The following is an 85,076-nucleotide window of genomic DNA, read 5'->3' on the forward strand; positions in this document are numbered from 1 at the left end:
TACGAACACCGTTTATACCGTCAGTTTGCATCGAAAATCATGGACAAACTGGAGTAAAAGGTTTGTCTTGAACGCTAGTAACTAAACTAACGCATTATGGTTGCAATCGCCTTCTCGGTGGTTGCAACCATTTTTCTTTCTACTCAAAAGGTGATGGGGGATTGGGGATGGTGAATCACCTCTCTCCTCATTTACGCCATCCTGTATTATGGGTTTATCGTCCTCTAATTTTGGTTTTTCGTCCTCTACTTCGATTTTATCCTCCTCTATTTGCCATTTATCGTCCTCTACTTCGATTTTATCGAGCCTTATTCAGACTTTATCGACCAAACGACACAAAACGACATTCCGCTTCAACAAACCACTTTCCCAACTCTGAGCATTATGGTTCGAAGATAACCGCCTTTACCTAAAAAAAGAGAGGCACCCGCCAATGCAAATGGCATTGAAGTACCTCTCTCACTTATTATTGGTTTATTGAACCTTCTGTTTTATTGCATTATAGATAAGAAAGACTCTTCCTAACCTCATGCCACTCTTCACGTAAGACTCCCATTCGGATGGAATCATAATACCGACCTTTATAGAGCCTCACCTTCCGAAGTCTTCCTTCTAGCTTCATTCCTATTTTCTCTCCGACCTTAACCATACGAGGATTTCCGGACCATGTTGTAAACCCGACTCTTACTAACCTCATATGATTAAACAAGTGTTCAATCCAAAGGGCTAAAGCCTCTGTTCCTAGACCACTATCCCAGTATTTCGGATTATAGATCGCGATCCCTATCTCCAACCAGTTTGAATCTTTGTGTTCCCAATAGTACATAACTGTACCGATGATTTCTCCGCCTGAATCGATGATCAGACGGTTATCCTCAGTACCAATAGTATGAAGTTGTTGTCGTGCAAATGTCGGGTAGTCTGGCCGCTCAAATGGGAAGTATGGAGCATCCCCTTTTTTCCACTCGGGATCTTTGTTTCCATACATCATTTCCCATAAGGGGAGGATGTCCGTCGCTTGAACCGATCGCAACGTTACGTGTTCCCCTTCAATCTTCATACAAATACGCTCCTTAAGGGAAGCTTCCTGTCTATCTCCCCAATTGATGTCGCTTCCACTCCCAACCCTAAAAACGAATGTCCTTAACAAAAGAAGCTCTCTTAAAAGGGGTTTATTCCTTTTAAGACAGCTTCTTATATACAAAGTACCACTTTATTTTCAGAAGAATCTTATGAGTACACAAGACCTGGTTGTCGACTCATTACCCACATTCCCTTCAACCTTCATACTAAAACATGAATCAGGAATTAAACTCATGAATCTCCGATGCTTTGAGCTGATTTTCGGCCCTCCGTTGCTTTCTCAAGAGCCTGATTGAGATCGGCTAAGAGGTCGTCTACGTGCTCAATCCCTACTGATAACCTTATTAGATCAGGAGTTACTCCCGTTGAACCGATTTCTTCGTCTGAGAGCTGTTGATGTGTGGTTGATGCAGGGTGAATAATTAAACTTTTTGCATCTCCAACATTGGCTAAGTGTGACCACAATTTTACGTGGTCAATCAGTTTTCTTCCTTCTGTACGCCCTCCTTTAATTCCAAAATTCACAACGGCTCCGAAACGGTTATTTAACAATGCGGACGCATGTTCATGAGAAGGATGTTCTTTAAGTCCAGGATAGGAAACCCAATCTACTGCAGGATGGTCTTGCAATTTTTTCGCCAGAGTTAACGCATTTTCACAGTGCCTTTCGATTCGTAACGGCAATGTTTCAAGACCTAGTAAAAGAAGAAAGGCGTTAAAGGGGCTTAGGCAAGGTCCAAGATCTCTTAGCAGCTGGACTCTGAACTTTACAATAAAAGCTGCCGGTCCAATATCCTTTGCATAAGTGAGACCGTTGTAACTCTCATCTGGCACATTGAAGGATGGGAATTTGTCCGACTGCCAATCGAATTTCCCACCGTCTACGACTACTCCGCCAATCGATGTACCGTGTCCGCCAATCCATTTCGTAGCGGAGTGGATGACGATATCAGCCCCATGAGAAATCGGTTTAACCACGTAAGGCGTGGCAAATGTGTTGTCAATAATGAGAGGGATTCCGGCCTCATGAGCAACATTAGCTACGCCATTGATATCAAGAACATGAAGACTCGGATTTCCGATTGTTTCTGCAAAAACGGCTTTCGTATTTTCATTGATTGCTGATTTGATGTTTTCTGGATCTGATACGTCTACAAATCTGACCGTAATTCCATACCGAGGAAGGGTTGTAGAGAAAAGGTTATAAGTTCCTCCGTACAAGTTACTAGCTGCAACAATTTCATCCCCTGCCCCTGCAATGTTCAATATAGAAAGAGTAATTGCCGACATCCCGGAAGCTGTTGCCACTGCACCAACCCCTTCTTCCAGAGCTGCAAGACGTTTTTCCAATACATCGACAGTGGGGTTTGTAATCCGGCTATAAATATTCCCTTCCTCTTGTAAAGCAAAGAGTTGCTCAGCGTGATCGGCATTATCAAATACATAAGAAGTCGTCTGATAAATAGGGACGGCTCTTGCTCCAGTTGTTGGATCAGGAGACTGTCCACCATGTAGTGCAATCGTTTCAGGCTTAAAGGTTTCAGCGTTACTCATTTGTTATTCCTCCTTGGTTTTCATGTATTAGAAAAATCAGGTCATTGATTAGATCAGCACACGTGTTTCATGACGGACCCGAGTGTCTTTTTCACCTCTTTTCAGGGCTTCGTAAATGATACTTCCCCACTTTCCATACTCTGTTAAAAAACCGTCATGACCAAATTCCGTATCTACTTCTTCGTATCTCACTTCTCCTCCCGCTCGCTTCCATACTTCGCTTAATCGGCTAATCTCATTTGGTGGATACAAAAGGTCCCCTTTAAATGCCACAAGCGTTACTGACTTTTGATAACGAGAAAGAATGTCTACAAGTTCCATAGGTCGGTTGCGTTCAATATCATGCTGGTCCATCGCCTTTAAGAGATATAAGTAACTATTTGCGTCGAAACGCGTTGTAAATTTGTCTCCTTGATAACGAAGGTAAGACTCAACTTGATAAGCTACCTCAGTGTGGTTACTGCCCCATCGATCTTTTTCTTCTCTGTGAAAGCGTTGGTTAAATAAGTGATCGGAACGGTAGGTAATCATACCAGTCATCCGTGCAAGGGAGAGTCCGTTTACAGGCGGATCGGTAAACGCATATTGACCCCCTTGCCATTTCGGATCGTCTGTTATCGCCTTTCTGGCAATGGTATTAAAAGCAATGCCGTAGTCACTCAGATAAGGGGTAGCTGCAAGAACTATTAATTGTCCTACGTCTTTTGGATAAATGAGTGACCATTCAAGCGCTTGCATACCTCCAAGGGAGCCACCAACCACTGCTTTTAATTTAGTGATACCAAGTTGATCCAAGGCAATTCGCTGTGCATAGACCATGTCTCTTACGCTAACGAAAGGGAAACGAGTCCGGTAAAAGTCCCCCGTTTCCGGGTTTTCTGTCACCGGTCCGGTGGATCCATTACATCCACCAATGACGTTGAATGTAATGACTTCGTGTTCATTAAGGTCAATAAATCCCCCTTCATCAACTAATCCACGCCACCACCCTGGGTCTTCTTTTGTTCCCGCAGTATGCTGATTTCCTGTTAATGCATGACAGATAAGGATCGGGTCTCCCCCTTCAATTCCCGCTCTTTCATAGGCAAGCTTTACTCTCGTCAGTGTAATACCCGATTCGAGAACAAGTTTTGGAATGATGATTTCTCCACATACCGTTCTGGTCGTTCTTGGTTGATCGTCTTGCATGTTGTACCTCCTCTACAATCGTTGAAAAGTAAAAGTCTCTCCGTCAAAGACAGAGAGACTAAGTTGCATCGTCTCTCTTATCTTTCAAGGTATCTTGTCACCTTGTAGGACTTGGCACCTTTTTTTGACCGAAAGTCAAAACGGTTGCTGGGTTTCATCGGGCCACTCCCTCCACCACTCTTGATAAGAGAATCATTCAGTTGTTGTCATTCAGATGCCTTTTAAAGACAAGATAAAACAAAACTCCCCCGACCAATTCATTGATCGAGGGAGGGTTATTCGAAAGAAAACAACAAGAAACCCTGTTGTCATCTAGGTCCTCTCATCTCTCAAAGCAGGTCGCTTTGCAGGAATTAGCACCTTGCACATCCGTGCTGGTTGCCGGGCTTCATCGGGCCAGTCCCTCTGCCTCTCCAGATAAAAGTTTATTCGTTTATGCAGTTAATCTATGTGATTGTTCGAAATTGTATCACCCATTTTTAGATTTGTCAAAACATTTCATCATTTTACACAACATTGTGCGGGGTCAGTGAGCCCATACCCGTCAACTTAAGGATTGAGTTTAGAAAATCAGTTGATGAAAGGTGTAGCCGGAATGTTCTTCGCTTTCCGCGGCGGTGCCGGCGAGGCTAGTAGAATCTCCTGCTTCTTCCTCTGCAAGTAATGCTTCGTAGTAATCTGCGTCGAAGCAACTCGCAGAAAACTCACGATGCAAATGCTCGTCACTGCCGCAGGAGTCTGCGAACATTCCGGATACACCTGATCACATGTTCAAATATATCGTCCCTTATACTTCAGAGCTATTGGTAGGTCAATAACTAAGTTGAGCAATGTATTTTACCAATACATTATAATTAAATATATTTCGTTGTGTAAGTATCATCTTTGGTTAAGAGAGAAAAACAGAAGAAGCCGCCAAGTTTGCTTAACTTGACGGCTATGGGGTCAGACCCCAGGAGGTTAGACCTCTACGCGCTTTTTCCATACTCCGAGCATGAGTGCTGTGACTGCTGTTCCAGCAAGGATAGCAATCAAATAAAGCGGCCAGTTTTCAACTAGAAGCAGGACGAAGATTCCTCCGTGAGGGGCTTGAGTAGCTGTTCCGAATAGCATCGCCAAACCTCCTGCTACTGCGGAGCCTGTAATGATCGACGGGATCACTCTACCAGGATCGGCTGCCGCAAACGGGATTGCTCCTTCGGTAATAAATGAAGCTCCGAGAACATAGTTCGATTTTCCCGCATCTCTTTCTTGCTTTGTAAACTTCGATTTAAAAATGCTTGTGGCTACTGCAATTCCAAGTGGCGGTACCATACCCGCTGCCATAATAGCCGCATGAGGAGCGTAGTTCCCACCTTCAATCATGGCAATCCCAAACGTGAATGCCGCTTTATTGATCGGACCTCCCATATCAACAGCCATCATCGCTCCAAGTAAAATTCCCATCAAAACAATGTTTCCTGTTCCAAGTCCACCAAGCCAATTTTCAATCCCCACTGATAAAGCATTCAGTGGTGTAACAATGTAATACATAATGATTCCCGTAAAGAATACGCCAAACAAAGGTAAAATTAAAATCGTTCGAATGCCATCGAGTGAAGGAGGAATAAAGGCGAATACACGTCTGAACAAGAGTACAAGGTAACCGGCTAAAAACCCGGCAATAATACCGCCCAAGAAACCGGCTTCAAAATTCACTGCCATTAAACCACCGACCATACCTGCTGCAAACCCCGGACGATCAGCAATGCTTCTTGCTATAAAGGCAGCCAACACTGGTACCATTAAGAAGAAACCGTATTCTCCACCAATCATACTCAATAAGTCACCAAATGGATGAGTTTCTTCTGCCCCTGGCTCGTTAAAAATAAACGACAAAGCGATTAATATCCCACCAGCCACAACAAAGGGTAGCATATTGGATACACCATTCATTAAATGACGGTAAAACCCCGGACGCCGATCCTCAGAAGCACTCTCTGATTTTTTCCCACTACCGCCGCCTTGGAAAAGAGGAGCCTTTCCGCTAGTCGCTTTATTGATCAGTTCCTCCGGTTTACGAATGCCATCTTTCACAGGTGCATCGACCAAAGGTTTACCTGCAAATCGCTCTTTTTCAATTTTTGTATCGGCTGCAACAATGACACCAACCGCTCGTTCAATATCTTCCTGTGTGAGTCGATTGCGTACTCCATCAGAACCGTTTGTTTCGACTTTGATGTCGACGCCCATCTCTTTGGCTTTTGCTTTAAGACCGTCAGCAGCCATATACGTGTGAGCGATGCCTGTTGGACAACCCGTAACCGCTACAACATACGTTTTATCTGACACGGTACCGGATTGTTCTTCAGCAGCCTCTGCTCCTAGCTTTTCTGTTTCTTTTTGATCGACGGCTTGTAAAACAGCCTCCTCTGTATCCGCTTCCATTAATGTTTGACGAAAGTCTTCGTCCATAAGTAAGGTAGACAATCTTGAGAGCGTTTGTAAATGTTCATTGTTAGCCCCTTCTGATGCGGCAATCATGAAAAACAAATGGCTCTTTTGCCCGTCTAACGCATCATAGTCCACTCCTTTAACGGAACGACCAAACGCAATAGCCGGTTCTTTGACGGCTTTCGTTTTCGCATGAGGGATCGCTACACCCTCCCCTATGCCTGTGGAGCTTTGATTTTCTCTGTCATGAATGGCCTCTTTAAAAGACTCTAAATCTACTAATCTATCAGCCTTATTCAGTTGTCCTGAAAGTTCATCAATAGCCCCTTTTTTATCTGTAGCTGATAAATTGAGGACAACCGTGTCTTTTTTAAGCAAATCGGTAATTCTCATGTTTTACCCTCCTTAAATAGATTGAACAGCGATCGTTGCCGCTAGTTCATCGATCTTGTTTTTTGTACAAAAGCCTTTTGAAAATGCCGTCGCACTTCCCGCTGCTACACTATATCTAAACGAATCTTTCAAATTTTTCTCATTGGCAAATGCGTAAAGAAATCCTGCTACCATGGAGTCCCCCGCCCCTACTGAATTAACGAGGTTCCCTTCTGGTGCATCCGCCACAAAGGCGTCATGTTCATTCACAAACAGGGCCCCTTTTGATCCTAATGAAATCATTACATTCTCTGCACCGTCTCGTACTGCTTTTCTTCCAAGTAATAACGCATCGTCAAGATCATTAATCGATTGCTTATAAAGATCCATCAACTCAGCTTTGTTTGGCTTAATTAAAAATGGTTTCGCCCCCAATCCCTCACGAAGCGCTTCCCCACTGGAGTCCAGAACGACTTTCACGCCTCTCTTTGACGCTTGCTGCCCGAGCTTTTTGTAAAAATCGATAGAAACGCCCGACGGAACACTGCCGGATAGGACGAGGATGTCTTTTTGAGTTAATCGTGACAATTGATCTTCTAGTTGTGAGAGGTGTATCTCACTAAGAACGGGTCCTTGACCGTTGATTTCTGTTTCCCCGTCAGCTTTGACCTTCACATTGATCCGTGTAAGGCCTTCTGTAAAAATGAAGTCTGATTGAATTCCTTTACGTTCCACCTCTTCTTTTACAAAAGCGCCCGTAAATCCGGCCAAAAATCCCAGTGCCTTTACAGGAACACTGACGTTTGATAGTACCTCTGCTACATTAATTCCCTTACCACCCGACACTATCTTGCTTGAGGTAGCTCGATTGGTTTCTCCAACCTGCAATTGCGGTAACTCAAGTAAGTAGTCCGCTGAAGGGTTTAATGTGACTGTATAGATCATGAACCTGCCACCACCTTAACTGTTGTTTGTTTCTCTAGTTGTTCAATCATGTCATGGTTTGCTTTTTCAGAGGTGATTAGGGCTGCCTCATGTAAATCTGCCACTTTTGAAAAGGTTACATCACCCAATTTTGTGTGGTCAGCTAACACGTACGTTTGTGTAGATCTGTGGATAGCATGTTGCTTAATTAATGCTTCTTCAGGATCCGGTGTAGAAAATCCAACTTCTTCATCAACACCATTGGTTCCAAGGAAGGCGATATCGAATTGATACGACTGAATCGATTGCAAGGCTCCCGCGCCTACGAACGCTCGCGTACCCGTTTTCACATATCCTCCAAGTACGTAGGTTTTCAAATTTGCATCCACAAGGTCCGTAATGATATTCAGTCCGTTCGTAACAACAATAATGTCTTTATCCCTTAGAAAAGGAATCATGGCTTGAGTTGTCGAGCCCGCGTCAATGTAGATCGTGTCTCCATCCCTCACAAGCCTCGCTGCTTCCTTTGCAATACGCTGCTTTTCTTCAGCGTATTTTGTGCTCTTTTCCAAAAGGGAGGGTTCATCTTTCCTCCGAGTAACAAGTGATGCACCACCATGAACCCGCTTGATTTTATTTTGCTGTTCCAAGTCCGTCAAATCTCTTCTAATCGTGGACTCAGAAGCTCCAGTCACATCTACAAGTTCCGAAAGCTTGACGACTTTCACCTCATTCAACCTCGCGAGAATGGCTTGATGCCTTTCAAACGTAAGCACGTTACATCACTTCCTTCGTATATTCTAACCACAGTGTAACTGAAAGTACTTTCAAAATCAATCATTTTCATTCAAAAACAATCACATTTTCATTGTTTTATGTCCAATACGATCAAAACCGATCAATAACTTCCCTTCTCAACCACCACATTTACACAATTGTTCGGGGGTCAGACCCCGTAGCCGTCAAATTAAGGATTAAGTGTAGTAAATCAGTTGAAGAAAGGTGTAGCCGGAATGTTCTTCGCTTTCCGCGGCGGTGCCGGTGAGCCTCCTCCTGCTTCGCACTGCGGGGTCTCTCCTGGCTCCCACGGCCGCAGGAGTCTGCGAACATTCCGGCTACACCTAATCACATGTCCTAGTTCATATCATCCATGATAAATAATAGCTTATCGGTTCGTCTTCCCTTTACAGAGCGCTTTTATTGTCACTTGTATGGCCAACTCATTGCACTTTTAATGGCTAGTATGATTACATTTGAAGCAGTGCGTTATATGAAACAAAGAGATTGAATTTAGTGAGATAAAATGCATGAAAGAATTGCGTGAGAGTACAGGAGGAAAATAAGCTGATATTCTTACAGGTCTGAAAGAGCTGTTTGTTTAATAAAGATCACCATTTAAAGTAGAAAATGGAGTGAAGGGTGGCGACTCCCAGCGACGAGCGTTTACATCACGAGTATGCTACAAGTTGCTTCGACGTAGATGCTTCGGAGCATCTGCTTGTAGAGGAAGAAGCAGGAAGCTCTTCAGCCGAAGACCCCGCAGGGACGAGCGTTTACTTCACGAATAAGCTACGAGTTGCTTCCACGCAGACGCTACAAAGCAATACTAGCAGAGGAAGAAGCACAATTCCGGTGGAGGCTAAGGCGATGCCCGCGGAAAGCGTCCACCTGTAACGGAACATATCTTTGTCAAAAAAAACTTCCGAAAGGAAGCTTATTTGTCATGTGAAAAAATGAGGGTGAATGATCAATAAAATAAAGAACCAAAAGCCGCCAATTTTGCTTAACTTGACGGCTATGGGGTCAGACCCCACCCAGAAATGTTGTTGAAAACGCCTTCTGTTTTTAGAAAATAAACACTTTGATAATGGGGGTTTTAGGGTGTTGGGTTGGGTATGGGGCTGTGTTATACTTCGAATCGTCTTGAAAACGGGAAAAACACGCGTTTGACAATTACTAAAGGAGGTTTTCTCTCTATGGCTCGTCTTTTTGAAGGAGTTCGTATAAAGAACATTGTTATTATCTTGCTTGGTACTTTGCTTTTTGGTTTTGGAATTATTCATTTTAATATGCAGAACGGGCTTGCCCATGGAGGGTTTACCGGGATTACATTACTTATTTATTATCTTTTCACGATCGAACCTTCCCTTACCAATCTCTTACTTAACATTCCGTTGTTTTTGATTGGCTATAAGTTGTTAGGTCGCGTGATGCTTATATACAGCATTATTGGAACGATTGCATTATCTGGATCTCTTCGATTGTTTGAGCTTTATCCAATTACAGAGATACCGCTTCAAAATGACATGATATTGGTTTCCTTATTCGCAGGTGTGTTTGTTGGTGCAGGGCTTGGATTTATCTTCCGTGCCGGTGGAACAACTGGTGGGGCTGACATTCTTGCCAGGCTAGCTAATCAGTACATGGGTATGAGTCTTGGTCGGTTCATGTTTACGTTTGATGCATTCGTTATTACAATCTCGCTCATTCATTTAAATATGACACAGGCAATGTACACGCTTGTAACAGTTTTCATAGCAAGTCGCGTAATCGACTTCATTATTGAAGGTGCAAGTGCCGCCAAGTCCACCATGATCATTTCTTCTAAAACAGAAGAGATCTCTAAAGAAGTGATCAAGCGTATGTCTCGAGGATCCACCGTTCTTACGGGAAAAGGAAGCTTCACACAAGATAACCGCGAAGTGATGTATTGCGTTGTTAACCGAAACGAGCTTATTCAATTAAAAGCAATTATTGAAGAGATCGACCCTTACGCCTTCTTCTCTATCAATGATGTAAAAGAAGTTTCCGGTGAAGGATTTACATTTGATCAATCACAACGACGAATACAATCAGCTAAAAAGGAAAAGGCAGTGTCCGAAGACAACCTTGTTAGTCAATAGCACTCAAATAGAGCCATTTAAAAAGTTCGATTTTCAATACCTTTCTAAAACAGCCCCGGGGTCCAATAGACTCCGGGGCATTGTGTGATAAAATTTATTTTTCGCAACTGATTTTCAAGTGAGTATATTCAGCATATAATCAAAGTAGCAGTTCATCCTTTTGAGAGGGGCGACCCATGATGGTTCGTAGTATTTATTTGTACGCGGTTATGCTTGTAACATTGGTTATGATGATCGGAGGAAGTGTATCAGCCATTATGAATATAAGTGATTATTTTGTACCTACACCTTATTATGAATCTTACTCGAATTTCCTCTCCATGCATCAGCACAACGTAAACGAAGGGTTCTCAGAAGAAATGACAGAAGAAGAACTGAGAAACCGCTATGAATCAGAAAGAAGTGACCACCTCCAAATGCAAAAATCGTATGCTGCAAACGGCTTTTTCAAAAGTTTGGCCTGGGTCTTTATTCCCCTTCCAGTATTTCTAATTTCACTCAATCAATTACGAAAAAATAAACCAGCCTCTTAATTGAGACTGGTTTTTCTTTATCGTTTTAACGACTCTTTACAAGCATCTTAATGGCTTCTTCAATCATTTCTTCCCTCTCAAGACCGGAATCAGCATTCTCACGTAGACAACGCTCCAAGTTCTTTGCAACGATATAAGCCGTTGCACGGTCCATTGCCGTTCTTACCGCAGTCATTTGCGTAATGATGTCTTTACACTCTTTCTCTTGCTCCATCATCCGCAGGATCCCTCTCACTTGCCCTTCCACTCGCTTGAGCCTGTTTTTCATATCATCAGAATACTCCATTTATTACATCACCTCAACATCTTCCTTTTTATGTATTTACATACGCCGAAATAACCAGTATATAGTAATCATAATATATTTATTTCCTTTTTCAAGAAAAACAAATCGTGAAAGACTTATCTAATCGCTGTATTTGTATAGATTGTTGCTTTTTTATTATTTTCTTCATCACTAGAATTGTTGTTGAACCATACGGGCCTTCGCTTTCCTTGGCGGTGCTAGCAAACCGGTAAAACCTGCTTTTTCCTCTGCTAGTACCGCTTAGTAGTTTTTGCGTCGAAGCAACCCTTCTCTTCTTTTTCTACAAGTACTGAATGTAAACAACCTAATAAAGCTTCCCGAACATGGATACAGCACTCGCGACCAAGCCTTTATCTATCATCATATTAATTAGGAATTATTGGTATCCTATATAAATTATGTGAAAATCCTTCACATTCTCAAAAACATACAAGGTCTTGTGTGAAAAAGTAGAAAATACCAAAACCGTATTGTTTATCTTTACACGGGGGTGTACTATTTGCTTAGCAAGTAATCAAATTAAACATTCAGGGGGAAATAAACATGAAAAAGTATCTTAAACTTACATTAGCAAGCGTATTGGCACTTAGCGTACTAGCAGCATGTGGAGATGCAGACGATGCTGACACTGAAGTAGAAGACACTGATGGTGTTGAAGAAACTGAAGTTGACGACGCAGATGATGCTGAAGAAACTGACCTAGAAGACGATGCTGAAGGTGAAGACGAGCTTGACGTTGAAGAAGACGACGCTGAAGGCGAAGACGACCTTGACGCTGAAGAAGACGACACTGACGAGTAATCAATTATAAACAAAAGAACCCGGACATTATTCCGGGTTCTTTTCTTTTTCACCATGATAACGTTTTCGATAATAATCCCGCTCCAATTTATAAAGTTGGCGCCTCACCGCATTCCAGTCTTCGTTTGTTAAAGGCGTTTTGCGAAGCCGCTTTGAAATGGCGTGAATGCTCTCCAGATCGACATCTTCGCCTTGTTCAAACATTTCTCTTAACTCCCTAATTTCTTCCTCCATCTCTTGGATTGTGTCATCCCACGAAAAATAAAGGTGTATGGGTTCAAGTTCCTCTGAAAGAAGATGTTTAATAAAGTACACTTGCTTACGCGGGCCGACCATTGAAATATCTGTAGCATGTAGAGTGATTTCCACTTTCTCTCCTTCTACCTCCACGATCATATACTTCATTCTTTTCGAGATTTTCCTATTAAATATTCTCTCCAAAACATAAGACAATGTCACAAAACACGTCCAGATGAACCGGTTTGGTGACTGAACTTCTACTGAGATGTCATGATCATTTAGGATCGTTTCAATTTCCTCTAGTACATCGTCATACTTTCCTTTTCGAATCATAATGGCAAATTGACTTTGCTCATGCATCTTTAATAAGTTCGGAAGCTTGATAATTGGAATCACAATCACAAGGAGTGTGGAAAGAAGGCCAAGTGTAAATGCATATGGATAACCCATTAACACTTGTTTGACAAACATTTTATCTTCGCTTCTGTTTTCCATTTTAGTCGAAATGTACCCGACTACTAAGGGAAGAAGAATAAAGATAGCAACAGACGTGATTCTTATGATTTGATCATCATCTGGCAAGAAAGGAATAAACAATTCTGCAAGATCAGGAAACAGTACAGACAAAAACACATAAAGCCAATAGAGCGATAACAGCCCCATCAAACTGACTTTCGAGTTGTCTTTTGAAGGGATTCTCCCGAAAAAAGTGAGTGTGGCCATACTGAATACTTTACTAAGGAGCTTTGCCATTCCGGTAATGATAATTCTAAAATACGGCATAACATCACCTTTTCTACATTAATAACTGCATTTAATGGTCCTCTTTTTGTTTGTTTACAAGTGCTCCCTTTCTTCTGAAATAACGAAACACCACGTATCCTATTAGTGCAACACCTAAGATACTGTAAATAATCGTTTGTGCATTTTGAAACCATTCGGCCATTTTCTCTAAATTGCCTAATGAACCTAAGTAAAACATTAAAAAGGAGAGAGGGAAAAATCCAAGAAAAGTAAACACACCAAAGGCTACAGGTCGTATCTTGCTAAAACCCGCAATATAGGCGATATACCCCATCCCTAACACCCTTCCAACGGCAATCATCCACTCCCCGTAATCTTGAATCCATCTTTCTGCAGTTCGTACTTTATTTTTAGATACCTTCTTCCGGATAAAAGGTTCATATTTAATACTTAAATAATAAGGAATATAGCTAAAGGCCACGTAAATAGCAGAGCTCCCTAAAGATAAAAGAAAAAGCTCCGGTAAAGTCGGGTTTAAGATATATCCGTATACGAGGACAAATAATGCTGCCGGAAAAGGAATTGATATTGCCTCAATGACAATCCCTAAAAATAGCCCGATAAACCCGATACTTCGCAACACTTCCAAAATTGTCTCAACCATAAAACCACTCCGTCTCCGCTCTCGACCTGCTCTCATTTAAAATACCCTGTTTTTCCTACTTAAAACAGTAGACCTGTGACCAGTTGGGCGTTTATCACATATAGTAACTATAAAAGAAGGAGGAACGTTTATGACCAAAGCCACAGAGACCGTACGCCTCGGTGTATTAATCTCTCCATCTCAAAGTAAAGTGCTTAAACGAAAGATGAAATTGGATAAACGATACAGCTTTCTGTCCGCCTTGGCTTCAGAAGCATCCGAACTCGACAATATGAACGTGTATTATTTTTCTCCTGAAGACGTTGACATAAAGCTAGGCAGAGTCACACGGGCCTTATTTTGGGATAAGACACTAAAAAAATGGTTTGAATGTTCCGCAGATATTCCTCAGGTTGTCTACGAACGGATTTATGTGAAAAATGACGCCGTGGAAAAAGTTCGCAGTTATTTTAACAAGCAATGCATTCCGTTTATTAACTCGGAAGCAAGCTTCAATAAGCTTCTTTGTCATGAAAAGCTTGCTGTTGACAAGAGTGCTTCACCTTACTTACCACCAACCATTAAAGTGAGAAGGTTAGAAGACATCCACCGCTTTTTGCAGCGTCACAAAGTCGTTTATTTGAAAAAAGTAGTTAGCAGTTTAGGTAAAGGCGTTATTAAAGTAGAGAAAAAAGATGATAAGACCATACAATACAGTTATCATAAAAAGCGATTGCGCTCTGAAACCATACACAACATTCACGAGCTTACTCCAGTCCTGGATCGCTTCTTTTACAATAAAACATACATTGCCCAAAAAGGAATCGCCCTTTTAAAAATCGATAACCAAAGTATCGACTTTCGTGCTGAGGTACAACGAGGAGAAGACGGGCTTATCATTAGCGGAGTGTCTGCTCGGGTGGGGCTTGAGAATTCCCCGATTACCATTCACTCAATCGCTATTCCCTACGAAAAATTCCTGAAAAAGAAGCTTGAGTACACAGATGAAAAAGTGGCAGAAACCGTCAGAAAAGTAGAAACGTTCCTCCGCACGATCTACACCGCTCTTGAAAATGCGTATGGATCATTTGGGGAAATCGGGATTGATTTTGGGATTGATACAAATGGAGACATTTGGTTTATTGAGGCCAATTCGAAGAGTGCCAAAGTATCCTTTGAAAAGTCGTACGGTGAAGATGGTTTAAAAGCAAATGCCTCTCGCCTCCTTGCTTACGCCGCTTCCCTTCATAAAAGTGAGGTACGTTCTTAATTTTATAATAATCAATAAAGCCCGGTCGGAGTTTGTGTGCTCCAACCGGGCTTAAAATCGATTAATGGGTAACCGTCACGACACAATCTTTTGTAGCCGTGATGGATTGACCTTTATGGTTAAACGCGAGTTGATTCCCTTGTACAAGGGTGTACACTGTTTTCGCTTCTTCCATCTCTACCTGCACCACATTGCCCTGATAATAAACATGGAACGTGCACCCTCCCCATTCTTTCGGGAGATTTGGAGCAAAAGACAATCCTGATTCTTTGACTCTTACACCGCCAAATCCGAACACAATCGCAAGCCACGTGCCACCCATATTTGCCATATGAAGACCGTCTTTCGTGTTTCCATGTGTATTATCAAGATCCAGTCTTGCCGTTTTCATAAAGTAGTCGTAAGCTTTGTCCACCTTCCCAAGCTTGGCCGCCATGATGCTGAATACACAATAAGACAAAGAAGAATCATGAGTCGTCACCTTCTCGTAATAGTCATAAGATCGTGCAATCGTTTCTTCATCTGCCGTATCCTCGAGTAAGAAGTGAGCAAGAATTGTGTCCGCTTGCTTACACACTTGGTACCTATATAATGTTAAAGGATGATAGTTCAACAAAAGCGGGTAGTGATCACTCGGCGTGTTCTCAAAATCCCAAACGGCTTTTTGTAAGAAGGTATCGTCTTGAGGGTTGATGCCTCTTTCTTCATCGTAAGGCAAGTACATAGTTCGGGCTGCCTTTTCCCAGCGGGCTGCCTCTTCTTCGGTCACACCGAGCTTTTCAATAAGGCTGTGATCATAGTCTTTTAATCGATCAAATGCTTTTTTGGCCCATTCGAGGTTGTATTGTGCCATTACATTCGTAAAGAAATTGTTATTCACTATACACGTATATTCGTCGGGACCTGTCACATTATCAATCCGAAATTCGCCTTTGTAAAAATGCCCCGTATCTAGCCATAAACGAGCCGTCTCCATCAAAACTTCCGCAGAGTACTCTTTGAAAAACTGTTCATCACCAGTCACAAGGTCGTATTGAATAAAGCTGTACGCGATATCTGCACTGATATGATATTGTGCTGTACCGGCCGGGAAAAAGGCTGAGCATTCCGTTCCCGTTATGGTCCGCCACGGAAAGAGGGCTCCTTCTTTATGACCTACTTCTTTCGCTCTTTCCCTTGCAGAGTCAAGCAGAGAGTAACGGTGAAGAAGAAGTTTTTTCGCCATTTCCGGATGCGTCATCAAAAACATTGGAAGCATATAAATTTCCGTATCCCAAAAATAGTGCCCTTCATATCCTTCACCTGACAACCCTTTTGCTGCAATATTACTGACTTCATCTTGTCCCGCTGATTGAAGGAGGTGAAACAAGTTAAAACGAATTCCTTTTTGTAACTCTTCATCACCTGAAATCGTAATATCGGCTGTACTCCAGAATTGGTTGAGATCATTCTCTTGCCTTTTGAGATGTTCGTAAAAAGGAACATGTCGCTCTTCATTCAAAATCTCGATTGCTTTTTCAACCGTCTGTTCACCGTGACGAAGGGTATCCGTGTAAACAATGGATTTCACAAACGATACAGGCTCATTAATCGTGGCCGTGTAAACCTCTTCAATCCCTTTATTATCAAGTGTGAAATCGTAATCATATTTATCAAAATAAAAAGAAGTCGATGTGGCGCACGCTACTTTTAAACAAGATTCATATGTTTCATTTTCTACAACAAAGCATCCATTTGCCTCTTTGACTCCAGTAACTTTTGATCTTTTTGAGTGACCAGACGCCACTCGCGGGTCATTCGGATCGGAAAAATTGGCTACGTCACCATTTACACGAGAGACCATTTTTATGTCTACAGGTCTGGAAGTTAACGGTTCTACGGTCCATTCAATCGTGTAAAACTCACGAGTGTGAAACGATACCAGCTTTCGGCTCGTGATTTTCACTACGTCACCTTGATTGGACTTCCACTTCATTGAACGCTCCACGAATCCTTTTTTCATATTCAACGTTCTTTTATAATCGGTCAAGTCTCCATGAAATAAAGAAAAGCGCTCTCCATTGACGTGCATCTCGACCGTTTGTGCATCGATGACATTCAATAATTTTTGTTGTTTACCTGGAAATCCGTGAAGCTTCTCGCCATATTCAATGTCAGTGATATCATGGAAAGCATTCAAATACGTCCCTCGTATGGAGGTCATCCCTTCTTGATATCCTTCTTCAAAATTTCCTCTTACTCCGATATATCCATTCCCCAACGAAAACAAGCTTTCATTCGTGAGTAGTTCTTGATTGTTTAAACTCGTGTTTTCAATTGTCCAAGATTCCATCTCGTCCACCTCCACCTTCCCATATGTATCCCCTTACATTATGGAGAAAGATTAGACCGTTGTGAAGAAAAAAATCACTGGATTGTTCAATTGGTTATGAAGTCGCATAATCACCTACAATCCTCCATAGAACTACGGAAAATGTTTACTAAAATACGGAAAAGGTCGTTTAGCGCTTTTGTTATAGGGAAACGGTACTAATAGTGCGAACAATCGTGTACTATTTCCCTTGTCCAAGTATATACTTCCACTAACCTGTTTCACCCGAAAGTGAGGGATTGTAATGTTAATTGAAAAAAACATTCTTATCCGGAATGTGATGCTTGAACAGCTCTTTGATGAGCGGTTCATGAAGAAATATACGGATTTCAAAGACTTTGACACGATGGTGGAAGCAAGTAACATATGTCTCGCCTCAGGAAAAGCACAGAGAGAGATCGAAACCTGCCGCGTGTGGTCACAATTTGTAAAAGAACATACATCGTTTTCCGATTGGCGCGCCATGAGAAAAACCGCAACGGATCAATATCGCTATCCCTCACCATTTCAAAAACGTCAGAATCCTTACTAAAAAGAGGATCCTGCACCACAAGTGCTGGATCCTTTATTCGTGTCTTACTCCAAAGTCAGCTTGATCAGCCTGTCATCCTCCGATGACGGATTTCCTCTTCCGTCTGTATTATTCGTAATCAAATACAGGCTTTCTCCTTGAGCGAAAACATCCCGAATACGTCCTTCCCCCTCAAAGAGTACCTGCAACTCATTCTCTTCATCGTCCAACCAGTAGACACGTTCACCTCTTAGTCCTGCAATGATTAACGTGTCTTGCCAATTAGTGATTCCTGAAGGAGCCCACGTTTCTTCTCCGGAATGAACAATCGGTGTTTCCATTCCGTTAGCTTCTTCATCACCTTTAATAATTGGCCAGCCGTAATTCTTTCCCCCTTTTATAATATTGATCTCATCGTGGGCTACAGGTCCATGTTCAGAGCTATAAAGGGTTTCTCCAATCCACGCAAGACCTTGAGGGTTTCGATGCCCAGATGAATAAACATAAGAATCTTCCCGAGGGTTATCATCCGGAACTTCCCCGTCCGTACTCACTCTTAAGATTTTACCAGCCAAGCTCTCTTCGTCTTGACTAAGCTCCACTACGTTTGCATCCCCCGTCGTTACATACAAGTACCCATCCTCACCAATTGCCATCCGGCCTCCATTATGAATGCCGTCTCCCGGAATGTTGTCTATGATGATGTCAACCTCATTCCATTCCCCATCATCTTTATTCACTTTAACGACACGGTTGAAGATCCCTCCGCCGTCTCCTTCATACGTATAGTAAAGAAATGCATCTTCTGATTCATGAAAGTTTTCTCCTAGTACAAATCCCAGAAGCCCACCTTCACCTTCCGCCCAAATAGGAGAGGAGGTGTTTACTTCCATTCGTTCCACATTGCCATCCGTACTGATTTGAGCAATCGCTCCGCCTCTCTCCGTGATATAAAAAGTTCCATCTAAGTAGCTGATATCCCAAGGTACATCCAGTTCGGTTGCCACTGTTTCAACCTCAATCTCCTTATCCTCCAGAGAAGATTCACTAGAATCCGCCGTTCCTTCATCTGTTTCTGAAACACCGTCCTCCGTCTCTTCAACAGCATCCTCCTCCGTTGCCTCATCTGCACCACAGCCACTGATCAAAACAGCTAGTAAACTCATCGTTATGATTCCCTTTTTCATCTCTCAACCTCCTCTTTTTATCATTCCCCTGACCGGGTATACGAAACAGCCAAGCGGAACATTCGCCTATTTTTACCTTCCTTACTATAATAGAAACATCCCCATTACAAGGAGGCTTTCCATGAACACGCAAATCAAACTCGCGAAACGTCCAAAGGGACTACCCGAGAAAGAAAACTTCGCTTTTGAAGAAGGACCGGTGCCTTCTCCTGAAAGTGGTCAAGTCTTAATTCAAACCATTTATGTTTCTGTCGATCCCTACATGCGAGGAAGAATGGAAGATACAAAGTCGTATGTAGAACCTTTTCAAGTTGGTAAAGTCATCGACGGCGGTGTTGTCGGGAAAGTAGTAGAGTCAAAGAGTGAAGACATAGAAGAAGGAAACTATGTGATTGGTCACCTTGGCTGGCAAGAATATTCAGTAGCAGAAGCCTCTACGGTCCGTGTGATTGACAAAAATCTCGCCCCTCTTTCGTCTTATCTAGGAGTATTGGGCATGCCCGGTTTGACTGCTTATTTCGGGATGACGGACATCGGCCAACCAAAAGAAGGAGAAACGGTCGTCGTATCTGGTGCTGCCGGAGCTGTAGGCATGATCGCTGGTCAAATCGCAAAGATTCACGGAGCTAGAGTAGTCGGTTTAGCCGGTACGGATGATAAAGTTCAATACTTAAAGGACAAAGCTGGTTTTGACGAAGCGATTAACTACAAAACAACTCAAGACCTCCACTCTGCCTTAAAAGAAGCTTGTCCAAATGGCGTTGATGTTTACTTTGACAATGTGGGTGGTCACATTTCGGATGCGGTTTATCCACTCTTAAATGACTTTGCCAGAATTCCTCAATGCGGGGCGATTTCCTCTTATAACAAAGGAGGAGATGACACTGGCCCACGTATTCAAACCTATATGGTCAAATCGAGAGTTCGTCTGCAAGGCTTTATTGTATCAGATTATGCAAAGGAATTTGATCAAGGTGCTAAGCATCTAGGAACGTGGTTGAGTGAAGGGAAGCTAGTATATAAAGAAACAATCAATGAAGGATTCGAAAATATTCCGGACGCTTTCCTCGGTTTGTTCGAAGGAAAAAACATTGGTAAACAACTGATTAAAGTAGCAGAAGAATAAAACAAAACCGCGCTAGGAGGACATTCCTTTAGCGCGGTTTTTAGTTTTAGTCTCCAAAAAATACTAATTTAAAGGTATAGGGTGAAGCTGATATACCCTTTCATCAAACGTATAAACTCAATTTAATCCCTTTTTTATTATAGGATGTAAATGAGTTTCAGGTGCAGTCATCCATTTATCCAATATGAGCTTTCAAAACTTACGCTTCGTTGCTTATTTTTGAGTTTTCAAAGTGCTCCTTCTCTTTTTTCACAGCATAGATATGATGACCGATGGCCATCAACAGTAAAATAGCAGTCAATACAGCAAAATAAGCATTCCAGCCGATTACATAATAGAAACTGTAATTTCTTAAGTTTTCAATATAAATGTTTGCCGGATCCACAAAAGGGCTTACGATAAAGTGATAAATTGCAACCGAACATAAAAATGAAACAATCATTAAAGTGAAAATGTACACCGTGGTTTTGAACTTTGTCATCTGTATTCTTTCAATGATCACAAAGAACAAATAACCGACACTGGCGAAGATAAACAAAAATAAAATAACGAGGGTGATAACCAATGTGGCTTCGTTAATCATATAGAAAGCCTCCTAAAATGTGCTTATATTCAGAAATTTAAACCTACCTTTATTGTACCGTGAATTGCTATACAAAAAAAGTATTTCATCCAATTTTTGTTACTTAATAACTCTTATCGCTTTCGGATAAAGGGTATACGTCACCGGTGTAGGTTCGATGATTTCTCCGTCACATTGAACCGTTAGAGGACGGTCACTCTGCAGGGTCACCTGCGTTCCTTTATGAATCGTAACGCCTTTTTTTCCAATGTGAGATCCTTTCAACACGCGTGGAAGAATGCAAATGGCCGACAGCTTATGTACACCATGAAGAATACACACTTGAAACTGCCCCTCCCGACCATTAGCCCCCGGACAAATGTGGATACCTCCACCATAGTATGGAAGGTTCGCCGTTGCTACTAACCACACTCGATCATAGGTAAACGATTCCCCGTCGATCATAAGAGTGACAGTGGTAGATTGATAGCTAAATAAAACACGGATCACACTCACCAAGTAGGAAAGACTCCCCATGTTCAATTGATTGAACCATTTTTTATAGAATGCTGCATTCGTCACCCGGGCCACTTCCCCATCGAATCCCGCTCCACCGGCTGTAACAAACCAGCGACTTCCCGTATAACCCACATCAAGCTCTTCGACTCTTCCTCTCACAATCGTTTGCCATGCCTTTTTCGTATCCTTGGGAATGTTCAGCGCTCGAGCAAAATCATTCCCCGATCCTGCTGGTAGGATTCCAAGCACTACCTTTTTATCTATGGTCGCATTTAATACTTCATGTACGGTTCCATCGCCGCCGATAATCACTACAATGTCTTGCTCCTTAAAAGAAAGAGAAGATACCAACTGCTTAAAATGACCCGGGTATTCTGACCACAGGACTTTATAAGGAACCTCTTCTTCTATTACAGCTTGTTTCATGTCTTGCCAGATCCGTTCCCCTCGACCATTTCCCGCATTTGGATTGACTAAAAAGTAGATCATCTGTTTCTCTCCCTCACGATGGCTAAAATGACATGCTAGCTTCAATTTCAGCTTGGTATGTTTTATCAATCCCTAGAGGACCATTGGTTGCTCGGTGCAAAGCTACTCTTTTTTACTGGTCAAAAACCAACCAAAAATACCACCAACCCCAATCCCAAAAATGAGTATTGAAGCTACATTGTCAAAAACGAAAAAGCCAACCACTGTCATCATGATGATAAACAAAGAAATCCAAAACCAATAGACTTTCATCATTTTCACCCACCTTTCTAGTTTCTTGGATTGTATAATCAACCTTTTAAATATACCGGTCTTATGTATTGAAAAGATGACATCCATCATCCGTACAAAAATGTAAAATGTCATCATTCTATTAATCTCCTGTTCGTTCGAATACTCTAACAAGGCGTTCGTATAGGGACAATATTAGACTCCTATAAAGGTATTTTATAACTCGACTTTTTATTTTATTATACAACCCCAAAAGAAAGTGTGGGAGTTGAATTACAAGAAGCCTCCCCTTACAATGAAAAGAAGTCATTGAAAAAGTACGATCTTTAATTTTTCCAATGACCTCCAAAAAAAGGACAGTGAACACAAGTGAAAGAAGGTGAAAGACATGGACAAGTCGGTTACTCACACCTATTATAAAACTCAAAAAATAACGAACAGTATTGAGCAAAAAACGATCGAAGAAAAGCGAATGATAACGATGGATAAAGAGAAAATTACAACGCGCCACAGGGAATTTCTTTTTAAAAATGTTTTTGACGTCTCCTTTCGTTCCCTTCAAGGAGAAGAAGGCCTCCTCTATTTGCACACCAACCAAGGTGTTTATTCGTATATGGTTAAGTCGGATCCCTCTGAATTCATTGCTGCATTTAAGGAATTGGATAAAGAGTAACCCCCACCTCTCTCTTTCCACTTCACCTCCCTTTCCCCCTTTGTCTTTATTTTCAAAAATTTTCAATTTTTGATATGATAAAAGAAAAAGGGGTCCGAACACTCGATGACAAACCAACACCCATTACTTCAGCAACTTAAAGAACAGGTCAGCACGGTACTTGTAGGAAAAGATCGTGTCGTTGAATTGATGACCATTAGTTTAATTAGTGGGGGACATGTCCTCCTAGAAGACGTGCCAGGCACAGGAAAAACGATGCTTGCCAAAACACTGGCAACCCTCATGGATGCCACATTCAACCGTGTTCAGTTTACACCTGATGTACTCCCGAGCGATGTGACCGGTATTCAGTTTTTCAATCCAAAAGAACAAGCCTTTGAGCTAAGGCCTGGACCTGTGATGACGAACATTTTGTTAGCTGATGAAATTAACCGGGCAACCCCAAGAACACAATCAAGTCTTCTTGAAGTGATGGAGGAAACACAGGTGACGATTGATGGTGAAACCCTGCCAATCCCGGAACCTTTTATCGTCATAGCCACACAAAATCCAATCGAATCCCAGCAAGGAACGTTTGCCCTCCCAGAAGCGCAAATGGACAGATTTTTGATGCAGATTCAAGTTGGATACCCAACAAAAACAGAAGAAAAAACGATGCTACAACTCTATAAAGGAAAGAAGCCTCTCGATTCCATATCTCCAGTCGTATCTAAAGATCATATTCTCGAATTAAAAGAAGAAGCAGGAAAGGTTTCCCTTCACGACCCGGTAGAAGACTATCTGTTGGCCATTGTTTCCGGCACAAGAGAGTCTGAAGACGTAGAAGTAGGGGTAAGCCCACGGGGAACGCTTGCCTTTATGAGAGCAGTTCAAGCACGCGCTCTGCTTTTCAACAGATCCTATGTAACACCAGAAGATGTAAAAGCTCTCGCACCTTATGTTTTAGGGCATCGCTTAGTGTTAACGTTAGAGAGTGCCATGACAAAAACGAAAGAAGACGTGATGAAGCGGATATTGGCAAAAGTCGAAGCACCCGTTGAGCAAGGGTATGTGAAATGAACAACCAGTGGACAACCGATTTCAATTTCGCGAAATCGTTCACGGTTCTTTTAGCCACGGTTCCTTTTCTATTTCTACTAGCTGTGATTACAGGAGACATGTTGCTTATAGGTCTGGCCGTCTTTTTTACGTTTTTCGTATACGTTAATAAATGGTATCTCACTTACATAGCATCACACCTTTTTATACCCCATGACGTCCAAGAAGTTCGCATGTATCCCGGCGACCAAGACACACTTTACATTCCTTTTGAAAACAGGGGTAGAATTCCGATCTTTAACGGAAGTTGGGGTTATTACCTGTATGATCACGAAGAGTCTGTTGAAGTTGTGAGTAAAAAGGATCCTTCCTCATACACGCTACCACTTCACGTGCCGTCAGGAAAAAGGCGCTTTTTCAAAACAGAAATAAAGGCAGTGAAAAGAGGAACATCTCAAGTCAGATCCATTGAAGTCGTGCTTTATGATGCGTTTCGACTCAGTTCGGTTCGAATGACATATCAATCCTCTTTTCGAGGAGAAGTCATCGTGTATCCCGAACCTACCGCTACAAATGGCTTAGATCAGCAACTCGAAACGATGAAAGGAAATCATACGAAGCCTCACTCCTTGTATGAAGAAATGACGATGACCAGAGGTTCAAGAGATTATCGTCCTGGGGATCCCTTTAATAGAATCAATTGGAAAACAACAGCCAAATCAGCTGCATTGCAAACAAACATCTATGAAAAGGTCACCTTGGCCAAATGGACTCTGGTTCTCAACATTCGTTCCGGTGATTCGTTGGTTCCTACAATACCTAGTTTGGAAGATGTGTTAAGTGACGTAGCTTACACGATGATACAAGCGACCAGCCAAGGGATTACCTTTGAATTGTTTATAAACATCAAAGTACCTGGGTCTTCTACCGGCTTTCATTTGGAAGACGATACAGGAAAAAAACATTTGATGCAGGGCTTGGAGATACTCGCTCGTTTACGCCATGGCCAATTGACCATAAACGAAGAGCTTATGCTTAAACGACTCTTTCATCACTCGTTCGAAAACCCTGGTGCCATCATTCACTTTGGACATTACGGAGAGAACGACATGCGTTATTATTCCGAAGCATCAAAGACAGGGACGAGTATTACCATAATCGCTCCAAGGCGCGGGGAAAAGGGAGGTGGCCAACGTGAGAAATTGGCAACGTAACCTGCCCATGGGTCTTCGATTGTTTTTGGAGATGATGTTTGTTTACTTGCTGTTGTTCCCCATTTATATGGATACGATAGGCTTCCCTCCATTGCTCCCGTTTTTTATAACGGTAACATTCGGAGCCCTTTTATATGGTGTAACCATTTGGCGGGCAAAAAAGCCATGGCACGCTTCCTATGCGATTCCCATCGTAGTAGGCCTTAGTATGCTAACAGGCTTTCACATTTCGATTGCCCTCTTTCTTGGATTTGTTTTGTTTTGGCGGGTGACGGTACACCTTTCCGAAGACATGGAAGGTAGCGAGATGAAAGTGTTGTTTTTCACCATTTTTACAGGTCTGTTTTACTATGTTTGGTTACAGCAAGCACCTTTACGACACGTCCTCATCCTATTCGTGATGGGTCAATTCTTCGCTACGGTCATTACACTGGCCACAGTGAACACTCTTAACGCTTCAGGTTCCGGTCAAAAGAAGAGACACTTCAAGTATGTTGGCGCTCTATTACTTGGAATCGCATCCTTAGGTTTTGGCGCTGCCCTTTTCACTCCGGTGCTTACGTCTGTGTTCCTGTTCCTTGTAAGAACAATTACCGCAGCCGTAGGATGGATCCTTAGTCCAATCCTGTTTTTATTTGCTTCGATTACACCGACTGATGTGCCTGAAGAGAGCTTGCCTCCAATGGGTGAAGAGTTAGTTCCTGACGATGAAGAGTACATTCCAATTAATGTAGATGAAACCTTTATTGGTTCCATGACCTTTTACTGGATCTTAGCCGCCACCCTTCTTTTACTCGCTTTTCTGTATGTAATGCGTAATCTCAGAACAAAGCAAAGGACTATCGAAAAAGAAGATTACCAGGACACATCGATTACACCCTCCACCTCCGACAATGGATGGACGTGGTTTAAAAACAAAGTGAAACCGAAGCACGAGATTCGACGTTCGTTTTTAAAGTTGGAAATGGCTTTAGGGAAAAAAGGTTATGGAAGGATGTATCCTCAAACAGCAGAAGAGTGGCTTGCCACGATTCCCGTTGACCCTGAGGAAAAAGAACACTTAACCACTACTTACCAGCGGGTCCGCTATGGGAAAGAAGAGATTACTTCTGAAGATAAACGAGCCTTCCATCAAACGGTAGCGTCCATCATTCAGCGTGTGAAAAAGGAAAAGAAAACAGATTGATAAGGCTTCTTACAATTGGTTTTTTAGAATGACCTGAGCAATACCATCGCTCGCCTTAGTCGTAGTCGTTTACATTCTAAATGTTTTCCTCATAAAAAAAGACCTTCCGAACAGATCGTTTGGAAGGTCTTCTTTCATTTTCTATTTTGCAAACTGTTCTTCTTCCGTTGACCCTTTAAGTGCCGTCGTAGAAGATGTTCCACCTGAAATCACGTTTGCTACTTCGTCAAAATAACCTGTACCTACTTCACGCTGGTGCTTTGTAGCCGTGTAGCCGTATTCCTCGCTTGCAAACTCTGCTTGTTGAAGCTCGGAGTACGCAGCCATTCCTCGTGTGCTATATTCTCTAGCAAGTTCAAACATGCTATGGTTCAGCGCGTGGAAGCCAGCAAGTGTAACAAACTGGAATTTGTATCCCATTTGTCCTAGCTCTTCTTGGAACTGAGCAATCGTCACATCATCAAGCTTCTTTTTCCAGTTGAACGATGGCGAACAGTTATAAGCAAGCATCTTCCCAGGGAACTTCTCATGAATAGCATTGGCAAACTTCTGAGCTTCTTCCAAGTTCGGCTCTGACGTTTCACACCAGATAAGATCTGCATAAGGAGCATACGATAGCCCTCTTGCAATTGCTTGATCAATTCCGTCACGCGTTCGGTAAAACCCTTCCGCTGTTCTTTCACCAGTAATAAACTCGTGATCAGCCGGGTCCACGTCACTTGTAATCAAGTTTGCCGCATTAGCGTCTGTACGGGCAATAATCACGGTTGGAACATCCATCACGTCGGCTGCTAGTCGAGCGGAAATGAGGTTACGAACGGCTTGCTGTGTTGGTAGAAGTACTTTTCCTCCCAAATGTCCGCATTTCTTTTCAGAAGAGAGTTGATCTTCAAAGTGAACGGCAGCAGCACCTGATTCAATCATCCCCTTCATCAATTCGAACACGTTGAGCTGTCCACCAAATCCAGCTTCCGCATCCGCTACAATCGGAACAAACCAGTCCGTGTCCGTTTTCCCTTCGCTATATTCAATTTGATCAGCACGCTGAAGGGCTTGATTGATGCGCTTTACCACACTTGGTACGCTGTTTGCCGGATACAAGCTTTGGTCCGGATACATTTGACCGGACAAGTTGGCATCTGCTGCAACTTGCCAACCACTCAAGTAGATAGCTTTTAGACCAGCCTTTACTTGTTGGACGGCTTGGTTTCCAGTGAGGGCTCCAAGGGCGCGTGTAAACGATTCTTCTTGTAACATCGTCCACAGTTTCTCCGCCCCACGACGAGCAAGGGTGTGTTCAATTGTAATTGATCCTTTCAGTTTATCTACCTCTTCTGCAGTGTAAGGACGCTCTACTCCTTGCCATCTGCTATCTGTATTCCACTGTTGGTTGATTTCCTCTACTCTTTTATTCATTTTGACATCTCCTCCGATTTTTTATCAAGATATGGGTAAGCCATTAATGTTAAAAATTCAGTAAAATTCTTTTGTGTAACCAGCTGCTCAAAAATATTCCGAGCAAGAGGAAACCTACTATCTGAAAATATTTGATCACCTTGCGTAATTCTGATTTTTTCAAGCTCTTCATCAACGAATTGAGTGACCATTTCTTGCGTAATCTTTGTTCCATCTGACAGCTTTCCTTCTGGATGGTGGATCCACTGCCATACTTGCGCTCGAGAAATTTCAGCCGTTGCCACATCTTCCATGAGGTTGTGAATTGGAACGGCCCCAAACCCTCTGAGCCACGCTTCAATGTATTGAAGACCAACACTTATGTTAGAACGCAATCCTTCTTCCGTTATATCACCTCTTGGGACAGCCAAAAGATCATCTGCAGTAACATTGACATCCTCACGCTGTTTAGAGCGTTGATTCGCCTGTGGCATATGTTCGTCAAACACTTTTTGCGCAACAGGAACGAGTGCAGGATGCGCAACCCATGTGCCATCATGACCATCAAGCACTTCTCGTTCTTTATCTGCCCGAACCTTCTCAAGAGCAACCAAGTTTGCCTCTTCATCGTTTTTAATCGGGATCTGCGCAGCCATACCGCCAATCGCATGAGCGTTTCGCTTATGACATGTCTTAACTACATACAGTGTATACGCTCTCATAAAGTTCACCGTCATCGTAACTAAAGAGCGATCCGGCAAGATGTACTTGTCATGGTTGCGCAACTTTTTAATGTAGCTAAAAATATAATCCCATCTTCCACAGTTCAAACCGGCACTATGCTCTCTTAGCTCATATAGAATTTCATCAGCTTCAAAAGCACCATGGATCGTTTCAATTAATACCGTTGCTTTGATGCTACCTCGCTCGATTCCCAACTCATCTTGAGCAAAACAGAACACATCGTTCCACAACCTTGCTTCTTGGTACGACTCCAGCTTTGGTAAGTAGAAGTATGGTCCTAGTCCGCGGTCGAGAAGTTCCTTGGCGTTATGATAAAAATAAAGTCCAAAATCAAATAAAGAGCCACTCATGGGAACTCCGTCAACCTCAACCGCTGTTTCATTTAAGTGCCAGCCGCGAGGGCGAACAATCAAAGTTGCCGTAGTATCATTTAATTTGTATTCCTTACCATTCGGAGCTTTAAAATCAATGGTTCTCCTAATTGCTTCATACAAGTTCACCTGTCCTAGAAGTTGATTTTCCCACGTTGGGGCGTTCGCATCTTCAAGGTCGGCCATAAATACACGTGCTCCAGAATTCAAAGCGTTAATAACCATCTTTTTATTACCGCTTGGCCCGGTAATTTCAACCCTTCTGTCTTGAAGGGGGCCGGGCACATCATCAACTTTCCACTCGGAATCTCTTAATTCTGCTGTTTCTTGTAAAAAGTCCGGAAGCTCTCCTTTATCGATCCTGTTCTGCCTTTGCTCCCTCTGTTTTAATACAGGTTGCCGATCCTGTTCAAATTTGTTGTGAAGCTTAAGCAAAAACGAGAGAGCTTCTTTTGTTAGGATGTGATTGTAAACGTCATTTGTTGATCTCGTAAATTGAATATTTTCCTGTGTCATAGGAACCTCCTCTATTACTCTATGTTTCCGTTACCTAGGCAAAAGTGACAGATTACTGCACCTGTACCATAACACTCTTCACATTCCATGTGGCTATCACCTGTCTTTTGTTTTGCAGCTGTCTGACACTTCTTACAGCCTACATCACCGTGCCCGTTACATTTGTGACAATTCATAATGAAATACCCCTTTCCGCTATTTGGTTTAACTGTTATGATACAGTTTATATTATGTTATGTATTATATAACAGTGTGTTCAAAAAAAACAACCCTGTTTTTCCCTTTTTTTATTATTTTCTGAAAATAGGGCTAACGGAGGGGGCTCGTTTTACATGAAAAGCCCTTGAGAGCGGCTAACTCCGCCAATTTGAAATTAAGTACGCTAATTACACAATTAACTCAGCCAAACCAAAAATAAATACGCCAATTACACAATTATCTCCGCTAAACCAAAAATAAGTGCGTTATTCGAAGGCCGAAAGATCTCTTGATTAGGACTCTTCATTTCCCACTATGCAAGAATCGAATCGTCTAGGCTAGTTGGACGAAGTAAAGAAGGTCGATTCCTTATCGACATCCACCTCGACCTTTTCTCTCAAAAAAACAGCCTCCCTCAACGGAAAGCTGTTCCATAACACGCATTTATTTATTTATTTGTTGGAATACCCGTTAACTCTGGAATGGGAACCATTTCTCGTTTTCGAGCTTTAAATGTAGCAAGTTCCCGCACGCCAAGTGACAATAAGACGTCCATTGATTCTTTCCAACCATATCCGAGCTCCTCAGGCGAATGTGCATCGGATCCGAATGTAAAAGCCACTTCTCTATCGTGTAACAGTTTCAACATGGCCGAAGAAGGGAAGATTTCCCCACACTTACGTAAGCCTGAAGTGTTTAGTTCCACCACTACTCCACTCTCTGCAATGACTTGCGCAGTTTCTTCTAAGAGAGGAGTCAAGTCTGATTGTGCTTTGTGGTTCAAGCCTTTGATCGCATCAATATGACCGAGAATATCGAACATGCCACTTTTGGCAGCTTTTTGAACAAGCTTTAAATACTTTCGATATTCCTCATCAACACAAATCTCACCTCTATGCCACCTGCGGGGGTCGTAAACATGAAACCCATCGAAATAATGAACAGATCCGATAATATAGTCTAGAGGATATTTTTCGTATATGGAAATATAGCGATCCTCTAATCCTTCAATATAATCGGACTCTACACCAATTCGAACGTCAATCTTATTCTTATACTCTTCTCGTAACAGTAACATCTCTTCTACGTACACAGGAAATTGTGATTTTGCCATTGTCATATTCGGGTTCGCATGATCTCTTTTATCCATAAATAATGGACTATGATCGGAAAGGCCAATGTGATCAAATCCCTTTTCAATCGCTTTTTCAACCACTTCCCTTAACGTACCGGATGCATGACCACAGCGGTCGTGATGTGTATGATAATCGATGTACATGAAATCATCCTAACGTTTTTTTAATTTCTATATCAGCTGTTGGAAACGCCCTTGTACTTATATCGAACTTATGTTTATTTTAGAGCCTGTGCTGTTGCAGCATTGGCACGTTTCTTCATAAATTCTGAAATCACTTCTGCACTCATAACCATCAAGAAAATGACAATGGTTACCATTAACGCTTCATCGTAACGGGACATCTGAGCTGCTTTAACAAGTTCCCATCCAATTCCTCCGGCTCCTACCACTCCAAGAATTGCCGAATATCGAATGTTTACATCGAGTCTGAACAAAGACCAAGCAATGAATGCACTCAACATCGATGGAATGACACCTTGTAAAATAACTTGAACCTTAGATGCACCTGCTGATTCAAGGGCTTCAACAACCCCCATATCAATTTCTTCCAACGCTTCGGCGTAAACTTTCACAAGCATTCCGATGCTGTTTATTGCAAGGGCCAAGACCCCCGGTGTCGGACCAAGTCCAACAGCTACGATGAAAAGTAGTGCCCAAATTAATGCTGGAACAGCTCGAACAAAGCCTGCAAACGACTTTATAGCAAAACTAAGTGGTTTAAACGGTGTCAGATTCTTTGCTGCAAAAACAGCAAGGAAGAAAGAAACCAATATTCCGATGATGGTCCCTAAAATGGCTACTTGAATGGATTCAATAGCTGCTCCAAAAACATCAATAGGTTCATTTAACTTAGGTGGAAACATATTCCCAAAAATATAAGTAAGTCTTTCAAAACTTCTCATCAAGCGTTCCGGAACAATATCCAGTTGGAGCATACTGAAGATAAAGAAGGCAAACGCAAGAACTGTAAAAATTGTATTCTGAACTTTCTTCTTTTCCATATGCCTATTATTCTTCATCATAAGATACGCTCCCTTAACTTAGCCGTTACGAACTCTACTAATAGAATCAATGCGAAAATCATTAATATAGCCATGGCTGCTGTTTTGTACTGAAACAGGCTAATTGAACTTTGAAGATAATAACCAAGCCCACCTGCACCAACCAGCCCCAAAATCGCTGCTTCACGGATATTCATATCCAATTTATACAGGGACCAGGATACAAAACCTGCTTTAAACTGTGGCCATACGGCTTGTCCCATGACTTGGAGCCAGCTTGCACCTGTAGCACGGACACCTTCAATTTGATCCCTGTCCATACTGTTTAGTACTTCTGCATACGCTTTTCCAAGGATCCCAATTCCCGACAAACCAATCGCAATCGTACCTGTGAGTGGTCCAAGACCAATTCCAGCTACGAGAATAATCGCCCATACAACAGCAGGAACAGAACGTAAAAACGCTGTAATTCCTTTACTAATCGCAGCAATAATCGGATGAGGCGTCAAAAAATCGGCTGCTAATACTCCCAGCACAAGGGAAAATAAAACAGAAATCACCATACCGACATAGCTCATATAAAGAGTATCCAATGCCGGCCCAATCAAACTACCAATGGCAGAAAAGTCCGGTGGAAACAGGTCTGTAAACATAAACACAAACATATCATATGTTCCTGTCACAATACTCAAAGGATTAAAGCCTGTCCCCCAAAGGGACCATAAGGCTAGTAGAGTAATAACTCCGAAAACTGTGGCTTGACTCTTAAATAGGATCTTCTTTCTTTTCCTATATTCGCTGTACAAATCTTTAGTTGGCGGTTTATGACCCTCTCTGTCCGTTTGAATCGAGGCTGCCTTCATTTCAAACCACCGCCTCTTGCTTCTTCGTCTTCTCCTTCGAATATAAAGCCTCTATTGTTTCATCTGTTAGTTGGGAGGCTGTACCATCAAAAAAGACTTCCCCATCTTTAATTCCAATAATACGATCAGCATATTCCTTTGCAAAATCAACTTGGTGCAAGTTCACAAAGGTCGTGAAACCTTCTTCTCTACATGCCTTTTGTAAGTAATCCATAACAACTCTTGATGAGTTAGGGTCCAAGCTCGCAATGGGCTCATCAGCTAGGATAAGCTGTGGTGTTTGGTTGATCGCCCGGGCAATGGCCACTCGCTGTTGCTGACCTCCACTCAGTTCATCTGCACGTTTAAATGCTTGATCTTCCAAACCTACTCGTTTTAAAATATCCAAAGCTTCTTCCACATCCTTCTGATCAAAAAGACCAAAAGCTCCTTTAACAGAAGACATGTAACCCAATTTTCCGTGAAGTACATTACGGACCGTCGGCAACCTCTTTACCAAATTGAAACCTTGAAAGATCATTCCAATATTTCTACGAATCTTCCTTAAATCTCTTTTTCCCGCTTTTACAATATCTTTTCCCATGAAGAGAATTTCTCCACCTGTCGGTTCACTTAGGCGATTAATAGATCGTAAAAACGTACTTTTCCCTGCACCACTGGGGCCAATTATGACGATAAACTCACCTTTATATGCTTTAATGTTAATATTTTTTAACGCTACCGTTCCGTCCGGATACGTTTTGTTCAACTGCTTTACTTCAACGATGGTTTCTCCCATAATGAATCCCCCTAGTGTGTGGTGTTGGTTCAGGTCTAACGGTTTAGTTCATCAATTCTTCAGGTGACATACCTAATGCTTCGGCTGTTTCTCTCATAATGTCAAAGTCACTATCCGTTGCTTCAATCCATCCTGCTTCAAAGTTTGCTGCGGATAAGAATTCCTGAAGCTCTGGCTGGTCCACCATGTCAAAGAAAGCTTGTTCCAATTCTTCTTTAAAGCTTTCCGGTAAGTCAGCCAAGTAAGCATCCGGTCCTCGAGGAATATCTCCTGTTGTACTTACAATCTTAATATTGTCATAGTTTGGATGATCGCCATGTGTATCTTCCAAGTTACCAATAATAAAGTCTGCCACACCAGCTGCATCAACATCTCCGTTCAAAACGGAAATGAAAGCTGAATCATGTCCACCTGCAAATACAACGTTACCGAACATGTCATCCACTTCTTCATTTGTAATACCTAATTCATTGATCATATGCGCCTTTGGGAAAAGGTGACCAGAAGCTGATGTCGGGTCTACCCAAGCAAAGTCTTTCCCTTCAAGGTCTTCCAAGCTATCAATCTCTGACTCTTCCAATGCTATGATAATCGAATTGTAAGCAGCGTCTTCCAAACTATTAATGCCCATTGCGAAAGCCTCGATGTCTGCACGCTCATTCGCTAGTACATAAGCAAACGGTCCAAAGTGAGCCGTATGTACGTGTCCAGCTCTCATCGCTTCAATCATCGCTGTGTAATCTGTACCGTGGAAAAACTCAACCTCAATTCCTAAACGCTCTTCTAAGTATTCGCGCATAGGGTCCCAACGGCTCTCAAGAACAGAAGGATCTTCCCCAGGTACAAGTCCGTACACGAATGTTTCCGGCCAGTCTTCCCTTGAATCGGAAGCAGCAGCTTCTCCGTCTCCACCGTTTTCATTGTCTGTGTTGGTCGTATCTTCATCTCCACACCCTGTCAGCATGACCGACAACCCGAGTACACCTGCAAAACCTGTGATCAATCCTTTTTTCTTCTTCAACACAATCATCTCCTCGATTCTTTAATAGAAGGATATAAAGCGCTTACAACATTGAAAAAATCAGGGTAAGTTTTCTGAAATTTTCTTAGGTTCATCTTAAAACAGAATTGTAAGTATGTCTAGACAATTTTTATTAAATGATTGTAAATTATAATACTGTGGAATTATAATAGAGTTATACTATTTAACAGAATCGGGTGACAATTATGGTCAATAAGTCCTCCTCTATTCCTTTATACGTGCAAGTGAAGAGCATTTTAAAAGATGAAATTTCTCATGGACATTACCACCCTGGAGATAAACTACCTACCGAAAAAGAGCTTACATCTCGATTCGACATCAGCCGAATGACCCTCAGACAAGCCATGAATGCCCTTGTTGAAGAAGGGTTGCTTTTAAGATTAAAAGGTATTGGTACTATAGTACAAGAACGCAAACTTGAACAAACACTCACCACACTTAAGAGCTTTACTGAAGATATTATAGAGCGTGGTATGACTCCTTCCACAAAAGTTATATCCTTTCAAAGAGAAAAAGGAAACCTTGCAGCCGTAGAAAAACTCGGCCTCACACTTACTGATGAACTTTGGGTAACAAAACGGATTCGATACGCTGATAAAGAGCCTTTTTCAATCGAAAAAAACATTGTCAGTGCTCAGAAATTACCCAATTTGACAAAAGAAATTATGAACCATTCTCTGCACAATCATATTAAAGAAGAAGGATATAAGATGGCTAGAGCAAAAACAACAATAGAAGCAGCCATTCCTTCTGAAAAGGAAAAAGAATTACTTCATATTAAAGACAATAGTCCGATCCTAATTGTAGAGCGCATAACCTACTTATCCAATGGTGAAGTCATTGAGTGGTCCGTCTCAAAGAACCGCTCCGATCGCTACAAATTCACCGCGGAACTCCGAGGAGAGGTATAGGAAATTTTACAGAAATTTAACACAAAAACGATTGCCGAACCCTGTCGAAGACGATAGAATTTACATTGACAGATTAAATGACTACATGGGGGTTTTGGGAATGAAGAAAATGTTTGCAGCCGGCCTTGGGTTTATGGCCTTATCATTAGCCGCTTGCGGAAACGGTGATGACGACACACTTGTAATGGGGTTTGTTCCTTCATCTGATTCCGACAACATTGCTACAACAGTTGAACCGTTAGCGGAGGAATTATCTGAAGTACTTGGTCGTCCTGTTGAAGGAAGTGTGATGGTTAACTATTCTGGTCTTGTTGAAGCAATGGGTAGCGGCAACGTAGACATCGGTTTTTTACCGGCTTTAGGATATGTTCAAGGTGAAGAGCGTTATGGGTTTGAAGTGATCTTGAAGTCCGAGCGTAACGGCGAAGATTCTTATCGCGCTCAATTCGTTGTTCGTGAAGATAGCGGGTTTGATCGTATCGAAGACTTAGAAGGACAAACATGGGTTTATCCTGATCCGGCTTCTCCGGCAGGGTTCTTGTTCCCGGCTACACACTTGGCTGAGAACTACGCCGTAGATAATGTTCAATCTTTCTTTGGCAATGAAGTACAAGCAGGATCCAACGACGGAGCACTTGTAAGTGTATATGAAGGCGAAGCGGATGTTGCTACGACTTTTGAAGATGCACGCACCGTTCTCGAAGGTGACTATCCGGACATTATGGATACACTGAAAGTCATCGAATACACAGACCCAATTCCAAACGATACGATTACATTAATTGAAGAACTAGACGAGGACTTGAAGCAGGAAATCAAGGAAGCGTTCCTTTCCTTTAACGACAACGAAGAGATGATACAGATTATGAATGACGTCTATCGTTGGGATGGCATTATTGAAGCAGACGCAAGTGATTACGATATTGTTCGCGATGCTTATGACCTTTTCCGCGACGATATTTCTCTAGATTAATAGCATGATAAAAATCCCGCTCCAAAAATGGAGCGGGATTTCTGTTACTTGCTTCGTTTAGCTACAAACAGTTCCATTAATACCTTTGTTATGTTTCCTGGTTCCCCTGTACCGACCTTTTGATTGTCGATGGAAGTAATCGGCATCACTTCAGACATTGTACTCGTGAGAAATACTTCATCGGCATTGAACAATTCTTCTTTACTAATCTCTCTCTCTTCCAACTTTATTCCGGCTATTTTACAAATATCTAGAACAGCAATTCTCGTAATGCCGGGGAGGATTTGCTTGGATAACGGCGGGGTGACAACCGTGACCCCTTCTACAATGAACATGGTAGATTGTGTACCCTCTGTCACGTAGTTATCTTTTATCAGAATGGCTTCAAAACATCCCGCATCCGCCGCTGTTTGTTTCGCAAGAATATTAGGTAGCAAGTTAAGAGATTTAATATAGCAATTGGCCCAACGCTCATCAGGGTGCGTAATCACCCCAACACCTTCTTCTGCCTCCTTTTTCCGCGGAACCATTTTCTTTACGGTCATGGAAATGGAGGGTTTGACCTCACTACCGGGAAACAGATGATTTCTTTCAGCGATGCCCCTCGTTATCTGCAAGTACACATAGCAATCAGGAATCCCTGCTTTTTTTACACCTTCTTCTATAATACTTCGTATAGGTTCGATTCCGCCTTCAAGATTAATCCTAATCGCTTCTGTACTCTCTTTAAGACGCTCTAGATGTTCTTCAAGCATAAAACCTTTTCCATCATAATAGCGGATCACTTCATAAACACCATCACCGAATTGATGGCCTCGTTCTTCAATAGGGATGGCCAATTCATCTAATTCTACATACTTTCCGTTTATATATCCTATACTCACTGTCATCCACCCTCTCCTTATCTGTTATTTTACCCTCTTTCTCTATAACCGTGAAGACGATCATTTAATCCTTTTCTATGTTTTAGAACATAACTCTTGTAATGAGGTACCCCTAGAAATCTGTAGATCAAGGGGGATGCTTTCTAAAAGCTATATAATTCCTCTTTTAAAGACCAATACTTCCTCCAAAAGCTCTTTTATTTCTTCCACAGAACAGCTTATTTCTTCCATAATGGAGCTTATTACTGCCACAAACAGCCAGAATTCTTCCAAAAGTACTGTTATTTCTTCCACAAAAAATCAGCCCCGAACTAATAGTATTGATTTCTTCCAAAAAACAACTTATTTCTTCCAAAAAGGAGCTTTTTCCTTCCACAAACATCAATAATTCTTCCAAAAGCACTATTATTTCTTCCCACAAAACCACTCGTTAAAAACAAAAACAAGACTGACTGTGCATTCCACCTCAGTCAGTCTTGTTTTCTTTATCTTGGTAAAGTAAATTCAAGTACTTCCGCTTTAAACAATTCCTGTCCATCTTCTCCATAGAATGGGCCGTATTCAAGCTCAAACTCATTATATAATTCGAATTCATCTTTATAAAAGAGAAAGACTTTCATATCTTCAGTACTCTGGCCTGGCTCAAGTAACGTTTGGATACTCGGTTCCAACATTCCCTCTGACATGTATCTTGCTCGGTTTGTATCAACCGTTAACATGGTACGAGTTGAAAATGTGCTGATTGTTGCGTCAGACTGATTGTCCAATTCAAACAGTACCGTTAATGCCACAAGACCATCACCTGTATCGGTAAAGGCTTCTTCAAAAGAAGCAGTCGGCTCAAGATCAGTGTATTGAACACCTTTTAAAGTCACTTTCACATCATCAATTTGTTCTTCTTGATCAATCGCGGTATCTTCAAAAATAATCGTTTGTTCAGCAATATTATCTGTAGCTAACTTACTTTGGTACAAATCAGGGCGAGAAGAAACCTCATCACCTTGTTCACTAGAATATATAAAATCAAAAACCCCTTCTTCACGATAGCTTCCGGAGTATTGGTCGTTGTCGGCTGCTCCGCCTGAGATCACGAATTTGGGATTGGTCGTTGTTAAGCGGTCAAAATCATCGTTGGAAAAGGCGAAAGAAACAAAACCTGATACGGTTTCACCAGCACCATATTTGGATACTTCGTCTTCCATTTCTGACTGAAGAATATCTTCGTCCTTAATAAACAATCTCGGTTGTGAGACCGAATAATCATATTGATCATTCATTTGAATACGTAATGACATCGGGTAAAACATTGGTTCGTCTCTTTGGTTTTCAATTTCCACAACGGCTGTAACCAAGTAGCCGTCAATTTCATCGTCAAAAGGAATCGTCATATTCCTGTTCATATCTTCTATTTTAACAATTTGATACTCATCAACACGCACAACAAACCCGTCCATATCGTGCTCATAGCCCGCATTCGTATTTGTATAAATAACTTCAATATCCCCCTCAGACAGCTCAGGAATAGAAGGGTTTAATAGACTGTCTTCCGATCCTTCTGCATTAGAGGTTTCTTCCTCTGGTTCATTTTCTTCAGCTTCCTCTGTTACATCGCTTTCATCTTCAGTACTCTCTGAATCAGGCTCGTCACTGATATCCTCGTCCTGCTCTTGTCCTTCATCATGTTGCTCTTCCGTCTCTTCTTCCTCCATCTGTCCACTTTCTGTTTCCGTCTCTTCTTGCTCAACTGCACTAGTAGAATCATTACCATCTCCACAAGCACTTAACACCAACGACATGCTTAATACAACGCCTACATAAACACGTGTCTTTTTCATCGATCTTCTCCTCCATTGTACAATATGAAATTTTTAGTATTTATTACCTTTTTCTGTATACCCCTATTTCTATAACATTCAAACTTCTTCGAGTGCGGAAATAATAAAAAAGCGAAAAAAGAAGCAAGAGCCCTTTAGACTCCTGCTTCACATCAAGATCTCCTGTTCAATTTGCTTCATTTTGTAAAAATAACCTTGCTTCTCCATCAGTTCATCGAACGTACCGGACTCTTCGATTCGCCCTTCATTCATAACGATAATTTGGTCCATCCGTTCCAGACCTTTCAAATTATGACTGATTAACACGAGGGTATCCTCTTTGGCTTGGTCGAACACTTCACGTAACACCGTCTGTTCCGTTACGCTATCCACAGAGGAAACCGGTTCATCTAACAGCCATAAGTGAGAACCTTTCAACATGGCTCTTGCGATAGCCAGACGTTGCTTTTCTCCACCAGACAAGTTTCCACCCTTTTCATAAACCCGATCACCTAAGTTAAAGTGGCTTAAATTCACTTTTTCCAAAGCCTCTTCAAGCTCAATTTCTTCCAGGTCGTCTTTTGCAATTCTCAAATTATCTTCAATCGTTCCATAGAAAAAGTGATTTTCTTGAAGAACGACGTTTGCCGTTCGCCACACCTCTTCTTGAGCAACCTCTTTCGATGATTGACCATCGATTGTCATTTCGCCATTTTGGGGTTGGTGAACCTTCAGTAACAGCTGTAAAAGAGTCGATTTACCGGAGCCACTCGGCCCCACAACTGCTGTTTTGGAACCTCGAGGAATGGTAAAGCTTACACCATCAACTGCTGGCCGTTCCTCCCCCTCGAAGGTAAAGCTCACGTGGTTCCCACTCATAGAAAAAGCTGAGTCTGGAAGCCTCTGGTTATTCGATTCTTTGTTGACAGGTTGATCACCTGTAACATCATTCAGCCTCTTGGCAGACTGCCGGCTTCCTTCATAATGAGTGTGAAACGAAGCCATAGGAGTAGAATTCTCAAACACAGTCAAAGAGGTTAACACGAGTAACGCCAGAAACAGACCGTTTAATTGACCGGTGGTAGCCAAATAGGCGCCAATACATAAAACCACCCATGTGACTGTAAGAGCGACGGCTCCGTTTACCGATTCACTGTAAGCCGTTTGAACGCTCTCTCTTTCTTGCTCGTCCACATACGAATCCGATGCCTTCAAAAGTTCCTGTTCTTGGCGATCCAACCGCTGGTGTATTTTCAAGTCTCGAAACCCATATAACAATTCCGCTACCTCTGTCGAAAATGCTCCTCGTTCCTCCCTCACATGCCGATAAACATTCCTTTGCCGATATGCAAACCACGCCGGGATAACAAAACCGGTCAAAATCAGCCCGACTACAATGGCTAATGCAATATACACAGAGAAAAACAACGTAAATACGATCGTACTCAAAAAGATCGTAACCATCACCACTGGCGGATAAAAGACCCGGAGAAAGAAGAATTGAAGGTTCTCTACATCCCCTACAATTCTCGCTAGAAGATCTCCACTTCGAAATTTTTGAAAGATTGCAGGTGCAAGTGGCTCCAGCTTCTTGTAAAAATGAACTCTCATATTACTGAGTATTGTAAATGTAGCTTTGTGAGACACATATCTTTCACCATAACGACTTCCGGCTCTTAAGAAACTAATAAATTTCAAAAACGCGATCGTCATCGTGAGTGTATACAAAGGGGGGACGAGAGCCGCCTTTGACACTAAAAATCCGCTAGAGGCAAAAAGGGCAACTGCAGCCACCCCAGCTAGAAAGCCGTATAAAATCGAGTATAAAACGTCTTTCTTTTCACGGGAAATCATGGAGAACATCACGCTCAAGTCCCTCATTCATCCACACCTCCTTGTTGAATCGATACCATCTTCCGGTACTCTTTTGACTCTTGTAAAAGGTCAACGTGCGTTCCTTGTCCTTTAACTCGACCGTTCTCCAATAGAATAATCTGATCAGCCTGTTGGATCGTATGAAGACGGTGTGCAACCGTAATGACCGTAGCCGTCTTGGATAACTCCGAAATAGCCGATTGCAGAATCCGTTCTGTCTCAAGATCAAGTCCGACAGTCGGCTCATCAAATAGGATCAAAGTCGGTCGCTTTAAAAACGCTCTTGCAAGAGCCACACGTTGCTTTTCCCCACCACTAAGACCACGACCACCCTCTCCAACCGGTGTGTCCAATCCTCGTTCCAGCTTTTCCACAACCGTGTTCAGTCCTGCCTGATCAGCTGCTTCTTTCACTTGTGTTCTTGAAACCGTCTCTTCCATACCGAGGGCGATATTATCAGCAATCGATCCAGCAAATAAATAAGGATGCTGAGAAATATAACTCAAGCCACTGAACCAGTCTTCTTCATTTAATTCTGATCTCGGTGTTCCATTAACGAAAATTTGACCGTTCGTCACAGGAGCTAGGCCAGACAACAAGTGCAACAAGGTCGTTTTTCCAGATCCGCTCTGCCCAATAATGGCCACGTTGCTACCAGAAGGAATCGTCGCATCTATCTCATCAAGCGAAAAGCCGTCATCCACGTACTGAAAATGAACTTGATTTAGCTTAAGTTCTGGTGGCTTTGAGTAATCATAGCTTTGACTCCCCCAGATCACCGGTTGTTCAGGCTCATCGATTTCTTCTTTGATCCGCTTTGTAGCTGCCATACTTCCTCGACCTGAATGAAAAGCAGCCCCGAGATTTTTCAATGTGTTAAAGAATTCAGGAGCAATGGTGAGTACAAGAAAAGCTGTGAAAAAAGAGATACTTTCATAAATCACGAGACGGAGCCCTACTTCAACAGCAATGAGTGCAATACTTAACATCGCGATAAATTCAAGCATTAATGAAGATAAGAAAGCCACCTTCAGCACATTCATCGTCGCTTCCCTAAAACGCAAGCTACTCTCTTTTATCTTCTCTTCTTGCTCTTTTCCCCGCCCGTATAATTTCAACGTCACAAGACCTTGAAGAGTATCAAGAAATTGTCCAGAAAAAGCCGTAAGCTCTTCCACTTGCTCATCTTGTTTTTTCTGTGTCACCTTTCCGATCAGAATCATACAAAACGGGATGAATGGAGCGGTAATTAAAATAATCAGTCCCGAATAAGGGTTAATGATAAAGATCGTCACCAAAAGCATGAGCGGCACGATGTACGTAAGAATCATCTGCGGAATATACTTGCTAAAGAAGCCATCCACTTCATCGACGGCATCGAGCATCACGCTTACTTTTTTCCCGGACTGTCCTTGTAAGGAGGCTTGCATGGGGTTAGTCGTAAACTTCTTTAGTAAGGATTCTCTGAAGTCTTGCTTCACCTTGGACGCCATTTGAATTCCCGTGCGATTGATCGTGTAGGTAAGAACTGAGCGTAGCACCAAGACCCCAATCAGTACGCCTAAAAATGGGACGGCCCATGAAAAGGATTGTCCTTGTAGAAATACGCCATCTACAACAAGCACGATCAAATACGCTTGAGCAATTATGACGGCTCCCATTAGAAAACTCGATATATATAATTGATTTACTTTGCTTCTTTGAGCAAATGCCAGTTTTTTAAGTTCTTTCATTAAAACATCCCCCATTAAGGTGGTTGGTTAATCGGTTCATTTCACTTAGCCTTCCTATCGTGACACGTTTCTAGTATTCTTTGTTGATTTCTTGTTTGTGAACATTTTCACATAATTCCTTTAAAAATAAAGTCCTTCATTTTTAAAGGAATCACCAATCATCTCTATATTATAAACGATTGAGCGTGTTTTTACATACTAGGTGCTCTTAAAAAAGGTGACAGGTTTGTGAATGCTGGCTTTAAACAGGTTGGTAGGCGATTTGAACAGGTTAGCACGTCGTTTAAACAGGTTCATCCTCCAATCAAACAGGTTAGCGCGGCATTTAAACAGGTTTCCTCAACATTTAAACAGGTTAGCGCGCCACCACGCCCTCAACACACCTAAAAAGACGACCCATCCCATGGGCCGCCTCCTAAACCATACTCCACCGTTATTTCACCGCTAAATGATCCTTCAATTGATCTCTAAGAGATCTCTTCAAAAATTTCCCCACAGACGTTTTCGGAATTTCTTCCAAGAAGACAATGTCATCCGGAAGCCACCACTTCGCAAATTGCGGCTTCAAATACGCCATCAGGTCCTCTTTACTTACACGGTCTCTCTCCTCTTCCTTAAGGACCACGCATGCTACAGGGCGTTCTTGCCACTCAGGGTGTGCCACCGCTATCACACTCGCTTCGAACACAGCTTCATGTGCCATCAAAGTATTTTCAATATCAACTGAAGAGATCCATTCACCGCCACTTTTAATCAAATCTTTCGTGCGGTCAACAATCTTTATTACCCCTTCTTTGTCGACCGTTACAACGTCACCTGTATGAAGCCAGCCGTCTCTAAACGCTTCCTCCGATCGCTCGTCACGGAAATATTCATTGGCAATCCAAGGACCTCTAAGCATAAGCTCGCCCATATCTTCCCCATTCCATTCCACTTCCCCGTGCTCACCAACGACCTTCATTTCAAGGCCGGGTACGAGAAGACCTTGCTTCGCTCGTACATCGAGCTTTTCTTCTTCATTCAAATCAGCTTGATAGCTTTTCAATTTCGATACCGTCACAAGTGGACTCGTTTCAGTCATCCCGTACGCGTGTAAAAACGGAATCTTGTATTTTGTTTCATAGGCACGAATCATACCGAGAGGCGCTGCTGATCCGCCACACAATACCGCTCTCAAACTGGACGTATCATAACTCCCGCTCTCTAGCTCATTTAATAGCCCCAACCAAATGGTCGGAACTCCTGCTGTAATTGTTACTTTTTCCGACTCGATAAAGTCCGCCAAGAGCTTAGGAGTAAACTGCGGACCAGGCAAAATTTGCGTAGTCCCAAGCATTGTTGCTGCAAAAGGCAATCCCCAAGCATTCACATGGAACATAGGAACGACCGGCATACAACGATCTTCTTCAGAAAGGCCTGCCGTATCTGCTAATCCTAGAGCAAAGCAGTGAAGAACAATCCCACGGTGAGAATAAACGACGCCTTTTGGATTTCCCGTAGTTGCTGAGGTGTAACATAAGCCCGCCGGTTCGTTCTCATCAAGGTCCTTCACGAATTCAAACCGCTCGTCCCCTTTTTCAAGTAGTTGTTCATAAGAATAAAGAGACGAGTCTTCTGAATCCGGCAGCTCCTGGGAATCGGTCATGATGATGAATGCTTCTACTGATTTTAGCTGGTCTCTTACTTTTTCCACAAGAGGCCATACATCTTCATCTACTAAAAGAACTTTGTCTTCCGCATTGTTAATGATGTAGACAATATGTTCTGGGCTCAACCGAATATTAATCGTGTGCAGGACGGCACCCATCCCCGGGGCCGCAAAATAGGCCTCAAGGTGACGGTGGTGGTTCCACGCCAACGTTCCAACACGATCTCCTCTGTTTACACCGAGGTCTGCAAGAGCAGAAGCCAGACGTCTCGTCCGCTTCCCAATCTCTCTGTAAGTAAACGTTGATACCCCGCCTAATGTTCTTGAGATGACTTCCTTTTCCGGAAAAAACTGCTCCGCTCTTTCCATCATTGACCCTACTGTAAGTGGTACATTCATCATCATACATTTCCCCTTTCAGCGTTTAAGTTGGTTGATTAAATCCTCTGTGTGTTCCCCTCTCATAGGAGGTTTTGAATAAGGAATCTCTTTACCTTGAGAAGGATACGTGGCTACTTGTCTCATGCCATCCTCCGTTTCCCAAACAAGGTCTTTCCCCTGAAAATAAGGAGAATGCCTTAACTCACCAGTTTCATGACAGGAGTGAGGCAGCAATCGTGTTTCAAACCAAACTCTGTCCATTCTTTTAACGTCCTTTCGGAAAAACATGACACAACTTCTAGATAAACCGGATTCGAATGTGATGCGTTTGACCAATGAGCCCTCAACCAGTCCGGTCTTCCAATCGCCTCACAGAAGTTACTCCAGAATTTTTCTTCTACAGCGGCCAAGGCAACATAGCGATCATCTTTCGTTTTATAAAGGCTGTAGCAAATGAGTTCTCCATCGAGAATGGGAACCCCGTTTTCCCTCCCGGTTTCTTGTTCAAACAAGACGTGATTGGTCATAAATGAAATCATCTCATCGGCCAATGAAATATCGATGTACGATCCGGTTCCGGTTTTTTCCCTTTTCCACAAAGCAGAAAGGATTCGTTCATTTGCCACCACAGCCCCTACAAGGTCGGCAAAGGTATTGGTCGGGTGGACCGGCACACGGTCTTTCCCTTTAAGCTGAGCAAGAGCTCCACTTACAGCCATATAATTCAAATCATGGCTTCCTAGCTTACTTGCAGCTCCCTTTTGCCCGTAGCCGGTAATAGAGCAATAAATGAGGTCCTTATTCTTTGCTACTGCACTCTCATAATCAATCCCTAGGCGACTCGTCACTCCTGGCCTGAAGCTCTCCACCATAACATCAGCATCTTCGATCAATGAAAGGGCTATATCCTGTCCCTCTTTCGTCTTTAAATCCAAAGTTATGCTCTTTTTGTTACGGTTATTGGCCAAAAAGACGAGACCCTCTCCATTTATAAGATGTCCTGTGTTTCTGGCCGGCTCTCCATTGGGGGGCTCAACTTTTATGATTTCGGCTCCAAGGTCACCAAGACGAAGGGTTGCGTATGGGCCTGGTAAATAAAATGAAAAATCGATCACTTTAATACCTTCTAGCATGCTTCACCTCCCCCTGATCGTTAGTCCAGTCGTTCAATGATCGTTGCGTTTGCCATCCCATATCCTTCACACATGGTTTGAAGACCGTAGCGACCGCCTGTCCGCTCCAGCTCGTAAATCATGGACGTCATAAGTCGAACGCCGCTTGCCCCTAACGGATGCCCTAAAGCAATGGCTCCACCGTTTGGATTCAGTTTTTTGGGATCGGCCCCTGTTTCTTTTAACCACGCTAAAGGAACGGGTGCAAAGGCTTCATTCACTTCGAAAACATCGATGTCTTCAAGTGACAGACCTGATTTTTCAAGCACTTTCTTTGTAGCTGGAATAGGACCTGTTAGCATGAGTGTGGGGTCTGACCCCACAACCACACGGGTATGGATACGGAATCTCGGCTTTAATCCAAGCTCCTCTGCTTTTTCACGGCTCATAATAAGTACAGCGCCTGCCCCATCACTGATCTGACTGGAGTTACCGGGGTGAATGGTCCCCTCTTCCATAAATGAAGGGTTCAGCCCTGCCAACTTTTCTGCAGTCGTTCCCTCCCGCGGTCCTGTGTCTTTAGTGATTTCTTCTACAGTTCCATCAGGCAGGGTTACGGAGACAGGGACAATTTCATTGTCAAAGTACCCTTCCTTTTGTGCCTCTAATGCTCTTCTATGGCTTTCAGCCGCAAATTCGTCCATCTCCTCACGGGTAAAGCCCCACTTTTGAACCATTTTCTCAGCAGAGATCCCTTGATGAACGATTTCGTATTTTCCGGTCAACTGTTCACTCGGCTTAGCCCCTTGGAAGTTTGACCCCATTGGCACCCGGTCCATGTTTTCAACACCGGCTGCAATGACCACATCCATGTCTCCACTTATTATCGCTTGGCTCCCAAAGTGAACGGCCTGCTGGCTCGATCCACACTGACGGTCGATCGTAGTGCCTGGAACGTGCTCAGGAAACCCTGCAATCAGAGCCGCTACTCTACCAATATCGCCCGCTTGCTCCCCGGACTGGGTTACACAGCCCATGATCACATCCTCTACGATATCAGGCTTAATTCCCGCTCTCTTCACCACTTCCTTTAAAGCGATCGCAGCGAGGTCATCCGGCCGAACATGTTGAAGCACTCCTTTTCGCCTTCCTACCGGTGTTCTTACTGCTTCTACAATGACAGCTTCTCTATTCATTAAGATTAATCTCCTTTCGATCGCAATCTATAAACCCATATTTTTAGCAATGATTGTTTTCATGATTTCATTGGTTCCCGCATAAATCGCAGATACAGGAATGTCTCTGTAACGTCTAGCAATCTTGTATTCTTCCATATAGCCGTACCCACCGTGAAGTTGCATACATGTAGAGGCTATGTCTTTTGCCATCTCTGTTAGCTTCCATTTTGCCATGGACACTTCCGTTACTACGTCTTCCCCGGCAATATGTCTTGCAATAAGTTGATCTAGAAACGTTCGACCCATTTTAATTTCTGTTGCCATTTCAACCAGCTTAAACTGTGTGTTTTGAAACTTACTCACAGGCTGTCCGAAGGCTTTTCGGGATTTCACATAGTCCATTGTCATCTCTAGCATCTCTTCGGCAGCTACTTGAGCTCCTATTCCAACGAGGAGACGTTCTTGCTGAAGCTTGTCCATCATATATAAGAACCCTTTTCCTTCTTCACCAAGAAGGTTTTCTTTCGGGACCTTGCAGTCTTCAAAAATCAACTCGGCCGTGTCCTGACTATGTAGACCAACCTTGTCGAGTTTTCTTCCTCTTGAGAACCCTTCCATCCCTCTTTCCACCACGAGAAGGCTGACCCCTTTATGCTTCGGTTCGGCTTTTGGGTCCGTTTTACAAGCTACAACTACGAGATCTGAATGAATTCCGTTGGTTATAAACGTTTTTTGCCCTTTTAAAATATAATGGTCCCCATCTTGGACCGCCGTTGTTTTAATGTTTGCCAAATCCGATCCTGTTCCCGGTTCAGTCATGGCAAGAGCGGTAATGATTTCACCTGACACACACTTAGGTAACCAACGTTCTTTTTGTTCTTTAGTAGCAAAAGCAGTCAGGTACGGAACGACAACATCATTATGAAGGCCGATCCCGATCATGCTGGTTCCGACTTTCTCCAATTCTTCATTGATGACGACCGAGAAACCCCAGTCTACTCCGGATCCGCCATAGGCTTCTTCCACATCCGGACATAGGAATCCTTGCTCCCCCATTTTCGTCCAAAATTCCCGTGGCATCATCCGTTCTTCTTCCCATTGGTCATAGTGCGGATAGGCTTCCTTATCCAAAAACTTTCGTAACGCTTGTCTAAACATGTGATGGTCATCTGTTAAATAGGGATGATTCATTCTTTCTCCTCCTTTTTTTACTTCGGTTGCATACGGATTGCCCCGTCAAGACGGATGACTTCTCCGTTCAACATTGGATTTTCAATAATGGCTCCTGCCAATTTCGCATACTCTTCCGGTTGTCCAAGACGAGAAGGGAATGGGGTCATCTTCCCAAGAGCGTCTCTTGCTTCTTCAGGTAAAGAGGCAAACATTGGCGTGTTAAACAAACCAGGCGCAATCGTCATCACACGAATGCCGAACGAAGCCAGTTCCCTTGCGATTGGCAACGTCATACCGACGACTCCCCCTTTTGACGCACTATAAGCAGCTTGACCAATTTGACCATCAAAAGCGGCTACTGACGCCGTATTAATAATTACGCCTCTTTCTTCACTACCCATTAATGTATTCGCTTTCATTTTGTCAAAAGCTAAACGGATCACATTAAATGTACCGATCAGATTGACTTCAATCGTTTTTGAAAAACGCTCCAAGCTGTGAATCCCTTTTCTCCCGATCACTTTCTCGGCAGAACCGATGCCAGCACAGTTGACTACAGTGTTGATTTCACCAATTCGCTCAATACCTTTGTCCAAAGCGCTGTTTATGTCTTCTTCTTTCGTCACATCCCCTTGGAAAAAAAGAGTTTGGTCACCAAGCTCATCGACGAGCTTTTCTCCATTCTCGATGGAACGGTCAAAGATGATCGCTTTTCCCCCTCGTTCTACTGTGTACCTAACAACGGCTTCCCCGAGGCCGGAAGCTCCGCCTGTCACAAAAGCAATAGTGTCTTTCATGTTCATACAAAGGATCCTCCTTTTTTTCTGTTAAAGAATGAATGGACCAACGAAAGGAACGCGAAGATGCACCTTCTTCTTTGAAGAAAGTGCATGTATTTTTCCGGTTAGCTTTTCATTTTAGGATCAAGAGCATCTCGTAATCCGTCACCAATCATGTTAAACCCGAGTACGACAAGCATGATCGAGAATCCCGGAAATAAAACGGTCCACGGGGCACTTTGGATGTATTGCCTGGAGTCAGATAGCATCCTTCCCCATTCAGGAGTCGGAGGCTGTGCACCGAGCCCAAGGAATCCAAGAGCTGCTGCTTCTAGGATAGCCGTACCAAATCCGAGTGTAGCTTGAACAATTATTGGAGCCGTGCTGTTTGGGAGTACATGGTGAAAAAGAATTCGGGTACTCTTCATTCCTTGAGCCTTCGCCGCAAGGATGTATTCTTCTTGCCTAATGGAAATTACTTTTGATCGTACTAGACGACCAAAGATCGGTATATTAATAATCGCAATGGCAATAAGTGCATTTTGCAAAGACGGTCCAAGCACAGAAACGATGGCAATGGCCAACAAAATACTTGGAAAAGCCAGCATGATATCAAAAATTCGTGAAATAATCATATCAATCCATTTTCCGTAAAACCCGGCTACAATCCCGAGTAATGAACCGAAGAACATGGCTCCTGTTACGGCAAAAAATCCGACCATTAAGGAAATTCTCGCTCCATAAACGATACGAGAAAAGATATCACGACCGGAATAATCCGTTCCAAACCAGTGTGCTGCAGATGGTCCTTGAAGGCGATCTGCCGCATTCATGCTACTAAAAGAATGACTTGTTAATAGTGGTGCAAATATTGCCATAAAGATAAAAAACAAAACGATACAGAGACCTACAATCGCCAATTTGTTTTTTCGGAGTTGCCAGTATGCTTCTCTCCATGGAGAAATTGATTCTACTCTTGATAGCTGAGGTTTCTCCGGACCTTGCATCGGACTCGATGGTTTGGCAGTTTCCATAATGTATTCCCTCCCCCGTCTAGTATTTGATTCTAGGATCTATATAGCTATAGAGGAGATCCACGACCAGATTAATTAGAACGAACATCGTAGCGATAACAAGAATGCCCGATTGAATAACGGGATAATCACGATTGCCTATAGCTTCATACACATATCGACCAATTCCAGGCCAACTGAAGATCGTTTCCGTCAGGATCGCCCCTCCAAGTAAAGTCCCTGTTTGAAGACCGACTACCGTTAAAACAGGAATAACCGCATTTTTAAACCCGTGGCGGTAAATGACTGTAAACGTGCGTGAACCTTTTGCTTCAATTGTACGGATGTAATCGTGTCGCAACACTTCGAGCATACTTGACCTAGTCATACGGGCAATAATCGCCATTGGGATCGTACCAAGAGCAATGCCGGGGAGAATCAAATGTTTGAACGATGTCCACCACTGATCCAACCGTCCATTGATGATCGAATCAATCAAGTAAAAATGAGTGGTTGTTTCGACTGGGTCCCTCGGATTTCCTCTCCCAAAGGCCGGTAGCCACCCAAGTTCTTGGGCAAAAATCCACTGTTGCATCAGCCCAAGCCAAAAGATCGGCATCGATACCCCTACAAGTGCAATAATCATCGCTGTATAGTCAAAAAGAGAATTCTGCTTCCATGCACTAATAATTCCTGCGTTCACTCCGACGACAACTGCAAAGATCATAGCAAAGGTGGTCAGCTCAATGGTCGCAGCCAAGTACGGACGAATCTCACTTGATATCTCGCCTCTTGTCCGAAGTGACGTTCCAAGATCTCCTTGCACAAGACCTGCCATGTAATTTCCGTATTGGACAAAATACGGTTCATTGAGTCCCAGCTGTTCTTCCAACTGAGCAATCGCTTGGGGAGTAGCCTGTTCACCAAGGATCGTTTGGGCAGGGTTACCTGGAATGAGGTGGATTATGGAAAATGTAATTAAGGACATCCCGATCAACACTGGAATGAGCATGAGTAATCTTCGGATCGTATACGAGAGCATCGCATTCACCTCTAACTTCCACTTATGTAAATAAGATTAAAAGCGCAAACGCCTTGATCACGAGCGATAAAGAAAACTTGGCTTTTTGCCATAATGGCGAAAGCCTTAGTTGCACTTATGCTTGAAGTACAAGCATTTCAGGCCATCAGGTTGAAGCCGCTTTTTGGCTTCAGCTAATAGAATGAAATGACCTCGAGCTCGTAGGCGCTGGAGCTGGACAAAAAAGTTATTCAGGTTAAGTAAAATATAATACCTTAACAGAAATATAGGATCAGAGAGAGGATCCTCTCCCCTCTCTTTCTCCTATCCTAATTGCTTATTAGTTTGTAAGCTCGACTTCCAATAATGCTTCACTTGTTGATGGGTGTGGTACATACCCTTGTACTCGGTCACTTCCTGCAAGAACAGGTGTTGTGTGAACAAGCGGGATAAGCGGAGCATCTTCGTGAATGACTTCTTGCGCTCTTTCATAAAGTTCGGCGCGCTCGTCTTCGTCAACGCTTACTTTAGCCTGGTTAAAGAGGTCATCCGCTTCGTCGCTACGGTAGAATGTACGGTTACCACCAGGGATTGCACTTGAATGCAACAGGTTTCCGAAGAAGTAGTCCGGATCACCGTTTGTACCAGACCAACCAAGCATGAATACGTCTTGCTCACCTTGCTCTGTACGCTCAAGGTACGTCGCCCACTCCATGGACACAATGTTCGCTGTTACACCAATGTCAGCGAAGTTCTCTTGGATTACTTCAGCCGCACGCTGAGGATCTGGCATGTAAGGACGTGCAACCGGCATTGTCCAAAGGTCGAATTCCATTCCATCGGCGAATCCTGCTTCTTCTAAAAGCTCTTGTGCTCGATCTGGGTCATACGCATATTCTTCAATGTTATCGTTGTAACCCAAGTAACCTGGAGGAATAATGTTCTTCGCTGGCTCAGCTAGTCCGGCATAAAGAACGGAAATCAACGTTTCTTTATCAACAGCATGGTTAAACGCCTGACGAACAAGAACATCGTCAAATGGCTCTTTGTCCATGTTGAATCCGAGGTAACCAATGTTGTTTGTTGTACGCTCGAATACCGTTAAACCATCTTCACCTTCAATGATCTCAACGTCATCCGGATCGAGTCCGTCCATGATGTCAATCTCACCTGTACGTAGTGCTGTAAGTCGTGCGGAGTTATCAGGGATAACCGTGAAAATTAAACCATCAAGCTTCGGAAGACCTTCTTGCCAGTAGTCTTCGTTTTTCTCAAGAACAATCTGATCGTCACGGCTCCAGCTTACAAATTTGAATGGACCCGTTCCTACAGGGTTTTCATTGATTGAACTTCCATAGTCCTCAAACGCTTGAGGAGAAGTAATAGAGAAGTAGCTCATCCCCATGTTTTGAATGAAAGAACCGAGCTGCTCATTTAGAACAAACTCTACTGTGTGATCATCAACCACATTAATTTCAGAGATTACGTGACCGTCATCTCCTTGGAATCCACCAAACTGAGTGCCGTACACACTGTAGGTGTAACCGTCATCAGCGAAGTGATACTCGTGATCAGGGTCCGCCCAGCGCTCAAAATTCAACTTAACAGCGTCAGCGTTAAAATCCGTTCCATCGTGGAACGTCACTCCCTCTTCTAAGTAAAAGGTAAATGTCAGACCGTCATCAGAAACGTCCCAGTCATGAGCAAGACCTGGTCCAATTTCAAAAGAGTCATCATCAAACTTTAACAAGCTTTCATAAATCTGCTCGGTAACACGGGAAGATTCCCCATCTGTTACACTTGCATAATCCAGACTCACAGAGTCTCCACCACGTGCAAAGATTAATGTCTGGTCTTCAGCAAGATCAGCTGAACCCTCTCCCTCGTCTCCTGCATCGCTGTCATCGGCATCATCATCCGATGTTTCTCCTGCATCCGTGTCATCTCCAGCTTCCTCGCCGTCAACGTCTTCGTCTCCGCCACAAGCAGCCATGATCGCTACAAGTGAAATGGAGAGAAGCAACAACCAAAGACTTTTCTTCCCCATCTTGTTTCCCCCTTCATTTTAAAAGCTTAAATTATAAAACTCGTAGTTCGTCAGTTCTTTACGGTTTCATCGTAAAGGTGACAAGCCACAAAATGGTTAACGGAATATTCTTTAAACTCAGGCCGTACTTGTTTACATACATCCATCGCTTCAGGGCATCGAGTATGAAATGCACAACCGGATGGTGGATTGGAAGGACTAGGTACATCCCCTTGTAAAATAATGCGCTCTTTTTTCACATCAGGATCAGGGTTCGGAACCGCTGACAGAAGTGATTTTGTATACGGGTGAAGCGGATTATCGTATAAGTCCTCATTATCAGAAAGTTCTACCATCCTACCAAGGTACATGACACCAATTCGGTCGCTAATATGTTTAACCACACTCAAATCATGGGCAATGAACAAATAGGTAAGACCAAACTCTTCTTGTAAGTCTTCCATTAGGTTCAAGATTTGTGATTGAATGGACACATCAAGAGCCGAAACAGGCTCATCACAAACAATAAGTTTCGGATTGACAATTAATGCCCGGGCAATACCAATTCGCTGTCTTTGCCCCCCGCTAAACTGGTGGGGATACCTAGATGCATGCTCTCCTGGCAGACCAACAACTTCGAGAATCTCCCTAACTTTTTTCAATCGTTCCTGCTTATCTCCGATTCCGTGAACAATTAGAGGCTCTCCGAGAATTTTTTCTACTTTATGGCGAGGGTTCAACGAGGCATAAGGATCCTGAAAAATAATTTGCATATCTCTCCTCATTTTCCTCATCTCATCATAGCTCAAGCCGAGGATGTCTTTCCCGTCAAAGATCACTTGCCCTTCAGTAGGTTCAGTAAGTCTGAGCAAGGCTTTTCCCGTGGTAGACTTTCCGCACCCGGATTCCCCTACAATTCCTAAAACCTCTTTCTCGTAGACGGTGAACGAGACGTCATCAACAGCCTTTACTTCGCCCACTTTCCTTGAAAGAACACCACCGGTCACATCAAAGTACTTTTTTAACCCCTTTACTTCAAGCAATGGTTTAGGCATGAGTTGTTTCCACCTCTTTCTTTTCGTAGAGGAAACAACGACACGTATGTGCTTCACTCATTTCCAGAAGGTCCGGGTTCTCTTTAAAACAGCGCTCAAATGCATGTTCACACCTTGGTGCAAAGCGACACCCTTCTGTAATCGATCCGGGTTTTGGTACATTTCCCGGAATGGAATAAAGCCTTTGGTTTCGCTTATCCATTTTCGGTAAAGATTTGATTAACCCTTGTGTGTAAGGGTGCTTCGGTTCTTTGAGAATCGTTCGTACCGAACCTTGTTCGACAACTTTACCGGCATACATCACGACGACACGATCACACATTTCGGCCACGACCCCTAAATCGTGCGTAATGAGCATGATCGCCGTTCCTTTATCTTTGTTTAGCTTTTTCATGAGTTCAAGAATTTGAGCTTGGATCGTTACGTCTAAAGCAGTAGTCGGCTCATCAGCAATGAGTACTTGCGGATCACAGGCCATGGCAATAGCGATCATCACCCGTTGACGCATGCCCCCTGACAATTGGTGAGGATACTCGTCCACAATTTCGTCAGCTCTTGGAATCCCTACTAACTTCAACATATCAATTGCAATCGTTCGGCCTTCTTTTTTTGAAATGGCTCGGTGATTCCTTACCCCTTCAATTATTTGAAATCCGATTGTATACAGGGGATCCAAAGACGTCATCGGTTCTTGAAAGATCATGGCAATTTGATTACCTCTAATTTGTCTCAATCGCCGCTTAGATACTTTCACGAGGTTTTCTTCCACCTGTTTGTTTTTTTGCTCGTGTCGGAATATAATTTCACCACCGACAATCTTTCCAGGGGGCTTAGGGATCAGACCCATAATAGATAATGAGGTCACACTCTTTCCACACCCCGACTCCCCAACAACACCGAGTACTTCTCCTTCATCAATCGAGAAGCTCACACGGTCCACAGCCGGTATTTCTCCCCTGTCCGTAAAAAAATGCGTTTGCAAGTTGTTAATTTCCAAGACTGGTTTTTTCATAATCGCTCCTCCGGTTTCTCTATATGAGGAATAAATAGAACATACGAACCACGGATCAAACATATGTAATTCTAAAATCATCGAATTTTGTTTTGCTATTAATGGAAGAATACTATATGTGTAAATATAAATCAATTGAATTTTTATAATTTTAAAACAATTCTGTAATCACTTAGACCTACGTCGAGGGGTTTCTTATCGTACCAACAGGGCTGTTTTCCCGAAGAAACGTCATACTAAGGCAAAATATGACCGTTATATATTCCTATTCTGTCGACAGATGTGAGCATTGCACTATTTTCATTCTTTTAAGATATTTAAATAATAATTATAAGGCTGGTGCCACCAAATGATGTATATTGTCTTAATCATCGGTTTCATACTCCTCATTAAAGGGGCCGATTTTTTCATCAATGGTTCTTCGAATATTGCAAAGCTGTTGAGGGTATCTCCTCTTGTAATCGGTCTTACCATTGTGGCATTTGGTACAGGAGCACCGGAGGCGACCGTGAGTATTATTGCTGCACTGGAAGGAACACCGGATGTGACGATCGGAAACGTGGTTGGAAGTAACATCATGAACATGTCCATCGTCATCGGCATTACCGCTATGATTGCACCGTTAAGTGTGAAAAGCTCTACCATTAAAAAAGAAATTCCTTTTACCTTTCTCGCAAGTATCACACTCTTAGTCTTGATCAGCGACCGTTTTTTACAAGGAACCACCTCCGACATCATTACAAGAAGTGATGGTATTGTATTGCTTTTATTCTTTTCCATCTTTATGTATTACGTGATCGAAGCCGCCAAAAATTCAAGAGACCCTATTGTAGAAGACGGAGAACCAGCAGGAACGTGGAAAAAGAACATCGTCATTACCGTCACCGGTCTTGCCGCAATTATTCTTGGAGGCTATTTAGTGGTTGAGAGCAGCACGCTTATCGCATTGTCCTTTGGCATGAGTGAAACACTTGCCGGTCTTACCATTGTCGCAATCGGCTCCTCTTTACCGGAATTAATCACCTCCATTACTGCTGCTTTAAAAAAGCAAAGCGAAATTGCGGTTGGGAACATCGTCGGAAGCTCGATTTTTAACGTTCTCTTTGTTCTTGGCGCAGCTTCAATCATTACTCCTCTTCCAGTAGATCCAAAAATCTTCTTGGACGTCATTGTCATGATTGCCCTTACGATTTTACTATTCCGCTTTTCAAGAACCTACTCCATTGTAGGACGATATGAAGGATTAACATTAGCCATTGCTTATGTTATTTATCTCATTTATATCATTATTCGAAATTAATTTATTTTTCACAAACCCTATACTACCAAAGTTGTAAGCGCAGTCATTCGTGACTTGCGCTTTTTGTATGAGAAAGAGGGTTGTAAATGGGCGCTTTCCCCTCTATAATGTCCTCTATACAAAGACATGTGTTCTCCACAGAAGGACACAAAGAAATGGGAGGCGTATGATATGAACAACTCAATCAACATAGGACTACTCGGTTTAGGGACAGTAGGAAGCGGGGTCGTACACATTATTGATCAGCACCAGGACAAACTGAAGCACCAAGTGGGTTGTTCAGTGTCGATTAGTAAAATCCTCGTGAACGACATCCATAAAGAGAGAGATGTTCATTTAAACGGTTCTCGACTGACAACAGATGCGAATGACGTATTAAATGACCCTGAGATTGATGTAATTTTAGAAGTGATGGGAGGCATTGAAGAATCAAGAAAGTACATTCTTCAAGCCCTTGAAAATAAAAAGCATGTCGTAACAGCAAATAAAGATTTAGTAGCCTTACACGGAAGCGAGCTTTTACAAGCCGCTGCGAAAAATAAGTGTGATCTTTTTTATGAAGCGAGCGTCGCAGGTGGAATCCCAATCATCCGTAGTTTAGTAGACGGGCTTGCTTCAGATAAAATCACGAAAATGATGGGCATTGTTAATGGGACAACAAACTATATTTTAACGAAGATGACACAAGAAGGCAGAGACTACGATGAAGTTTTAAAGGAAGCCCAAGACTTGGGTTATGCAGAGAGTGACCCAACAGCTGACGTAGAAGGGCTAGATGCTGCAAGAAAAACAGCCATCCTTGGTACACTTGGCTTTTCCATGCCTATCGAATTGGATGATGTAAGTGTTGCAGGAATTTCGAATGTGACCACAGAAGATCTGAATTACAGCCACGAACTTGGCTATACGATGAAGTTGATTGGCATTGCAGAACGTACAGGCAACAAAGTAGAAGTAAGCGTACAGCCGACCCTATTCCCTCACTCGCACCCACTCGCATCAGTACATGACGAGTTTAACGCCGTCTACGTATACGGCGAAGCGGTAGGAGAGACGATGTTTTACGGACCAGGTGCTGGTAAACTACCAACTGCAACGGCCGTTGTATCCGATTTAGTAGAAGTGATGAAAAACATGAGACTTGGCGTGAATGGGAATAAAGTATCCGAGCCTCAATTTGAAAAACAACTCAAAAGTGACGATGAAATCTATTCGAAGTATTTCTTGCGCATTCATGCAAAAGATCAAGCAGGCACGTTCGCAGAACTTACATCCTTGTTCTCTAAAAAAGGTGTAAGTCTCGAGAAAATTTTGCAACGCCCTCTTGAAGGAAAAGAATTGGCTGAGATTATTTTGACTACTCATCAAGTATCCAAACAAGACTACGATTCCGTTATAAGAGCGTTGGCTGAACTTGATGTGGTCGATCACGTGAAGAGCAGCTACAGGGTTGAAGGAGGAAAATAACATGTATTGGAAAGGCTTGCTTCACCACTATCAAGATTATCTACCAGTGAATGAAAAAACGCCGTCTCTTTCTTTAAACGAAGGAAATACGCCCCTCGTTCCTCTCCCCCATTTATCAAAACAGTGGGGAGTCGAACTGTATGCGAAATATGAAGGGGCAAACCCTACAGGATCATTCAAGGATCGCGGTATGGTCATGGCTGTAGCGAAAGCGAAAGAAGAAGGGTACGAAGCCGTCATCTGCGCGTCTACAGGGAATACGTCTGCTGCAGCTGCCGCTTATGCTGCCAGAGCCAAGATGCGTTGTATTATCTTAATCCCTGACGGAAAAGTAGCTATGGGCAAGCTTGCCCAGGCCGTCATGTACGGAGCGGAAATCTATACGATTGAAGGTAACTTTGATGAAGCTCTTAAAATGGTCCGAAGCATTAGTAAGAAAGCTCCCATTTCTCTAGTTAATTCTGTGAATCCGTATCGTATTGAAGGGCAAAAAACAGCCGCTTTCGAAGTTTGCGACCAGCTCGGTTCGGCCCCTGACGTACTGGCGATTCCTGTTGGAAATGCAGGCAACATTACAGCCTATTGGAAAGGGTTTAAAGAATACCATAAAAAAAATCAAACCGGACTTCCTGAGATGCGAGGATTTGAAGCTGAGGGGGCAGCAGCCATTGTTCGAAACAAAGTCATTGATGAACCAGAAACGGTTGCTACGGCGATTCGAATTGGGAACCCTGCCAGTTGGAATCAGGCTGTTGAGGCAGCCAATGAATCTGGTGGTGCGATTGATGAAGTAACAGACGAAGAGATCCTTCACGCCTACAAGCTCCTTGCCCGAGAAGAAGGCGTATTCTGCGAGCCTGCCTCTGCCGCATCATTAGCGGGGGTTAAAAAACAAGTCGAATCCGGCCACATTAAACAAGGATCAAAAGTGGTAGCTGTGCTTACAGGTAACGGATTGAAAGATCCTAGCTGTGCCATTGAGAGTTCCTCGTTTAAAGCCGACGTGCTTCCAAACAATGAAGATGCCATATACGACTTGATCATGGAGCGTGTAGGACAATGAGTCATGAACAGATGATCACCATCACTGTTCCAGGTAGCACAGCCAATCTTGGTCCAGGATTCGACAGCGTAGGTATGGCCGTAAATCGTTATTTATCCGTTACTGCCGTCGCTTGCAATCGTTGGTCATTCCATTCTCGTTCACCTTATTTAAAAGGACTGCCCGAAGGCGAAGACAACCTCATTTATCAAGTGGCTTCCAAAGTGGCAGAAGGTGTGAATCGCACACTCCCCCCTTGCAAGGTGGAACTCGTTAGTGACATACCGATAGCTCGCGGTCTTGGTAGTAGCGCTGCAGCCATCGTTGCAGGAATTGAGCTTGCCAACGTGCTTCTTGGCCTGAACCTTCCCGTTCAAGATAAAGTTCGAATCGCAAGTTTATATGAAGGACACCCCGATAATGTGGCTGCTTCTTTATATGGTGGGCTTGTGATTGGTACCCATAGTGAAAAACAAACAGATGTGTTATCAGGTATTCATCCATCTATTGAAGCCGTCGCTGTAGTTCCAGACTATGAACTGAAAACTTCAGCTTCAAGAAGCCACCTGCCGGAGAACTTTCCTTTTAAAGACGCCGTAAAAGCAAGTAGCGTAAGTAACGTGCTAATTGGAGCGATTATGCAAGACCGCTGGGATATTGCCGGCAAGATGATGCAACAAGATCTCTTTCACCAACCATACCGTTCCAAGCTTGTTCCCGAGATGGAAAAGGTCATTTCCCTTACGTCATCTATGAATATTTATGGCGTAGCATTAAGCGGAGCCGGACCCATCATCATGGTTTATGTACCTCCGGGATCCGGTGGCTTCGTAAAACGAAAGCTCGCCTCTGCCTTCCCCGATTGTGAGGTCGAACACTTAAAACCCGACCAAAGCGGGGTACAGGTAAGGAAAGGATCATTAAAAGCGATTATGTAAGAGTTTAAGTAAAAATATCCTGAACACCTTATCCTTTAAAAAAACCCCGTCGGGAGAGACTCTCCTGGCGGGCTTTGTTCTTATGTATTATTTTGCAAAAACATGATTCCCGATTGTCACAACAGGCGTTCTCGTAAAGATCCATGAAGACGTTGCAATATCAGGATTATAATAATATGTCGAACCTTGTGATGGGTCTGAACCTCTCTGAGCATCTTTAACAGCTCTGTAGGCCTCTCGGTTAGGCGTTAGGTCGTACTGTCCGTCAAACACTGCTGTAAATGCATTACGCTGATAGACGACCCCTTTTACATCAGACGGAAACTCATCGTCTGCCACTCGATTTAAGACCACGGCCGCAACGGCAACTTTCCCTTCATACGACTCTCCCCTTGCTTCTCCGTGAACCACACTTGCCATGCTTTTTACATTACTTATTTCTCTTAAAGTTTTAGAACCGGTAATGCCATCTTGTGACAAGCCGAAGTCTCGTTGAAACGCTTTGACCGCTTCTATTGTAATCGGTCCATAATATCCTGTTTGCTTGGCCTTAAAATAACCCAAATCAGCGAGGACCTCCTGTACGTCCTTCACTTCTTCCCCTTCACTTCCGTTGTATAAAAGAACAGAAGCTTTCGATTCATCTGGTAAAACAAATACTGTCGCTAGTGCAATGAGTAATAGTGGAATCATTTTTTTCAATGGTCTATCTCCTTCTCTAAATAGTGTTTTATATAACTACGAAGAAGGAGTTCCCTTTTTGAGCAGAATAAAGCGGGTTTGTAGTAAGTTGCTTCTATTATCACCGTGATTTTCCTTTTAAGGTAATTTGTTTTATGACCATAGGGCTATTAAAGAGAAGGCACTGAAAAAGTTAGATCTTTAACTTTCTCAATGCCTTCTATTTAAGATAAGGTGGTTTTTGACGGAAATGATGAATCTTGCAGGATTTATAATGAATCTAAGGCGCTTAATAATGAATTTTTCATATTTATAATGAATCCAGAGCTATATATAATGAATTTTCCAGCCATATATTAGACAATAAATAAAAAAACGACGCACCTCCTGGTTAAGACCAGAAACCGCGTCGTTGTTCACAATGGTAAGGTGGTGCCTATTCAAGAAAATATGGTGGAGCATAGCGGGATCGAACCGCTGACCTCTTGCATGCCATGCAAGCGCTCTCCCAGCTGAGCTAATGCCCCATACCGTTTCATCTTACATTTATGAATTATAGACGATACAGAATGTCGAATCAAGCGTTTTTTTAAGAAAACGTAAATTATTTGTTAGAAAATGACGAATAAGATGTACCAGACAATTCCCGCGATCACTCCTGCAGCTGCTCCTGCCAATACATTTTCTTTGATCACTTTCTTATGCTTGATCGCATCGAAGATCACCCAACCAATAAACATTGTAATTGCAAATACAATCGCTTGTACCATGACTTCTCCCCCTAACCCTTACTATCTTACCAAAAGTATGAATGTTTTTCACTTCAAACTGTCAATAATGGAAAGAGGAACATTGGGGGGGTGGTTGTCCTGTTCAGGTTTGCAAGCAATATAATCTCATCAGCGTCGAATCAATTAAACAATATTATTCGACTCTTAACGGCATTATTTTTAATCGTACTGATTTTTGGTACAGCCATCCACCTATTGGAACCGGGCGTTTATCCTGATATGTTCGATGGGTTTTGGTGGGCGATCGTGACCATCTCTACTGTAGGCTACGGTGATTTTGTCCCCGAGTCTCATTTTGGCAGAATTCTCGGTGTTTTATTAATTTTGACAGGGGTGGGCATTTTCTCTTTTTACCTTACAAACGTTGCTACATCAGCTATTACAACAAAAGACAACATTGAACGGGGAAAGTATCGATTTCACCGCAATGGCCACATCATCATTGTCGGGTGGAATGAGCGAACCAGGCTTTTATTAAAAGAGATCAAATCCCAAGACCCCCAGGCGCATGTTGTACTCATTGACGAATCGTTAGAAAGAAAGCCTTCAGATTTAAATTGGGTTCACTTTGTCAAAGGTCCGGCTAGCCATGACAAAATATTGCACAAAGCCAATATCCAAGAAGCTCACACGGCTATTATTACAGCGGATTCCCATACGGATGAGCATGCTGCAGACTCAAAAACCATCCTCTCAATCCTCACTATTAAAGGTGTGAATCCAAAGCTCTATACAATCGCGGAAGTGATAACGGAATCCCAGATTTTAAACGCCCGTCGTGCAGGGGCTGACGAACTGGTTCAGAGTTCTGTGTTACTAAGTTCTCTCATGCATAACGGACCTGAGTGTCACGGTGTGAGCAAATTAATGCTTACTCTTCTTGATACGAATACAAAAAATAAAATGGAACTGCAAAAGCTTCCTGAAGAATGTATTGGGTTAAAGTACGGGGAACTCATTGAGGACTGGAGTTTTGACGGTGAGCATTTACTTGGGATTTGGCGGGACGATTCTGCTCAGCTCCTTCCCCCAGACAGCTATGAACTTAAAGAAGGAGATCATCTTGTAGTACTTGTGAAAAAGAAAAAGTAAAAGAGAGCCAAAAGGTATTTGATCACCTTCTGGCCCTTTCTTATTTTCTCGGACTTATTTTCATGTCATGTAGAATGACCTGCTCAAGTTCTTTAATGTACTCTTTTCCTGTTTGGATCCATTCCTCAGGAAATTCAGCGTCAGGGTCTTGTGGCTCGGAGAACTGGTTTGTTAAAGGGTTTGGATCGTGCACATTATCATCTAGGCCTCGCTGGTATTTGTGAGCCAGAAGAAATGGTCGTCCAAGCTGTACTTCCACCCCTTTGTAATCAAGAGCACCATCCGTCGCAAAAAAAGGCAAGCGAATACATAAATAGCTCGATTCGTCGTTCATGACATAGTCAAAATAGCCATGGTCATACTCCCAGCCCCCACCGATCACGTAACCGAGAGGCTTTAGCTTTTTTTCTAGCTCAATGAGTTCGAATTCTTGGTTTTCTAAGGGAGATTGTACCTCAATCATGTCCCCACCTCCAAAACATCATTTTTGTTAGTATGTTCAGGAGGTAGAGATTTTATTTTGCAGTGAGTCAGTAGGGAGTTGCGGAGGGGGGACTTTGGTCTTTCGGGGTTCGGATGATTCACTTATTTTTGGTTTGTCTGAGTTATTTACTGGTTGATCCACTTATTTTCCCTTTGATCCATTTATTTCAACTTTGTTGGAGTAAGCCGCCACACCACCACGCCCTGCCACTCCCGACGCACCCAAGCCTCCACTCAAAAACAAAAAATCCGCCGGTACACGAGCACCGACGGATAAACAAGGGATTATTTTAAGCGTTTCTCAAGCTCTGCTTTTTCTTTTTCAAATCCTGGTTTACCAAGGAGAGCGAACATGTTCTTCTTGTATGCTTCTACACCTGGCTGGTCGAATGGATTTACGCCCAACAGGTATCCGCTTAAGGCACAAGCTTTTTCAAAGAAGTATACGAGGTAACCGAAGTGGTACTCGTTTAATTCTGGAATCGTCACCACAAGGTTAGGTACGTTTCCGTCTGTATGAGCAAGCATTGTTCCTTCGTATGCTTTTTTGTTTACAAAGTCCATGGTTTGACCCGCGAGGTAGTTCAAGCTGTCTAAGTCGTCTTTGGACTCAGTAAGCTTCACTTCTTCACGAACGTTCTCCACGTTCAACACCGTTTCAAACAAGTCACGGCGACCGTCTTGAACGTACTGACCTAAGGAATGAAGATCTGTGGAGAAATCTGCAGCAGATGGGAAGATCCCTTTGCCGTCTTTTCCTTCACTTTCTCCGTAAAGCTGCTTCCACCACTCACTGACAAAGTGAAGAGATGGCTCGTAGTTGACCATAAGTTCAACTGTTTTTCCTTTGTTGTAAAGAGCGTTACGAACAGCTGCGTACTGGTACGCTTCGTTTTCTGCAAGGTTTTTGTTGCTGTATGCCTCACGTGCGTCTGCTGCTCCTTGCATCATCGCTTCAATGTCAAGACCACTTGCTGCAATTGGTAGTAGACCTACAGCTGTAAGAATGGAGAAGCGGCCCCCAACATCATCAGGAATGACAAAGGACTCGTAGCCTTCTTCGTTCGCTAGCTGCTTAAGAGCGCCTTTTTCTTTGTCTGTTGTAGCGTAGATACGCTTACGAGCTTCTTCTACACCGTACTTTTTCTCTACGTATTCACGGAAAATACGGAATGCGATCGCTGGCTCCGTTGTTGTACCAGACTTAGAAATGACGTTAATGGAAACATCTTTACCTTCAAGAACGTCAAGTAGGTCACGTACATACGTAGAGCTGATGTTATTTCCTACGAAGAAGACTTGAGGCGTGTTGCGCTGTTCTTTTGCCAACACATTATAGAAAGAATGGTTTAACGCTTCAATTGCCGCACGGGCACCAAGGTAAGATCCACCAATTCCTACTACAAGTAACACATCTGTGTCGCCTTTGATTTTTTCGGCTGCTTTTTGAATGCGAGTGAACTCTTCTTTGTCATAGTTGACCGGAAGATCCATCCAACCTAAGAAGTCGTTCCCTGCACCTGTGCCGTTATGTAGTTCGTCGTGAGCGGATGCAACTGCACCGGCTAAGTGATCGACTTCGTGTTGGGCTAAAAAGTTTGACGCTTTTTTGTAATCAAAAGAAAGGGTTTTTGCCATTATTTATACCTCCATTTAATGAGTGTACTATCGCTTTTCTTACTCTTCCACGTATCACTTTATTAAAACCACAGCAAATAATCAAGCTGATTCCACTTTGTAAGCGTAACCAAATAGAAAAAACGGGCCACTCGTTAGGAGTGCCCCGTTTTCTTCTTTATAATGCTGCTCTTAAGATCGCTACAACGTCTTCTTTTTCCAGTTCATTGAAATTGCCGAACGGACCGTTTGCCATGGCTTTGTCAGCCATCACGTCAATTTGGCTATCATCAATGTCGTAGTCTGAAAGGCGGCTAGGTGCTCCAAGTTCAGTCCAGAACTGCTCGAGACGCTCAATTCCTTCTTCAGCTACTTGGAAGTTGGACTTTCCTTCAGGGTCTACCCCCCACACGTTCACGGCAAGTTGGACCAGCTTTCTCTCTCCTAAATCAAGGTGATGTCTTAACCACTGCGGGAAGATGATCGCAAGCCCACCTGCATGTGGGATATCATATACAGCTGATACGGCATGCTCAATGTTATGAGAAGCCCAGTCTCCCCTAGTTCCCATTTGTAGTGAGCCATTCAATGCAATTGTACCGGAGTAAAGAATCGTCTCCCGAAGCTTTACATCGTCCAAGTTTTCAACAAGCTTTGGACCTGCTTCAATGACAGTGTTCAACACGGCTTCACACATTTTCTCTTGAAGAGGCGTATTCGTTTGCTGGTGAAAATATTGCTCCAACACGTGGCTCATCATATCCACGATTCCATAAATGGTTTGATCTTTTGGTACAGTTAGTGTGTTTTTCGAATCAAGAATAGAGAATTTAGGGAATGTGTGCGGACTTCCCCAACCATACTTCTCATGTGTTTCCCAATTTGTGATTACAGAACCCGCGTTCATTTCAGAACCGGTTGCAGCTAAGGTGAGAATGGTTCCGAAAGGTAAAGCGGATTCCGGTGTGGTTTTTTTCGTAACTAGATCCCACGCATCACCGTCGTATTTAGCTCCCGCTGCGATGGCTTTGGTACAGTCAATGACACTCCCTCCACCTACAGCTAGAAGAACATCAATGTCGTGTTCGCGGCAAAGATCCACACCTTTATGAACGGTAGAAAGACGAGGGTTCGGTTCAACGCCCGCAAGTTCCGTAACGTTAAATCCTCCCTCATTTAAGAGAGCTGTTACCTCATCATACAGTCCGTTTCGTTTTATGCTTCCTCCTCCATAAACGAGAAGGACGTTATATCCAAATGGTTTAAGCTGATTGACCAGCTGTTCTTTGACTTGACCTTCGCCAAAAACAAGGCGAGTCGGGTTTTGATAAATAAAGTTGTCCATTGTTCCACTCCTTTACTTGTCTACAAAAAATCGATCGGTATTATTATCTCCCATCGGAAGAAAGGATGTAAAGAAATGTGCAACTTCAGGTAATTTTATACAGCTGAATAGTTCTCCTTTTATTTAATCATCATAAGGAAAGGAGCATTAGCTTCTTAGATTTTAAATGAGCCCTATTAAGGAGGTGAGGAGCGAATGAGCGGTATTCAACGCACAGCTCTTGTTCTGGCGATTATTGGCGCAGTAAACTGGGGATTAATCGGATTTTTCCGTTTTGACCTTGTGGCAGCCATCTTTGGTGGACAAGCAGCCGGTTTTTCACGTTTTATCTATGCACTTGTTGGTTTGGCTGGGCTGTACTGTATCTCCATTCTTTTCAAACCAGACGAAGAGTTGGAACGCAGTCCGGAACCTCAGCGTTAAACAGTCCATTCGATCCCGACCTTTTAGGGATCCTATATGGGTATCAAAAAAATGTGCTCTAGTTTCATGGAAGTTGGGCACAAAAAAGGAGGCAACTCTCGGGAGCTGCCTCTTTTGTCTTTAGAAAAGTTGGATTCTGGGAAATCCTTTACTTTACATTATTTATTTTTTTGCGCGCTTGTTAAGGTCAGCTTGAATTTCGTTAGACTGCTTTAACCAGCCTTTAAGCTTTTCTTCAAGTGTGTTGAAACCTTGTGGTTTTTCGTTCGTGTGGCGTTTAGCTCCGCCTCCACCGCCGCCTTGACCTTGACGCTTAGGACGCTCTTGGCGTGCCGGACGCTCAGGCTTTGGCTGAGTTTCGCGGATAGATAGAGAAATTTTACCAGTCTCTTCGTCTACGCTTAATACTTTAACTTTAACTTCATCTCCAACAGAAAGGTGCTCGTTAATATCTTTAACGAAACCGTGAGCGATGTGTGAGATGTGAACAAGACCTTGTTTTTGGTCGTCTAGTGCTACGAACGCACCAAAAGGTTTAATCCCAGTAACTTTTCCTTCGACAATGCTGCCTACTTCATATTTACCTGACATGAGAACAACTCCTATAGCTATTTATTAACTGGTTAATTATATCACAGCTTTTCTTTTCTGACAAAAAGGGAAATTTTCCATTGTTCCTAAATCCATACATTACGCTGGAACTAACCTTGTCCTTTATATCATAACCGTGATGTGCGGTCAATTCTCCATGGATGTTTTAACAATCGCTACCTTGTTTAAACTTCCGTTGACATTAGCAATGCAACGCTTTATAGTAGAAAAATATTGCAGAAGAAACGTCACTTTTCTGATAATTTTTAGTGACGCGAAGGAGGTACGACAATTATGTCCCAAAAGCAGGATCAGTGGACATCCAAGCTTGGATTTATTCTTGCTGCTGCCGGATCGGCAATCGGTCTCGGAGCGATTTGGAAGCTCCCTTACGTAGCCGGTATGAGTGGTGGCGGTGCATTTTTCCTTATCTTTTTACTTTTTACGATTTTCCTAGGACTTCCACTCTTACTCACAGAGTTTACGATTGGTCGTAAAACCCAGCACGAAGCTGTTACCGCTTATCGAATGCTGGCACCAGGAACCTATTGGCATTGGATTGGAAAGCTCGGTGTGGCTACATCTTTCTTTCTATTATCGTTTTACAGTGTCGTAGGTGGTTGGATTGTCATTTATTTTGCCCGCTCCATAACAGAAGGAATTGGAGGTCGTGGTGCTGAAGAATTTGAACAGTTGTTTGGACAAACGATTAGTAGCCCATGGCTTGCAATTGCAGCTCACCTTGTCTTTATGCTTATGACCATTCTCGTAGTTCAAGGTGGAGTACAAAAAGGAATCGAGCGCGTCAGTAAAATTATGATGCCAGCCTTGTTTGTTTTATTCCTTATTATTGTGATTCGTTCGGTTACGTTGCCCGGTGCAATGGAAGGGGTACGATTCTTCTTAGTTCCGGATTTTTCATCGCTAACAGGACAAACAATTCTCTTTGCCCTTGGACAAGCGTTCTTCAGTTTGAGTCTTGGTGTGTCCATCATGGTCACATACAGCTCCTACTTAAAGTCAAATGAAAGCTTGCCACGTTCAGCTGTTTCCATCGTTGGACTGACGATTTTCATTTCTATTTTAGCAGGTCTGGCGATTTTCCCGGCAGTGTTCTCTTTTGGACTCGAGCCTACTGAAGGACCGCCATTGATTTTCATTGTATTACCAACCGTATTCAGCTCCATTCCTTTTGGTAGTGTGTTCTTTGTAGCATTTATGGCTTTATTGTTGTTTGCTACACTAACATCGGCGTTCTCCCTTTTGGAAATGGTCGTGGCTTCGGTTACGAAAAATGACCCTGCAAAACGTAAAAAAGCCGCATGGGTTTGCGGACTTTTGATCTTTGTATTGGGTATTCCGTCCGCATTGTCTTACGGAGTCATGGGTGATGTGTTGTTCTTTGGTCTCACATTCTTTGATGCCCTTGATTTTCTCGTAAGTAACGTTATGCTTCCACTCGGAGCATTGCTGATCGCCATCTTCGCACCACTGAAGATCAAAAAAGACGAGCTGTATGATGAAATGCAAAAAGGTTCAGCGTTCAAACGTAGCCTGTTCAATACATGGTATGTACTCGTAAAATACGTTGTACCAATCGCAATCTTGCTCGCGTTTATTAATACTCTAATTACTGGTGGGGTCTGACCCCATAGCCGTCAAGTTAAGAATTAAGTGTACTAAATAAGGTGAAGTAAGGTGTAGCCGGAATGTTCTTCGCTTTCCGCGGCGGTGCCGGCAAGCCTCCTCGGGCAAAGCCCATGCGGGTTCTCGCCTAGCTCCCACTGCCGCAGGAGTCTTCGAACATTCCGGCTACACCTAATCATATGTCCAAGTTCATATCATTTGTGATAAATAATAGCTTACCTGTTCATCCTGACGGGTATCCTCCCTTTACATTGTAAAGGGAGGTATTTCTTCTGAAGAAGAAAATGGAGTGAAAGGTGGCGACTCCCAGCGACGAGCGTTTACATCATGAGTATACTACGAGTTGCTTCGACGCAGACGCTTCGGAGCATTTGCTTGTAGAGGAAGAAGCAGGAAGCTCTTCAGCCGAAGACCCCGCAGGGCGCCTTTCCCGAGGAGGCTAAGGCGATGCCCGCGGAAAGCGTCCACCTGTAACGGAATTTATCATTGTTAAAAATACTTCCGAAAGCTTCTTTGTCATGTGAAAAAATGATAGTGAATGAACATATATGATAAAAAACCTAAAGAAGCCCGCCAATTTTGCTTAACTTGACAGCTATGGGGACTCGCCTATAGGGTCTGACCCCCGAACAATTGTGTAAAAGTCTGGATGTTAATTGACGAATAAATAAATTTGATTTTTCAAGTATAGGATTGTGAACGATGGTTAAAATGATTGGTGTATACAATCTTGTATTCCCCCTTAAAGCGAGGTAGAAGTAGTGAACCCCATCACTCTTTTGCCTCGTTTTTTTTGTGCGTGACCCTCTTACCAACTTTTCTTTAAACACAAAAAAACACCCGCAGAGCAGTCTTACCATGCGAGTGTTACTACATTTATAGTGATTTAATAAACGAATCCATCCGGTCGACGGCTTGTTCCAACTGTGTAAGTGATGTAGCGTATGAGCATCGAATGTGCCCTTCGCCCCCTTCACCGAACACGTTCCCAGGAACAACTGCCACCCGCTCAGCAAACAACAGCTTTTCAGCAAATTCTTCTGAGGATAGCCCCGTCGACTTAATTGAAGGAAACGCATAGAATGCCCCTCCCGGAATATGGCAATCAAGGCCGATCTCTTTTAACGAACTCACAAAGAAGTTTCGACGTTGTCGATAGCTCTCCACCATTTCAAGCATCTCATCTTTACCGTTCCGAAGAGCTTCCAATGCACCATACTGAGCCATGGTCGACGCACACATCATCGCGTACTGATGGATTTTTAGCATACCTGCTGCAACCGGAGCTGGCGCACACACATAGCCTAAACGCCATCCGGTCATCGCAAAGGCTTTTGAAAAGCCACTGATCAAGATTGTTCTCTCATACATACCTTCCAAAGCCGGAACGCTTACATGTCTCTCATCATAGGTCATTTCCGCGTAAATCTCATCCGAGTACACGATGAGGTCATGCTTTTTTATGACATGTGCCACTTTCTCAAGCTCGTCCTTTGTCATCACTGTGCCTGTCGGGTTGTTTGGAAAGCAAAGCAAAATGCCTCTCGTACGATCAGTCACTCTGGATTCAATTTGCTCCGCTGTGACCTTAAACCCATCTTCAATGGATGTAGACACTGAAACGGGAACGCCCCCAATCAACGATACAAGTGGAGCATAAGAAACAAAGCTCGGTTCAACGACCAAGACTTCTTCTCCTGGATTGACTGTCGCGCGCATTGCCAAATCTATTGCCTCACTCGCTCCTGCTGTGACAATCACTTCTTCTTCAGGGTTATAATCGGTCTTAAACTCCCGAGTCAAATAACGAGAGATCTCATCTCTTAGCTCAGGTAGACCTGCATTGGCTGTATAAGAGGTCATACCACGTTCCAATGAGGCAATGCTTGCTTCTCGGATGTTCCATGGCGTTGCGTAATCAGGCTCTCCCACACCAAGAGAGATGATGTTATCCATTGATGAGGCCAAATCAAAAAACTTCCGGATTCCTGATGGTTGAATTCGTTCAACAGCTTCCGATAAATAACGATTCGTCATGGGGATACCACGATACGATGGTCTTCGTCTCCATCATCAAACACAACACCATCATGCTTATATTTTTTCAACTGGAAGTGAGTGGTGGTAGAAAGAACCGATTCCAATGTAGACAGCTTCTCAGAAACAAACTGACCTACCTCACTCATGGTTGCCCCTTCAATAACAACGCTCAAATCATACGTTCCGCTCATAAGATAAAGAGCCTTGACCTCTTTGAAACGATAAATGCGTTCAGCCACTTCGTCAAAGCCAACCCCTCGCTTTGGTTGCACTTTCACGTCTATCATCGCCGTAATTCCTTCTGGGCTATCGACCTTAGTCCAATCCACAATCCCTGAGTAGCCAACGATCACCTTTCGTTTTTCCAAGTCACTCATCATCTTTTCAACATCTTCTTCTGTTACATCTAATAATTTCGCAATCATTTTCACCGGCATACGCCCATCCTTTTCAAGAAGGCGAAGCAGCTCCATTTCTTTTTTCAATTGACTGACTCCTTTCTGCATGTATGTTTGATCAACCTTGTTTTTGGGAAAAGTAAGTACCGTTCTTCTCCATCTCTATAAGCTTTCACATACGGTCTATTTTAACAGAAAGAGAGGCATCGTTACTATGGGAACCGAAAACAAAAACCCTCACGTGACGGAATATGAACACGTGGCCTTATTACTCGTTGATGTCATTAACGATTTTGAATTTGAAGACGGAGAAAAACTCATTCGCTACGCCAAACCGATGGCCGAGAGAATCGCCCGCTTAAAAAAGCAGGCAAAAGAATTGAATATTCCTGTTTTATATATAAATGACAACTACGGTCGGTGGCAATCCGACTTTCAATCATTGGTCAACCACTGTCTTCAAGAAGAAATGAGAGGTCATGAGGTAACAAAGCTCCTCGAACCGGAAGAAGACGATTATTTCGTATTAAAACCCCAATTTTCCGCTTTTTTTAATACGCCACTCGACCTCTTATTGGAGTACTTGAATGTGAAATCCTTAATCATCACCGGGGTTGCCGGTAACATGTGTGTTCATTTTACCGCCAACGATGCGTATATGCGTGGGTACAAGTTGTATCTTCCGTCAGACTGCACTGCCTCAAATCACGAGGAGGATAATCGAGAAGCTCTTCATTTAATGGCCCATGTGCTCAAAGCGGATACAACCCCGTCTGAAGAAATGGATCTTGAACAGATCAAATATTACTGGCGAAACAAAGAAAAGGATGCCCCCTAAATCGGACATCCTCTTCTTTGACGCTTTTCTACGCTAACCTGAATACAATGCCGTGACCACCTTTTGGATATTCCCACTTGATGTTGTCAGTCGGGCACCCAATCCGGCAGCTCCCACACTCATGACAGCCCTCATATCCTACGTGCATACGATCCCCTTCCCACTTATACACATCCGCCGGGCAAAAAATCGTACAATCCTTATCAGGACAAGACGTTAAACAGACGTTTTCATCCTTCACTTCCAAGTGAGACTTCGTGTCACAACGGAAACGAACGAGATACTGCTTTTCTTCAATGGTTTTAGCCATTATTTCATCACCTTCCATGCGCGGTATAAATCCTTGGCGACGGCGATTTTTCCTTTTCCTTCCGTAATGCTCTTAATGATGCGGCTTTGCTTTTCTTTTTTCGGACTGCCATCAACAGTAAAGAACGAATTGGCGGCTTTGTTCATCATTGGGATGTAGTCTGTAAAGTATTGCGGATGCTCTTCAAAAGTATGTGTTACATCTTTGTACTTCTTCAAATCTTTTCCTATAAAACTGTTGTACAGTTCTTTTCGATACGAGTCGAGCGTTCGCTCTGTAAAATCATCAAGCTCTTTTGCCCTCACAATCGCTTCAGCAGCCATCTTACCGGAGCTCATGGCCATATTTGACCCTTCACGGTGAATGGCATTGACGAACTGAGCCGCATCTCCTACAATCATGACACCATTGCCGACCAAGCGAGGAACCGATTTATAGCCCCCTTCTGGTATGAGGTGAGCCAAATACTCTGACGTCTCGCCGCCTTCAATATACGGGCGAATCATCGGGTGTTCTTTTACATATTCAAGCAAATGATAGGGCTTGAGCTTCTTTTTGATCATACCGGACAGTGTCGTTCCTACCCCGATGTTCAAACTGTCTTTATTGGTATAAAGAAAAGCGGTACCGAGAAGGCCTTGGGTGGAATCACCGAAAATCTCTACACTCACACCTTGATCGTCTGAAACGTTAAATCGTTCGTTGATCGTTTTCTTTGGTAAATTTAAGACTTCCATTACGGTGAGGGCGACTTCATCAGGCTTCCACTCTTTGTGAAACCCAAGGCTCTTTCCAAGTAACGAGTTGACCCCATCCGCCAACACAACAACATCTGCATACACATCTCCATCTGGACGGTCCGTTCGTACACCAACCACGCGGTTTTCCTCTACAATACATTCCGTAACAACGGTTTCATTGATGAGTAAAGCTCCTTGTTCGACCGCTTTACCAGCAAACCACCGATCAAATTTCGCCCGTAATACCGTAAAGTTGTTAAATGGTTCTTTGCCCCATTCCAATCCTTTGTAGCTCGTTGTCACCATCGATTCTTTATCTAAAAACCAAAAGCGTTGCTCCACGACAGGACGCTCCAACGGGGCTTCTTTCCAAAACTCGGGAATAATTTCTTCCAATTGCTTTCGATAGAGAATGCCGCCCATCACGTTTTTGGACCCGGGATATTCTCCTCGCTCAATCAATAGAACGTTCAGACCCGCTTTTGCAGCTGTATATGCGCAGCTCGTGCCTGCAGGTCCCGCTCCAACTACGATGACATCAAACTTATCAGCCATTCGTGGTCACCTCTTCTTGTGCAACTTTGTCAGACAACGCTTCTTTAAACGCTTCTGTAAGCATAGGGACAATCGTAAAGGCATCCCCCACAACGCCATAATGAGCTGCGTTAAAAATCGGAGCTTCTTTGTCGTTATTAATCGCTACTATAAGCTCTGAATTTTGCATGCCCACAATGTGCTGAATGGCTCCGGAAATACCGATCGCGATATATACTTTGGGAGTGACTGTAGCCCCGGTCTGTCCTACTTGATGATCGTGACCGCATATGCCTGCTTCGACAACGTCGCGGCTCGCTCCTACAGTGGCATTTAAAATGTCAGCCAATTCCTTGACCATGGCAAAGCCTTTCTCGTCTTTAATTCCTTTGCCTGCTGCAACAATGACGGTTGCTTCTTCAAGATTGACCGCTTTTTTAGCGTCTTTTACAATTTTTAAAACCTTTGTTTGGAGATCGTCTTCTTTTACATCTATTTCTTCTACAATAACCTCTCCTGTTCTTCCCGCTTGTAAAGGTAGACGCTTAATGACCTTTGGCCTGACCGTCGCCATTTGCGGGCGATGCTTTTTACAAAGAATGGTCGCCATGATATTGCCACCAAAGGCCGGTCTGCTTGCTTCAAACAATCGTTTCTCTACATCCACATCCATTAGAGTGGTATCGGCTGTCAAGCCACACAGGACATCTGTGGCTACTGCACTTGCCAAGTCTTTTCCGTTGGATGTAGCCCCATAGAGAAAGATTTCTGGCTTGAATTTCCTCACTAAATCTCCTACTGCTTTCATATACGTTTCTGTTCGGTAGTATTTTAAAACGGGATTGTCGATCAAATAGACTTTATCCGCTCCCGATTCAAACACTTCTTTCGTTAGATGTGATACTCCGTCTCCAAGTAACACCCCACACAACTCTACATCCAATTTATCGGCCAGGTCCCGGCCCGCAGCCAAAAGTTCTAGCCCTACATCAAGTAGCTGTTCTTCTTTTTGTTCGATAAATACCCATACTCCTCGGTAATCATCAATGTTTACTTTCACTGTTAATCCCCGCCTTTCCCCACAAACAATTCCCGTTCTTTTAAAAGAACCCGGACCATCTCTTTCACTTGCTTTTCTGCGTCACCATCCAAAAGTGTTGCCCCTTTGCTTTTTTCAGGTGGCCACATCTTCCCAACAATCGTTGGAGAGCCTTTCAAGCCAAGTTGTTTAATGTCCACGTCGTCCAAATCATCCACAGTCCAAACGGTCGGTTCATATCGGGCAGCTCGAATCACGTTAGGCAGTGGCGAATAGCTCACATCGTTAATTTCTTTTTCAACGGTTAATAGACATGGAAGCGTAGATTCAATCAGCTCGTATCCTTCCTCTACTTTGCGGTGAACACGAATTCGGTTTTCGACCCTATTCACTTCGGCTACACGATTCACACATGTTAGTGGAGGAATACCGAGCCTTCTAGCAATCCCGGGACCTGTTTGTCCTGTATCACCATCGATGGCGTGCTTACCGCATAAAATCAGATCAACGCCTTCAAGGCTTTGAATTTTCTCGATTGCTTTGTAAAGAGCATAGCTGGTTGCTAGAGTATCCGCTCCTGCAAAACGGCGATCAGATATCAAGATGCCTTCGTCAGCTCCGATTTCGACACATTTTCGAATCGCATTTCTTGCCTGTGGAGGACCCATGGAAAGGACAGTGACTTTCCCTCCGTGAATATCTCTAAGTCTGACCGCTTCTTCAACGGCATGAGCATCATAGGGGTTCAAGATCGCTGGTGCACTTGATCGATCCAGGGTATTCGTCTTTGGGTTCACTTTAATGATCTTCGTATCAGGTACTTGTTTGATGCAAACGAGGATGTGCAATGGTCTCTTCATCCTTTCTATGGAACGTCGTAATCTATGTGCAGTTCGTTGATGACTTTATGAAAGTGATTGTGTATCGGTTCACGAACTCTAAAACAACCACTCTACTTTCATCTATATGTAACAAAAAAAGACTTATTCGAGCCAAGCCTCTTCTCGGAACCTCACATTTACACAATTGTTCGCGGGTCAGACCCCGCTTCTACGTCATGTGAAAAGAAAAGAGTGGATGGCCAATAAGAGAGAGAAAACCGAAAGAAGCCGCCAAATTTGCTTAACTTGATGGCTATGGGGACAGTCCCCCATCGCTTTAGAGCGCGAAAATCCCCTTGCCATCATACTGGCAAGGGGAACGAGGTTATCGTTTAAATTTGCTTCCTTTTTTCTTCTTCAGAAGGTCCATTTTTGATTGGATCGACGTCTTCATGGTCTTTGTTTTTTCTTCGTCTAAAACTACACTTGATATAGTGTCCTCGACGAGAGTAACAATAAACCAATCTCCTTCTTTACTTTTAGGAGGAATTTTTTGAACGGGAAGAATGACTTCTCTCTCCTCTTCACCGACCAACAGCACCGCCCATTGTCCATCTTCTATGCGATCGAGGACAGCTTGTTTTTTACCCATACAATCACGCCCTTCTTCCTATGAAATCACTTCTTTACGTTTCACTATAGACACACTCAGAAAAATCATACCTGTTATCAATACGATCGTCACAGTCGTTGGTAGCCACACAAGAGCCTCCGTCTCGCCTGTCCGTAGCAAATCACTGCTATGGGAGGTAAGCATGCCAGGAGACCACTGGATTAGATCTGGGAGGAATCCGCTAATGATAGACAATACAATAGCCATTCCAATTGTTAAGAAAGCGACCGCACCTGATGACTTAAAGAGGGAACTAAACAAGATCACTAATGTCATAATAAACATAACCCATAATAAGAAAAGTAGCGCCCCTAAAACAATATCTAAAATGGGCACCGATTCGATTAGCAAGAACGTATAATAAATCGCACTCATCAATCCGAGCACATAGGAAGCGGTGACCAAAGTTAGCATGGCAGCCCATTTCGTCGTGATTACATTCCCGTACGATACAGGCTTTACAAGAACCATTGCCCACGTTCCTTGCGTACGCTCACTTACAATGGTTCCCATAAAAGCCAGTACGAGTACCAGCATGCCGATCTGGCTAAACTGGCCGAGCGTATCGGCAAGCACCTGACCGCCACCAGGGAGGGGAATATCGATAACCGCTCCTTCTGGCAAACCACCGAATTGCTCCAAAATATCCGGCAAATAATAAGCAGTCACAGGTTGAGTCATCCCAAGGAGCATAAAAACAAGGGGGACCCAAAGCCACTTAAAGCTCCGCCACTGTTCACTTAACTCTTTTTTATACATCACTGTCCACTGTCTCATGATTTCGTCACCTGCATAAACAAATCCTCCAAACTTGTTTTCACAATTTCAAACCGGACGGGCGCTAATCCGTGGAATTTTGGGTCTTGAAGGATTGCCTCTCTACTTAATGTCAAATCGCTCACAGTAAGCGTGACAGCTTTGCCTTTTACGTCCATATGTCTAACCCATTCTTTTTCCAACAGGGTACTGGACCATTGCTTGATTTCTCGTTCGGTTTCAATATGGATTGCCGGTTGCTGATAGTTTCTTTGCAATTCTCCGAGCGTCCCCTCAGCTACGACCTCTCCTTCTTTCATGATATAAATATCATCACAAATCTCTTCTGCATCATGAAGGACGTGCGTTGAAAATAGAATCGTCGTTTTGGTCTTCAATTCCCTCATTAATTCCAAGACTTCTCTACGTCCGTGAGGATCTAGAGCCGACACAGGCTCATCGAGCATGACGACTTTTGGATCATTTATTAGCGCTTGGGCAATACCCAGTCGTTGCTTCATACCTCCTGAATATCCTGCGATTTTTTTCTTGGCTCCATCTGTAAGTCCTACAAGAGATAGAAGGTCTTCTCCTTTTCTAATGGCTTCTTTTTTCGACAAACCACACAATTGCCCCACATAAACCAAATACTCGATACCACTCATCCACCCATAAAAGGCAGGATATTGGGGTAAATAACCGATCATTTGTCGATGATCCGTCTCTTCCTGATCTTTGAAGATCACTTTTCCATCGCTTGGTTTTAATAGTCCTCCAAGCATGGACAGAGTTGTTGTTTTTCCGGCACCATTAGGACCAAGGAGAGCCGTGCACACCCCTTCTCGAATGTTTAGGTTCAGCCGGTTAACGACAGGTACACCACCAAATGTTTTCGTCATGTTTTTTGTTTCAAGTACGTACATTAATCCGTTTTCCTTCCGAAGATAAAGTATGCGATCGGTCCGATCGTATTAAACACAACAATGACGATAGCCCACACCCACTTTTCCCCATTCACCTGGTCTCGCTTCACTAAATCCAATAGTGCCACAGTCATAAGAATCAGTTGTATAGCAATAAGTGGAGCAACTACACCCCAGTTGATCATATCCATTATTCATTCCCCCAATTGTATCTACTTTTAATTCCCATATATTTTCTACGTATAAAGCTAAACAAAAGTTTCACCTGCGTATGGTTTAACCCTCACTATGATACACTGAATTTAAAGCCTTAATAAAGTGAGTGTGAATCGACAATGGTAAAAAAAGTATTCATGCTTTCAAGTATCCTTTTACCACTTTTCTTCTTTTTTCAACAAAATGAAGGCATGGTAGAAGAAATGACAAAAGCACCAGAACGCACTGTTCAAGTGATGAGTACGAAAGACACGCTTCCTACGGAGGAATCTTTCTCTGTTTTAGCCGAAAAGCTCAAAGGTATCCCCTATAACGGCCGAGGAGACGAACCGACAGAAGGGTTTTCTACTGCGACCTTGACTAAATACATGTATAACCGTGTAGAGAACGTTCAGTTATCCCGCCACGCCCATCTTCAACAAGAGTTAGGGGAGAAGGTAAAAAAGAAAAACCTCAAAGAAGGAGACCTTGTCTTTTTCAAAGGAGAAGAAAGTACACTTACCGGAATCTATTTAGAAAACGGCTCTTTTATAACAGCAACAAAAGACGGCGTCGCGTTACGTAACCTTTCTGAAGATAGGTATTGGAAAGGTCGATTTATTGAAGGAAAACGATTAACAGATAAAGAGAAAAAGATGCTTACGCCAAGAACGCATCAGAGTCACGATCACCCAGCCATATCAGACGCTCTTTCTCTCCTCGATCGGCCTTACAAATTAACAGGAGATACGCTCGCTGCCTTTGACTGTTCCTTTTTGGTCCAACATGCATTTGAATCGATGGATATACACCTCCCGAGAATTACCTATCACCAATACGAGGTTGGCAAAAGCATTCCTTTAAAAGAAGCTCTGCCAGGTGATGTGATTTACTTTTCCGGTACGTGGCAAGAAGGAATTTCTCATACAGGTATTTACTTAGGCGATCGCTTCTTTATCCATGCAAGTGGTGAAGAGGGGAAAACAACAATTTCTTACCTTGGAGAGTCATGGATGAAGCACTTTACCGGTGTGAAACGGTTCGACCATTTAAAAGTCGATCGAGAACATCCTATCGTCGATCGGGCGTATCAATTATTGAATATCCCTTATGAAAAGAAAGGGAAATCGCCGAATAGTGGATTTGATCGAAGTGGCTTTCTTCACTATGTCATGTCTCCATATGACACTGCTTTTCCGCAAACGTTAAAGAGGCAATGGCAGTATGGAAGTCAAGTTAAAGAAGGAGAGCAACAGCCTGGGGATGTTTATTTTTTCCGCTCAGACAACAACAATCCCCTCCCAGCCGTCTATATCGGAAATGACCAGCTGATCGTTCTTAGAGAAGATGACGGGGTGTCTATTATCGACCCAAGGTTTAGTCATTACTGGACAAAAGACAAGCTTATGGGTATTAAACGATATGAAGTTGGACGTGGATAAAGTACGCCTAAATGAACGGATCCATATGAAAGACAAACGATAGTAACCTCAAAATACAAAAGAAACCAGCCACTTCTTCCATCGAAGTGGCTGGGTTTTTCCTCTCACGTTAAGGGTACTTTGTATATGAGAGATGAATGCTAAAAGAGTCACACACAGCTGAAAAAGTTGTTTTGTACTTTTTCAATAGCCTCATCCTTAATCATCAAAGGCATTGGAAAAGGGTAACGTTCGACCTTTTTTAGCGCTTTCAATCACCTCTAAGGAGATCAAGTCATGAAATGGATTAGAAAAGATAAATGGGCTCTCTTTTATACATCCCTTCTTCTGCTCATCATACTTCTAACTGCTGTTGGGATATATGGATTAATGAAACCTCTCCCGGAGAGTGTGAGCTTTGAGGGAGAAGACCACGAGATCCCTGATGCACAATTTTATTATGATTTGACATATCAAACGAAAGACGGTGATTGGGTATCGGACCAGTCTATTTTTGATGAAATCATAGAAGTTATTAATAGAGCCGATTCCTATCTCCTTTTGGACATGTTTTTATTTAACGCCTATCACGACCGAGATGAAGAGATGCCAGAGATAAGTAAGCGTGTGACTGAGGCTTTACTGTCAAAAAAAGAAAGCAACCCGGACATTGAAATTATCTTTATCACTGACGAATTCAATACTGGCTACGGCTCTCATGATTCAATACACTTAGTTCAGCTCGAGGAGGCAGGCATTCATACAGTCATCAGTGACCTTACACCGCTAAGGGATGGGAAACCGGTTTACTCTGCGTTTTATCGAACGTTTTTTCAATGGTTCGGCCGTGGGGAAAACGGTTGGATTTCTCACCCTTTGAGCGAAGAAGCTCCCTCATTAACTGCACGTTCTTATCTAAAGCTACTTAACTTGAAAGCCAATCATCGAAAGCTTGTGGTATCTGACAAAGAAGCCTTCGTCACCTCAGCAAACCCTCATGATGGAAGTGGACTTTATAGCAATATCGGCTTTCGAGTTACAGGGTCGGTGATCAAAGACATTTGGGCAGCAGAAAAGGCAGTCGCTTCTTTTTCCACAGATGAACCTTTGCCCTTTCCGAGCGACGAGGACTTTCTTTATGACGAGAGAGCTGAAGAAATAGACAATGGCGATGATCGCGTGATCGCTCGTCACTTGACCGAAAGCAGCGTGAAAAATCATGTGATTGAGGCGATTGAATATTCAGCAACAGATGACCTCATTTACATAGGTGTATACTATCTTGCCAAAGACCCAATTGCGGATGCCTTACTTGAAGCGTCAAGACGAGGGGTGGATATCCGTATTGTTCTAGACCCTAACAGCTATTCCTTTTCACAAGAAACTCACGGCCTTCCAAATAGACCTTCTGCGAAACATATTCATGAAGAGTCCAATGGGCACATTGATATTCGGTGGTTCAACATTGATAAAGAACAATACCATACAAAACTTATGTTTGTTCAAAAACAAGAGGAGTCTATCATGATCGGTGGCTCTTCAAACTTTACCCGAAGAAACATGGATGACTTTAATCTAGATGCAAGTATCAAATTGACGGCATCAAACGAATCCTCTCTTTCAGACAGTGTTCTACAGTATTTTGAAAAGATATGGACTAACGAAGACGGCCTCTACACCCTTCCACTTGAAGAGTACGAAGATGACCTCTCCTTTTGGAAACCAGCTGTTTTCAGACTTCAGCAATGGCTATATTTCACAACCTATTAAGTCCTAAAAAAATCCCCCTGCCGAAATGGCGAGGGGGATTCGTTATGATTAAAGGTTAATGACTGTTACTTTGTCACGAAGCATGGAATCAATACTACGTCCAATTCCTTGAACACCTTGTCCTGAGTTTTTCACACCTAGGAATGGGAAGTGGTCAGGTCCACGAGAAGTCTTACCGTTTAACTGAACAGTACCAACTTCTAGTTTATCCGCGATCTTAAAGGCATCGTCCATGTTTTGAGTAAAGATACTTGCCTGAAGCCCAAATTCATTGCGACGCTCTAGTTCAATCGCTTCAAATGCGCTGTTAATGCGTACGATTGGAAGAACCGGTCCGAACTGCTCTTCCCATGCCACACGCATATCCTCTGTTACATTGTCGAGTAGTGTTGGTTGAACCAAGTTATCTTGACGATCGCCAGATAAAACGACTGTTGCTCCTTTTTCTTTTGCATCTTCGATAAGTGATTCAACATAGTCAGCTGATCTGTCATCAATTAATGGTACAACACCTGCACCTTCAGATGCTTTACCAACTTTAAGACCTTCAATGTTTTCTTTTACTTTCGCTACAAGTTCATCAGCTACGCTATCCATCACCAGTACACGTTTGATTGCTGTACAACGTTGACCTGAGTAGCTGAATGCTCCAGCGACAATTTCTTTCGCTGCCTTATCAAGGTCAGCATCTTCAAGTACGATAGCAGGATCTTTCCCTCCAAGCTCGAGTACCACAGGAATCATGGAAGCTTGTTTCGCAATATGCTTCCCTGTCTCTGTACCTCCTGTGAAGCTGATCATGTCTACATCAGTGTGTGTCACGATGAAATCACCGATCACTGAACCTCTACCTGTAACAACGTTTAGTACACCTTTTGGAAGGCCGGCTTTTACAAGTGCTTCAATCATCTTAATTCCACTGATTGCACCTTGAGTAGCAGGCTTGAACAATACTGTGTTTCCTGTAACAAGTGCAGGTGCAATCTTAGCAGCTGCAAGGTTAACCGGGTAGTTAAATGGTGAAATAGCAAGGACAACACCATGTGGAACCTTTTGAATCATCGCTTTTTTGTTCTTACCGCCACCAGGGAATCCATCCCCAGTCATGTATTCACCTTTTACACGAAGTCCCTGTTCAGCAGTGTAACGAATTAATTCAGCTGTACGTGTTACTTCCCCTTTAGCTGAAGACAACCCCTTACCTACTTCGCGCTGAATCACATCTCCAATTTCATCTTCCATTTTCTCAAGCTCATCAGCCCAACGATGTAACAACGCTACACGCTCATCCAGTGGTGTTTCTGCCCACTCGACCTGCGCAGCTTTTGTAGATCGTGCTGCTTCATCTGTTTCCCCTTGCGTCATGGAAGGAACATAACCAACAATGCTTTTGTCGTCAGGAGACAGAATTTCAATTGTCTTGCCTGATTCACTTTCTTTCCATTCATTATTTAGTAAAAATGAGTACGTTTTATGATCTTGACGAGTTGCCATGATTAAATCACTCCATTAAAGGTTAGAATTTATATGCCTGTATATACAGGTTGTGTTTATTCATCAATGTTTTACATTAAAACATGTGAAAACCCTTTCGTTCAAGGCATATGCTCAGATAAATCCTTATTTGTGCCGGTTTTTGAGAAAACCAGCATCGCTCTATCCCTATAGCTTGACCGAATCACAGCGCTTTCATAAATTCGGAAAAAAATTTAAAATTTTTCTTTCTGCATAAGTATAAACATTTTATATTTTGGTTTTTATTGTATTTGAAAAGAGTATTAGGTAGAAAACCGAGGTATAAAAAACGATTATTTATTGTTTTAGGGAACAAAAAAAAGGATGAACACCACGGGGATGCACCTTTTTTTCAGTTCGGGTGCCTTAAAACCATAGCTACCTTTGTAGGTAGTTCTTATGAGATCTTTTATTAGACGAACATTTATCCAAACAGTGTAGGTAATAGGGGGACGATATGGATGGTTGTCAACACGCGTTGCTCAAATGTTTGTAGGGTTGTAAATCTAATCTGTATTCTCATGACTAGATAGAGAAGATCACTGTCTAGATGCGATGAAGCTTGTGGAAAGGGACTGATGTGAAAAGGAAAGAATTTAGAGGCAATTGGTGTGATCAGCCTATCTTAAGGGGGACGAAGGTTAAAGCATGGGAAATAAAGAATAGATTTACGTGAGTATGTTCCATGAGAGATAAACATCAGGGAATGCACTTTTTCAGTACCTTAAAGCTGTACTCTCTCAACAGGTACACAACCATGTTCCCACTCGAGTAAAGGCGATTTGTAAACGTAAGTTTTGGTCTTTTTCGGTGGCCTCTTGCAGCACGATAAGGCCCATGTGCGAAGTATCTATCTTTCAGTAAAAGTCGAAAGCAACACGAAAAATCATCTTGAGATCGATACCTTTGGAGCTGAATGAAAATGAAATCTCATTTAAGTAAGAGCAAAAACGCAAGCGCCTGGATCACGAGCGTTTTAAAGAAAACTTGGCTTTTCACCCAAAATGGCGAAAGTCTTAGTTGCCCTTATGCTGGAAGTACAAACATTTGAGGCAGGCCATCAGTTTGAAGCCGCTCCGCAAGCTTCATCCAAATGAAATGACCTCAAGCTCGTAGGCGCTGAAGCTAGACGAAAAGAGTACTAAGGTAGTTATCCACATGTAAAAAGAGTGATAAATTCATACACAACAAAAAAACAAGGTGCGTGTTTGCAACCTTGTTAACTGTATGTATAAATGGTGAGCCATGAAGGACTCGAACCTTCGACCCTCTGATTAAAAGTCAGATGCTCTACCAACTGAGCTAATGGCTCTTCATTAAAAAAATGGTGACCCGTACGGGATTCGAACCCGTGTTACCGCCGTGAAAGGGCGGTGTCTTAACCACTTGACCAACGGGCCATATGAAATATATATGGCATTAGAAAACGGTAATCAGTTGCTAGTAACTTGGGTATTAATGGTGGGCCTGAGTGGACTCGAACCACCGACCTCACGCTTATCAGGCGTGCGCTCTAACCAGCTGAGCTACAGGCCCAAGTTGCAACAAATTGCGTTTTAAACATAAAAATGGAGCGGGTGATGAGAATCGAACTCACATCATCAGCTTGGAAGGCTGAGGTTTTACCACTAAACTACACCCGCGTGTGTGTTATTCATCTATATGAAGTTAAAATGGCGCGCCCGAGAGGAGTCGAACCCCTAACCTTCTGATCCGTAGTCAGACGCTCTATCCAATTGAGCTACGGGCGCGTGGAGCGGAAGACGAGATTCGAACTCGCGACCCCCACCTTGGCAAGGTGGTGTTCTACCACTGAACTACTCCCGCAAATAAAAAATGGCAGGGCTAGCAGGATTCGAACCTGCGCATGACGGAATCAAAATCCGTTGCCTTACCGCTTGGCTATAGCCCTATTTCATATAATAAAAATGGGGCGATCAATGGGATTCGAACCCATGCATGCCGGAACCACAATCCGGTGCGTTAACCTGCTTCGCCATGACCGCCATCATAAAATTAAATTGGCAGGGGTAGTAGGAATCGAACCCACATCAAAGGTTTTGGAGACCTTCGTTTTACCATTAAACTATACCCCTTAAAGATGGTGGAGGGGGACGGATTCGAACCGCCGAACCCGGAGGGAGCGGATTTACAGTCCGCCGCGTTTAGCCACTTCGCTACCCCTCCATCTTTACTTGTTGATAAACTGCGAATCTCTTCGCAAATAAATTTAAATGGCGGTCCCGACCGGGATCGAACCGGCGATCTCCTGCGTGACAGGCAGGCATGTTAACCGCTACACCACGGGACCAATTATGGCGGAGGAAGAGGGATTCGAACCCCCGCGGGCCGTGAAGCCCCTGTCGGTTTTCAAGACCGATCCCTTCAGCCGGACTTGGGTATTCCTCCGCGATAAAATTATTTGGTAGCGGCGGAGGGGATCGAACCCCCGACCTCACGGGTATGAACCGTACGCTCTAGCCAGCTGAGCTACACCGCCAAATAATGATATAAAATATTAGGTTAAATGGTGGAGCCTAGCGGGATCGAACCGCTGACCTCCTGCGTGCAAAGCAGGCGCTCTCCCAGCTGAGCTAAGGCCCCATTTTAATACTTGCCTAGCGACGTCCTACTCTCACAGGGGGAGAGCCCCCAACTACCATCGGCGCTGAAGAGCTTAACTTCCGTGTTCGGCATGGGAACGGGTGTGACCTCTTCGCTATCGCCACTAGACAAATATGAAGTTAGAGAGATATTCTCTCAAAACTAGATAACAGCTTCGACACTCTTCACAGAGTTTCATTAGAAGACTAAACAAACATCAATTTTTGGATAAGCCCTCGATCGATTAGTATCTCTCAGCTCCACGCGTTGCCACGCTTCCACATGAGACCTATCAACCTCATCGTCTCTGAGGGATCTTACTTACTTAACGTAATGGGAAATCTCA

Annotated in this window: 79 protein-coding genes, 15 tRNA genes, 2 rRNA genes and 2 riboswitches (1 of these 98 only partly in view); of the genes, 24 read left to right on the forward strand and 72 right to left on the reverse strand. The window is 43.1% G+C overall.

Annotated features, from left to right (window positions below):
• Nucleotides 1-57, forward strand: the end of a protein-coding gene (locus tag G476_RS0114620; RefSeq protein WP_026690764.1) for a hypothetical protein. The gene continues 693 nt to the left of window position 1, outside the view; the window shows 57 of its 750 coding nt (coding positions 694-750); its start codon lies off the left edge, out of view; its stop codon occupies nucleotides 55-57.
• A gap of 442 nt (nucleotides 58-499) precedes the next feature.
• Here G476_RS0114620 and G476_RS0114625 read toward each other — a convergent pair whose 3' ends face one another.
• The 7 genes from G476_RS0114625 to G476_RS0114655 all read right to left on the reverse strand — a co-directional run bounded on the left by G476_RS0114625 (nucleotide 500) and on the right by G476_RS0114655 (nucleotide 8,330).
• Nucleotides 500-1,060, reverse strand: a complete 561-nt coding sequence (locus tag G476_RS0114625; RefSeq protein ID WP_026690765.1) for a GNAT family N-acetyltransferase — start codon at nucleotides 1,058-1,060, stop codon at nucleotides 500-502.
• 254 nt (nucleotides 1,061-1,314) lie between these two features.
• Nucleotides 1,315-2,637 carry an O-acetylhomoserine aminocarboxypropyltransferase/cysteine synthase family protein gene (locus G476_RS22135; RefSeq protein ID WP_035186574.1) on the reverse strand — a complete coding sequence of 441 codons (1,323 nt, stop codon included), beginning with the start codon at nucleotides 2,635-2,637 and terminating at the stop codon, nucleotides 1,315-1,317.
• Nucleotides 2,638-2,685: 48 nt separating this feature from the next.
• Complete coding sequence (gene metX / locus G476_RS0114635) at nucleotides 2,686-3,825, reverse strand: homoserine O-acetyltransferase MetX (protein ID WP_051314817.1); 1,140 nt, start codon at nucleotides 3,823-3,825, stop codon at nucleotides 2,686-2,688.
• Between the two features lie 74 nt (nucleotides 3,826-3,899).
• A riboswitch (SAM riboswitch) is annotated at nucleotides 3,900-4,015 on the reverse strand.
• 129 nt (nucleotides 4,016-4,144) lie between these two features.
• Nucleotides 4,145-4,249: riboswitch (SAM riboswitch) on the reverse strand.
• Nucleotides 4,250-4,387: 138 nt separating this feature from the next.
• Nucleotides 4,388-4,573, reverse strand: coding sequence for a hypothetical protein (locus tag G476_RS0114640; RefSeq protein WP_026690767.1), 186 nt, complete (start codon nucleotides 4,571-4,573; stop codon nucleotides 4,388-4,390).
• A gap of 212 nt (nucleotides 4,574-4,785) precedes the next feature.
• Nucleotides 4,786-6,651 carry a PTS fructose transporter subunit IIABC gene (locus G476_RS0114645; RefSeq protein ID WP_026690768.1) on the reverse strand — a complete coding sequence of 622 codons (1,866 nt, stop codon included), beginning with the start codon at nucleotides 6,649-6,651 and terminating at the stop codon, nucleotides 4,786-4,788.
• 12 nt (nucleotides 6,652-6,663) lie between these two features.
• Nucleotides 6,664-7,575, reverse strand: a complete 912-nt coding sequence (gene pfkB, locus G476_RS0114650) for a 1-phosphofructokinase (protein WP_026690769.1) — start codon at nucleotides 7,573-7,575, stop codon at nucleotides 6,664-6,666.
• Nucleotides 7,572-8,330 carry a DeoR/GlpR family DNA-binding transcription regulator gene (locus tag G476_RS0114655; protein ID WP_026690770.1) on the reverse strand — a complete coding sequence of 253 codons (759 nt, stop codon included), beginning with the start codon at nucleotides 8,328-8,330 and terminating at the stop codon, nucleotides 7,572-7,574. The genes pfkB and G476_RS0114655 overlap by 4 nt, the downstream gene beginning before the upstream one ends.
• A gap of 1,200 nt (nucleotides 8,331-9,530) precedes the next feature.
• Between G476_RS0114655 and G476_RS22140 the strand changes: the two genes are divergently transcribed.
• Together G476_RS22140 and G476_RS0114670 are read left to right on the forward strand one after the other, a co-directional pair.
• Complete coding sequence (locus G476_RS22140; RefSeq protein WP_051314818.1) at nucleotides 9,531-10,457, forward strand: YitT family protein; 927 nt, start codon at nucleotides 9,531-9,533, stop codon at nucleotides 10,455-10,457.
• A 176-nt stretch (nucleotides 10,458-10,633) separates the two neighbouring features.
• Nucleotides 10,634-10,990, forward strand: coding sequence for a hypothetical protein (locus tag G476_RS0114670; RefSeq protein ID WP_156906574.1), 357 nt, complete (start codon nucleotides 10,634-10,636; stop codon nucleotides 10,988-10,990).
• A gap of 25 nt (nucleotides 10,991-11,015) precedes the next feature.
• Here the strand turns inward: G476_RS0114670 and G476_RS0114675 are convergent, their stop codons facing one another.
• Nucleotides 11,016-11,276 carry a metal-sensitive transcriptional regulator gene (locus tag G476_RS0114675; RefSeq protein ID WP_026690773.1) on the reverse strand — a complete coding sequence of 87 codons (261 nt, stop codon included), beginning with the start codon at nucleotides 11,274-11,276 and terminating at the stop codon, nucleotides 11,016-11,018.
• Between the two features lie 564 nt (nucleotides 11,277-11,840).
• On the opposite strand from G476_RS0114675, the gene G476_RS0114680 reads away from it, so the two are divergent.
• Nucleotides 11,841-12,098, forward strand: a complete 258-nt coding sequence (locus G476_RS0114680; protein WP_026690774.1) for a hypothetical protein — start codon at nucleotides 11,841-11,843, stop codon at nucleotides 12,096-12,098.
• A gap of 27 nt (nucleotides 12,099-12,125) precedes the next feature.
• Here the strand turns inward: G476_RS0114680 and G476_RS0114685 are convergent, their stop codons facing one another.
• Together G476_RS0114685 and G476_RS0114690 are read right to left on the reverse strand one after the other, a co-directional pair.
• A complete protein-coding gene (locus G476_RS0114685) occupies nucleotides 12,126-13,121 on the reverse strand; it encodes a hypothetical protein (RefSeq protein ID WP_026690775.1) in 996 nt (331 codons plus the stop codon).
• Between the two features lie 31 nt (nucleotides 13,122-13,152).
• Nucleotides 13,153-13,746, reverse strand: a complete 594-nt coding sequence (locus G476_RS0114690; protein WP_026690776.1) for a DedA family protein — start codon at nucleotides 13,744-13,746, stop codon at nucleotides 13,153-13,155.
• A gap of 130 nt (nucleotides 13,747-13,876) precedes the next feature.
• Here G476_RS0114690 and G476_RS0114695 point away from each other — a divergent pair, with 130 nt between their 5' ends.
• Nucleotides 13,877-14,995, forward strand: coding sequence for a YheC/YheD family endospore coat-associated protein (locus G476_RS0114695; protein WP_026690777.1), 1,119 nt, complete (start codon nucleotides 13,877-13,879; stop codon nucleotides 14,993-14,995).
• A 61-nt stretch (nucleotides 14,996-15,056) separates the two neighbouring features.
• Here G476_RS0114695 and G476_RS0114700 read toward each other — a convergent pair whose 3' ends face one another.
• Nucleotides 15,057-17,327 carry a glycoside hydrolase family 65 protein gene (locus G476_RS0114700; RefSeq protein ID WP_035186578.1) on the reverse strand — a complete coding sequence of 757 codons (2,271 nt, stop codon included), beginning with the start codon at nucleotides 17,325-17,327 and terminating at the stop codon, nucleotides 15,057-15,059.
• A 283-nt stretch (nucleotides 17,328-17,610) separates the two neighbouring features.
• Between G476_RS0114700 and G476_RS0114705 the strand changes: the two genes are divergently transcribed.
• Complete coding sequence (locus G476_RS0114705; protein ID WP_026690779.1) at nucleotides 17,611-17,898, forward strand: hypothetical protein; 288 nt, start codon at nucleotides 17,611-17,613, stop codon at nucleotides 17,896-17,898.
• A gap of 44 nt (nucleotides 17,899-17,942) precedes the next feature.
• On the opposite strand, the gene G476_RS0114710 is transcribed toward G476_RS0114705, so the two are convergent.
• Nucleotides 17,943-19,064, reverse strand: coding sequence for a PQQ-dependent sugar dehydrogenase (locus G476_RS0114710; RefSeq protein ID WP_026690780.1), 1,122 nt, complete (start codon nucleotides 19,062-19,064; stop codon nucleotides 17,943-17,945).
• Between the two features lie 121 nt (nucleotides 19,065-19,185).
• On the opposite strand from G476_RS0114710, the gene G476_RS0114715 reads away from it, so the two are divergent.
• The gene (locus tag G476_RS0114715) at nucleotides 19,186-20,190 is read left to right on the forward strand and encodes an NADP-dependent oxidoreductase (RefSeq protein WP_035186581.1); all 1,005 of its coding nucleotides are present in this window, start codon (nucleotides 19,186-19,188) and stop codon (nucleotides 20,188-20,190) included.
• A 199-nt stretch (nucleotides 20,191-20,389) separates the two neighbouring features.
• Here the strand turns inward: G476_RS0114715 and G476_RS0114720 are convergent, their stop codons facing one another.
• The 3 genes from G476_RS0114720 to G476_RS0114730 form a co-directional block, all read right to left on the reverse strand.
• The gene (locus G476_RS0114720; protein WP_026690782.1) at nucleotides 20,390-20,773 is read right to left on the reverse strand and encodes a hypothetical protein; all 384 of its coding nucleotides are present in this window, start codon (nucleotides 20,771-20,773) and stop codon (nucleotides 20,390-20,392) included.
• A gap of 99 nt (nucleotides 20,774-20,872) precedes the next feature.
• The gene (locus G476_RS0114725) at nucleotides 20,873-21,760 is read right to left on the reverse strand and encodes a diacylglycerol/lipid kinase family protein (RefSeq protein ID WP_026690783.1); all 888 of its coding nucleotides are present in this window, start codon (nucleotides 21,758-21,760) and stop codon (nucleotides 20,873-20,875) included.
• A 102-nt stretch (nucleotides 21,761-21,862) separates the two neighbouring features.
• A complete protein-coding gene (locus G476_RS0114730; RefSeq protein WP_026690784.1) occupies nucleotides 21,863-22,129 on the reverse strand; it encodes a hypothetical protein in 267 nt (88 codons plus the stop codon).
• 250 nt (nucleotides 22,130-22,379) lie between these two features.
• On the opposite strand from G476_RS0114730, the gene G476_RS0114735 reads away from it, so the two are divergent.
• The 4 genes from G476_RS0114735 (at nucleotide 22,380) to G476_RS0114750 (ending at nucleotide 26,102) form a co-directional block, all read left to right on the forward strand.
• On the forward strand, nucleotides 22,380-22,664 hold the full coding sequence (locus G476_RS0114735) for a hypothetical protein (RefSeq protein WP_026690785.1): 285 nt from the start codon (nucleotides 22,380-22,382) through the stop codon (nucleotides 22,662-22,664).
• A 105-nt stretch (nucleotides 22,665-22,769) separates the two neighbouring features.
• On the forward strand, nucleotides 22,770-23,723 hold the full coding sequence (locus tag G476_RS0114740; protein ID WP_026690786.1) for an AAA family ATPase: 954 nt from the start codon (nucleotides 22,770-22,772) through the stop codon (nucleotides 23,721-23,723).
• Complete coding sequence (locus G476_RS0114745) at nucleotides 23,720-24,916, forward strand: DUF58 domain-containing protein (RefSeq protein ID WP_026690787.1); 1,197 nt, start codon at nucleotides 23,720-23,722, stop codon at nucleotides 24,914-24,916. Before G476_RS0114740 ends, G476_RS0114745 begins: the two co-directional genes overlap by 4 nt.
• Nucleotides 24,897-26,102 carry a DUF4129 domain-containing protein gene (locus G476_RS0114750; RefSeq protein ID WP_026690788.1) on the forward strand — a complete coding sequence of 402 codons (1,206 nt, stop codon included), beginning with the start codon at nucleotides 24,897-24,899 and terminating at the stop codon, nucleotides 26,100-26,102. Before G476_RS0114745 ends, G476_RS0114750 begins: the two co-directional genes overlap by 20 nt.
• 141 nt (nucleotides 26,103-26,243) lie before the next feature.
• Here the strand turns inward: G476_RS0114750 and aceA are convergent, their stop codons facing one another.
• The 8 genes from aceA to G476_RS0114790 all read right to left on the reverse strand — a co-directional run bounded on the left by aceA (nucleotide 26,244) and on the right by G476_RS0114790 (nucleotide 34,127).
• On the reverse strand, nucleotides 26,244-27,518 hold the full coding sequence (gene aceA / locus G476_RS0114755; protein WP_026690789.1) for an isocitrate lyase: 1,275 nt from the start codon (nucleotides 27,516-27,518) through the stop codon (nucleotides 26,244-26,246).
• Complete coding sequence (aceB, locus tag G476_RS22145; RefSeq protein WP_035186584.1) at nucleotides 27,515-29,128, reverse strand: malate synthase A; 1,614 nt, start codon at nucleotides 29,126-29,128, stop codon at nucleotides 27,515-27,517. Before aceB ends, aceA begins: the two co-directional genes overlap by 4 nt.
• Before the next feature lie 14 nt (nucleotides 29,129-29,142).
• A complete protein-coding gene (locus G476_RS23620) occupies nucleotides 29,143-29,304 on the reverse strand; it encodes a hypothetical protein (protein WP_156906575.1) in 162 nt (53 codons plus the stop codon).
• Nucleotides 29,305-29,774: 470 nt separating this feature from the next.
• Entirely contained in the window at nucleotides 29,775-30,605 is an 831-nt protein-coding gene (locus tag G476_RS0114770) for a histidinol-phosphatase (RefSeq protein WP_026690790.1), read from the reverse strand.
• A 74-nt stretch (nucleotides 30,606-30,679) separates the two neighbouring features.
• Nucleotides 30,680-31,486: a phosphonate ABC transporter, permease protein PhnE gene (gene phnE / locus G476_RS22150; protein WP_051314819.1), complete on the reverse strand. Its 807-nt coding sequence runs from the start codon at nucleotides 31,484-31,486 to the stop codon at nucleotides 30,680-30,682.
• Entirely contained in the window at nucleotides 31,483-32,328 is an 846-nt protein-coding gene (gene phnE / locus G476_RS0114780; RefSeq protein WP_051314820.1) for a phosphonate ABC transporter, permease protein PhnE, read from the reverse strand. The genes phnE (G476_RS22150) and phnE (G476_RS0114780) overlap by 4 nt, the downstream gene beginning before the upstream one ends.
• Nucleotide 32,329: 1 nt before the next feature.
• Nucleotides 32,330-33,106, reverse strand: a complete 777-nt coding sequence (phnC, locus tag G476_RS0114785) for a phosphonate ABC transporter ATP-binding protein (RefSeq protein ID WP_026690792.1) — start codon at nucleotides 33,104-33,106, stop codon at nucleotides 32,330-32,332.
• Nucleotides 33,107-33,149: 43 nt separating this feature from the next.
• Complete coding sequence (locus G476_RS0114790; protein ID WP_026690793.1) at nucleotides 33,150-34,127, reverse strand: phosphate/phosphite/phosphonate ABC transporter substrate-binding protein; 978 nt, start codon at nucleotides 34,125-34,127, stop codon at nucleotides 33,150-33,152.
• 206 nt (nucleotides 34,128-34,333) lie between these two features.
• On the opposite strand from G476_RS0114790, the gene G476_RS0114795 reads away from it, so the two are divergent.
• Both G476_RS0114795 and G476_RS0114800 read left to right on the forward strand, forming a co-directional pair.
• Entirely contained in the window at nucleotides 34,334-35,059 is a 726-nt protein-coding gene (locus G476_RS0114795) for a GntR family transcriptional regulator (RefSeq protein ID WP_026690794.1), read from the forward strand.
• 100 nt (nucleotides 35,060-35,159) lie between these two features.
• A complete protein-coding gene (locus tag G476_RS0114800) occupies nucleotides 35,160-36,032 on the forward strand; it encodes a phosphate/phosphite/phosphonate ABC transporter substrate-binding protein (protein ID WP_026690795.1) in 873 nt (290 codons plus the stop codon).
• A gap of 44 nt (nucleotides 36,033-36,076) precedes the next feature.
• Here the strand turns inward: G476_RS0114800 and dat are convergent, their stop codons facing one another.
• From dat to G476_RS0114880, 15 genes are all read right to left on the reverse strand, one after another.
• Entirely contained in the window at nucleotides 36,077-36,922 is an 846-nt protein-coding gene (gene dat, locus G476_RS0114805; protein WP_245579665.1) for a D-amino-acid transaminase, read from the reverse strand.
• A gap of 160 nt (nucleotides 36,923-37,082) precedes the next feature.
• Complete coding sequence (locus tag G476_RS0114810; protein WP_026690797.1) at nucleotides 37,083-37,319, reverse strand: hypothetical protein; 237 nt, start codon at nucleotides 37,317-37,319, stop codon at nucleotides 37,083-37,085.
• An 82-nt stretch (nucleotides 37,320-37,401) separates the two neighbouring features.
• Nucleotides 37,402-38,751 carry a DUF5068 domain-containing protein gene (locus tag G476_RS0114815; RefSeq protein WP_026690798.1) on the reverse strand — a complete coding sequence of 450 codons (1,350 nt, stop codon included), beginning with the start codon at nucleotides 38,749-38,751 and terminating at the stop codon, nucleotides 37,402-37,404.
• A gap of 147 nt (nucleotides 38,752-38,898) precedes the next feature.
• Nucleotides 38,899-40,611, reverse strand: coding sequence for a thiol reductant ABC exporter subunit CydC (cydC, locus tag G476_RS0114820; RefSeq protein ID WP_026690799.1), 1,713 nt, complete (start codon nucleotides 40,609-40,611; stop codon nucleotides 38,899-38,901).
• Nucleotides 40,608-42,338: a thiol reductant ABC exporter subunit CydD gene (gene cydD / locus G476_RS0114825; RefSeq protein WP_026690800.1), complete on the reverse strand. Its 1,731-nt coding sequence runs from the start codon at nucleotides 42,336-42,338 to the stop codon at nucleotides 40,608-40,610. Before cydD ends, cydC begins: the two co-directional genes overlap by 4 nt.
• A gap of 433 nt (nucleotides 42,339-42,771) precedes the next feature.
• Nucleotides 42,772-44,388: a long-chain fatty acid--CoA ligase gene (locus G476_RS0114835; RefSeq protein WP_026690801.1), complete on the reverse strand. Its 1,617-nt coding sequence runs from the start codon at nucleotides 44,386-44,388 to the stop codon at nucleotides 42,772-42,774.
• Nucleotides 44,389-44,564: 176 nt separating this feature from the next.
• Nucleotides 44,565-45,500, reverse strand: coding sequence for a CaiB/BaiF CoA transferase family protein (locus G476_RS22155; protein ID WP_156906578.1), 936 nt, complete (start codon nucleotides 45,498-45,500; stop codon nucleotides 44,565-44,567).
• A gap of 20 nt (nucleotides 45,501-45,520) precedes the next feature.
• Entirely contained in the window at nucleotides 45,521-46,675 is a 1,155-nt protein-coding gene (locus G476_RS0114845) for a thiolase family protein (RefSeq protein WP_035186590.1), read from the reverse strand.
• A gap of 27 nt (nucleotides 46,676-46,702) precedes the next feature.
• Nucleotides 46,703-47,848 (reverse strand): acyl-CoA dehydrogenase family protein, encoded by a 1,146-nt coding sequence (locus G476_RS0114850; RefSeq protein ID WP_026690803.1) that lies wholly within the window; start codon nucleotides 47,846-47,848, stop codon nucleotides 46,703-46,705.
• 17 nt (nucleotides 47,849-47,865) lie between these two features.
• Nucleotides 47,866-48,633: a 3-hydroxyacyl-CoA dehydrogenase gene (locus tag G476_RS0114855; RefSeq protein WP_026690804.1), complete on the reverse strand. Its 768-nt coding sequence runs from the start codon at nucleotides 48,631-48,633 to the stop codon at nucleotides 47,866-47,868.
• A gap of 101 nt (nucleotides 48,634-48,734) precedes the next feature.
• On the reverse strand, nucleotides 48,735-49,616 hold the full coding sequence (gene nikC, locus G476_RS0114860) for a nickel transporter permease (RefSeq protein WP_051314867.1): 882 nt from the start codon (nucleotides 49,614-49,616) through the stop codon (nucleotides 48,735-48,737).
• A gap of 46 nt (nucleotides 49,617-49,662) precedes the next feature.
• On the reverse strand, nucleotides 49,663-50,664 hold the full coding sequence (locus G476_RS0114865; protein ID WP_026690806.1) for an ABC transporter permease: 1,002 nt from the start codon (nucleotides 50,662-50,664) through the stop codon (nucleotides 49,663-49,665).
• Between the two features lie 319 nt (nucleotides 50,665-50,983).
• On the reverse strand, nucleotides 50,984-52,690 hold the full coding sequence (locus G476_RS0114870) for an ABC transporter substrate-binding protein (protein ID WP_026690807.1): 1,707 nt from the start codon (nucleotides 52,688-52,690) through the stop codon (nucleotides 50,984-50,986).
• Nucleotides 52,691-52,740: 50 nt separating this feature from the next.
• The gene (locus G476_RS0114875; protein WP_026690808.1) at nucleotides 52,741-53,724 is read right to left on the reverse strand and encodes an ABC transporter ATP-binding protein; all 984 of its coding nucleotides are present in this window, start codon (nucleotides 53,722-53,724) and stop codon (nucleotides 52,741-52,743) included.
• Nucleotides 53,717-54,736 (reverse strand): ABC transporter ATP-binding protein, encoded by a 1,020-nt coding sequence (locus G476_RS0114880; RefSeq protein WP_026690809.1) that lies wholly within the window; start codon nucleotides 54,734-54,736, stop codon nucleotides 53,717-53,719. Before G476_RS0114880 ends, G476_RS0114875 begins: the two co-directional genes overlap by 8 nt.
• Nucleotides 54,737-55,085: 349 nt before the next feature.
• On the opposite strand from G476_RS0114880, the gene G476_RS0114885 reads away from it, so the two are divergent.
• The 4 genes from G476_RS0114885 (at nucleotide 55,086) to thrB (ending at nucleotide 59,483) form a co-directional block, all read left to right on the forward strand.
• Nucleotides 55,086-56,036, forward strand: coding sequence for a calcium/sodium antiporter (locus tag G476_RS0114885; protein ID WP_026690810.1), 951 nt, complete (start codon nucleotides 55,086-55,088; stop codon nucleotides 56,034-56,036).
• Between the two features lie 171 nt (nucleotides 56,037-56,207).
• On the forward strand, nucleotides 56,208-57,503 hold the full coding sequence (locus tag G476_RS0114890) for a homoserine dehydrogenase (RefSeq protein ID WP_026690811.1): 1,296 nt from the start codon (nucleotides 56,208-56,210) through the stop codon (nucleotides 57,501-57,503).
• Between the two features lies 1 nt (nucleotide 57,504).
• Nucleotides 57,505-58,566: a threonine synthase gene (gene thrC, locus G476_RS0114895; RefSeq protein WP_026690812.1), complete on the forward strand. Its 1,062-nt coding sequence runs from the start codon at nucleotides 57,505-57,507 to the stop codon at nucleotides 58,564-58,566.
• Nucleotides 58,563-59,483: a homoserine kinase gene (gene thrB / locus G476_RS0114900; RefSeq protein WP_026690813.1), complete on the forward strand. Its 921-nt coding sequence runs from the start codon at nucleotides 58,563-58,565 to the stop codon at nucleotides 59,481-59,483. Before thrC ends, thrB begins: the two co-directional genes overlap by 4 nt.
• 87 nt (nucleotides 59,484-59,570) lie before the next feature.
• Here the strand turns inward: thrB and G476_RS0114905 are convergent, their stop codons facing one another.
• The 3 genes from G476_RS0114905 to G476_RS23835 form a co-directional block, all read right to left on the reverse strand.
• Nucleotides 59,571-60,176, reverse strand: a complete 606-nt coding sequence (locus G476_RS0114905) for a cell wall hydrolase (RefSeq protein WP_051314868.1) — start codon at nucleotides 60,174-60,176, stop codon at nucleotides 59,571-59,573.
• A gap of 439 nt (nucleotides 60,177-60,615) precedes the next feature.
• Nucleotides 60,616-60,691: transfer RNA gene (locus G476_RS0114910), tRNA-Ala, on the reverse strand.
• 84 nt (nucleotides 60,692-60,775) lie between these two features.
• A complete protein-coding gene (locus G476_RS23835; protein WP_169720893.1) occupies nucleotides 60,776-60,934 on the reverse strand; it encodes a hypothetical protein in 159 nt (52 codons plus the stop codon).
• Between the two features lie 90 nt (nucleotides 60,935-61,024).
• On the opposite strand from G476_RS23835, the gene G476_RS22160 reads away from it, so the two are divergent.
• The gene (locus G476_RS22160) at nucleotides 61,025-62,047 is read left to right on the forward strand and encodes a potassium channel family protein (protein WP_051314821.1); all 1,023 of its coding nucleotides are present in this window, start codon (nucleotides 61,025-61,027) and stop codon (nucleotides 62,045-62,047) included.
• Nucleotides 62,048-62,087: 40 nt separating this feature from the next.
• Here the strand turns inward: G476_RS22160 and G476_RS0114925 are convergent, their stop codons facing one another.
• The 3 genes from G476_RS0114925 to G476_RS0114935 all read right to left on the reverse strand — a co-directional run bounded on the left by G476_RS0114925 (nucleotide 62,088) and on the right by G476_RS0114935 (nucleotide 65,492).
• Nucleotides 62,088-62,510 (reverse strand): YugN-like family protein, encoded by a 423-nt coding sequence (locus G476_RS0114925; protein WP_026690815.1) that lies wholly within the window; start codon nucleotides 62,508-62,510, stop codon nucleotides 62,088-62,090.
• Nucleotides 62,511-62,815: 305 nt separating this feature from the next.
• A complete protein-coding gene (locus G476_RS0114930; protein WP_026690816.1) occupies nucleotides 62,816-64,168 on the reverse strand; it encodes a glucose-6-phosphate isomerase in 1,353 nt (450 codons plus the stop codon).
• A gap of 157 nt (nucleotides 64,169-64,325) precedes the next feature.
• Complete coding sequence (locus G476_RS0114935; protein WP_026690817.1) at nucleotides 64,326-65,492, reverse strand: iron-containing alcohol dehydrogenase; 1,167 nt, start codon at nucleotides 65,490-65,492, stop codon at nucleotides 64,326-64,328.
• 195 nt (nucleotides 65,493-65,687) lie between these two features.
• Here G476_RS0114935 and G476_RS0114940 point away from each other — a divergent pair, with 195 nt between their 5' ends.
• Nucleotides 65,688-65,915 carry a DUF378 domain-containing protein gene (locus G476_RS0114940; RefSeq protein WP_026690818.1) on the forward strand — a complete coding sequence of 76 codons (228 nt, stop codon included), beginning with the start codon at nucleotides 65,688-65,690 and terminating at the stop codon, nucleotides 65,913-65,915.
• Between the two features lie 162 nt (nucleotides 65,916-66,077).
• On the opposite strand, the gene yugI is transcribed toward G476_RS0114940, so the two are convergent.
• Nucleotides 66,078-66,506 carry a S1 domain-containing post-transcriptional regulator GSP13 gene (gene yugI, locus G476_RS0114945; protein ID WP_026690819.1) on the reverse strand — a complete coding sequence of 143 codons (429 nt, stop codon included), beginning with the start codon at nucleotides 66,504-66,506 and terminating at the stop codon, nucleotides 66,078-66,080.
• Nucleotides 66,507-66,800: 294 nt separating this feature from the next.
• Between yugI and G476_RS0114950 the strand changes: the two genes are divergently transcribed.
• The gene (locus G476_RS0114950; protein WP_026690820.1) at nucleotides 66,801-68,153 is read left to right on the forward strand and encodes a sodium-dependent transporter; all 1,353 of its coding nucleotides are present in this window, start codon (nucleotides 66,801-66,803) and stop codon (nucleotides 68,151-68,153) included.
• A gap of 296 nt (nucleotides 68,154-68,449) precedes the next feature.
• The gene (locus G476_RS23630; RefSeq protein ID WP_156906579.1) at nucleotides 68,450-68,596 is read left to right on the forward strand and encodes a hypothetical protein; all 147 of its coding nucleotides are present in this window, start codon (nucleotides 68,450-68,452) and stop codon (nucleotides 68,594-68,596) included.
• Nucleotides 68,597-69,029: 433 nt separating this feature from the next.
• Here the strand turns inward: G476_RS23630 and G476_RS0114960 are convergent, their stop codons facing one another.
• Together G476_RS0114960 and G476_RS0114965 are read right to left on the reverse strand one after the other, a co-directional pair.
• The gene (locus G476_RS0114960) at nucleotides 69,030-70,190 is read right to left on the reverse strand and encodes an aminotransferase (protein ID WP_026690821.1); all 1,161 of its coding nucleotides are present in this window, start codon (nucleotides 70,188-70,190) and stop codon (nucleotides 69,030-69,032) included.
• Nucleotides 70,187-70,666: an Lrp/AsnC family transcriptional regulator gene (locus tag G476_RS0114965; RefSeq protein ID WP_425387229.1), complete on the reverse strand. Its 480-nt coding sequence runs from the start codon at nucleotides 70,664-70,666 to the stop codon at nucleotides 70,187-70,189. Before G476_RS0114965 ends, G476_RS0114960 begins: the two co-directional genes overlap by 4 nt.
• Before the next feature lie 139 nt (nucleotides 70,667-70,805).
• Between G476_RS0114965 and G476_RS22165 the strand changes: the two genes are divergently transcribed.
• A complete protein-coding gene (locus G476_RS22165) occupies nucleotides 70,806-71,429 on the forward strand; it encodes a cysteine hydrolase family protein (RefSeq protein ID WP_051314822.1) in 624 nt (207 codons plus the stop codon).
• A gap of 28 nt (nucleotides 71,430-71,457) precedes the next feature.
• Here the strand turns inward: G476_RS22165 and G476_RS0114975 are convergent, their stop codons facing one another.
• From G476_RS0114975 to G476_RS0115010, 8 genes are all read right to left on the reverse strand, one after another.
• On the reverse strand, nucleotides 71,458-71,757 hold the full coding sequence (locus G476_RS0114975) for a ferredoxin family protein (RefSeq protein ID WP_026690823.1): 300 nt from the start codon (nucleotides 71,755-71,757) through the stop codon (nucleotides 71,458-71,460).
• Nucleotides 71,739-73,034 (reverse strand): FAD-dependent oxidoreductase, encoded by a 1,296-nt coding sequence (locus G476_RS0114980; protein WP_026690824.1) that lies wholly within the window; start codon nucleotides 73,032-73,034, stop codon nucleotides 71,739-71,741. The genes G476_RS0114975 and G476_RS0114980 overlap by 19 nt, the downstream gene beginning before the upstream one ends.
• Nucleotides 73,027-74,073, reverse strand: a complete 1,047-nt coding sequence (locus G476_RS0114985; RefSeq protein WP_026690825.1) for an electron transfer flavoprotein subunit alpha/FixB family protein — start codon at nucleotides 74,071-74,073, stop codon at nucleotides 73,027-73,029. Before G476_RS0114985 ends, G476_RS0114980 begins: the two co-directional genes overlap by 8 nt.
• A 2-nt stretch (nucleotides 74,074-74,075) precedes the next feature.
• The gene (locus G476_RS0114990; protein ID WP_026690826.1) at nucleotides 74,076-74,900 is read right to left on the reverse strand and encodes an electron transfer flavoprotein subunit beta/FixA family protein; all 825 of its coding nucleotides are present in this window, start codon (nucleotides 74,898-74,900) and stop codon (nucleotides 74,076-74,078) included.
• A gap of 358 nt (nucleotides 74,901-75,258) precedes the next feature.
• The gene (locus tag G476_RS0114995) at nucleotides 75,259-75,525 is read right to left on the reverse strand and encodes a DUF3006 domain-containing protein (RefSeq protein WP_026690827.1); all 267 of its coding nucleotides are present in this window, start codon (nucleotides 75,523-75,525) and stop codon (nucleotides 75,259-75,261) included.
• 18 nt (nucleotides 75,526-75,543) lie between these two features.
• On the reverse strand, nucleotides 75,544-76,323 hold the full coding sequence (locus G476_RS0115000) for an ABC transporter permease (protein ID WP_026690828.1): 780 nt from the start codon (nucleotides 76,321-76,323) through the stop codon (nucleotides 75,544-75,546).
• Nucleotides 76,320-77,225 (reverse strand): ABC transporter ATP-binding protein, encoded by a 906-nt coding sequence (locus tag G476_RS0115005; protein WP_026690829.1) that lies wholly within the window; start codon nucleotides 77,223-77,225, stop codon nucleotides 76,320-76,322. The genes G476_RS0115000 and G476_RS0115005 overlap by 4 nt, the downstream gene beginning before the upstream one ends.
• A complete protein-coding gene (locus G476_RS0115010; RefSeq protein WP_026690830.1) occupies nucleotides 77,225-77,416 on the reverse strand; it encodes a PLD nuclease N-terminal domain-containing protein in 192 nt (63 codons plus the stop codon). Before G476_RS0115010 ends, G476_RS0115005 begins: the two co-directional genes overlap by 1 nt.
• 144 nt (nucleotides 77,417-77,560) lie before the next feature.
• Between G476_RS0115010 and G476_RS22170 the strand changes: the two genes are divergently transcribed.
• Together G476_RS22170 and G476_RS0115020 are read left to right on the forward strand one after the other, a co-directional pair.
• On the forward strand, nucleotides 77,561-78,862 hold the full coding sequence (locus tag G476_RS22170; RefSeq protein ID WP_051314823.1) for a C40 family peptidase: 1,302 nt from the start codon (nucleotides 77,561-77,563) through the stop codon (nucleotides 78,860-78,862).
• Between the two features lie 276 nt (nucleotides 78,863-79,138).
• Nucleotides 79,139-80,611, forward strand: coding sequence for a phospholipase D-like domain-containing protein (locus G476_RS0115020; RefSeq protein ID WP_035186597.1), 1,473 nt, complete (start codon nucleotides 79,139-79,141; stop codon nucleotides 80,609-80,611).
• 48 nt (nucleotides 80,612-80,659) lie between these two features.
• Here the strand turns inward: G476_RS0115020 and G476_RS0115025 are convergent, their stop codons facing one another.
• The 17 genes from G476_RS0115025 to G476_RS0115105 all read right to left on the reverse strand — a co-directional run.
• The gene (locus G476_RS0115025) at nucleotides 80,660-82,105 is read right to left on the reverse strand and encodes an NADP-dependent glyceraldehyde-3-phosphate dehydrogenase (RefSeq protein ID WP_026690832.1); all 1,446 of its coding nucleotides are present in this window, start codon (nucleotides 82,103-82,105) and stop codon (nucleotides 80,660-80,662) included.
• Nucleotides 82,106-83,362: 1,257 nt separating this feature from the next.
• A tRNA-Lys gene (locus G476_RS0115030) sits at nucleotides 83,363-83,438 on the reverse strand.
• A 13-nt stretch (nucleotides 83,439-83,451) separates the two neighbouring features.
• Nucleotides 83,452-83,526 (reverse strand) — tRNA-Glu (locus G476_RS0115035).
• A gap of 59 nt (nucleotides 83,527-83,585) precedes the next feature.
• Nucleotides 83,586-83,662 (reverse strand) — tRNA-Ile (locus G476_RS0115040).
• Nucleotides 83,663-83,695: 33 nt separating this feature from the next.
• A tRNA-Gly gene (locus G476_RS0115045) sits at nucleotides 83,696-83,769 on the reverse strand.
• A gap of 31 nt (nucleotides 83,770-83,800) precedes the next feature.
• Nucleotides 83,801-83,877, reverse strand: a tRNA-Arg gene (locus G476_RS0115050).
• Between the two features lies 1 nt (nucleotide 83,878).
• Nucleotides 83,879-83,953: transfer RNA gene (locus G476_RS0115055), tRNA-Gly, on the reverse strand.
• A gap of 10 nt (nucleotides 83,954-83,963) precedes the next feature.
• Nucleotides 83,964-84,038 (reverse strand) — tRNA-Gln (locus G476_RS0115060).
• A gap of 17 nt (nucleotides 84,039-84,055) precedes the next feature.
• A tRNA-His gene (locus tag G476_RS0115065) sits at nucleotides 84,056-84,132 on the reverse strand.
• Nucleotides 84,133-84,148: 16 nt separating this feature from the next.
• Nucleotides 84,149-84,222 (reverse strand) — tRNA-Trp (locus G476_RS0115070).
• 6 nt (nucleotides 84,223-84,228) lie between these two features.
• Nucleotides 84,229-84,313, reverse strand: a tRNA-Tyr gene (locus tag G476_RS0115075).
• 48 nt (nucleotides 84,314-84,361) lie between these two features.
• A tRNA-Asp gene (locus tag G476_RS0115080) sits at nucleotides 84,362-84,437 on the reverse strand.
• Between the two features lie 5 nt (nucleotides 84,438-84,442).
• Nucleotides 84,443-84,535: transfer RNA gene (locus G476_RS0115085), tRNA-Ser, on the reverse strand.
• A gap of 14 nt (nucleotides 84,536-84,549) precedes the next feature.
• Nucleotides 84,550-84,626, reverse strand: a tRNA-Met gene (locus G476_RS0115090).
• 28 nt (nucleotides 84,627-84,654) lie between these two features.
• Nucleotides 84,655-84,730, reverse strand: a tRNA-Ala gene (locus tag G476_RS0115095).
• A gap of 12 nt (nucleotides 84,731-84,742) precedes the next feature.
• Nucleotides 84,743-84,859 (reverse strand): 5S ribosomal RNA (gene rrf / locus G476_RS0115100).
• A 95-nt stretch (nucleotides 84,860-84,954) separates the two neighbouring features.
• Nucleotides 84,955-85,076, reverse strand: a 23S ribosomal RNA gene (locus tag G476_RS0115105); the annotation flags it as partial.

Origin of the sequence: Alteribacter aurantiacus DSM 18675 (assembly GCF_000429705.1) — a bacterium.
GTDB classification, from domain to species: Bacteria; Bacillota; Bacilli; order Bacillales; family Salisediminibacteriaceae; genus Alteribacter; species Alteribacter aurantiacus.

What these genes read in the sequence shown, in the direction of transcription:
- G476_RS0114950 (WP_026690820.1), top strand. Translation starts at nt 66,801, where the DNA reads ATGTCCCAAAAGCAGGATCAGTGGACATCCAAGCTTGGATTTATTCTT.
- G476_RS0114645 (WP_026690768.1), bottom strand. Translation starts at nt 6,651, where the DNA reads ATGAGAATTACCGATTTGCTTAAAAAAGACACGGTTGTCCTCAATTTA.
- G476_RS0114695 (WP_026690777.1), top strand. Translation starts at nt 13,877, where the DNA reads ATGACCAAAGCCACAGAGACCGTACGCCTCGGTGTATTAATCTCTCCA.
- cydD (WP_026690800.1), bottom strand. Translation starts at nt 42,338, where the DNA reads ATGAAAGAACTTAAAAAACTGGCATTTGCTCAAAGAAGCAAAGTAAAT.
- G476_RS0114670 (WP_156906574.1), top strand. Translation starts at nt 10,634, where the DNA reads ATGATGGTTCGTAGTATTTATTTGTACGCGGTTATGCTTGTAACATTG.
- G476_RS0114725 (WP_026690783.1), bottom strand. Translation starts at nt 21,760, where the DNA reads ATGATCTACTTTTTAGTCAATCCAAATGCGGGAAATGGTCGAGGGGAA.
- G476_RS0114705 (WP_026690779.1), top strand. Translation starts at nt 17,611, where the DNA reads ATGTTAATTGAAAAAAACATTCTTATCCGGAATGTGATGCTTGAACAG.
- G476_RS0114835 (WP_026690801.1), bottom strand. Translation starts at nt 44,388, where the DNA reads ATGATGAATGTACCACTTACAGTAGGGTCAATGATGGAAAGAGCGGAG.
- thrB (WP_026690813.1), top strand. Translation starts at nt 58,563, where the DNA reads ATGAGTCATGAACAGATGATCACCATCACTGTTCCAGGTAGCACAGCC.
- G476_RS23835 (WP_169720893.1), bottom strand. Translation starts at nt 60,934, where the DNA reads ATGGTACAAGCGATTGTATTTGCAATTACAATGTTTATTGGTTGGGTG.
- G476_RS0114850 (WP_026690803.1), bottom strand. Translation starts at nt 47,848, where the DNA reads ATGAATCATCCCTATTTAACAGATGACCATCACATGTTTAGACAAGCG.
- G476_RS0114845 (WP_035186590.1), bottom strand. Translation starts at nt 46,675, where the DNA reads ATGAATAGAGAAGCTGTCATTGTAGAAGCAGTAAGAACACCGGTAGGA.
- G476_RS0114735 (WP_026690785.1), top strand. Translation starts at nt 22,380, where the DNA reads ATGGACAAGTCGGTTACTCACACCTATTATAAAACTCAAAAAATAACG.
- nikC (WP_051314867.1), bottom strand. Translation starts at nt 49,616, where the DNA reads ATGCAAGGTCCGGAGAAACCTCAGCTATCAAGAGTAGAATCAATTTCT.
- cydC (WP_026690799.1), bottom strand. Translation starts at nt 40,611, where the DNA reads ATGAGGGACTTGAGCGTGATGTTCTCCATGATTTCCCGTGAAAAGAAA.
- G476_RS0114680 (WP_026690774.1), top strand. Translation starts at nt 11,841, where the DNA reads ATGAAAAAGTATCTTAAACTTACATTAGCAAGCGTATTGGCACTTAGC.
- G476_RS0114880 (WP_026690809.1), bottom strand. Translation starts at nt 54,736, where the DNA reads ATGAAAAAACCAGTCTTGGAAATTAACAACTTGCAAACGCATTTTTTT.
- phnE (WP_051314820.1), bottom strand. Translation starts at nt 32,328, where the DNA reads ATGAAGGCAGCCTCGATTCAAACGGACAGAGAGGGTCATAAACCGCCA.
- G476_RS0114700 (WP_035186578.1), bottom strand. Translation starts at nt 17,327, where the DNA reads ATGGAATCTTGGACAATTGAAAACACGAGTTTAAACAATCAAGAACTA.
- G476_RS0114690 (WP_026690776.1), bottom strand. Translation starts at nt 13,746, where the DNA reads ATGGTTGAGACAATTTTGGAAGTGTTGCGAAGTATCGGGTTTATCGGG.
- G476_RS0115000 (WP_026690828.1), bottom strand. Translation starts at nt 76,323, where the DNA reads ATGAGACAGTGGACAGTGATGTATAAAAAAGAGTTAAGTGAACAGTGG.
- metX (WP_051314817.1), bottom strand. Translation starts at nt 3,825, where the DNA reads ATGCAAGACGATCAACCAAGAACGACCAGAACGGTATGTGGAGAAATC.
- G476_RS0114685 (WP_026690775.1), bottom strand. Translation starts at nt 13,121, where the DNA reads ATGCCGTATTTTAGAATTATCATTACCGGAATGGCAAAGCTCCTTAGT.
- G476_RS0114995 (WP_026690827.1), bottom strand. Translation starts at nt 75,525, where the DNA reads ATGGGTAAAAAACAAGCTGTCCTCGATCGCATAGAAGATGGACAATGG.
- G476_RS0114740 (WP_026690786.1), top strand. Translation starts at nt 22,770, where the DNA reads ATGACAAACCAACACCCATTACTTCAGCAACTTAAAGAACAGGTCAGC.
- G476_RS0114745 (WP_026690787.1), top strand. Translation starts at nt 23,720, where the DNA reads ATGAACAACCAGTGGACAACCGATTTCAATTTCGCGAAATCGTTCACG.
- G476_RS0114715 (WP_035186581.1), top strand. Translation starts at nt 19,186, where the DNA reads ATGAACACGCAAATCAAACTCGCGAAACGTCCAAAGGGACTACCCGAG.
- G476_RS0114925 (WP_026690815.1), bottom strand. Translation starts at nt 62,510, where the DNA reads ATGATTGAGGTACAATCTCCCTTAGAAAACCAAGAATTCGAACTCATT.
- G476_RS0115010 (WP_026690830.1), bottom strand. Translation starts at nt 77,416, where the DNA reads ATGGATATGATCAACTGGGGTGTAGTTGCTCCACTTATTGCTATACAA.
- G476_RS0114770 (WP_026690790.1), bottom strand. Translation starts at nt 30,605, where the DNA reads ATGTACATCGATTATCATACACATCACGACCGCTGTGGTCATGCATCC.
- G476_RS0114730 (WP_026690784.1), bottom strand. Translation starts at nt 22,129, where the DNA reads ATGATGACATTTTACATTTTTGTACGGATGATGGATGTCATCTTTTCA.
- thrC (WP_026690812.1), top strand. Translation starts at nt 57,505, where the DNA reads ATGTATTGGAAAGGCTTGCTTCACCACTATCAAGATTATCTACCAGTG.
- G476_RS0114965 (WP_425387229.1), bottom strand. Translation starts at nt 70,666, where the DNA reads ATGGAGCTGCTTCGCCTTCTTGAAAAGGATGGGCGTATGCCGGTGAAA.
- yugI (WP_026690819.1), bottom strand. Translation starts at nt 66,506, where the DNA reads ATGTCAGGTAAATATGAAGTAGGCAGCATTGTCGAAGGAAAAGTTACT.
- G476_RS0114975 (WP_026690823.1), bottom strand. Translation starts at nt 71,757, where the DNA reads ATGGAAGGTGATGAAATAATGGCTAAAACCATTGAAGAAAAGCAGTAT.
- G476_RS0114865 (WP_026690806.1), bottom strand. Translation starts at nt 50,664, where the DNA reads ATGCTCTCGTATACGATCCGAAGATTACTCATGCTCATTCCAGTGTTG.
- pfkB (WP_026690769.1), bottom strand. Translation starts at nt 7,575, where the DNA reads ATGATCTATACAGTCACATTAAACCCTTCAGCGGACTACTTACTTGAG.
- dat (WP_245579665.1), bottom strand. Translation starts at nt 36,922, where the DNA reads ATGACAGTGAGTATAGGATATATAAACGGAAAGTATGTAGAATTAGAT.
- G476_RS23620 (WP_156906575.1), bottom strand. Translation starts at nt 29,304, where the DNA reads ATGAATTGTCACAAATGTAACGGGCACGGTGATGTAGGCTGTAAGAAG.
- G476_RS22165 (WP_051314822.1), top strand. Translation starts at nt 70,806, where the DNA reads ATGGGAACCGAAAACAAAAACCCTCACGTGACGGAATATGAACACGTG.
- G476_RS0114870 (WP_026690807.1), bottom strand. Translation starts at nt 52,690, where the DNA reads ATGGGGAAGAAAAGTCTTTGGTTGTTGCTTCTCTCCATTTCACTTGTA.
- G476_RS0114795 (WP_026690794.1), top strand. Translation starts at nt 34,334, where the DNA reads ATGGTCAATAAGTCCTCCTCTATTCCTTTATACGTGCAAGTGAAGAGC.
- G476_RS0114815 (WP_026690798.1), bottom strand. Translation starts at nt 38,751, where the DNA reads ATGAAAAAGACACGTGTTTATGTAGGCGTTGTATTAAGCATGTCGTTG.
- G476_RS0114980 (WP_026690824.1), bottom strand. Translation starts at nt 73,034, where the DNA reads ATGGCTGATAAGTTTGATGTCATCGTAGTTGGAGCGGGACCTGCAGGC.
- G476_RS22140 (WP_051314818.1), top strand. Translation starts at nt 9,531, where the DNA reads ATGGCTCGTCTTTTTGAAGGAGTTCGTATAAAGAACATTGTTATTATC.
- G476_RS0114930 (WP_026690816.1), bottom strand. Translation starts at nt 64,168, where the DNA reads ATGGCAAAAACCCTTTCTTTTGATTACAAAAAAGCGTCAAACTTTTTA.
- G476_RS0114855 (WP_026690804.1), bottom strand. Translation starts at nt 48,633, where the DNA reads ATGAACATGAAAGACACTATTGCTTTTGTGACAGGCGGAGCTTCCGGC.
- G476_RS0114890 (WP_026690811.1), top strand. Translation starts at nt 56,208, where the DNA reads ATGAACAACTCAATCAACATAGGACTACTCGGTTTAGGGACAGTAGGA.
- G476_RS0114625 (WP_026690765.1), bottom strand. Translation starts at nt 1,060, where the DNA reads ATGAAGATTGAAGGGGAACACGTAACGTTGCGATCGGTTCAAGCGACG.
- G476_RS0114675 (WP_026690773.1), bottom strand. Translation starts at nt 11,276, where the DNA reads ATGGAGTATTCTGATGATATGAAAAACAGGCTCAAGCGAGTGGAAGGG.
- G476_RS0114875 (WP_026690808.1), bottom strand. Translation starts at nt 53,724, where the DNA reads ATGCCTAAACCATTGCTTGAAGTAAAGGGGTTAAAAAAGTACTTTGAT.
- G476_RS0114800 (WP_026690795.1), top strand. Translation starts at nt 35,160, where the DNA reads ATGAAGAAAATGTTTGCAGCCGGCCTTGGGTTTATGGCCTTATCATTA.
- G476_RS0114960 (WP_026690821.1), bottom strand. Translation starts at nt 70,190, where the DNA reads ATGACGAATCGTTATTTATCGGAAGCTGTTGAACGAATTCAACCATCA.
- G476_RS22170 (WP_051314823.1), top strand. Translation starts at nt 77,561, where the DNA reads ATGGTAAAAAAAGTATTCATGCTTTCAAGTATCCTTTTACCACTTTTC.
- phnE (WP_051314819.1), bottom strand. Translation starts at nt 31,486, where the DNA reads ATGATGAAGAATAATAGGCATATGGAAAAGAAGAAAGTTCAGAATACA.
- G476_RS22155 (WP_156906578.1), bottom strand. Translation starts at nt 45,500, where the DNA reads ATGCTAGAAGGTATTAAAGTGATCGATTTTTCATTTTATTTACCAGGC.
- G476_RS0114885 (WP_026690810.1), top strand. Translation starts at nt 55,086, where the DNA reads ATGATGTATATTGTCTTAATCATCGGTTTCATACTCCTCATTAAAGGG.
- G476_RS0114905 (WP_051314868.1), bottom strand. Translation starts at nt 60,176, where the DNA reads ATGATTCCACTATTACTCATTGCACTAGCGACAGTATTTGTTTTACCA.
- G476_RS0114710 (WP_026690780.1), bottom strand. Translation starts at nt 19,064, where the DNA reads ATGAAAAAGGGAATCATAACGATGAGTTTACTAGCTGTTTTGATCAGT.
- G476_RS0115025 (WP_026690832.1), bottom strand. Translation starts at nt 82,105, where the DNA reads ATGGCAACTCGTCAAGATCATAAAACGTACTCATTTTTACTAAATAAT.
- G476_RS22135 (WP_035186574.1), bottom strand. Translation starts at nt 2,637, where the DNA reads ATGAGTAACGCTGAAACCTTTAAGCCTGAAACGATTGCACTACATGGT.
- G476_RS0115020 (WP_035186597.1), top strand. Translation starts at nt 79,139, where the DNA reads ATGAAATGGATTAGAAAAGATAAATGGGCTCTCTTTTATACATCCCTT.
- G476_RS0114935 (WP_026690817.1), bottom strand. Translation starts at nt 65,492, where the DNA reads ATGGACAACTTTATTTATCAAAACCCGACTCGCCTTGTTTTTGGCGAA.
- G476_RS0115005 (WP_026690829.1), bottom strand. Translation starts at nt 77,225, where the DNA reads ATGTACGTACTTGAAACAAAAAACATGACGAAAACATTTGGTGGTGTA.
- G476_RS0114940 (WP_026690818.1), top strand. Translation starts at nt 65,688, where the DNA reads ATGAGCGGTATTCAACGCACAGCTCTTGTTCTGGCGATTATTGGCGCA.
- G476_RS0114640 (WP_026690767.1), bottom strand. Translation starts at nt 4,573, where the DNA reads ATGTTCGCAGACTCCTGCGGCAGTGACGAGCATTTGCATCGTGAGTTT.
- aceB (WP_035186584.1), bottom strand. Translation starts at nt 29,128, where the DNA reads ATGACACAGGAAAATATTCAATTTACGAGATCAACAAATGACGTTTAC.
- phnC (WP_026690792.1), bottom strand. Translation starts at nt 33,106, where the DNA reads ATGGGAGAAACCATCGTTGAAGTAAAGCAGTTGAACAAAACGTATCCG.
- aceA (WP_026690789.1), bottom strand. Translation starts at nt 27,518, where the DNA reads ATGAATAAAAGAGTAGAGGAAATCAACCAACAGTGGAATACAGATAGC.
- G476_RS0114720 (WP_026690782.1), bottom strand. Translation starts at nt 20,773, where the DNA reads ATGATTAACGAAGCCACATTGGTTATCACCCTCGTTATTTTATTTTTG.